The sequence below is a fragment of the Microbacterium sp. NPDC057944 genome, from assembly GCF_042887445.1.
GTDB lineage: Bacteria > Actinomycetota > Actinomycetes > Actinomycetales > Microbacteriaceae > Microbacterium > Microbacterium natoriense.
The window spans coordinates 901565-1013302 of sequence record NZ_JBHVPJ010000001.1; the positions used below are offsets into that span (position 1 = coordinate 901565).

The following is a 111738-nucleotide window of genomic DNA, read 5'->3' on the forward strand; positions in this document are numbered from 1 at the left end:
CCCGCCGCGCCGAGCAGGGTGAGCCAGGCCGGGGCGCCAGTGAGGGTCACCGTGTTCAGCACAGGGAACCCGGCGTCGACGACGATCGGGAAGAGTCCGGGCGTGCCGACCGTGAACGTCGTGTGGTCGGCGCTCGTGAACGCCGGCGGCGCGGTGATCGTCAGGGTGAAGTCGGCCGGGGTGGTGCCGAGCGCGTTCGCCGCGGTCAGATGTATGACGTGCTCGCCGGGTCCGGCGGTCGACGTGCCGTGCAGACGGGCCGTGCCGTCTCCGTTGTCATCGAGCTGGAGACCGGCGGGGAGACCTCCCGTCGCCGCGATCTCCGGCACCGGGGAGCCGGACGCGGTGATCGTGACGTCGACGGGGTCGCCGTCGGCGACGGATGCCGTGAGCGATCCGGTGAACGACGGCGCGGCGCCGATCGTGACGGTGAGGGTCTGCTGCACCGGTGCGCCGCCGTTGGACGCGGTCAGGGTCAGGGGATAGGTGCCCGAGCTCGTCGGCGTGCCGGAGAGCGTCGCCGAGCCGGAGCCGGCGGAGAAGGTCAGTCCTGGAGGGGCACTGGGTGAGGTCAGCGAGATGTTCGGCACCGGGAAGCCGGTGGCGGTGACCGTGAAGCTGAACGGCGTGCCGACCGTGGCGGTCGCGCTCGCCGCGCTCGTGAACGCCGCGATCTGACGCACGGCGACGGAGACGGGCACGGATGCCGCCCCGAAGGTCGCCGTGGCGCCGCCAGGGCCGCCCGTGCTGCCGGAGGTGAAGGTCGTGGTCGCCTCGCCGAGGTGGAACGCGGAGGACGAGACCGAGGAGCCGGACGGAGCGACGCCGGTCCACCCGACGGTCGCGCCCTCGAAGGCGGAGAGGTTCGCGCCGCCGATGGTGCTGCCGGCGGAGTTCGTGCGCAGCGATGCGGTGAACGTGGCGGTCGACGCGGTGTCGATCAGGCTCGCGCTCGTCGTCGCACTCAGCACGAGGTAGGGGTTCGCCGATCCGCTGGCGATGCTCGTGGTGTCGCACCCCGCGGCACCCGGACCGCCGTTGCAGCCCCACCAGCTGTTCGTCAGCGTCGCGACGGTCGTGGCGCTCGTGCGCACGGCGGCGGCGCCGGTGTTGCCCGAGAAGGAGTTGTACTGGGCGCTGAGGGCGCCGTCTGCGGCATCCAGCGCGCCGCCTCCTGCGGATGCGCCGCTGGCGACGTTCGCGGTGAAGACGTTGCCGGTCACCGTCGACGGGCCCTGGAGCTGCTGGATCGCGCCGCCGCGTGCCGCCGTGCCGCTCGTGCCGTCGGCGACGTTGGAGCCGAACGTGCTGCCGGAGATCTGCGCCGTCCCGACACCGTTCGAGTCGATCGCGATCGCGCCGCCGCCGGCGACGATCCCCGCCGACGCGGTCACCCTGTTGTTCGTGAACGTGGAATCGGTCACGGAGAGGGCGTCGCCCGATGCGGAGGCCTCGTAGTACACGGCACCGCCGTTGGCGGGACCGGCGTCGTTGCCGTCGAACGTCGAGTCCTCGATCGTGAGGTCGCCGCCGATGAACTGGATCGCGCCGCCGGGGTTGGCGGTGCCGCCGGTCGACCTGTTGTCGATGAACCGGGTGTCGCGCACGACGAGCGAGTCGGGGGAGGCCGCGGTGAAGCTGCCCGCGATGATCGCGCCGCCGCCGTAGACGGTGTCCCTGCCGCCGGTGAAGGCGAAGCCGTCGATCTCGACGGAGATGCCGCCCACGAGGTCGGCGTCGATCGCGAGGAGCTGCGTCGATCCGCCGCCGACGACGCTCGCGCGTCCTCCGGACGACGCCACACGCACGTCGGTACCCGACTGCGTACCGAGCTTCAGGGCCCCGCCGGTGAGGGTGTACGTGCCACCGGGCACCGTGATCGTGCTCTCGCCGCCGAGGTTGCTCGCCACGCAGAGCGCATTGCGCAGCGTCACGGGCGAGGCCGTCGTCGTGACGCTCGGCGTCGAGCATGCGCCGTTCGCATCGGCGTCGGTGAAGCTCGTGACGGTGATCGTGGTCGCGGCCGCAGCGGGATCGGCGACGACGAGCCCGACGGTGCTCAACGCGAGCACGGCGACGGCGGCGATGGCGCCGCGCGTCGAGAGGGGGGACATCCGGGGAGCAGACATCGAAGTCCTTCGCTCGGGCGCTGGGGGCACCGTGAGATCAACGGGAATATCGGAATGCTATCGGTTGGCCACGCCGGGTGATAGCGTCAGTTCCGCACCTCGCCTGATAAGGCACTCCCCAGGGTGCATCCGACTGCAGGAGCGCTCATGACTGCTGTGATCTCTCGCCGAGGCGTGCTCGGAGCCGGTGCCGTCGTGCTCGGCGTCGGCATGGCCGCCGGCGCACCCCCGGCCGTGGCCGCGACCTCGTCGCGGCCGATGACGGATGCCGCGGCATCCGCTACCGCCGCCGATCCGCTCGCCCCCGTGCGTTCGATGTTCGCCGGGCGCGAGGGCGCCGAGTTCTCGGGATCCTCCCCGTGGTCGGCCCACCGCCTGGTGCTGGCGAGCGTCGACGATCTCCACGGGGGAGGGGATGCCGAGAACCGCTTCCGTCTGGAGTTCATGACCGACGACGGCGCCCGCGACGGCATCTACCGCCTCACGCAGGGCGGAGAGCTCGTCGCTTCCCTGTTCCTTGCGAGGGTCGGCGGCGATGCGCGGCTCGAGGCCACGATCGACCGGGGAGAGGGTGCGGCATGAGCGAGTACTACGTCGGCGAGATCCGCCTCTTCGCCGGGAACTTCGCCCCTGCCGGCTGGGCGTTCTGCAATGGACAGCTCGTCAGCATCGCCGAGAACGAGACGCTGTACGCCCTGATCGGCACGACCTACGGCGGCGACGGACAGACGACATTCGCTCTCCCCGACCTCCAAGGGCGCTCGGCCGTGCACATGGGCACGCGGTCCGGTGTCGGAACCTACGTCAGCGGGCAGAAGGGCGGCGCCGAGACGGTCACCCTGACGTCGCAGCAGCTGCCGTCGCACACCCACGCCGCCGTCTACTCGGCCACCGCAGGAGGCACATCGCCCGCGTCGTCGCGCTGGGCCGCGCAGTCGTCGAACGCGTATTCGGACGCCGCGTCGAATGCCACGCTCGCGGGTAACGCGATCTCCCCGGCCGGCGGCAACCTGCCTCACGAGAACATGCCGCCGTTCGTCGCGGTGTCGTACATCATCGCCCTCTACGGCATCTTCCCCTCGCAGAACTGAGCACACGATGAGCTTGCAATTCCTCGGCGAGATCCGCCGTGTCTCCTTCAACTTCGCCCCCAGAGGCTGGGCACTGTGCGACGGACAGATCATGTCCATCGCACAGAACCAGGCGCTGTTCTCGTTGCTCGGAACGACCTACGGGGGCAACGGGGTCACGACCTTCGCGCTCCCCGATCTGCGCGGCAGGTCTCCGATCCACCCCAGCCCCAACGGCATCGTCCAGGGGCAGGTCGGCGGGGAGGCTTCGCACACCCTGTCGGTCCAGGAGATGCCTCAGCACACGCATGTCGTGCAGGCGTCGTCGGGTCCCGCCGACACCGCAACGCCGCAGGGCACGTACTGGGCAGCGCCAGCAGAACCCACCTACGGCACGGATGCCAGCGGCATCATGAGCTCCTCCGCGATCGGGGTGGCGGGTGGCAATCAGGCGCACGAGAACCAGTCGCCCTATCTCGTCGTCAACCACATCATCGCGCTGACGGGCGTCTTCCCGTCTCGCAACTGACCTTCGATCCACGGGAGAGCGCATCATGGTGGACCCATACCTCGGCGAGATCCGCACCGTCGGCTTCAACTTCGCCCCTCAGGGGTGGGCTCTGTGCAGCGGCCAGCTCATCCCCATCTCGCAGAACACGGCGCTCTTCTCGCTCCTCGGCACGAACTACGGTGGTGACGGGAAGGTGACGTTCGCCCTGCCCAACCTGAACGGCTCGTTCGTGATCGGCCAGGGAGATGGGCAGGGTCTCACGCCCCGCATCGTCGGCGAGATGGGCGGAACTCCGTCGGTCACCCTTCTCAGCTCGGAGATGCCGGGTCACACGCACACCGCCAACGCCGTGGCGACTCCGGGCAACACCGGCAGCCCGGCCGACCGGCGCTGGGCCGAGACCCGGTACGGCAGGGCCACCCGCAACGCGTACTCCTCGTCGAAGAACACGGCGATGGCACCCGACGCCCTCGCCTTGTCGGGAGGGAACGCGGCGCACAACAACATGCCCCCGTATGTGGGCATGTATTACGTGATCGCGCTGCAGGGCGTCTTCCCGCCGCGTGGATGACGACGCCGCTCGAATCGAACGGGTCTCCATCGACGACCCTCGTCTTCGTGCGATCGCCGCGGAGGAGCTGCATCAGCGCCTGAACGGCATCCCGGTGGCGGTCGCAGGGCCGCTCGTCGAGGTGCAGCTGACCTCGAAGTTCGCGGGACTGCTGGCACAGCATCCGGATGCCGTGGGCCTGCTGCTCTCGATGGACGGCGCTCCCGTCGCCTACGCGGTGACCGCGGATGCCGTGGACTCCGCGGCTGTCGTGCGCCTGTGCGACATCGCGGTGTCGGCAACGGCCAGGGGGAGGGGCTTCGGCGGGCGGCTGCTGTCGATCATCCTCGGCGAAGCGGATGCCGCCGAGGCCGTCGTCACGCTGTCGGTGTGGCACGACGCCCCGGCCCGCGGCTGGTACGAGCGCCGCGGCTTCGTTGTGGCCGGCGGGGACGGGGACAGCTACCTGGAGATGCGGCGGGAGACCGCGGGGGAATACCCCGGCATCCATTCGGTTGCATAGACATATGAAGGCTTTCGGATTCCTCTCCTTCGGGCACTACGGCGATGTGCCCGGCTCGACGACCCGCACCGCGGGCGACATGCTGAAGCAGACGATCGAGATCGCGGAGGGTGCAGACGAGCTCGGCGTGAACGGCGCCTACGTGCGCGTGCACCACTGGGCGCGCCAGGCCGCGTCGCCCATGCCGCTGCTGTCGGCCATGGCCGCGCGCACGGAGCGCATCGAGGTCGGCACGGGCGTGATCGACATGCGGTACGAGAACCCGTTCCAGTTCGCCGAGGAGGCTGCCGCGCTCGACTTCATCGCCGACGGCCGCATCGCGCTCGGCGTGAGCCGCGGGTCACCCGAGACCGCGCTGCGCGGCTACGAGACCTTCGGATACCTCGACCAGGAGGACCCTGAGCGCGGCAGCGTGCTCGCCCGTGAGAAGTTCGACCTGTTCCTCTCGGCCATCGAGGGCGAACGGCTCGCGCCGGGCGACCCTCGCATGGTCGGCGCCGGCCACTACCTCGCCGTCGAACCGCACTCGCCGACGCTCCGCGACCACATCTGGTGGGGCTCGGGTTCTCGCGCGACGGCGGAGGAGACCGGCCGCAAGGGCCTCAACATGATGAGCTCGACGCTCGTCACCGAGGCCACGGGGCAGCCGTTCCATGAGCTGCAGCGCGAGCAGATCGACCTGTTCCGTGCCGCCTACAAGGAGGCAGGGCACACAGGATCCCCTCGCGTCTCGGTGAGCCGCAGCGTGTTCCCGCTCGTCTCCGACATGGACCGGGCGTACTTCGGTCTGCGCAGCGAGGAGAACGCCGACCAGATCGGCGTGATCGACGGCTTCCGCTCGACCTTCGGCAAGACCTACGCGGCCGAGCCCGACGTGCTGATCCGGCAGCTGCTCGCGGACGAGGCCGTGATGGCGGCGGACACGCTCATGCTGACGATCCCGAACCAGCTCGGGCCGGAGTACAACCTGCACGTGCTGGAGGCGTTCGCCGAGCACGTCGCCCCCGCACTCGGGTGGAAGCCCAACACCGAAGGGCCCGTCCAGGGCGATCCCGTCGCCTGAGGCCGGGCGAGGTCGGGGCTCGACGGATGGACGCGTGAGGCGTCCACCCGTCGACGAGGTGCCCGAGAAACAATCCCCGTCGGCGCGACGCCCTCTGCACCGTATGCCGGTGAGCGTGCGTGGTATCTTCGCAGACTGCGAGCAAGTCTGACCGAGGGGGACAGGTGCGTAGACGGGGATCGAACATCGCATTGGCGGTTGTCGGGGTGATCGCACTGGCGATGATCGGGGCGGGAGCGTCATCGCTCGGGAGCGCGAACGAGCAGCGGCTTCAGACGCAGCGATTGATGGAGCAGGGGCACCAGGCGACGGTCTCGGACGCACGGGTCAAGGTGTTCCAGGGGAGCGACGGAGAACGTCGAGGCGTCGAGGTGGAGGTGACGTTCTCGGACGTGAACGCGGCCGTGACGACGGCTACGTTGCGCACGACTCCGACCATCCCGGTGGCGATCTCCGGTCCGGACGGCTGGGAAGACGAGTTCCCGGGGAAGGCCGACATCGTCGGCGCGGAAGTCCGGTATCTGCCGGGAGCCCCAGCGACGGTCGAACTCGAGTCCGAGCTGTCGGCGCAGGCCGCCTCCGGATGGGGGTTCTTCGACATCTTCGGCATCGCGCTGTGCGCGATGGGAGGAATAATCCTCGTGATCGTACTGACAGTGGCGCTGCGATCGCGCCGCGGAATCGAGTAGTTCATGAACCCGACAGCACTCAGGAGCGGAAGCTCTGCGCTCGCACTCGTCGCCGTGCTCGGGCTCTCCGCCTGTGCGATCGGGCCGGTCGCCCCGGCAGATCCCGTGCATGAGACGTCGGCTATGGCCGACGGGGTGAACTCCTCGTTCAGCAAGGACGGGGTGGAGGAGATCACACGGAGCGGGGCGGCGCAGATCGATCTGCGCTCCGGGAGTATGACTGCCCAGCAGCTGGGCGTATCCGATGCCAAGGATCTGTGGGACGTCAGCGTTCCGCTCTCCGATCCCGTCGCGTTCACCGTGCTGGGCCCCGACGGGAAGCTCGAGGCGGAGACGAGCACAATCCGCGTGCGGGCGGATAGTGACGGAACCGTCAGAGCGGTCGCCTACTTCGTGGTGTTCTCCCGGATTGACGACCTCGTCCAGCGAGTCCGCGAGGATGCCGAACTCGTAGGCATCGATCCCTCCGATGTGCAGAGCTTCGTCACCGAGGTGTCGCGGGACGGCGAGGCCCAGCTGTCTCTGAACGACGGCGACGATCTCGGCTTCCAGGTGAGCATCACCATCACGGTCGACCGCGCGGAGTCCGGGCAGGTTCTGCAGTACACGATCATCCCCGCGTCACAGATCGACGGGTAGCTCCGCGAAGTCTGCCCGATCTGTCGACGGCCTCGATGCCGACCACGTAAGCGGCGTCTCATCGCCGGTCGCCCAGGTGACGGCTCGAAGGGCGTGGAGCAGCGCCTGGATCGACACAGACCCCTGGGACGTCCGACGGACAGCGAGGGAGATGCTCCGGAAGGCGTTCGCATGGCGCAGGGGGACGGCCACGACACCCTGCGGCAGCGGCGCCCGTCCGAGGCGCGGAATCGCAGTGATCGCCAGCCCGTGAGCGACGAAGCTCACGAGGGAGGTGAACTCGCTGGCCTCGTAGATCCGGCGAGGTCGTAGCGCGGGTGCCTTCTGATGGCTCGAGAACCAGACTCGGTAGGACGGCTCTCCTGCAGGGGTCAGCGCCCAGACCTGATCCCTCAGATCGTGGAAGTGCACGTACTCGGCATCCGCCAGAGGGTGATCCGACGGCACCAGCACATCGATCGGATCCCTTCCGAGCGGAATGCGCGTGAGGATCGTGTCTTCGGGATCTTCAGCGCTTCCCCAGGTCTTCACGATCGCCGCGTGAATCCGACCGGAACGCACCGCCTCGAGCGCGGGAAGGGGCTCGAGCTCGTGGAGCTCGACGGTGAGGTCGGGATGTTCGCGGCCGAGTGCCGCCATGGCGGGAAGGAGCAGACCTCGGGTGGCCGTAGGGAAGGCGCCGATGTCGATCGTTCCCGACGGTTCCTGCATCGTCGATGCGGCGAGGTCGTCGATCTCCAGCAGGAGGGGGCGTCCTCGGGTGGCGAGGTCCTGAGCACGTTGGGTGAGAACGACTCTTCGTCCCACCCTCTCCACCATCGGCATGCCGAGGGTGCCCTCGATCCGGCGGAGGTGCTGGGTCACGTTGGAGGGGGAGTATCCGAGCCTGGCGGCGGTCGCCGTCACCGTGCCCTCCTCATCGAGCGTCACAAGGATGCGCAGACCGAGGAGATCAATCATTCAGTCAGGCTAACTGGTTGGCTTCAGTGATCGGTACTGGACGTTGCGCGGTGTCAGGGGGAGGATCGCAGAGGCGGCCGATCGGGTCTGCCTCTCGATGGTCCTCAGGATCCGCCGTCGATCAAGTGAAATCAGCAGAGAGCACAAGGTGACGAGATGTTCCCTCGCAAAGCGATGACGGTGACGTGGCGCAGGACGTTCATCGCCGGCGTGGCGCTGGCGAGCGCGATGGTGGGATTGACCGGGTGCGCCCCGGATCCCTCGACGCCGAACTACCCGGCGACGCCGATGGCGCCCGCGCCGACGTCGTCGGCAGAGCCTTCCGATGCCGGAGGCGCATCGATGGACTCGACCGCCACGGCGTGCACCGCCTTCAACGAATCGTTCGTCACCTACGCACAGCTGGTTGCCGCATCTGGCACGCAGGACGAGTTCGGGGCCCTCGGGCTCGCCTTGACGCAGTCCTCACGCGAGGCCCAGGACGCGGGCGTCGATGCGAACGTCGTCGGCGCTCTCTCCGGGCTGTCCGTCCTCGCCCTCTCCCGCTCGGTCGGTGACGGAACGGTCGACAGCACAGACGAGGACAACGTCATCCAGGCGGTCCTGCACTCGAGTTCCGCCTGCGACAGCGCCGGAGTCACCATCTCGATGGGCTGAACCCACCGAGCTCACCAACCGCATCACCTGGGGGGATACACCGTGAAGAGCTCCAAGAAGCTGTACCTCGACAAGAACCGCTACGACGGCTCCGGCGCAGACATCACCAGCCTCGGCAAGATCGACAGCGGCTGGACCGGCAAGAACTACTCCAACTAGGCCGTGGGAGCGATGCACCTCAGGCCCGGGTCCGTCTCGACCATTTCGCTCGGAGGCTACTGAGATGACACTGCCGCCACCTTTGCCATCCCTGCCGCCACCGAGGGAGGCACTGCGCACTCCTGCGCCTGTTTGGGATCGCGTGATCTCGATCGTGATCCTCGCACTGCTGCCCGTCGTCGCTCTGGGGAGCTCATTCTTCGCGATCGTCTCGATCATGGGATCCGCCGTCTGCGGGCCGGGCGACTGCGACACGGGCGTCATGAACACCGGCGGCTTCATCGCGGGGTTCCTACCATGGCTCATCTTCGTCGCCGCATCCGTCATCGTGATCGTCGCCTTGGTGCGAGGGCGGCGCGCGTTCTGGTACGCGATCTCGGCATTCGTGCTCGCTCTGGTCGCCGGGGTCGGCGGGGTCCTGCTCATCTTCTCGGAGCTGCTGGGGCGAAACACGGTGTGAGTCACGGCCCCACTCTCCCTCGCCAACGTTCTGGCATATCGGTACGCTGGGCGCCATGCGTGTGTATCGGAGCGGGGTCATCGCCGGAGCGATCGTCGTCATCGCGGCACTGGTGGGGGCGATTCCCGCCGCCGCCGCGACGACCACGTCGTGGGCGGGGTGGCAGCCGCTGGCCGGAGCGCCCGGCGCCTACACGAGCGCGGTGCAGATCGCGGCGAAACCCGTGGTGACCGCGACGGTGACCAGTGACTCCCGTGGCGGCCAGGTCGGTGTCATCACGGGAGCCTCCACCTGGCTCTCGGAGGGCACGCCGGTCGGCGCGAAGTACGGCAGCAGCCTGAACCAGCCGTACCTGAACCTCCGTCCGAAGGCCGACAACGCCACCAGCCCGTCGACGACGACCTACTCCTTCGCAGCTCCGACCCCGGCATCCGGATGGACCTTCGTGCTCGGCGACATCGACGCCGACGCTGTACGCATCCACGCCGTCGCCGCCGACGGACACGTGCTCGACGCGACGGAGCTGGGCTTCCGCGGCGGCTTCAACTACTGCGCCCCGGGTGTCGTCGGCAAGCCGTCCTGCACGGGCGATGCCGCGGACGTCCCGACGTGGGATGCCGCCACGCTCACCCTCACGGGCAACGCGGCCGCCGCCGACACGAGCGGCGCCGCGGGCTGGTTCGAGCCCTCGACGCCGATCGTGTCGCTCTCGTTCGTGTTCACGCGTCGCGCGGGCCTGCCCGTCTACCAGACCTGGTTCGCCTCCCTCGCTCGCGACGTCACCGGCACCGTGACCGACACGGCCGAGGGCCCGTTGGACGGCGTCGAGCTCACGCTCACCGATGCGAACGGCGCCGTCGTCGGCACGACCACGACGGCGGCGGGCGGTACCTACTCCTTCCCCGGTGTCGTGGCGACCGACGGCTACACCGTGCGCGTCGCCCCTCCGGCGGGCAAGATCTCCGAGGATCCGAACGCGCAGACGGTCGACCTCACGGATGCCGACGGTGTCGCCGACTTCACGGTGCGCGACATCGTGCCCGTCACGGTGTCCGGACGGGTCACCGACACCGACGGCACGCCCATCGCCGGTCTCACCGTCACGATCGACGGGCGCACGACGACGACGGATGCCGACGGCCAGTACCTCTTCGACAAGGTTCCCGTCGGCACGCACAGCGCCACGATCACCAGACCGGACGGCTACACGATCGTCACGACTCCGCCTCCCTTCACCGTCGCGGACGGCAGCGAGACGCCCATCACCGGCGTCGACTTCCGCCTCGCCGAGAACCCGACGCTCAGCGGAACCGTGCGCGCGGGGGGCTCTGGCGTCGCGGGGGTGACGGTGACGGCATCCGGTCCGGGCGGCACCCCGCTCAGCACGGTGACCGACGCGAACGGCGACTACTCCTTCCCGCGGCTACCGCTCGGCGAGTACACCGTCGCCGTCGAGGTGCCGGACGGGTACGCGGCATCCGGTGCGGTCTCGCGGGACGAGAGTGTCATCGAAGGCGACGTCGACGACGTGGACTTCGCGCTGGTTCGCCTCGGCGCGATCGACGGCACCGTGCGCACCGACGGCGGCGCCGCGGTGTCCGGCGTCGTGATCTCGGTCTCCGGTCCCGGTGGCACGCAGCAGCTGACGACGGATGCCGACGGCGCCTACGGCCTCGGCACCCTCCCGCCAGGCAGCTACACGATCACCGTGACGCCGCCCTCGGGCAGCACCGTGGTCGGCGCCGCCACCCGGACCGTCGTCATCACCGACGCCGGAGAGGTCGTCGTCGACCAGGACTTCACCCTCGCCGCCGCAGTCGTCACCCCGACCCCGACTCCGAGCGTCCCGTCGACCGGAGGCAACCGTCTGCCCGCGACCGGACTCGGCCCCGAGACGTTCGTGTGGGCAGGCATCGGCGCCGCGGTGCTCATCCTCGGGGGCGTGCTCGTGGTGCTCTCGCGTCGCCGCTCGAAGGGCGACTGACGAGGCGCTACGCTGACGCCATGTCGACCCCAGGCGAGCCACAGAAACCCTCGAAGCTGAGTCGCTTCGCCGAAAGAGGGCTGAGGAGCAACGGCGTCCCGGAAGAGGCGTGGCACGACCCCGTGAAGTACCGCGAGTGGCAGCGCGCCCAACGTCCTCGCGTGATTCGCTGGGCGGTCCTGGGCCTCGTAGCGGGGCTCACCAACGGTGCCGTGAGCTTGCTCACCTTCCGATTCCGAGTCATCCCAGAGCAGGCAGGCCTCGCGGTGATGTTCACGCTGATGGTTCTCACGATCGCTGCGGTGCTGCTGCTGCGGCGGAGAGACCTCCGCGAGGACCGCGACGGATCCTGACGCTCAGGCTCCCGGGGAGTCGGCGTCCGCGGCATCCGTCCGCAGGAGGAGCCGCACGCCGGCGCGGGCGAGGAGGAGCGCGAGGATCAGTCCCGTGACCGACCAGAAGCCGCCGAGGCTCACGCTGCTGCCGAAGACGAGGGCGATCAGCTCGAGCACGACGAACTTGCTCCCGACGAGCACGAGCCACAGCGTTCCGCCAGCGAGCACCTTGTCGCCGGTCGTCGTCGCGGCCGCGAATCGGCGCTTGAGACGGTTCTTCGCCGCCAGGACGATCTCCAGGACCACCTTGAGGAGGACGGCCGTGAGGAGCGACATCGTGAACGTCTCCGTGATGACCGCCGGCACGTACTCGACGGCGAGGTTGAGCACCACCACGTACACGAACACATCGACGACGTGCTCGGGTGCGAGCAGGCGTCTGCCCGTGCTGTCGGAGTCGGTCATGCGCCCACGTTAGCCGGTCCGAGGAGCGTGCCGTCAGGCGGAGGGCACTGGTCAGAGCTCCCGCATCGTCATCAGCGAGCGCCCCCGCTCGGGGTCGATCCGGTGGGGACCGGTCTCGGCGAAGCCGAGCCGCTCCAGCACCCGGCGTGACGCGGTGTTCCACTCCCACACCGAAGCGCGCAGTCGGGGTATCCCCGCGGCGCGGGCGCCCTCCACGATCGCCTCCGCGCTCTCGGTCGCGTAGCCGCGCCCCCAGTGCCTGCGCAGGAACTCGTACGCGATCTCGGGGTCGGGCTCGCCCTCGATCAGCCCGCAGTAGCCCAGCCGCTCGCCCGATTCGCGCAGCTCGACGACCAGGGTGCCGATCGGGCCCTCATGCGGCGAGCGGCGGATCCGCTCGGCGAGCTCCTCGACCGTCGGGTGGCCGTCGGCGTCGATCCTGCGATGCGGCGGTACCCGCGGATCGCGTTCCAGCCACAGCTCGCGGTGGAACCCGGCATCCGCCACCGTCCAGGGGCGCAGCGTCAGCCGCTCGGTGACGATCATGCGCCGTCATCCGGCGGGCCGAAGAGCTCCTCGCCGTGCTCGTGCAGCAGGCGGTAGGCGTCGGCGAACGTCTCGGGTTCGGGTTCGTCCGGGCGGCCGTATCGTGCGATGAGGAGTCCGAGGAGTCCACGGGCCGGCGGGGTGAGAGGGCGGTCGTGGTCGGCCGCTGCGGGCGGGGCCTGCTCGGGGTTCGGCGGCGTGTAGGCGGGCACCGTCACCGGCCAGTCGGACGGATGCCGCGGACGGTCGAGGTTCACCACGTTCTGCAGCGTGCGGGCCGAGGCGTCGCGCTCGTTCAGGGGCTTCAGGCCGTGCAGCCGGGAGAGCGTCGCGGTGACGGATCCGTGGTGCATCTCGTCGTGGATGACGGTGCCGCGCTTCGTGTAGGCCGACACGGCGATCGCGGGCACGCGGCATCCGAGGCGGTCGAAGGTGAACCCCATCTCCCCTGGACCGCTGTCGGGAGTGGGCTTCGTGGCCGCGGGCGGCGGCACGTGGTCGTAGCATCCGCCGTGCTCGTCGAAGGTGATCAGCAGCAGCGTGTTGACCGCGTTCGAGCCCTCGGGCGACGCGCTGGTGCGCACGGCCTCGTAGACGTCGTGCACGAGCCGGTCGCCTGCGCGCACATCGGAGATCGCGCTGTCGAGCACCGGCTCGCCGTCGACCTCCCCCTCCCGCAGCACGCCGAAGGGCGGGTGGAAGTCGTTGTGGTCGTAGACCATGCGCGGCTCGATGAACGCGTATGCGGGGAGGGTGCCGTTCTTCGCGTCCGCGTAGAAGTCCTCCATCGTGCCGAAGCGATCGGTGCGCCAGTACTTCTCGAGGGCCGCGGCGTGCAGCATTCCCGTGAACGACACCAGCTGCAGCTTGTCGATGTAGACCTTCCAGCGCACACCAGCGTCTTCCAAGCGGTTGAAGACCGTCGGCGCCTCCGGAGCATCCAGCCACTTCCGGTACCCGCCGCCGGCGACGTTCGTGACGAAGCCGTGCGAGGTCGACGCGTGGAAGAACGAGCGGTTGCAGAAGGTCTGCGACGGCACCGCCGCGTACCAGTGGTCGAAGACGGCGAACTCCGTCGCGAGCGTCGACAGCACCGGCAGCATCTCCGGTGAGAACGAGCCCATGATGTGCCTGGCCTCGTCGATGCCCGGTTCGACACCGCGGCGAAGTCGGCGGACGTTCACGAAGTAGTCCTTCAGGAACCCCGACATGTCGGCCTTCTCGCCGTGGGTCGGGGCGTTGAACGGGGCGCTCATCCCGTCGACGAAGAGGTCGGCGTTGCCCGGAGGGTCGATCGTGCCGAAGAGCTGGGTGTTGACGTGCGGGTACTCCTCGCCGGGATCCGGGTCGGGGAGACTCATGATCCGGTCGGTGGGCCCCTGGTAGACGTGCGCCTCGACCACCGTGCCGTCCGGAGCCGTGTTGCTGTGCGTGCCGAAGGCGAGTCCGTCGAAGGTCTCTCCGGCCGGGACGGTCTCCGACGTGTAGAGGTAGCCCAGCAGGTTGTCGAACGATCGGTTCTCGCCCATCAGGACGACGATGTGGTCGAAACCGGGCTCGCTGCGCGGACGAAGAGCCGAGAACGGGTCGGGATCCGTAGCGAATCCGTCGTCGCCTCCGCCGCCCGCGAGCGAGGCGCCGATCGCCGCGCCGCCCGCGCCGCCGATCACGGCGCCCGCCAGAGCCGCGCCGCCGATCTTGAGGAAGCCTCGCCGGTCGGTGCCCGCAGAGGAATCGTCTTGTGCCACGAGCCGATCCTACGACCGTGATGCCCGACGCCGGCCGAGCTGCACGCAGAGGGCGCCGCCGAGGCCGAAGCCCTGACGGCGCCCTCCGGCGTGCGCGGCGGACTACTCTGCGGACTCCGCCTGCGTCAGGCGACGACGGCGCAGCGCCACCAGGCCGAGGCCCAGAGCGAGCAGCACGACCGCCGTGACGATGTACGGCGTGCTGTCGGCGCCGGTCGTGGCGAGGTCGCCCTTCGCGGCGCCGCCAGTCGAGCCGCCGGGCGTGACGACCCCTCCGGTCGACGCCGCGGTGACGGTGAGCGGTGCGGTGACCTCGGTGCCGTCGGGCAGCACGGCGACGAACGTGTGGACGCCCGCCGGGGTGCTCGCCGGGATCGTCACGGTGCGGGTGAACGCCCCGTTCGCATCGGCCTCGACCGTGCCCAGAGACACCGGGTCGGAGTGCAGCTCGAGCGCCAGCTTCGCATCGGCGGCGAATCCGGTGCCGGTGACCGAGACGGTGCCGCCGGCGACGACGGATGCCGCGCTCAGCTCGACCTTCGCGGGGACCTCCGGCTCCGGCGTCACCGGGGGAGTGACACCCTTCTCGGTGACCCACTTCTCACCGGCATCCGACTTGGTCACCGTGAAGGTGTCGTAGACGGCGCCGACGGGGAGGTCGGTCGTGGAGCTCGCGGTCTTCTCGGCGACATAGGAGCGGTAGACGAGCTGGTTCTTCGACACGTCGATCACCTGATACGTCGTGACGCCCTGACCGCGCAGCACCTGCGTGGCGCCGTTGTTGGTCCAGACGTTCTTCTCCGGGGTCTCGAGGTCGTAGTACTTCGCGCCCGAGTTCGACACCACGTACACCGGGCCGGTGGTGAGACCGGGGGTGTCTGTGGCATCGGCGTTCACGTAGCCGCGGGCGTAGACGTGGTCGTGGCCCATAAGCACGAGGTCGATGTCGTTGCGCTGGAAGATCGGCAGCCAGTCGGCGCGCAGCACCGGCTCGTCGCGACCCTCTGACGCCGAGAACACCGGCTGGTGGAACGTGACGACGTTCCACTTCGACGGGCTGTTCTGCAGCAGCAGGTCGAGCCAGGCGCCCTGGAAGCGGGTCCACAGCACGTCGATCTGGTTCGCCGGGCACTCCGCACCGGTGCACGAAGGGAGTCCGGGCGGGGTGAGGAACGTCTTGTCGCGGGTCGCGTTCAGCGTGATGAAGCGCACGCCCTGGTAGTCGGTGTAGTACGCGGTCTCGGCGGCGAAGCTGCTCCAGTGGTCGAAGAACGCCCGGTACTGGCGCGCCACATCGGTGTCGCCCTGTGCGAGGTTCGCGAGCTCGCCGACCGAGCCGGTCGACGGGTTGTTGTGCGGGTACTCGAAGTTCGCCTTCCAGGCCGTGAGCAGCTTGTCGCCGGAGTACTCGTGGTTGCCGGGCGCGGCCATGACGTTGGTCCGCACCGCGGAGTCCTTCATGCCCTTGAACCAGTTGAGCCATTCGTTCTCGTTGCTGGACGTGTTGATGAGGTCGCCCGCGTGCACGGAGCCGATCGAGCGGGGAGCGTTCGCCTCGGCCTGCTTCACGACGCTCGGCCAGGTGGTGTCGAGGCCGATCTGCGCGTCGCCGTAGTAGATGAACTGGAAGTCCGTCGCCTTCGGGTCGGCCGTGCGGAACTCGAACCAGTCGCTCCAGCTGCCGGGGAGTCCGACGCGGTAGCGGTACGAGGTCGCCGGGGTGAGCCCGGTGACGGTCGTGGAGAAGTGGTGGTTCGGGTTGCCGTTCGCCACACCGGCGTCGTAGGCGTCGACCGTGCGGGTGGAGCCGCCGGATGCCGGTGCGATCTCGACCTGTCCCACGGCGTGGGAGGCGTCGCCGGCGAGCCAGGAGAACGCCTGCGAGACGTCGGGCTTCTCGGTCGGGGTGAGGATGACGCGGGTCGGCGGGGCCACGACGGGCGTGCCGGGGTCGGCCTTGCCCGTCAGGGTCAGTGAGGACATGTCGAAGTAGATGTCCGAGCTCGACTCGCGGTCCTGGTAGAGGGCGACCGCGATCGTGTTCGTGCCGTCGCGGAGGACGTCGCCTGCGGCGGCGAGGGTGCTGGTCGCCGGGTCGCCGGCGGAGGCGCCCGCGTACTCGAGGTTGGTGGTGTCGGTGATGCGGGCGTCGACGTAGCGGCCGACCTCGGTGCCGTTGACCCACACGACGATCGCGTCGTCATAGGTGATCGTGCTGGAGAGGGAGGCGACCTTCTCGGCGACGCCGCTGCCGAGCTCGAAGGTCGTGCGGAAGAAGTAGGTCGGTACCGTCGGCTTCGCCTTGCCGTCGATGTAGTGATTGAGCAGGGTCTTCGGCGTGAACGGCCCGACCGGTGCGAGAGCGCCGTTCTTCGCGCCGAACGAGCCCGGCGCGGTCTTCCAGGCGGCGTCGTCGTACTCGGGGAGGGTCCAGGTGCGCAGTGCCGCGGGCTTCGGCGACGGATCGGTGCCGTCGTCGAGATAGTGCCAGTTGGTGTCGGCGGTGATCAGCGAACCGGTGGGGACGGTCGGTGCTGCGGTCGCGGCGGTCGCCGCGGGGGCGACGACGGCGCCGCCGAACAGCGCGAGGAGCGCCACGGACGCGAGCCCGTGTCGCCGCCGCCGCACCGCGGGGGTGGGGGAGGTCATGATCCAGTCCTTCGTGGGGAGGGTGGGGATTTCCGTGCTCGAGCCGCACGGGGCGTCCTCAGCCCATCGAACCCGGATGACCTCCGGCTGACCGCCAGGAGGCGCGCAGGTGAACTCGGCGGCCGATACGGTTGACGGCATGAGCCTCGCAGACGACTCGTCCATCTCCGCCAGGGTGGCCGCGGTGGAGACGGACTACGCCGCCCGTTTCACTCGGACCCTCGTGGGCTTCGCTGTCGTCGAGGGCATCCTGCTCGCGCTCGCCGTGGTGGTGGTGTACGTGCTGGAGCTCGTCGATCCCGGCGCCGGCATGTTCATCATCGTGGGCGTCGCCCTGCTCGGCGGCCTCGTGCTCAGCACATTCCTCATGACGCACATGCGCGGTCGCGCACGGGCCGTCGCTCAGGCTCGTGGAGAGAATCCCCTGTTCTGACGGCATCCGTCTCGCGCATCACGCACGACGACGCCCCCGGCATCCGTCCCTCCGAGAAGGAACCGGATGCCGGGGGCGCCGACCGCGATCAGGCCTTCTGTGCGCGTCCTCGTCGGACGACCAGGGCGGCGCCGGCGGCGAGGAGCGCGGCCGCCAGACCCGTCAGAGTCCAGCCGAGAACTCCGTCGACGCCGGTCGTGGCGAGGTCGCCCGACGAGCCGGCCCCCGGCGTGGTGCCGGTGCCGGGCTTCGTGCCGGTGCCGGGGTCGCCGCCGGTGCCGCCGTCTCCGGGTCCGGCACCTCCGTCGCCGGCGGCGGCGAAGTCCACCGAGGCGAGCACTCGGCCCTCGACCCCTCTCAGCACCAGCTCGGCGCCCTCGATCGCATAGCTCGCGACACCGCTGACGGTGACCGTGGAGCCCTCGATCCGGAACCCCTTGGCGGGGGAGAGCGACAGACGGATCTCCGCGCCCTGGTCGGCGACCCCGTCGGCGGGCGACACCGTGCCGTTCTGTCCCTCGGAGTGGTAGGAGAGCCGCACGGCCTGCGCCTCCACGGCGACGACGGCGGACTTCAGCGCGTCGAAGCTCTCGCGCAGCTGGTCCTTGGTCGGCGCGGAAGCAGCGGCGCGGGCGGGCGCTGCGGGCGGAGCGGCGGATCCTCCGAGCAGTGCGGAGCTGTCGGCGGTCGCCGTGGCGAGTGCGTCACCCAGCGCCTGATCGAACACGCGTCCGTTCGCCGCAGCGACCTCGTTGGCGGCCATCAGCTCCCTGGCGTACTCGACGGCCTGCGTCAACGCCTCGGTCTCGGCCGTGGAATCGTCCGCGGCGAAGAGCGCTCCGATCTGCGCCTCGGTCAGTGCCGTGTCCCACATCCGCAGGTCGTCCATGTCGAGGCCGATGCCGTAGCTCTTGCCTCCGTCGACGCCCACGAGCATGTGCAGCCCGCTGGTCATGCTGCCGACTCCCGCGATGCTCGTCTCCTTGACCAGCGCGCCGTCCATGTACGTGCTCGCGACATTGCGCGTGCGGTCGACCGTGACGGCCATGTGGCGCCACGAGCCGCGGTAGTCCGGGACCGTCCCCGTGGCGTAGACGCCGTTGGTGCCGTCGCCCAGGGTGAGTTCGAGCTTGCCGGTGTTCGATCCCTCCGGGGCCAGGTTGATGCCGGAGCGGTACCAGTTCGCCCAGTTCTTGTTGCTGATGATCGCGCCGTACCCGTTGACGCCCGTCACCTTCGCCCAGAAGCCGATGGTGAGGTTCTTGTCGGTGCCGAGGTCGAACTCCGGGCGGGACCCGAGGTCGACGTAGCTGCCGGCCCCGGCGCCGATGCGCACGGCCGAGCCCGATGAGCCGTCGCGGTCGGAGTCGACGAAGGAGACCGAGCCGACCGGGGTCGCGGCCGGCGCGGTGCTCGCGTGCGCGCCGGTGTCGGCGAAGTCGCCCTCGAAGGCGAGGTGCAGGAACTCGCCGTCGGGAGCAGGGGCCGGCGTGTTCGGGAACTCGGGGAAGACGAGGGTCCCTGCGGTGCGCACCGTGCCGACGAGCGGCGCCGACGCGTTCTGGAAGTCGTCGTAGGCGGTCACCGTCACGGTGTAGCTCTTCGCGGGCTTGAGGCCGCGGATGTCGAAGCCCATGGTGCTCGGGGTCATGTAGAACCGCGAGTACGCCTTGAACGAGCCGGAGAGGGACTTCGCCGCATTGTCGCCGAAGTCCGGGACCTGGTTCGCGGTGAACGACACGGGGGCGCCCGCCTGATCGCGGATCTGCACCTCGTAGTAGTTGACGAGCTCGTCATCCTTCGCCTGGTCGAATCGCAGAGTGAGGGACTGCTCGGTGACGTCGGTCGCGCTGATCGCGGCGGCATCCCACCACGGCGCGATCGTGCTGCGCTGCGCTTCGGTGTAGGAGAAGCCGGCCTTGCCCTTGGCCGTGTCGACCACCCACGGCATGCCGATCCAGCGCTGGTGGGTGACGTCGAAGCGACGGATGACGGTGCTGCCGTCGGCGAGCACGGACACGAAGTTCGCGCTCTTCTGCGGCACGCCGTTCGCGGCGTCGCCCTGGTTGCCGCCGAAGTACCCGCCGCCGAGGAAGTCACCTGGCACGTCCTGGTAGATGTAGTTCATCGAGGCGTTCTCGTAGACCGTGAAGTCCTTCTGGAAGATGCTCGTCTCCGGGTTCGAGGAGAAGTGCGTGTGCGCCGAGCCGAGCAGCACCTGCGGGTAGGCCGAGAGGATGCGCTGCAGGTCGGGACCGGCCAGGTCGTAGTCGCCGTGGAAGGGACCGCCGAGGGACGTGCCCGCGTAGCCGCTGTGGATCGAGACGAAGATCGGCTTGCCGGGGTCGTAACCGGGCTTGGCGGCGATCTCCTGCAGCGTGCTCGTCAGGAACGCCTGGTATCCGGAGCGCTGTCCGCCGTAGCCGAACGTGCTCGTGCCGTTGTAGTCGAGGCCGATGAAGTCGATGCCGTCGATCGTGGTGTGGAAGTTGCTCACGTAGCCGGTGGCGGCGTTCGGGTAGAACCACGTCGGTGCGTCGGCCGGAGCGTCCTTCCGCGCCGCTTCGATGGTCGTGCCCATGAGGTCGGCGATGTCGTGGTTGCCCTGCGTGAGCAGCACCTGCGAGTCGGGGAAGCTCTCGCGCATGACGCGCTCGACGGCGCGGTACCAGCCGGTGACCTTCACGCTGTCCCCCGCGAGGTGCGCGTTGTACTCGGGGTCGTTCGCGCCGACGACGTCGCCGTTGTCGACGACCACGCGCGGGTCGAAGCCCTTGGCGTCCGCCCAGGATCGGATGGCCTGGAAGTGCGGCTTCGCGCCTTCGTAGGCGACCTGCTCGGACGTCTTGTCCGCGGTGGCGGCGCCGCCGAGCTCGGTGTCGGACATGGTGATGAACTCGAGCCTCGTGTCGACGTCGTTGTAGGCGTCGTTCGCGTCGTCGATGCGCTGCTGGGTCATCGGCTGCGCGGTGGGGCTCGGCGCGGCGGCCGCAGCGGGGAGCGCCGGAGCGAACAGGGCGAGCGCCGTGACAGCGGCGATCGCACCTCCGCCCAGGGCGCGCATCAGGGGCGACTCGGAGCGCGGGCGCGTCGTCGTCGCAGGGGCAGGGGAGGGCATGGGGAGTCCTAACGTGGGTGGTGGCGGTCGTGTCGGGTGGGGAAGGGTCAGTGAAGCGCCGGTTCGGGAAGCGCGGATCGCGAGGCGCGCGCAGGAAGGGATCCGACCCACTTGGCGGTCACTCGGCGCAGATCCGGGATGCGGGTCAAGGGTGCGCTCGCCGCGTCTCCGGCCTCTGCTCGCACCTGCACGACCCGGCATCCGGCGGCGAGGGCCGCCTCCACCCCGACCGCGGAGTCCTCGAACACCACGCAGTCGGCGGGCGTCACGGCGAGCAGGGCCGTCGCTCGGAGGTAGGGCTCCGGATGCGGTTTCGTGTGTCGGACGTCATCGGCGGTGACGACCACGTCGAAGGAGCCGAGGGGGATGCTCTCGGCGACGGCGGCGACCCATCGCTCGGTCGAGCTCGTGACCAGGGCGAGGGGGATGCCGGCCTCGCGCAGGGCTCCGAGGGCGGTGTCGGCACCGGCGATCCAGGACAGGCGTCCGGCGAAGGACGCGATCGTGCGGCCCTCCAGCTCCGCGGCGAGCCCGGTCTCGCTGGTCGACGGCTCGCCGAGCTCGATCAGCCGGCGGGCGGCCTCGATCGAGGAGAGCCCTTCGAACCCGCCGAGGTGCTCCGACGACAGGGGCCGGCGGATTCCCGCCATCCGCTCGCGGATGACGTCGAGCCACAGTCGCTCGCTGTCGACGAGGGTGCCGTCGAGGTCGAAGAGCACGGCGGCCGGCCGCTCGGCGCGGAGGGCGGGGAGGGGAGGAGTCGACGGGGTCACGGGACGATTACCCCGCCCGACGGTGTGCGGCGGGCGGCGCGCAGATGAACGACGGCTGAACGATCACGGCCCTGGCGCGAGTCACGGGGGACAACTGTGCACGGCTGTCCGCAGACGGGGTCAGCGGGCTGTCGTGCTGACCTAGGCTGTGTCCGTGCCACCGGCTACCGCACGCTCCCACCGCGAGATCATGAGCGATCTGATGACCCGGATCATCGACGGCGAGTTCGCCTCCGGTTCGACCCTCCCCTCGGAGACGAAGCTGGCCCGGCTCTACGGCACGACACGAGGGACGGTGCGCCGCGCTCTCGCCGGACTCGAGCAGCGCGGGCTGGCGTCGCCGGTGCAAGGGTCGGGGTGGATCGTGCCGTCGGGGCGTCAGGGGCAGTCGTTCGAGGAGCTCCGCTCCTTCGCGCAGTGGGCTCGCTCCAAGGGGATGACTCCTGGGGGCCTGGTGCGTCGCAAGGAGTTCGGCGAGGCCACGGCGGCCGAGGCCCGTCGGCTGCGGATCGGTCAGGGGAGCCGTGTGCTGCGCGTGACGAGGACGCGCAGCATCGACGGGCGGGACGTGATGCTGGAGCGCACCTGCTACCCGGACTGGATCGCCGAGAACGTGGGCGCGATCGCGGATGACGAGGCATCCGTCGTCGATGCGCTGGTCAGGGACTTCGGCGTGGTCACCGCGTTCGCCGAGCACGCGATCGACGCCGTTCCGGCCTCCAGTGAGGATGCCGAGCTCCTCGGCGTGCGGCGCGCCGGTCCACTGCTGCGGGTGCGGCGGGTGAGCTGCACCCCCGGGGGTGAGCCGATCGAGTACGGCGAGGACCGCTACCTGCCGGACACGGTCACGTTCCTGGTCACGGCGTCGCGGGAGAGCAACGCGCTCACCCGCTCGCCGTTCTCGCGGTAGGCGGCTCTCCGTCAGCGGATGCCGAACGCCCGCCCGGTACGCTGGAACCCATGCTCAACATGGCTGACGGCCTCGCTCGTCTCGGTGCGCTCGCCGAGAATCCGGTCGTCCGCACCCTCGCCGAGGCGTTCGACGCCGCCGGCTTCGACCTCGCCGTCGTCGGCGGTCCGGTGCGCGACGCGCTGCTGGGGCGTGCGACGCACGACCTCGACTTCACCACGAACGCGCTGCCCGACGACATCCTCCGCATCGTGAAGCCGATCTCCACCGCGCACTGGGACATCGGCCGCGCGTTCGGGACGATCGGCGCGCGCGTGCAGGGCGAGCAGGTGGAGATCACGACCTACCGCGCCGACAGCTACGACGGCGTGACCCGCAAGCCCACGGTCGAGTTCGGCGACACCATCGACGGCGACCTGATCCGCCGCGATTTCACCGTGAACGCGATGGCCCTGCAGGTTCCCGCCGTGAAGCTCGTCGACCCGACGGGCGGTGTCGAAGACCTCGTCGCGGGTCTCCTCCGCACGCCGACCGACCCGCACGTCTCCTTCGGCGACGACCCGCTGCGGATGCTCCGCGGCGCGCGCTTCAGCGCACAGCTCGGCTTCCGCATCGAGGAGCAGACCACCGCGGCGATCACGGAGCTGCGCGAGACGCTGAAGATCGTCAGCCCCGAGCGCGTCCAGTCCGAGCTCGTTCGGCTCATGCAGACCGACGATCCGGTGCGCGGCATCCGGGTGCTCGTCGACACCGGGCTGATCGAGGAGTTCCTGCCCGAGGTGAGCGCGCTGCGCCTCGAAGCTGACGAGCACCACCACCACAAGGACGTCTACGAGCATTCCCTCACCGTGCTCACCCAGGCGATCGCGCTGGAGCACGCGCGTCACCCCGGCGCCGAGCCCGACGTCGCACTGCGCATCGCGGCGCTGCTGCACGACATCGGCAAGCCCCGCACGCGCAAGCTGGAGGACGGCGGCATCGTCACGTTCCACCACCACGACGTCGTCGGCTCCCGCATGGCGCGCAAGCGGCTGCAGTCGCTGCGGTTCGACACGGGGACGACGGATGCCGTCGCCACGCTGATCGAGCTGCACCTGCGCTTCTTCGGCTACTCCGAGGGCGCATGGACGGACTCCGCCGTGCGCCGCTACGTGCGTGACGCCGGCGACCTGCTGGAGCGCCTGCACATCCTCACCCGCGCCGACGTGACCACGCGCAACAAGCGCAAGGCCGCACGTCTCTCCACCGCCTACGACGACATCGAGTCGCGCATCGCCGCTCTCCGCGAGCAGGAGGAGCTCGACAGCATCCGTCCGGAGATCGACGGCAACCGCATCCAGGAGATCCTCGGCATCGCCCCCGGGCGCGAGGTCGGCGAGGCCTACCGCTTCCTGCTCGACCTGCGCCTCGACGAGGGCGTCATCGGAACGGATGCCGCCGAGCAGCGTCTGCGCGACTGGTGGGCCGCGCGGGGCTGATCCTCAGTCAGCCGCTGCGCGAGCCGCTGCGCGAGCCGCTGCGCGAGCCGCTGCGCGAGCCGCTGCGCGAGCCGCTGCGCGGGGTCAGTCGCTGCGTGAGTCGTCGGGTTCGTCGGGTTCGTCGCGTTCTTCGGACGATGTCGCGGATATCGGACGATTCCCGGCATCCCGTCCGATATTCGTGCGATCGTCCGATATTCGCTGCTGCTTCAGCGCCACGGTGATGAGGCTCTTCCGTGCCGAGGGGTCAAGAAACGCGGCATCGAGGCCACGGCATCCGACGCTTTGCGACCCCTCGACGGGATGGTCTGGCGGGACGGCAGGGACGGCGGCAGAGCGGGGGATGCCGGCACGGCGGGGTAGGACGGAAGAGCAGGTGGGATGCCGGGGCGACAGGGCACGCGGGAGCGGGGATGCTGTTCCCCCGGAGGCCTCCGGCTCGTACACTGAGAATCGCCCCGTTCACGATGATCGGAGACCGCAGTGGCAGCGTCATGGAACGCGTCACGCGACGCGCTTCCAGAGGCGTCACGTCTTCTGATCGAGCGCGCTCACGAGGAGCTCATCGCGGGCAATCTCGACGACCGCCGACTGCAGCAGGTGCGCCCGCTGGTGCGTGCGTCGTGGGAGCGGTCGTGGCGCGGCCGCGTCGGCCCCGAGGGGGCTCCGTCTCTGGAGCTCGCGGAGGAGGAGCTGGAGAGGTACCGCCTCTCGCACCCTCTCGCCTCTGCGATGGATCTGATCCGGGCGCTGCTGCTGCCCGGCGAGTCAGAGGACTCCGGCGTCATCATCGCGGTCGGCGATCAGGCCGGCCGCCTGCTCTGGGTCGAGGGCGACCGACGTCTGAGATCCCTCACCGGTGACATGGGCTTCGTCGCCGGCGCCAACTGGGCGGAGGATGCCGTCGGCACCGCGGCGCCCGGCACCGCGCTCGCACTGGGCGAGTCCGTGCAGATCCGCGGCGCGGAGCACTACAACCGCCTGGTGCATCCGTGGTCGTGCACGGCGGCGCCGGTGCGGGACCCGGAGACGCAGCGCGTGCTCGGCGTGATCGACATCACCGGCGGAGACGAGGTGGTCTCGCGTCAGGCGCGTCTGCTCGTCGACGCCACGGCCAGGGCCGTCGAGTCGGAGCTCATGGTGACCCGGTTGCGCGAGCGCGCCGAGGCGCCGCGCCCTCCCGCGACGCCGACGAGGGCGACCGGCTCCGAGACGGCGAGGGGCGTCCTGCACGTCCTCGGTCGAGACCGCGCACGCCTGGAGACCGAGACCGAGCTCGGCGAGCAGGTCATCGAGCTCAGTGCACGGCACGCCGCGATCATGCTCATGCTCGCAGTCCATCGGCACGGTCTCTCCGCCGAACGGCTGGCCGAACTCGTCTACGGGGAGGGCGCGTCGCCCGACACACTGCGGCCCGAGATGGTGCGTCTGCGCAAGGTGCTCGGCGGTGCGGCATCCGGGCTCATCCCCGAATCGCGGCCGTACCGGCTGCCGATGACGTTGGAGACGGATGCTCAGGATGTGCTGTCGCTCCTCGACCGCGGCGCCCACCGCGTCGCCCTCACGGCCTATCGAGGACCGGTGCTTCCGGAGTCGACGTCGCCGGGGGTGGAGGAGTTCCGCGACGCGGTCAGGGCGACTCTGCGCGAGGTGATGGTGTCGGAGGCCAGCCTCGACGTGCTGCTCGCGTACGCGGAGATCCCCGAGGGGCAGAACGACATCGAGGTGCTGCGTCTGGCGTTGGAGATGCTGCCCGCTCGTTCGCCGAAGCGGGCCGGTCTCGTCGCGCGTATCGAGCGGCTCAACGAGGGCTGACGCCCCGCGCGCGGCTCTCGGGCATCGCCGCGTGATGCCGGGTGCAACCGCACGCAACGGTGCGCAACCGGACCGCAACCCCGCGCGGCCTACCGTCGGAGCAAAGCCGCCGAGCACCGACGCCGCGGCCCCGTCGAAGGAGACCACGATGACCATCGTCGAAGAAGACGTGTCCACCGCGTACGCCGCGCCCGGCCAGCCCGGAGCCGTCGCGAACTATCGTCCCCGCTACGGCCACTACATCGGCGGGGAGTTCGTGGAACCGGCCAAGGGCCAGTACTTCGAGAACGTCAGCCCCGTCAACGGCAAGCCCTTCACGGAGGTCGGACGCGGCACCGCCGAGGACATCGACCGCGCGGTGGACGTCGCCTGGAAGGCCTTCGCCGGCTGGGGAAAGACGAGCCCGACCGAGCGCTCCGTGATCCTGAACCGGATCGCCGACCGCATGGAGCAGCACCTCGAGGAGATCGCGATCGCCGAGACCTGGGAGAACGGCAAGCCCGTGCGCGAGACGCTGGCGGCCGACATCCCCCTCGCGATCGACCACTTCCGCTACTTCGCCGGCGTGCTGCGGGCGCAGGAGGGCGGAATCAGCCAACTCGACGAGAACACCGTGGCTTACCACTTCCACGAGCCGCTGGGCGTGGTCGGTCAGATCATCCCGTGGAACTTCCCGATCCTCATGGCGGTGTGGAAGCTGGCGCCCGCGCTCGCCGCGGGCAACTGCATCGTCATCAAGCCGGCCGAGCAGACACCGGCATCCCTCCTGTTCCTGTTCGAGATCATCGGGGACCTGCTGCCTGCGGGCGTCGTGAACATCGTGAACGGATTCGGGATCGAGGCCGGCGCCCCGCTCGCGCAGCACAAGCGCATCCGCAAGGTCGCCTTCACCGGAGAGACCACCACCGGCCGGCTGATCATGCAGTACGCCTCGCAGAACCTCATCCCCGTGACTCTCGAACTCGGAGGGAAGAGCCCGAACGTCTTCTTCGAGGATGTCGCCCGCTCCACCTCCGATCCCTTCTACGACAAGGCGCTCGAGGGCTTCACGATGTTCGCGCTGAACCAGGGCGAGGTCTGCACCTGCCCGTCGCGCGCCCTCATCCAGCGATCGATCTACGACGGCTTCCTCGCCGACGGCCTCGAGCGGGTCGGCAAGGTCGTGCAGGGCAACCCGCTCGACCCCGCCACGATGATCGGCGCGCAGGCCTCGAACGACCAGCTGGAGAAGATCCTCAGCTACATCGACATCGGGAAGCAGGGTGGGGCTCGGCTGCTCGCGGGCGGTGAGCGGGTCGACCTCGGCGGCGACCTCAGCGGAGGGTTCTACGTCGCGCCGACCGTGTTCGAGGGCACGAACGACATGCGCATCTTCCAGGAGGAGATCTTCGGGCCCGTCCTGTCGGTGACCTCCTTCGACGATTTCGCCGACGCGATCTCCATCGCCAACGACACCCTCTACGGTCTCGGCGCCGGAGTCTGGAGCCGCAGCGGAGACACCGCCTACCGCGCGGGGCGCGCGATCGAGGCCGGCCGCGTCTGGACGAACACGTATCACCAGTACCCGGCGCACGCCGCGTTCGGCGGCTACAAGCAGTCGGGCGTCGGCCGCGAGAACCACAAGATGATGCTCGACCACTACCAGCAGACCAAGAACCTCCTGGTCTCGTACGCGGAAGGCCCGATGGGATTCTTCTGATGACCATGGTCCGGCGGGTCGACGTGACGGATGCCGCGGCATCCCTCGTCCGCGACCTCACCGTGCAGCACGGTCCGCTGATGTTCCATCAGTCGGGCGGATGCTGCGACGGCTCTGCTCCCATGTGCTACCCGGTGGGGATGTTCATCACGGGGCCGGGGGACGTGCTGCTGGGCGCTCTCGACGTGGGGCTGGATGCTCCGGTCGAGGTGTACATGTCGGCGTCGCAGTTCGAGTACTGGAAGTACACGCATCTGACGATCGACGTCGTGCCGGGGCGCGGCGCGGGGTTCAGCGTCGAGGGGCCGACGGGGATGCGGTTCCTCATCCGTTCGCGCATGCTCGACGCGGCGGAGCTGGAGCACTTCGGCCTCCGAGCAGCGGCAGAAGCCGGGCGGCCAGCACCCCTAGTTGTGGGGGATTCGATGGGAAGAGCGTGATGCGGCGCACCTCTCTGCCGTCACATAGGTGAAGGCGGGCCAACCCGCCTGTTTGCCGCGCCATGCCGCCCGAGGTTTGGCGCGACCACCTGGAGGAGAGGCCCATGAGTTCCCGAACACAGGAGGCAGCGCGCAGACCGCGTGCCGTCGTCGCATTTCTGGTCGTGCTGTTCACGATGATCACGGGGGTGATCGTCGGCACGGCATCCGCGCGCGCCGACGTGCCGAATCCGCCCGCCGCTGCGCCGTTCACCGCTCCGCTCTGCGAAGGGACGACTCCGAACAACCCGGCGGTCGCCACCGGAGCGGTCCCAGACCTCACGCTCGTCTTCGGACAGCGACTGGTCGACTACAACGCCGGAGAGCTCGTGCACCTTTACGGCACGCAGGGCACGAACGGCGCGACCCCATCATGCACCGTGCGTTATGTCGAAGGGGTTGGGCCGGTCTCGGAATGGACCTTCTGCACCGACCACAGACTCAGCCCCTGTACGACCACCGCCGCCGATGGTTCGCTGGCCGGCGGAATCCCCGGCCTCTCACCGCTGGAAGGCAATGACCGTCTCACGGGTGATCAGGAGCGCCTGATCGCCTACATCATCCGACACGATCTCCCCGCTGTGTACGGAAGCGTGACCATCGCGACGAACGCGAACAGCAACAGCCGCACTGCACGCCAGCTCCTCGTCTGGTGCGTCTCCGATCCCGATGAGAACATCGTCGTGGGATTCTGCGACTCCTACATGAACGCCGCCGAGCAGCAGCGCATCCTGGCTCTCGTCTCGACCGAGTCTGAGCTGACCTTCGCGCTCGCCGCCGACAGCACCGATCTGGAGGTCGGCGACATCGCGCACGTGAACGTCACCACGAACATCTACAGCCAGCCGATCGCACTCGAGACGAACGGAGGCTCCGTCTCGGTGTGCGCAGGTGACGCGGTGCTCTCCGGGGGCGTGCTGACCGTGGCTGGAGCCGACGCGGCCACGCCCACGACCATCACTCTCTGCGTCACCTCGACGGAGCCCGGCACGGTCACCGTCGCGGGTTCGGCGGCGCCCACCTCACGCGAGCACGTCAGCTGGGTGCAGTCCGATTCGCTATGCCAGGTGTTCGCGACGTTCGAAGCCGCGCGTGCGAATCCGATCGCGTCGTCTGCAGCGGTGCAATTCCGCGCTGTGGCGGCGGAGACGGGCGGGTTCTCGGTGTCGAAGGCCGTGGTTGGCGAGGCGGCTGAGTCGGTGCCGACGGGCACGGCGTTCACGGTCTCGTACACGGTCGACGGTGGTGAGTCGCAGTCCTTGACGGTGCTGGCGGATGGGACGCCGGTGGCGGTGACGGATCTGCCGGAGGGTGCTGTCGTCGCTCTGTCGGAGGTCGCGCTTCCCGCGATCACCGGTGTGACCTGGGCCACTCCGGTGTTCTCGATCGACGGTGAGGAATCGAGCACGGTGACGATCCGTGCTGACGAGATCGCAACCGTGGCGCTCACCAACACGGCGAACACGACGCCTGTCGTCCCGGAGAACCCGGAGAACCCGGAGAACCCGGAGAACCCGGGTGTTCCGGGCGCCCCCGGAAAGCCGGCGGCCCCGGATGCAGCCGGTGGAGGCCTCGCGATCACCGGCGGCACCGCCGCGTGGGGAGCAGCTGGTTTCGGGGCGATGCTGCTCCTCGCCGGAGCCGTGACGATCGCTGTCCGTCGGCGTCGCTCGACCGCGGAGATCGACTAGAAGCTCGGTCTGGTCGGAGGCCCGGTGCGTGAACCGCGTCCGGGCCTTCGTCGTCCGCCCTGGACGCGAGAACCGCAACCGGTTGCAACGTCGAACGGTATACCGTTAATGCATTCACGTGCAGTACGTCAGTCCCCAGCTGATCGCACGTGCGGACGGTCATGCCGTCCTGCGGAGGGAGAGTCGATCTTCTTCTGATCCCGAGGGGGGATGGGGTGGGCGGCTGGTCCCCAAACAGCACCCACCCCCACACCCGATGTCCGCTCAGCCGAGCGTTCGCATCCAGATCCAGGCGATGCCGATCACCACGACGACCACGATCGGAACCCACGAGAACCGTCGCTTCAGCCGACGCCCCTCGTGCGCGACGCCCGGCGGCGGCGTGAGCATCCCGACCGGGGGAGCGAAGGGCAGCGCGACCGGAGTCGCAGCCTGCACCGCGCCGACGTTCTCCGCCAGCAGGCGCTCGTCCCGCCAGCGCGCCCACTGATCGAGCTTCGTGATCAGTGCGCCGACCGCGCCGAACAGCCACGCCCAGGTGGCGGGGTCGAGGGTCGACGCCTTGCGCTGCGTGTACAGGAACATCCAGTCGTCGACGATCTCCACGTCGAGCTGGGCCGCGTTGTCGATGAAGCGCGCCATGATGTCGGGCGTGAACAGGTACAGCGCGTCGCGCTCGTAGCCCTCGGGGCAGTACAGCGTGAAGTAGTCATCGAAGTCACCCTCGAGCGACAGCCGCTGCCTGCGCTCGAACGCCGCGGGCAGGTTCGTGCCGAAGGCGTTGTTGCCCTTCGCGTCGAGCACGATGTTGGGCAGCGGCACGTCGAGCTTCACCGCGACGTAGCCCCAGTGGTACGTGGTCGAGTTCTTCCCCGATTGCACGGTGTACTGGTAGTTCCCGAACTCGACGAAGCGGGGAACGGAGCCTCGGACCAGGTCGGTGGACATCCGCGACCGGCCGAGGCTGAAGATCATCCCCGGCAGCGGAGGGTCGGCCACCCTCTCCTGGTAGCTCATGCCGTTCGCCTGCGCGAAGCGGTGCAGCCGGTAGGCGGAGACGCGCCGGTTGCGCCATCCGGACCACGCCACGACCGCGATCAGGATGCCGCCGCCTCCGAAGAGCACGAGCGGGAGCGCGGCGAGCAGAGATCCGTCTCCTCCCGAGAAGGCGAGGCCCGCGAAGGCCACACCGATCATCGGGATCATGATGATGCCGACCACCACGGCGATGACGATGCCGATGATCGCCGAGGTAGAGCCGCCGCCCGGCGTGCGGCGGGCGCGCAGCTCGGCGGCGAATGCCCGCACCGCCTGAGGATCGACCGGCTCCCACAGGGGGCGCGCATCGAAACCCGGCTGCGGTGCGGGCGTCGTCACCGGTTCTCCTCGTCGGCGTCCTCATGCAGGAGGGAGCCCTCGGGGATGGGGAACGCCTCGATCCGCTCGTCGGCGCAGATCGCCGCGATCAGCTCGACGGAGCCCGCGATCACGGTCGAGTCATAGTCGATCTCCGAGACCAGCACCCACGCGCGGTCGTCGGGCCACAGGATCTGCGGACTGATCGCGTTCGGAGGGAAGCCGTGCTCCTCGGCGGGCAGATCCCGCCACGGCGCGTGCAGCATCCAGTCCTGCTCCGCGAACTCGCGGGAGGATGCCGAGAACTGCACGTACGCGCGCTCGGGCAGCTCGAGCCGCGGCGCCTCGGAGATCTCCCGTGACAGGATGCCCTCCTGCCAGGTGGGCTTGCGGAACACGTTGTTGAACGGGTCGTGGGTGCTGCGATCGAGCATCGCGCGATGGTTCGGATCCTCGTCGACCGTGAAGAACAGACGGGACGGACTGTGGCCGAGGAAGCCGAGGAGACCCCCGCGTCCCTCCCAGAGCGCGGCGACACCGGCATCCGGTGTCGAGGTGTGCTCGGCGAGGTGACCGGCGACGGACGAGAGGAGCTCGGAGCTCAGCTGTCCGAGCGCCGGCCCCGAGAACTCGCGTCCGTCGGGGGCGATCCTGACGTTCCCGTCCTCACCAGGAGGCGTGCGCACGAGGTGCAGCCACTGCGCGAGCGGATGCAGGACGGTGCCGAACGCGTCGGCGGCGTCGCGCCAGGTGGCGAGTTCGGTGACGAGCAGCTCCGACAGGCGCAGCCGCTCGCGATCCGGCATCCGCGTCCACTCCTCGGGAGTCGGCACCGCGCGGCCGGGCAGCGACTGCACGATCGTCGGGTGCAGCACGCGGGCGTAGGCGGGGTAGCCGCGCGGGACGACTCCGTGCATGCTGTCGAACGAGGCGTCGAGGCGGTCTCTCAACCAGGCTCCCGCGGTCGGATCGGCAATCCACTCCATGCGTCCACGGTACCCGTCGTCGTCGTGCCCGCATCGGGCGACGCCGGTGCGGCAGACTGGGCGCATGAGTCAGGTCTCCGTCGCGCCCGCAGAGCGCGTCTTCCGCCGGCATCCGCTCCGCACCGCCGGGGGATCGCTGCTCCTCTCCGTCGTGTTCGCGGCCGCCGTGCTCTTCCTCCTGCCGAAGTTCCTGCCGCCGAACATGACGATCTCGACCCGCGGCACGATCGTGCTCGTCGTCGTGATCGCCATCACACTGGCCGTGTGGATCGGCGCGTTCTGGTTCCGCAACATCCGGGTGATCGTGCGGGCCGACTCCGTGGAGATCGGCCGTCCGGGCAACACCGAGACCTACAGCCGTGCGACGACGGCCTTCCGCTCGAAGATCACCGAGCACCGCACGAACGGCTTCCGCACCGGCACCACCAGGGCCCTGATCGCCTGGACGGGCGGGCGCGAGACGGTGATCGAGCTGCCCGGCTTCACCCGGACCACCTTCAACGAGCTCATGGCGCAGCTCACGCCGATCAGCGCACCGCCCGCGGTCGACCCCGTCGAGGCGGCGCGCGCCAGGGCGAAGCTGCCGACGACGTTCACGATCGACGCCTCGAAGGAGCGCAGCCTCGGCCGCGGCTTCCTCATCGCCGCGATCGTGTTCGCCGCGGCGACCATCGGGACGGTGCTGATGGCGTTCACGCCCGGCTTCCTGGAGGGGGAGCTGTCGGCGCTCATCCTGATCGCGCCGATGGCGGGTGTCGCCGCCATCGGCTTCGGCATCGGCGCCGCACAGCGGTACCGCGTCGCCCGGACGACCCCGACCCGGATCTCCCTCAGCCACCACGGCATCCGGATCGGCGAGGTCGACCACCCGTACGCGCAGCTGACGCGCATCTGGCTGACGCCGCCCGCGTACCCGATCAGGAGGATCAGGATCGAGCGCCCGGCCGGCCGCAGCATCACCCACGTGCTCGGGTCCACGCGGATCACGATGACCCCCGACTATGCCGCGTTCCTGGAGGCGGTGCGCGCCGAGACCGCGCCGTGGCCGGGGCTGCTCTCGCTGGACCTGGAGTGACGATGCTCGCACCGGAGTACCCGATCCGCACCGAGCGGCTGCTGCTGCGTCCGCTCCGTCCCTCGGACGCCGAGCAGATGGTCGTCTACAAGTCGGATGCCGACGCGGTGCGCTACGTGCCGTACGACCCGCTCACCCTCGCCGAGGTCGAGGAGCGGCTCGCGACGCGATGGTCGACGAGCCGGTTCGAGAAGGTGGGCGACGCGATCTGCCTCGGCGTGGAGGAGCAGGAGACCGGACGTCTGGTGGGCGACATCGTGCTGTTCTGGCGCAACGAGGAGGACCGCGAGGGAGAGGTCGGCTACATCCTCGATCCGGCCTTCTCGGGGCGCGGCTATGCGACGGAGGCGGTGTCCGCCCTGCTCGATCTCGGCTTCGACGGACTCGGTCTGCACCGCATCGCTGCACGCATCGACGAGCGCAACAGCGCGTCGGCCAGGGTCGCTGAACGACTGGGTCTCCGCAGGGAGGCGAGGTTCGTCGAGGGCTCCTGGTTCAAGGGCGAATGGACGACCCTGCTCGTCTACGGCATCCTCGACCGCGAATGGCGCACCCGCTCCGATCGTCCATAATCAGGAGCATGAGCATTCCCTCCCTCGACGGCCGGCGCTTCCGGATGATCTCCTCCACGACCTCTGCCGTGGACCCCGAGGCTCCGAGCGAGTTCGTGTACTGGGAGCGCGACGGCGCGATCTGGGGCGACTACTCCGGCGACACCGTGACCTTCGGACGCTTCGTCGGAACCCGCACGGGCGACACGATCTGGGTGTCGTTCGTGCACGTGCTCGTCGCTGACGGCACGGTCGTGACCGGAGACGGCGAGAGCGACCTCGAGCTCACCGACGACGGACTCATCCGCCTGGTGGAGCACTACGAGATGCACGGGGCCCCGCAGCTCAGCGTGTGCGAGGAGATCGCCGCCGCCTGAGCGGCGCCCGTCCACGAGCGCGGTCATGTGACGGCGCTCGCGCTCTCGCGCTCTCGCGCTCGCGCTCGCCGCGCGGAGCGTCAGCGCGGGGGGAGCGTGTCGCGGCCGGGGGATGCGGGAGTCCAGCGGGTCATGCCCAGGGGCACCTCGACGCTGCGCTCCGGCAGGTCGGACGGCAGCAGGTACGAGCGGCGGATCACCTCGTCGAGCACGACGACGCTGACGACCGTGCGGACCTCGGGGAGCTGCGCGATGACCCCGGTGGAGAACTCGTGCACGCCGCTGACGTCGACGGCGCGGATCAGTAGCATCGCATCGTGCTCGCCGGTCGTGATGGCGCACCACTCGACGTCGGGCATCTCCACGATCCGCTCGCGGAACGACGCCCACGCCTGGGGCATCACGGTCACGAACACGAGGGCGCCGATCGAGAGTCCGGCCTTCGCGGGGTCGACCCGTGCGCTGAACCCCGTGATGACGCCGTCGTGCACGAGCGACTCGACCCGGGTGTACGCGTTCGCCCTCGAGATGCCGACCTTCTCGGCGAGGGCGGCGATCGAGACGCGCCCGTTCTCACGGAGCACGTCGAGAATTCTGTACGCGATGTCGTCGAGTGGCATGGCACTTCGTCCAGATTGCTTCAGGACTTCTGCGTCACTGCTGGACATATTGCACCTCTCGGCTAGGGCTGACATCAGATTGAGCCAGCGTTACGCATTCTTGATAGACAGATCGTCGCACATCATGGGAATCTGAACACGGTCGTCCATATCGGACGTCCTACCCGAAATGTACTCCTCGCCCTTGGAGGTCACCATGGTGTCGCGTCGCAGCACCTCACTCATCGCTCTGGGAGCCGTCGCGCTCCTCGCCCTCGCCGGATGCTCCGGCGGCAACTCCGCCAACGGCGGCGGCAACTCCGCCGGTGGCGACTCGCTCGTCATCGACACCGCCTTCTCGATCGAGACGGGCGACCCTGGTCACACCTACGACCCCACCGGCAACATGATCGCGAAGGCGCTCTACGAGACGCTGGTCGACTTCAAGGGATCCGACGTCTCGACGCCGATCCCCGGTCTCGCGTCGTGGGAGCAGAACGACACCGCCACCGAGTTCACGTTCACGCTCGAGGGCGACCGCGTCTTCTCCGACGGCACGCCGATCGAGGCCAAGGACGTCGTGTTCTCGCTGCAGCGAATCCAGGGCATGGCCGACGCCAAGCCCAACTTCCTGCTCGGCGGGCTCACCATCGCGGAGGTCGACGACAAGACCGTCACGATCACCTCCGAGACCCCGCTGCTTCAGCTCCCCGCGATCCTCGCGAACCCGGCCCTGGGCATCGTGAACTCCGACGTGGTCATCGAGAACGGCGGCTCGACCGACGGCTCCGACAGCGCGCAGAAGTTCCTCGACGGCGCGTCGGCGGGCTCCGGTCCCTTCGTCCTCGACACGCTCGACCTCTCCTCGCAGGTCGTGCTGAAGAAGAACGACAAGTACAACGGCGACGAGAAGGCGGGCTACGACCGCGTCGTCGTGCGCAACGTGTCCGAGAGCGCGACGCAGCTCGCGAACCTCAAGGGCGGCGACTCGATGGTCGCGATGGACCTCAACGGCGACCAGGTCGCGGGCCTCGGCGACAGCCTGAAGGTCGAGTCGGTCCCGTCGGGTCAGACGATCTTCCTGCTGCTGAACCAGTCGCAGGCCGTCGCGGGCGACCTCGCGAACGTCAAGATCGCCGAGGCGATCCGCTACTCCCTCGACTACGACGCTCTGCTGGAGCTCGCCGGCGCCGGAGCGGTGCAGGCCACCGGCGTCATCCCGCCCGGATTCGAGGGCGCGCTCAAGACGGGCGTGAAGCCCGACAAGGCGAAGGCCGACGCCGCGCTCACCGCAGCCGGCTACACGGGCCAGACGCTCAAGCTGCAGTTCCCGAACGACTACCCGGTCGGCGGCGTGGAGTTCACCCCGCTCGCCGAGCGCATCCAGTCGCAGCTGGCGGATGCCGGCATCACCGTGGAGCTCGCCCCGCAGCCGTTCGCGACCGAGCTCGACGCGTACGTCAACGGCACCGAGGGCTTCGGCCTGTGGTTCTGGGGCCCCGACTACGCGGACTCCGCGAACTTCCTCCCCTTCGCACCCGGTCTGAAGGTCGGCCTGCGCGCCGGCTGGGCGGCCGACGCGAACCCGGAGATCGCGGGCATCGCCGCCGGTGCGGCCAGCGCCACGGATGCCGACACCCGTTCCGCCGCGTTCACCTCGTTCGCCGAGGCGATGCAGGAGGAGGGCCCGTTCGTGCCGCTGATCGTCCCCGGTCGCAACATCGCCACGGCGGATGCCGTCACCGGCGCCGTGTACAACTCCGTGTGGGAGATGGACATCGCCGAGATCACTCCCGCGGGCTGAGGCGCTCATGACGACAGTGGCGGTGCAGAGACAGGCGCAGCGGCGCAGGTCTCCGCTGATCGGCTACCTGCTGCGCCGGATCGGGACCTCCCTGCTCCTGCTGGTGGGAGTCACGATCGTGACCTTCGCGCTCACGAACCTGGTGCCGGGCGACCCCGTGTCGGCCGCGCTGGGTGAGGGCGCGTCGCAGAACCCGGCGACGCGAGAGGCGTTCATCCAGGCGCACGGGCTCGATCAGCCGCTGATCGTGCAGTACTTCATCTACATGGGGAATCTCCTCCGCGGAGACCTCGGCACGTCGCTGGTGACCGGACGCCCGGTCACCAGCGACCTCGCCACCGCGGTGCCCGCGACCATCGAGATCGCGATCGGCGCCATCATCCTCAGCCTCGCGGTGAGCATCGTGCTCGGCACGCTCGCCGCGTACCGCCGTGGGCTCGTCACCGACCAGGTGATCCGCGTGGTCACCCTCGTGGGGCTGAGCGTTCCGACGTTCTGGCTCGCGCTGGTCAGCTTCTACGTGTTCTTCCTGCAGCTGCACATCGCTCCCGGCTCCGGGCGCATCTCGCCGTCGATCCTGCCGCCTCCGAAGATCACCGGCATGTACACGATCGACTTCCTGCTGAACGGCGACGGCGTGGGCTACTTCGACGCGCTGGCGCATCTGGCGCTTCCGATCCTCGTGCTCTCGCTCGTGACGATCGGACTGCTCACCCGGTTCATCCGCACCTCGGTGCTGGAGGTGCTGGGCAGCGACTACGTGCGCGCGGCGAGGGCCAAGGGCCTGCCCGCGATGCGCGTGATCCTCGACTACGTGCTGCGCGGAGCATCCCTCCCCATCCTCACGGTCGTCGGTGTCGCGTTCGGCTCGCTGCTGTCGGGCACCGTGCTCGTCGAGTCGGTGTTCGCGTGGCCGGGCCTCGGCACCTACGCCTACAACTCGGCCGCCAACCTCGACCTCCCCGGCATCATGGGCGTCGGTCTGGTCGTCGGCCTCATCTACCTCCTCATCAACTTCGTCGTCGACCTGCTCTACGGCGTCCTGGACCCGAGAGTGAGGATCGCATGAGCCGCATCGAAGAGGCCGGCGGGCGGTGGCGGTTCCGGTTCCGCTGGCCGCGCGCCTGGCGCACGCCGCTCGGCGTGATCGGCACGGTCATCGCACTGGCCTGGGTGATCATCGCCTTCACGGCGCAGTGGTGGGTGCCGTTCGACCCGAACGCGCAGAAGCTCCCCCGTCTGCAGCCGCCGGGCATCGACACGCTCCTCGGCACCGACGGCAACGGCCGTGACATCTTCTCCCGTCTGATGACGGGCGCGACCGTGAGCCTTCCGCTCGCGCTCATGCTCGTGATCGCGGCCATGATCATCGGCACCGTGATCGGCGCCGTCGCCGGCTACTTCGGCGGCTGGGTCGACGAGACGCTGATGCGCATCACCGACCTGTTCATGGCGTTCCCGACGGTGATCCTCGCGATGGTGGTCGCGGCATCCCTCGGCCCGTCCCTGTTCAACGCGGTGATAGCGGCGATCGTGGTGTCGTGGCCGCAGTACTCGCGCGTCACCCGCAGCATCGTGTTGGGTCTCCGCGGACAGAACTACGTGATCGCCGGGCGCCTGCTCGGCCACTCGCCGCTGCGCACCCTGTTCGTCGACATCCTGCCGAACATCGCGGGCCCCATGCTCGTGCTCGCGACGCTCGACATCGGCGCGGCGATCCTGCTGCTCTCCGGTCTCTCCTTCCTCGGTCTCGGCGCTCAGCCGCCGACCCCGGAGTGGGGCTCGATGATCTCCGCGGCGATGCAGAATTTCGACGCGTGGTGGCTCGGGGTGTTCCCGGGTCTCGCGATCCTCACGGTGGTGCTGGCGTTCAACTTCCTCGGCGACGCGATGCGCGACGTGCTCGACCCGACCGCCGAGATGGCGCACGAGAAGCAGGCCGAGCACAAGGCCGACGCGAAGGTGGTGACGGCATGACCGCGCTCAGCATTCGCGACCTCACGATCGACATCGGCCGTCCGCTGGTGCGCGGCATCTCCCTCGACCTCGAGGCGGGGCGCATCCAGGGTCTGGCCGGAGAGTCCGGTTCGGGCAAGACGCTGACCTCGCTGGCCGTGCTCGGACTCCTCCCGCGGCAGGCCCGCACGGGCGGCTCGATCACCCTCTCGGGCGACGAGCTCATCGGCATGCGCCGGCGCCAGCTCAACCGGGTCCGCGGCAAGAGGGTCGCGATGGTGTTCCAGGACCCTTCGGCCTCCCTGCATCCGCAGCTGCCGGTGGGTCGCCAGCTCACCGACCACATGCGCGTGCACCTGAACCTCAAGAAGGATGCCGCGAGGGCCAGGGCGATCGAGCTGCTCGAGATCGTGCAGGTGCCGAACCCGGCCGAGGCGCTGAAGCGCTACCCGCATCAGTTCTCCGGCGGACAGCGTCAGCGCATCGCGATCGCCTGCGCGCTCGCGTGCGACCCCGAGGTGCTGCTGGCCGACGAGCCGACGACCGCACTCGACGTCACGGTGCAGGCCGGCATCCTGAGGCTGCTGCGCGACCTCGCGATCGAGCGCAACCTGGCCGTGCTCCTCGTCACGCACGACCTCGGCGTGATGAGCGCCATCGCCGATGACGTCGCGGTCATGAAGAACGGCGAGATCGTGGAGCGGGCCGACCGCGAGACGCTCTTCCTCTCGCCGCAGCACGAGTACACCCGCACGCTGCTCGCCGCGCTCCCCGGTTCGAAGATCGCCGAGGCGGATGCCGAGCACCAGGAGGTCGCGGTGGAGACACCGCGCGAGGAGGAGGCGACGGATGAGTGAGGTTGCTGTCCTCGATGCCCGCGATGTGGTGGTGCGGTACCCCGGCACCCCGCCGGTGATCGCCGTCAACGGCGTCTCGCTGAGCGTGGCCCCCGGCGAGACCGTCGCGCTGGTCGGCGAGTCCGGCAGCGGAAAGTCGAGCCTGGCCCGCGCGGCCGTGGGCATCGAGAAGCTCGCCGCGGGAACCGTGCGGTTCCGTGACGCTCCGGTGACCCCGCTCGGGATCCGCCGCCGATCGACCGCGCTCACCGGCATCCAGATGGTGTTCCAGGATCCGTCCACCTCGCTGAACCCGCGACGCCGCATCGGCGATCAGATCGCCGACGGCATCGCGACCGCCAAGGCGCGGGGAGCCGAGGGGTCGAGGGTCGAGGAGTGGCTGGAGAAGGTCGGCCTCCCCACCACGGTCACCTCGCGCTTCCCGCACCAGTTCTCCGGTGGCCAGAAGCAGCGCATCGCCATCGCGCGGGCGCTCGCCGCGCGGCCGTCGCTGCTCGTGGCCGATGAGCCGATCTCGGCGCTGGACGCCTCGACGCAGACCAGCGTCGCCGGTCTCATGCGCGACCTCGTCGCCGAGGCGGGGGCCGGGATGCTGTTCATCTCGCACGACCTCGCCGTGGTGCGCCGCATCGCCGACCGGACGTTCGTGCTCTACTCCGGCCGCGTGATGGAGTCGGGCCCCACGGACCGCGTGTGGTCGGACCCGCAGCATCCGTACACTCAGGCACTGCTCGCCGCGATCCCGGAGCCGGACGGTGCAGGGCGTATTCCTGAGGCACCCTCGACAGATGACCGCATCCTGTGGTCCGAGGTGCCGCCGGTCCTGGGCTGAGCGCCCGGAGTCGATCGACGAAGGCCCCTGCGGACGCATCCGCAGGGGCCTTCGCGCGTTCGGGCGGGGCCCACGCGTCACTCGCAGCCTCGGCGGCGTGCGCGTCTCCGGCGTGCGCCTCTCGGGCGTGCGCCTCTTCGGCGTGCGCGTCTCCCGCGTGCGCGTCTCCCGCGTGCGCCTCTTCGGGAGGAGTTCGCAGGCTCGGGCGGAGGATTTCGTCGAGATCATCCTCCCGAGCGTGCGAACTCCTCCCGAGCGTGCGACGGATGTCGTCATCGAACTCGACTCACCCGCGGGGATCTAGGTAAGCTAAGGCAACCCTAACCCGATGAAGGACTCTCATGCCCTCCACCCGCACCCGGGCGATCACCGCCCTCCTCGCCGCCGCCCTGGCTGCTGCCGCCCTCACGGCCTGTGCCCCGGCATCCGAATCCGGGGGAGCGGCGCCCGCGGGCGACTCCGACGCGTTCCCCGTCACGGTGGAACACGCCTACGGCGAGACCACCGTGCCCGCGCAGCCGACGCGCATCGTCTCGGTCGGCATGACCGAGCAGGACACTCTGTGGGCGCTCGGCCTCGAGCCCGTCGGCGTGACCGAATGGTACGGCGGTCACGACTTCGCGTCCTGGCCGTGGGCCGACGACGCCAGGGGGGATTCCGAGCCCGAGGTGCTCACGACCAGCGACGGGCTCGATTTCGAGGCGATCGCCCTGCTCGACCCCGACCTCATCATCGGAACGAACGCCGGCCTCACGAAAGAAGACTACGAGCGACTGAGCGAGATCGCGCCCACCGTCGCCCACTCCGCCGACTACACCATGTACTTCGAGCCGTGGGACGTGCAGACCCTGCAGATCGGCGAGGCCACCGGTCTGCTCGACGAGGCGCAGAAGCTCGTCGACGACATCGACCAGCAGTTCGCCGACGCGGCCGAGGCGCACCCGGAGTTCGCCGGCACGCCCGTCGTCTTCCTGCAGAACGCGATCTACGACGGAAGCGCCATCGCCTACCAGGACGGACTGAGCACCGACTTCCTCACCGGCCTCGGACTCGTCGTGCCGAGCGAGATCGACGCCTACGCCCCCGAGGACGAATCGGGCGGTCAGGCGTACATCCCCGTCGAGAACCTCGACGTGCTGAACGCCGCCGACGTGCTCATCTGGGGGACCGAGTCCGAAGACGACGTCTCGGCGCTGGAGGACACGGCCTTCGTGTCTGCGCTCACTCCGCAGAAGTCCGGCAAGGTCGTCTACACCGACGGGGTGACGGCCGGCGCCATCTACTTCTCGTCTCCGCTCAGCCTGCCGTACGTGCTCAAGACGCTCGTCCCCGCTCTGACGACGGCCGTCAGCGGTGGAGGCCCTGCGCGCACCGCGGAGTGACGAGCGCGACGCGGACGACGCACGCCCCGACGGTCATCTCCGGCCGCCGGGTCGCGCTCGTCCTCGTGCTCGCCGCCGTCGGACTCCTGCTGGCCGGGGTCATCGGGCTCACCGTCGGCACTCGGCTGATCGGCCTCGGCACGGTCGTCGACGCGGTCCTGCGATTCGACGGGGATGCTCTGCAGCTCGTCGTCCGCGAGTCGCGGATCCCGCGGACGGTCATCGGCATCGTGGTCGGGCTCGCGCTCGGCGCCGCGGGAGCCGTCATGCAGGGGCTCACCCGCAACGCGCTCGCCGACCCCGGCATCCTCGGCGTGAACGCCGGCGCCTCGGTGGCCGTCGCGATCGCCGTGGCCGCGCTGGGACTGTCGTCGTTCCCCGTGCTGATGGCGTTCGCCCTCCTCGGTGCGCTCATCGCCACCGCGATCGTGGTGCTGCTCTCCGCCGCGGCCGGTGACGGCAGCCCGGTGACGCTCGTGCTCGCGGGCGTCGCCCTCGCCGCGGTGCTCGGCGGCGCGACGACCGCTCTCGTGCTCCTCAACCCGACGGCCTTCCTGCACATGCGCAGCTGGGAGTCCGGGGCCCTCGCCGGGCGGGACCTGTCGATCCTCGCGGTCGCCGGCCCGGTGATCGCCGTGGGTCTGGTGCTGGCGCTGCTCCTCACCAGAAGCCTCGACGTGCTCGCCCTCGGCGATGACACGGCGGCTTCGCTCGGTGTGCCGATGCGGCTCGTGCGCGCGGGTGCGGTCGTCGTCGTCACGCTCCTCGCCGGCACTGCCACCGCTGTCGCCGGACCGATCGCGTTCCTCGGACTCGCGGTGCCGCACATCGCCCGCGGGCTGGTCGGCGCCTCGCAAAAGGCGATCGTGCCGCTCTCGGCGCTGCTCGGCGCGATCGTCATCGTGCTGGGCGACGTCGTCGGACGCCTCGTCATCGCACCGCAGGAGGTGCCGGTGGGCATCGTCATGGCCTTCGTCGCGGCACCGTTCATGGTGTGGATCGGCCGTCGCAGAAGCCTGACGCAGCTGTGAGCGTCGTGCATCGGGGGCGTCGGCGGCTGAGCGGGCACGCACGTCTGGGCATGTCCGCCCTCGTCGCGGTGGTCGTCGTCGCGTTCCTCGCGAGCCTGTGCATCGGCGACACCGTGATCGATCCCCAGCGCGTGCTGCAGTCTCTCTTCAGCGCCGACGGCGGCGTGCGCATGGTCGTCGTCGGATGGCGGATGCCGAGGGCTCTCGCCGCGATCGTGTTCGGCGCCGCCCTGGCGCTGGCCGGGGCGGTCTTCCAGGTGATCACGCGCAATCCGCTCGGCAGTCCCGACGTGATCGGCCTCACCACCGGCGCGTACACCGGCGCCCTCGTCGTGATGACGGGAGGGCTGGCCGGCTCGGGAGCGCTGGTGACGCTCGGCGCCGTCATCGGCGGATTCGCCACCGCCGCCCTGGTCGCGGTGCTCGTCGCGGGAAGGGGAGCGCTCGGCTATCGGATCGTCATCGTGGGCATCGGCGTCGGCGCCGTCCTCGCCGCCGTGAACGCGTGGATGCTGCTGAGAGCCCGTCTCGAGGTGGCGATCTCCGCCGCGATCTGGGGCGCCGGGTCGCTCGGCGGCGTCACCTGGCAGCAGATCGGACTGCCCTTCGCCGTCATCGCGGTGCTGCTCGTCGCGCTCGCCTGCGCTCGCCGCGGGCTCTGGCTCGTGCAGCTCGGGGACGACATCGGCACCGGTCTCGGCGGCCGCATGGGGTGGAGCAAGATCGGCCTCGTGGCGATCGCCGTCGGCCTCACCGGGGTGGTCACGGCGATCGCCGGCCCCATCTCGTTCGTGGCGCTCGCGGCGCCGCACCTCGCGAAGTCCATCGTGAAGTCCGGGACGGCGCACCTCGTGGCGACGGCCCTGATGGGCGCTGCGCTGCTGTGCGTCTCCGACCTCATCGGGCAGAACGTCATCCCGAAGCATGCGCTCCCCGTGGGCGTGGTCACCCTCGTGCTCGGCGGCGTGTACCTCATCTGGCTCGTGGTGCGCGGGTCCCGGCGGCGCCCGTGAGCGGCGAGGGGTCGAGGCGGACCGGGCCTGTGGCTATCATGTCTCGGTGCCGGACCAGGAAGATCTGAGAACTGTTCCACCGCCGCCGCTGCAGGGGGTGCGCGTCCTCGACGTGTCCACGCTGTTCGCGGGGCCGCTGGCGGCGACCTTCCTCGGTGACTTCGGCGCCGACGTGATCAAGGTCGAGCATCCGACGAGGCCCGACGCCGCACGCGGCCACGGGCCGCAGAAGGACGGCGTCAACCTCTGGTGGAAGACGCTCGGGCGCAACAAGCGCACGGTCACGATCGACCTGAGCACGGATGCCGGAGCCGACGTGCTCCTGCGCCTCGTCGCCGACGCCGACGTGATGATCGAGAACTTCCGGCCGGGGACGCTGGAGCGCTGGGGGCTCTCGCCCGAGCGTCTGCACGAGGCGAACCCGCGCCTGGTCCTGGCGAGGGTCACGGCCTTCGGCCAGTTCGGCCCGTACTCCTCGCGGCCGGGGTTCGGGAGTCTGGCCGAGGCGATGAGCGGGTTCGCCGCCCTCACCGGAGATCCGGACGGACCTCCCACGCTTCCGCCGTTCGGCCTCGCCGACGGCATCGCGGCGCTGGCGACGTCGTACGCGGTCATGGCCGCGCTTCGCGGCGCCGAGCGCGACGGGCGGGGGCAGGTCGTCGACATGGCGATCATCGAGCCGATCCTGATGCTGCTCGGCGGGCAGATCACGGCGTGGGACCAGCTCGGCCTCGTGCAGCCCCGCACGGGCAACCGATCGGTGAACAACGCGCCCCGCAACGTGTACCGCTCGCGCGACGACGTCTGGCTCGCGGTCTCGACCAGCTCGCAGTCGATCGCGGAGAGGGTGATGCGGATCGTCGGGCGCGCGGAGCTCATCGACGAGGACTGGTTCGCCTCAGGGCACGAGCGCGCACGGCATGCCGACGAGCTCGACGACGCGGTGCAGTCGTGGATCGGCGCGCACGACGCCGCCGAGGTGGTCGCGGCCTTCGAGGCGGCATCGGCCGCCGTCGCCCCGGTCTACGACGTCAGGGGAGTCGTCGACGACCCGCAGTACCGGGCGCTGGGGACGGTCGTGAGAGTGCCGGACGAGGAGCTCGGCGACATCGCGATGCAGAACGTGCTGTTCCGGATGTCGCGCACCCCGGGGTCGATCCGGTGGGCAGGGCGCCCGCACGGCGCCGACACCGACGAGGTGCTGGGTGAGGCCGGGTTCTCGGATGCCGACATCACGGCGCTGCGCGAGGCGGGTGCGGTGTGATGGACCTCTACCGGACGGGTCTTTACGTGCCGGGGGATCGCCCCGACCGCTTCGGCTCGGCGGAGTCCAGTGGAGCCGACCTCGTCGTCTTCGACCTCGAAGACGCTGTCGCGCCGGATCGCAAGGCTCTGGCTCGGGACGCGGTCGTGGAGTGGCTTCGCGGGGGTCGCCACGCCGCGGGCTCCGCGGCGAACCGCGCCGCGGATGCGACGTCGGTCGCGGTGCAGGTGCGCGTGAACGCCGGGGATGAAGACGATCTCCGCGCCGTGTCCGCACTTCCCGAGTGGATCGGCATCCGACTCCCGAAGGTCGAGAGCGCTGCCGATGTCGATCGGGTGGCGTCGGTCGCGCCCGGGCGGCCGCTGATCGCGTTGCTCGAATCCGCGCGCGGGGTGGTGAACGCGACGGAGATCGCGCAGCATCCCGTCGTGTCCGCCCTGGCGCTCGGCGAGAGCGACCTGCGCAGCGATGTCGGGGGAGGGGAGCGGATGCTCGAGCACGCGCGCCTCACGGTGCTGTTCGCGGCGCGGGCCGCCGGCCTCCCGGCTCCCATGGCATCCGTCTTCCCGGCGATCCGCGACCTGGAAGGTCTCGACGCCGACACCCGCCGCGCGGCGGATCTCGGTCTCTTCGGTCGGATGGCGGTGCACCCGTCGCAGCTCCCGGTGATCGCGGCGGTGTTCTCCCCGACGCCCGCGGAGGTCGCTTGGGCCGAGGAGGTTCTCGCCGCGCTCGCCGCGGGGGGCGTCGCAACCCTGGCCTCGGGGGAGATGGTCGACCCCGCCATGCGAGCACGCGCCGAATGCATCCGCAGCCTCGTGGGCTGATTCGGCACATCGTTCTCGATCCCGCCCCGTCGGGCACAGCTTCGGAGTGGGGCTCCGGGGTGCGTGGGCACAGCTTCGGAGTGGGGACGCGACACGCGGGCTCACGGCATCCATCGTCGGGGTGTCGGAGTCTTCGCTCCGAAGTTGTGCCCGGGAGGGAGGACCCCGGATCCGAAGCTGTGCCCGGGAACCCCCCTTGACACCGGCATCCGACACCCCTAGATTCCCTGGAGCCCGACCAGCGCCGATTTGGAAACGTTTCCACATTCGGATGCTGGAAACGTTTCCACTCGAAGAGGAGCATCATGGGGACGAAGCCGACTCTGCACGAGGTCGCGGCCGCGGCCGGCGTCTCGCTGGCCTCGGCGTCTCGCGCTCTCACCGGCCGCTCGGCGAGCCCCGAGATGGTCCGCAAGGTCCGCACGGCGGCGAAGCGCATCGGCTACCTGCCCGACGCCACCGCGCGATCGCTGCGCCTCGGCGGTCACCGCCAGGTCGTGTTCGCGGTCGACGACATCGGCAACCCGAACTACGTGCAGATGCTGCGCGCGATCGAGGCCGAGCTGGGGGAGACCACCCGCATCAGCGTCTCGTCCACCGGCCGGCGCCCTGATCAGACCGTCGAGCTCGTCCGGATGCTGAGCATGGGAGCGGGCGACGGACTCATCATCTCGCCGCTGCGCGTGACCCCGGCGCTGCGCCAGGCGATCGCCGACACGGTCGTGCCGGTCGTCGTGATCGGCACCCTGCACTCCGACCTCGGCATCGACAACGTCTTCGTCGACTCCTCGGTCGCCGTCGGCATGGTCGTCGACCACCTCGTCGAGATCGGCCGCACGCACATCGCCGTCATCAACGGGCCGGGCAACACGAACCCCGGTGCGGCCCGTCGCGCGGGCTTCACCGCCGCCGTCGAGCGGCACGCGCTCCACCGCGCCGACGCGCTGCAGATCACCGCCGCCGACTTCACGGTGGGGGCGGGCGTCGAGGCGGCTGAGCGGCTGCTCGCGGCGACGCTCGACGACGGCATCCCCGTCGACGCGATCGTGTGCGCGAACGACCTCATCGCGATCGGCGCCATCAGCGCCGCCCGGCGCCGCGGGCTGCGCGTCCCCGAGGATCTCGCCGTCACCGGCATCGACGACACCGAGCTCGCCGCCCTCTACAGCCCGCCGCTCACCTCCGTGTCGCTGCAGTCCGAGCATCGAGGGAGGATCGCGGCGCGGATGCTCAGCGAGAGGTTCGCCGATCCGTCCCGCCCGCCGCGGCGGGAGACCGTCGAGGCGACCCTCGTCATCAGGGCGTCGACGATCGGAGAAGCAGCATGAGCGTCGACTCCGGCATCCGCCGGCCCGCCGCCTCGCCCGCTCCGCGCACAGGCGGACTGGCCCGCTCGCGGCGCAACGAGGCGATCGGCCTGGTCATCCCCACGCTGATCCCGATCCTCGCCCTCAGCGTCGTCCCGCTCGTCATCGGCGTCGCGACGGCCTTCACCGACTCGCGACTCGCCCGCAACCACGAGACGCAGTTCATCGGCTTCGAGAACTTCATCAAGCTCGGGTCCGACACGCAGTTCTGGCAGTCGTTCGGCATCGGCATGATCTGGGCCGTGACGGTGACCGCGCTGCAGCTGATCGGCGGGCTGTGCCTCGCGCTGCTGCTGAACACCGACCTGCGTTTCCGCGGCATCACCCGCGTGCTGGCGCTGATCCCGTGGGCCATGCCGCCCGTGGTGGTCGCGGTGATGTGGCAGATGATCTACTCGCCGACCAACGGTCCGCTGAACTGGCTCATCGAGTCGCTCGGAGGACCCGCGAACATCAACTGGCTCGGCGACTTCGGACTCGCCCTCCCCGCCGTGATCCTCGTGGGGGTCTGGGTCGGGATGCCGCAGAACACGGTCGTGCTGCTCGCCGGTCTGCAGCAGGTGCCGAGCGAGCTGCTCGAGGCCGCGGCGGTGGATGGCGCCGGCACCTGGCGGCGGTTCGTCAACGTCACGCTCCCCGCTCTGCGCCCCGTGATCTTCTCGATCGCCAGCCTGAGCTTCATCTGGAACTTCAACTCCTTCGGCATCGTCTACGTGATGACCGAGGGCGGCCCCGGCGGCCGAACCATGCTGCCGATGCTGTTCACCTACCTCGAGGCGTTCAAGACCCGCAACACCGGTGGGGCCGCCGCGATGGGCGACGTGATCGTCCTCTTCCTCATCGTGATCCTGGTGATCGCCCTGTGGCGCCAGTTCCGTCCTGAGAGGAGCGCACGATGAGCGACACGACCGCGACCAGGAGCATGGTCACCCAGAACGCGACGAAGACGCAGCGGCGTCGGGCCGACCGGCGCGCGAAGAAGCCGATCGCGCGCATCCTGCAGTACCTCGCGCTCGCCGGATTCCTCGTCTTCCTCGGCTTTCCGCTGCTGTGGCTGATCTCGACCGCGTTCAAGTCCTCGGCGGAGATCAACTCCCTCGCCGTGAACCTGTTCCCGCTGCAGCCGACGATCGACAACTTCATGGTGGCGCTCGAACGTCAGGGGCTCGTCCGTGCGGCGGGCAACAGCCTCCTGGTGGCGGTCGCGACGACGATCATCGTGACCCTGCTCTCGATCCCCGGCGCCTACGTGATGGCCAGGTACCAGGGCAAGCTCCGCTCGATCGGCGTCGGGTACATCCTGGTGAGCCAGATCTTCCCGGTCATCCTCATCGTCATCCCGCTGTTCTTCATCCTGCGGTCGGTCGGCCTGGTCGACTCGCTGCTCGGTCTCGTCGCGGTGTACTCCGTCTACACGCTGCCCTTCTCGCTGTGGATGCTGCAGGGCTACGTGGCAGCGATCCCCTACGACGTCGAGGAGGCCGCCGCGATCGACGGCGCCAACAAGTTCCGCACCCTCCAGCGGGTCGTCTTCCCGCTGCTCATGCCGGGGCTCGTCGCGACGGCGATGTTCAGCTTCGTGTCGGCGTACAACGAGTTCTTCTTCGCGCTGGTGCTCCTGCAGTCGCCCGAGAACTACACGCTGCCGATCGCCCTGTCCACGTTCGTCGGCGGTGAGGGCAAGGTCGCGGTCGGGCCCCTCGCCGCCGGCGCCCTGCTCTCCAGCATCCCCAGCATCGTGTTCTTCACCCTGCTCCAGAAGCGCCTGGCCACCGGTCTGCTGTCCGGCGCGGTCAAGGGCTAGAACCCGCAGTCTCCACGCAGTTCCCGAACACACAGAGAAAGAGGTATGAAGTGAAGAAGCTTCATCGCGCATCCATCGCGCTCGCCGCAGCGGCCGTCACGGCCCTGACCCTGGCGTCGTGCTCCCAGGGCGGAGGGGAGACGCCCGACGACTCCGGCGACGGCAAGCCGGTCTCGATCACGTTCCAGTCGTTCTCCGACCAGCCCGCCGCGATCCAGGCGACGAAGGAGATCGTCGACGCCTGGAACGAGGACAACCCCGACATCCAGGTCGAGATCGTGCAGGCCCCGACCGACAGCCTCGACGACAAGCTGACCACGCAGTTCGCCGGCGGCGTCGCCCCCGACATCATCCACTACGAGGTCCTCGGCATCGTGCCCTTCGCCCGAGACGGCTACGTCGCCGACCTGAGCGATCTGCTGAGCAAGAAGACCATCGACGACATCGACCCCGGCGTGCTGGAGTCGGTCACGGTCGACGACCAGATCATCGGCGCCCCCACGGAGCTGCAGACCTACGTCGTGTTCGCCAACAAGAAGTTGCTCGAAGCGGCGGGCGTGGAGATCCCGACCGGCGACTCGATGTCGTGGGACGAGCTGGCCGACATCGCCGCTGCGACCACGTCGGGCGACGTGCACGGCATCACGTGGGGGCTGAAGAGCCCGACGGCCGCGTTCATGAGCCTCGGCATGGGCTTCGGCTCGGAGTACTTCACCGGCAAGGGGGAGGACATGAAGGTCGCCGTCAAGGACGCCGACCTCGAGGTCCCGAACCGTGTGCGCGACATGATCGAGGCCGGCTCCGTCGACCCGATCGGCGTCACCCAGTCGGGCTCCGACGTGCTCGCCACGTTCTACGCCGGCAAGGCGGCGATGACCGTGCAGGGGTCGTACCAGGTCGCCAACATCGCCACGGACGCTCCGGCCGACATGGACTGGATCGTCCTGCCCCCGCTCGCCGGGTCCGAGGGGGCCGTCCAGGCGGCCAACCCGCAGACGCTCTCGATCAACATCGACTCGCCGCACCAGAAGCAGGCAGCGAAGTTCCTCGACTACTTCATGGAGACCGACAACCTCGTGAAGATGAACGTCGCCGACGGACTCATCCCGACCACGGTGTCGGCGCGCGAGGCGCTCGCGACGCAGACGGCCGATCAGAACGGCTGGCCCGAGATCGTGAAGTCGGCGGAGGGTCTGCAGGGGCCGGTGTTCCTGCAGGCGAACGGCTTCGTCCGCTGGAAGGACACGGTCGCGACCCCCGCGTTCCAGAAGTTCCTCGGCGGCGAGATCGACGACAAGGGCCTGGCGTCCGAGCTCGACGCCGGCTGGGCACAGGTCAACGGTTGACGACGAGCGGGGCGGATGCCGGGCATCCGCCCCGCTCCTATGAGAGGAATGGCATGAGCTGGATTCAGGAACGCACGGCGGCGGTTCTCGCAGGGTCGGCGATCGGAGACGCGCTGGGAGGAGCAGCCGAGGGCTTCAGCCCCGAGAAGATCAAGGAGCGCTACGGAGGGCGGATCGACGGGATCGTCCCGCCGTACCACCTTGACTGGCAGACCGCCCGGCCGGTGAGCCCGTACCACAAGGGCGACGGGCACATCACGGACGACACCCTCATGACGCAGGCGCTGATCCGCGTGTACGCGGAGCGCCGCGACCACATCGACGCGTTCGCCGTGGCGGAGCTGCTGGTGCCGCTGCTGCAGACCGAGATCCGCTGGATCCCCGAGCTGGAGCGGGAGTCGATCCTGCTGCAGCGCATCTTCCTCGCCGAGAAGTGGCTCGTCACCCGGCTGCAGTACGGCCATGTGGATCCGCGCGAGGCCGGCGTCGGCAACGTCGTCAACTGCGGGGCCGCGATGTACATGGCCCCGGTCGGCGTCGTCAACGCCGGCAACCCGCGGGCCGCGTACGCCGAGGCGATCGACATCGCCGGCGCCCATCAGTCCAGCTACGGCCGCGAGGCCGCGGGGGTCTTCGCGGCGGCGGTCGCGGCATCCGTCGCGGTGGGAGCGACCGTCGACTCGGTGATCGACGCCGCACTCGACGTGGCGCACGACGGCACGGCAGCGGCGATCCGCGCCGTGGTGGATGCTGCGCGCTCTCTCTCCGCCGACGCCACGGATGACGAGATCGGCGCCGCGCTCCGCGACGCGGTCCGCCCCTTCGACACGGTGGGCGACGCGTACCGCGAACCGCTCATGGACGCCAGAGTGCCCTCCCGCACGAAGTCGATCGAGGAGCTTCCCGTCGCCCTGGGCTTCCTCGTCGCCTACGACGGGGACTTCCTCCCCACGGTGCTCGGGGCGGTCAACTACGGTCGCGACTCCGACTCGATCGCCTCGATGGCGGGGAGCGTCGCAGCCGGCATCGGAGGGAACGCCGTCATCCCGGCCGACATGCTCGACACGATCGCGACGGCCAGCCGGGTCGACTTCGACGAGTACGCGACGCTTCTGTCGGACGTCGCCGTGGAGATCATGGAGAGGGACGTCGCCCGCGCCGAGGCCGACGTCCTGCGTGTCGCGGCGCTGCGGGCGGCATGATGCGCCTGACCTGGGCCCAGCCCGAAGACCTCGTGCCGCATGAGCTGGTGCAGGCGCGCGCCGAGGGCTCGGCGGTCGACGCGATCGCCGAGCGCTGGCACGCGGCGGGCGGCGCGCTCGACCCGGTCAGGGGAGGAGCGACCCCCGACGCGGCATCCGATGAGCTGCGCGCGCTCGCCCGCGCGCTGCTCGTGGAGCTCGACGCCCTCGCGGCGCCGGAGCCGAGCGCCTGGCCGGAGCTGCGCGCGCAGCTCGACGGCGTCCCCGCGCCCATCCCGGCGCCCGGCGCCGCCGTGCTGCTCGACAGGATCCACGGCGCGTGGGCGGGCAGATCGGCGGGGTGCCTGTGGGGCAAGCCCGTCGAGAAGATCCCGCGCCAAGGCATCGAGGAGATCCTGCGCTCCACCGGACGGTGGCCCCTCGTCGACTACTTCACCGCACAGGGCCTGCCGGACGAGGTCGCGGTCCGCTGGCCGTGGAACCGCCGCTCCGCCGTCAACTCCCTGGTCGAGAACATCGACGGGATGCCGGAGGACGACGATCTCAACTACCCGCTCCTCAACCTCCGGGTTCTGGAGACCGCCGGCCGGGGGTTCACGACGGACGACACCGCGCAGGCGTGGCTGGCCGACCTCCCCGCCGGACGCACCTTCACCGCCGAGCGCATCGCGTACCGCAACCTGCTCGACGGCTACCGCCCCGACGAGGCCGCGCGCGTGCGCAACCCGTTCCGCGAATGGATCGGCGCGCTCATCCGCACCGACGTGTACGGCTGGATCAACCCGGGCGACCTCGCCGAGGCGGCGCGCATGGCCTGGACCGACGCCCGGCTCAGCCACACGCGCAACGGTCTGTGGGGGGCGATGTGGGCGGCGGCGCTCACGTCGGCATCCCTCGTCGCCTCCTCGGTCGACGAGGTGCTCGACCTGGCCGCGACCGTCGTGCCCGCAGGCTCCGAGCTCGCCGGGGCCATCGCGCACGGGGCCGACCTCGGGCGGTCGGAGCTCGACGACGCCGCCGCGATCGACGTCCTGCACGCCGCCTACGGACACCTGCACTGGGTGCACACGATCAACAACGCCGCCACGATCGCCTTCGCCCTCGCGCGCAGCGGCGGCGACATCGCCCGGGGCGTGCCGCTCGCGGTCGTCACCGGGTGGGACACCGACTCGGCGGGGGCCACCGTCGGATCGGTCCTCGGCGGTCTCGCCGGATCCGCCCGCCTTCCCGGCCGCCTCATCGATCCCCTCCGCAACCGCATCGCGACGAGCCTCCCCGGGCTCGACGGGGTCGCGATCGACGACCTCGCCCGACGCACCGCAGCGCTGATCCCCGCGCGCTGAGCATTCCCGAAGAGACAAGGACAGTCATGACCCCTCCCACGCCCACCCTGCAGGACCGCGCGCGCGGTTCGCTCGCCGGGCTCGCCATCGGCGATGCGATCGGGCGACCGGTCGAAGGCTTCTCCGCCGCGGAGATCCAGGCCGCCCACGGACGTGTGACCGGCTACCTCGACCCGGAGCCCGCCGGCAGCGACGACACCGAGTACGCCCTCCTCACCGCCAAGACCATCCAGCGCGTGGGCGTCACGGCGACCGCCGACGACTTCGCGCAGACCTGGATCGACGACGTGCTCCCGCAGGCCGACGACTTCAAGGGCGGCGGGTTCAGCGAGATGGCGGCGATCGACAACCTGCGCCGCGGCATCCGGCCTCCGCTCAGCGGCGACACCATGCACGGCTGGAGCGACGGCCTCGCGATGCGGGTCAGCCCGCTCGGCATCGTCGCCGACGGGGATGCCGCGCTCGCGCAGCGCCTCGCCGAAGCGGACGGCGCCGTGAGCCACACCACCGAGGGCATCTGGGCGGGAGTGGTCGTCGCCGTCGCCGTGACCACCGCGCTCACGGGGGCCGACGCGGCCGCCTGCTACGAGGCCGGCCTCGCCGCGATCCCCGCCGACAGCTGGACGGCCCGCAACCTCCGCGACGCGCGTGACCTCGTGAACTCCGGTCTCGACGACGACGCGCTGGCCCTCGCGCTCCACGACCGCCTCGCCGTGGTCGACTACTTCTGGGCCGACCTCGCCCCGGAGGCCGTCGGCCTGGCGATGGCGTCGGTCCTGCACGCCAGGGGGCGCGCAGCCGACAGCATCCTCTTCGCGGTCAACATGGGCCGCGATGCCGACACGACCGCGGCCATCGCCGGCTGCATCGGCGGGGCGATCTCCGGGATCGGCGATCTGCCCGACGAGTGGGTGGCGGGGCTCCGTCCTGTCGCCGGTTCGTGCATCCGCTCGATGGCGGGGATCCATCCGCTGGATGCCGCCGACACCCTGACCCGCATCGTCGAGGAGGCGCGCGCATGACCACCCCCCTGATCGACCTGTTCACCCGGGGCATCGTCGCCGGGGAGTCGGCGTCCTCCATGAACGCGGACTTCCGCGTCTACGCCCTTCCCCCCAAGCGCGTGAACCGCGTGCGGATCCTGGCGAAGCTGGGCGACGAGGACCGCACCACCACCGTGCCCCGCCCCTTCACCCACGCCGCCCCTCCGACCACGCTGCACCCCGGCGCGGGTGAGAACGTCGAGTGGTTCGCGTTCTCCGCCCGTCAGCACGCCAGGGGTCTCGGCCTCACCGAGTGGCGGCATCTCGCCGAGATCGAGGAGGACCCCGCCTCAGGGTTCCGCGCCCGCATCGGCACGAAGCTCGCGCTGCAGAACCTCCGCCACGGAGCCGTTCCCCCGCAGTCCGGGCACGACAACGCGCACTACTTCGACGACATCGCCACCGTGCGCGCGCTCGCTGCGGTCGCCGTGCACCGCGGGAACGGTGCGGTCGACGCGGCGGAGGCGGATGCCGCCATCACGCACTCGCTCGACGGCGTCTGGTGCGCCCGCGCATCCGCCGTCCTGTTCGAGTCGCTGCTCGACGGGGCCTCGGCAGCGGATGCCGTCGCCCTCGCGGTCGACGAGCTGCCCGCGGACACCTGGAGCCGGCGCATGGCCGAGACGTCGCTGCGCATCGCGGGGGAGGCGAACGGTCCCCTCGATCGGGCGCGACGCCTGAGCACCGAGGTCGGCGACTGGGTCTACAGCTACCCGATCGCGGCACCGGAGACCTTCGGCTTCCTGCTCGCCCACGTCGCGACCGCGACCGACGCCGACGACCTCCTGCTCGGCGCGCTCGCACAGCCGCGCAACGCCGCATCGCTGCCAGCACTGACGGGAGCGGCGGCGGCCGTGCTGTTCGGCGAGGAGTGGATCCCCGCGGGGCTCGATGCCGACGGCATCCGGCTCACGGGTCTGGGGATCCCCGACCTGGCGGGGCTCACCGTCGCGGAGGCCATCGCGCGATGACCCTGTGCTCGGGAGGATCGGGGGCGTCGACGTGGGAGTGATCGTGCTCGGCAGCGCCAACCACGACACCTCGGTGTCGATGCCGCGGATCCCCGCCCCGGGCGAGACGATCCTCGCCACCGGGGCGGCGAGCGGCCCCGGTGGCAAGGGGCTGAACCAGGCGGTCGCCGCCGCCCGTTCTGGAGCCGCGACCACGTTCGTCGGAGCCGTGGGCGACGACGAGGCCGGTGAGCGACTCCGCGGAGTGCTCATCGACGAGGGGGTGCGCGTGGGGCTCGGCACATCCGACCGGCCGACGGGCACGGCGTTCGTCATGGTCGCCGACGACGGCGAGAACGCGATCGTGGTCGTCGCCGGGGCCAACGGCGACGGCGCTGCGATCACCGCGGAGGCGGCATCCGCTCTCGCGTCGGCGCGCTCGGGCGACCTCGTCCTCGCGCAGCTGGAGGTGCCGCTCGACGCTGTGCTGTCGGCGTTCCGCTCGGCGAAGGAGCGCGGGGCGACGACCGTTCTCAACGCCGCGCCCAGCAGGCCACTCTCAGAAGATCAGCTGGCGCTCGTGGATGTGCTGATCGTGAACCAGCACGAGTGCCTCGATCTCGCGGGCGCGCCGGTCGGCGGGGCCGCGGATGCCGCGGGGGCACCGGTCGTAGGGGTGACTGATGACGCGGGGGCCTCGGTCGAGGGGGTCGCGGATGACGCGGGGGCACCAGTCGAGGGGGCGGCTGATGACGCGGGGGCGCCGGTAGTAGGGGTGACTGATGACGCGGTCGCCGATGCCGCACGCTTCCTCGCCGCACGGGTCGGGACCGTCGTCGTGACACTCGGAGCGGCTGGCGCGCTCGTTCTCTCCGCGGGCGAGGAGACGCGGATCCCCGCATTCCCGGTCACCGCCGTCGACACGACCGCCGCGGGCGACACGTTCTGCGGGGCGCTCGCCTCCCGCCTCGCGGCAGGAGACGCCCTCACAGCGGCTGTGCCGTTCGCCTCGGCCGCGGCGGCCCTGTGCGTGCAGCGGCCCGGGGCCGCGGCATCCGCTCCCCGCCTCGACGAGATCACGGAACTGCTAGCGACCCGCGCCTGATGCGCCCGGCGCGGCGTTCACAACTCCTCAAGAATTGCGCGTTTCCGGCTCGCTCGGGCCCGGATCGGCCCGGACGGCTCTGTTCTTGAGGAGTTGTGAACCGATGGGGCCGCCGCACGCGGCTCGAGACGCCGCCGCACCGGCCCGTGCGTCTCGGGACACACCGGCCCGAGACGCACGAAGGGCCGGAGCGTGCGCCCTGGCCCTTCGCTGTCGGCATCCGCTCAGAGCGGCGCGACGATGTCCTGCTTCACGTCCCACTCGGTGACGACGGTGACCGACTCGATCGACTGGCCGCTGACGTCGGCGGTGCCGGTGGTCGCCAGCGGGGCGAAGTCCTTCGTGAGCTCCAGCACGATCGACGAGGCGACGCCCTGCGTCTCGATCGTCCCGGAGAGGAGGAACACCTTCTGGCCCAGGCGCTCGCCCGTGCCCGTGACCGTGAAGTCGCCCGCGAGGAGCGTGGCGATGGCGGTGGGGCTCGATGCGGCGGCGGCCGTCGCGCCCATGCTGAGTCCGGCGATGATCGGGTCGCTGGACGTGGAGTCCGCGACCTGCCAGGCGCCGGTCGCCGACTTCACCCAGGCGTCGGAGCCGATCACGATGACCGAGCCCATCGGCGTGGTCGACTCGAGGGCCTTCTCCGAGGGGTTGTATCTGCCGGTGGTCTCCATGCCCATGACCGTCGAAGTGGCGGCGTATCCCGCGATGGACGAGGTGGCGTCGGCGATGCAGCCGCCGAGCGCGGCGCCGTCGATCTTCGCGCCCTCCGTGAGCTCGGGGCAGCCGGTCGTCGGCGCCTCCGCCTCCTGCGAGGCGCTCGCAGACGGCTTCGCGTCGGCGGGCTTGTCCGTGGCCCCTGCGGAGCATCCGGTGAGCATGACGGCGGCGGCGAGAACCACGCCGACCCCCCACTTGTTGACGCGCATGGCGTCCCCCCTCTGGTCGCGGCCGGTGGCGTTCACCGGCACGCATCCAGCATGCCAAGTCGCCCGGAAGGGCTGTGGACGCGACTCCGAGCCGCATCAGGTAGACTGTGCAGGTTGTCTGCCCTCAGGCATCCATTCGGATGCACGGGCGGTCGACGTGCTACACACCCTCCTGCTTCCGGGAAAGTCCCGGAAGCCGTTCTAGTCCGAAGGAGGTGGGTAAGTGACGCACCAGTACGAACTCATGGTCATTCTGACCCCCGAGATCGATGAGCGCACGGTCGCCCCGACGCTCGACAAGTTCCTGAAGGTCATCACCAACGATGGTGGCTCGATTGAAAAGGTCGACATCTGGGGCAAGCGCCGTCTCGCTTACGAGATCCAGAAGAAGAACGAAGGCATCTACGCCGTCGTCAACTTCACCGCTACCAGCGAGGCCACGCAGGAGCTCGACCGTCAGCTCAAGCTGAACGAGTCGATCATGCGCACCAAGGTGCTGCGTGCCGAGGAAGCTCAGGCGATGGTCGCTTCCGAGGCGAAGCTCACCGAGGAGAAGGCTGCTCGCAAGGCGGCCAAGGCTGCGAAGGCCTAAGTCTCATGGCCGGCGAAACAGTCATCACCGTGGTGGGCAACCTCACGGCCGACCCCGAGCTGCGGTACACGCAGAACGGACTGCCGGTGGCGAACTTCACCATCGCATCGACGCCTCGGAACTTCGACCGCGCCGCGAACGAGTGGAAGGACGGCGAAGCGCTGTTCCTCCGCGCGTCCGTGTGGCGTGAGTTCGCCGAGCACGTGGCGGGTTCTCTGACCAAGGGCATGCGGGTCATCGCGACCGGCCGTCTGCGTCAGCGCTCCTACCAGGACCGCGAGGGCAACCAGCGCACCGCGATCGAGCTGGAGGTCGACGAGATCGGCCCCTCGCTCCGTTACGCGACTGCTCAGGTCACCCGTGCGGCGTCGAACGGCGGCGGCCAGGGTGGCGGTCAGGGTGGCGGGCAGTCCCGCCCCGCGCAGCAGGTGTCGGAGGAGCCGTGGTCCACGCCCGGCTCGTCGACCAGCGCAGATGCGTGGAGCACCCCGGGCAGCTTCGGCGACGACACCCCGTTCTGATCAAGGATCTCCGGATGCTTCGGCATCCGTCTCATAACTAAGGAAAAACTATGGCTGGAAAGTCGAGCGGCGACCGCCGCAAGCCGCGGAAGGGTGGCAAGCCCACCGCTCCCGCGAAGTCGATCCGGGTCGGCGTCATTGACTACAAGGACGTCGCCACGCTTCGCAAGTTCATCTCGGAGCGTGGAAAGATCCGCGCCCGTCGTATCACCGGTGTCTCCGTGCAGGAGCAGCGTCTGATCGCTCGCGCGATCAAGAACGCTCGCGAGATGGCTCTCCTGCCCTACGCCGGCGCTGGCCGCTAAGGGGTACGGATATGGCAAAGCTGATTCTCACGAACGAGGTCGCCGGGCTCGGAAGCGCCGGTGACGTGGTCGAGGTCAAGAACGGGTACGCCCGCAACTACCTCATCCCCCAGGGCTTCGCTACGGCGTGGACCCGCGGTGGCGAAAAGCAGGTCGCTTCGATCCAGGCTGCTCGTCAGGCTCGCGCGATCCACGACCGCGACGAGGCCGTGGCCCTGAAGAACTCCCTCGAGGGCACCAAGGTCCGTCTCGCCGTCAAGGCGGGCGCCGAGGGTCGCCTCTTCGGTTCGGTCAAGACCGCCGATGTCGCCGACGCTGTCGCGGCTGCCGGTCTCGGTTCGATCGACAAGCGCAAGGTGCACATCACGTCGACCATCAAGTCGACCGGTGAGCACGAGGCCACGGTTCGTCTGCACGACGACGTGACCGCTGTCATCACGCTGCAGGTCGTCGCCGCCAAGTAAGGCGCGACGTCTGTCGGACGCCCCCTGTCCTCCGGGACAGGGGGCGTTCTGCGTACCGGGGAAGCCGCACGACGGCGGGTGGCGGATGCCGTCGGCATCCGTCCTGAGGGCATGGCGGATGCCCCGTGGTGAGGGCCACGGGGCATCCGCTGTATCGCGTGGGGCGCCGCAGGCTGCGGGCGAGTGAGGGGCTCCTATCCCGAAGTCTCTCATCGGCGCACCCACGCTCCCGACGCGAGCGGCATCTCCTCCCCCGAGGATGACCGCTCCGCCGGGGGTATGGTCACGCCGTCGCGAGACGACGGCGTGAGAGTCCAGCGCCGAGGAGGAGCAGGAGAGCGGCGACCGCGGCGAGCCCGAGCGCCGGGGACCCTCCGGTGGTGGCGAGCGCGTCAGCGCCCGTCGCGGTCGCGGCGGCTCCGTGCCCGCTCGTCGCGGGACTCGTGACCGGGTTGGTGCCGGGGGTGGTGCCCGGGTTCGTCCCCGGGTTGGTGCCGGGGTTCGTCCCCGGGTTGGTGCCGGGGTTCGTTCCCGGGTTCGTTCCCGGGGTGGTCACCGTGCTCTCGCCGATCACGGCGATGGCGTTGCCGCCGATCGTGATCGGGAGACTGATCGGCAGCGCGAGCTGTGTCCCGCCGAGGATCGAGCCCGCTCCGGTGGTCAGAACCCCGCCGAGGACCGGTGAGGTGGCGGGTGCGGGAGCGCCGGGTGTCCCGGTGACTCGGCTGGTGCCGAGGGCCGAGATGGCGTTGCCGAGCACCGACACCGGTGCGGTCACCGGGGCGACGACCTGGCTGCCGCCCAGGATCGACTCGCTGCCGGAGGTGCCGGCAGCGACGGCCGGTGCGGATGCCGCCGGCGCGGACGCCGGTGCGCCCGTGACCGAGCTCGTGCCGAGCACGGACACCGCGTTGCCGAGCACCGACACGGGAGCGGTGACGGGTGCCACTGCCTGTGTGCCGCTGCCGAGCCCGTCGGAGCCGTCGGTGGATGCCGTGGCCGGTGCTGCGGGGGCCGGCGCCGGTGCTGCGGCGGAGGGACCCGTGACGCCGCTGGTGCCGAGCACCGAGATGGCGTTGCCCGACACAGTGATCGGGGCGTTGACCTGGAGCAGCGCCTGCGTGCCCGAGAGCACGCCGTCGTCGCCACTGGTCTGGACGGACGGCACCCCGGCCGTCGGCGGGGCCTGGGGAGCCCCTGTCTGGGGAACTGCGGCCGGGGTGCTGGTCGAGGACGTGCCGAGAACGCTGACGGCGTTGTTCTGCACGGTGACAGGGAGGTTCACGGTGACCACTGCCTGGCTGCCTGAGGCTGCGCCGGATGCGCCGCTCGTCTCCGCCGCAGGGGCGGGGGCTGGCGCAGGGGCCGCAGGGGCGGGTGCCTGGGTGGAGGAGGAACCGAGGAGGGAGATCGCGTTGCCCGCGACCGTGATCGGGGCCGAGATCGGCGCGACCACCTGGGTGCCGGAGAGGATGCCGTCGTCTCCGTCGGTCTCGGCCGCATTGGCGACCGAGGCGCCGAGCAGGGTGATCCCGCCGGCGATCAGCGTGCCCCAGAGGGCGCGCTTCATGAATGTGCGCATGATTGAGCTCCTGACTGAGCTGGGTGTCGAAAGATGGGATGCGCGCGGGATTTGGGGTGCGCGCGCAGCACGTCATCTGCCGTCCTCACAGAGGAGGGCGGCTCGACAGGGCGTCAGTCAGGGGAGACGTCGGTGTCGGCGACCGGAGACGCCGGCAGAGCGTCGTCGGGTGCGCCGGAATCCTGCTCCACAGCACGGAGCAGGGGGATGCCGTCGTCGCTGATGCGAGCGGCGGCAGCCGCTGAGCCTCCGCCGGAGCCGGCGGAGGAAGACGGGGAGACCGGCGCGCCGGGCGGCGCGGATGCCGGGTCGTTCGACGGCGACGGGGCGCCGTTCTGCGGGCCTGCGGGGGCGCCGGCCGACGAGGGGACGCCAGGGATGCCGCGGAGGCCTCCGCGGTCCTGTGCGGACGCGGGGGCGATGCCGGTCGCCGTGGCGAGGGCGGCGTCGACGGTTGCCGCGGACTCACCGGGCTGGGCGGACGAGCCGGCGTCCGTGCCGCCGGGGGTTCCCGGGGTGCCGGGTTCGCCGGGGATCACGGGGGTCTGCGGCTCGAGAGCCTCGAGGACCGGCGGGATCGTCCCCTCGACGATCCCGCCGACGAGTCCGGTCGTGTCGTCGACGACGCCCGCGACGTCATCCACGACCCGAGGCACGCCGAGGTCGTCGACCAGGTCGCCGACGATCGGAAGGCCGGTCACGGCATCCACGATCGGCTTCGTGATCGTGGAGACCGGAGCGCCCGTGAGAACGCCGGTGACGGGGGCGACGACCGCCTGTGCGGTATCGGTGACCGTCTTGACGACCGGTGCGGCGACGGGGCCGACGACCGGGACCTGAGCGACGGTCTGCGTGACGGTGCTGACCACCGCGGGGACCGCCTGCTGCACGGGGGCGACCACGGCGGTGACGACGGGGGCCACGACCTGCGTGACGACGGGAGCGACCGGGGCGGTCACGGTGCTCACCGTGTTGCTGACGAGTCCGGTGAGTCCGTCGAGCGGACCCCCGTCCTGCTCGTCGGCGTGGGCTGCGCTGCCACCGGTGAGGATCGTGAGGGCGGCCCATGCGAGCACACCGAATCCAGCCCAGATGACGCCGGCTGGTATGCCGCGTCGGGTGGCCCGAGCGTCCACGTTCCACCTCCCCCTCTGAAGGCAAACGCACCGTCGACGCGGTTGCGTCGATGCGCTGACGATACACCCGCTCCGTCCACGTGTCCACCGGCATTCCGGTGCACTGCCGGGGCCCGGCATCCTGCGACGCGCCCGAACCGCGGTCTGGCTTGACTTTCCCCAGGTTCTGCACATGTGAAGCTCTGTGACCACAACCTTCAATCCCCGCTTGAACCCGATTCTCATCCACAGGGTGGGGAAACTGGGAATCCCAGGTCAAGGCAAAAAACTAAAGAGGGAATCTCGGTACTCCACCGGGTTATCCACATGCGTTCTGCACAGACACTCCGAGTTTCTCCGCATCCTTTCCACATAGTTATCCACAGGCTGTGTTGCACCCTGTTTCGGGCGTGAATAGCGTGGACGAGCGACCCGATGTCAGAGGGTCCTGGTTTGCTGTGCACCTGGCCCCACGGAGCCGGATCACACGTGGCACCGCCTGTCGAGACGGAGCAGCCGCACGCACGTTTCGTCGCATCGAAGGGAGCACTGTGTCGATCGCCGACATCTCGGAGGAGCGCCTCGGCGGAGGGCGTCCACACGAGCGCACGCCCCCGCACGACCTCCTCGCCGAGCAGAGCGCGCTGGGCGGCATGCTGCTCTCGAAAGACGCCGTCGCCGACGTGATCGAGACGCTCAAGGGCGCCGACTTCTACGTGCCGAAGCACGAGCTGATCTTCGAAGCGATCCTCTCGCTCTACTCGCACGGCGAGCCGACCGACGTCGTCGCCGTCACCGACGAGCTCATCAAGACCGGTGAGCTCGGCCGCGCCGGCGGCGCCGACTACCTGCACACGCTCACCTCGATCGTGCCGACCGCGGCCAACGCCGGCTACTACGCCGGCATCGTCTCGGAGCGTGCGATCCTCCGCCGCCTCGTCGACGCGGGCACGCGCATCGTGCAGCTCGGCTACGCCGGAGAGGGCGATGCGACCGACATCGTCAACAACGCCCAGGCCGAGATCTACTCGATCACGGGTTCGGAGACGGCCGAAGACTACGTGCCGCTGCAGATCGCGGTCGACGCGGCGCTCGAGGAGATCGAGGCCGCCAGCGGTCGAGACGGATCGATGACCGGTGTGCCGACCGGGTTCAGGGAGCTCGACGAGCTCACGAACGGTCTGCACGGCGGCCAGATGATCGTCGTCGCGGCCCGACCCGCCATGGGTAAGTCGACGCTCGCGCTCGACTTCGCGCGCTCGGCATCCATCGGCCACAACCTGCCCTCCGTCTTCTTCTCCCTCGAGATGGGCAAGAGTGAGATCGCCATGCGTCTGCTCAGCGCCGAGGGGGCCATCCCGCTGCAGAACATGCGCAAGGGAAATCTCGACCCGCGCGACTGGACGACGGTCGCCGCGACCCGTGGCCGCATCAACGACGCGCCGCTCTACATCGACGACAGCCCGAACATGACTCTGGTCGAGATCCGGGCCAAGTGCCGTCGACTCAAGCAGCGCGAGGGTCTGCGCATGGTGATCATCGACTACCTCCAGCTGATGACCTCGGGCAAGCGCGTCGAGTCGCGCCAGCAGGAGGTCTCGGAGTTCTCCCGAAGCCTCAAGCTCATCGCCAAGGAGCTCCAGGTTCCCGTCATCGCCCTGTCGCAACTGAACCGTGGTCCCGAGCAGCGGCAGGACAAGAAGCCCGCCATCAGCGACCTGCGCGAGTCGGGATCGATCGAGCAGGATGCCGACATGGTGATCCTGCTGCACCGCGACTCCGTCTACGACAAGGACGTGCGCCCCGGCGAGGCCGACCTCATCGTCGCCAAGCACCGCAACGGCCCGACCGCGACGATCACCGTGGCCTTCCAGGGCCACTACTCGCGCTTCGCCGACATGGCGCCCGGCGGGGACTTCAACTAGGCGCAGCCCGACGGGGTGCGCCCTATCTCGAAGCAGCTCGTGCCTGGATACAGGCCGCGACAAGTGTCGGTTGGTTACGGTGGATATCGGGGGCGTGGACCGCGGCTTCCGCGAGTTGCTCCGACGAACTGATTGAGGTCATCGTGCCTGAGCCCACCGAACAGACCCGGATCACATCGATTCGGCGCCGTCGCCGGATCATCGGCGTATCGGTTGGTGCTGCGGTGCTCGTGGTCCTCCTCTTGGGCTGGCTCAGACTGACTCTCGGGCCGCCGCCCGGGTACTCCACCAACGTGTCGATCGCCCTGCGATACGTCGCGGACGACGGCCGCACCTACTCCTGCACGTACGACTACAGCACGCCTGACGACATCCCCATGCCCGCATCCGTCGCCCGGCAGATGAACGAGAAGGACTGGTCAGAGACCGGCCAACTCATGTACGAGTGGACCAGGGCCCATCCCACTGATTCCGCACGGAGTGAACTCGCGCCCGATGACCCTCGCGCGGATCCAGTGGCGTCGTGGTCGGCCGCCATGGACACATTCATCGTGTTCCCTCCCATGCCGGTGCTCAGATCGGAAGCGCGCGACGGCAGCAACTGCGAAGAAGGACTGCGGTAAGCCGTCCCTTCGGATCTCGTGCGTGGAAGCGTTCTGGAGAGCGACGTTCGGCGTGTCAGAGGATCTCGCCGTCCTTCGCTCCACCAGCTCATCTGCCGCATCCGGTGCGAACATGGAAGCGTGCTCTCACCACAATCGCTCAGCGAGACCGATCGGCGGTTGGTCGCGGCGTGGGCCGCGGACTGCGCAGAGCGGGTTCTCTCCTCCTTCGAGAACGACGCGCCGGGGGATGATCGCCCTCGCGATGCGATCGCGAGAGCGCGCGCGTACGCGCGAGGAGACCTCGACTCTGCGGGCGAGATCCGCCGCCGCTTCGTTGCGGGTCGTGCGGCGGCGTCGGTGTCGGCACCCGGAGCGATTGCCGCCGCGCGTGCAGCGGCACAGGCCTCGGGCGTTGCCCACATGGGCGCTCACGCGCTGGGGGCGGCCGCGTACGCGGTGAAGGCGGTGAGCATCGACCGCCCCGATGGCGTCGCCGCGGAGATCGACTGGCAGGTGGCGCACATGAGCGCCGACGTTCGAGCGGCACTGCTCCTCCTGCCACCGGTCGGTGAGGACTCGGCCGGTCCCCTGGTCGCCGGGGGGCTCTTGGCCCGAGGCATCCTCGGGACGACGATCCGAGCGCTGCAAGACCGGATCGCCGCGGGCCCACCCTGAGGCGAAGCGTCTGATTGGTATACGCGAGCAGACGAGGAAGGCTGGGGACGCCGACGCGGAAGATCGGGGGTCCCCGTGTCGGCTGAGTGGGTGTCGTCTCGTTGCCTGGGGCGATGTCGCGAGTCGAACGGTCGGCACCCACCGCCCTACGGGTTGACCTGCAGAATCGCGTGCTGCTCTCTCACGAGCGACTCCGCGGTGTCGGTGCGCCGGTTGAGGATCGCCTCCCTGAGCGAGGCGCAGTTGGCGCGCAACAGCGGCACGGCCGAGGCGTCGATCCTGGTGCGCTGAAGGTTCCTGCGGAGCGCGAATGACGTCTCGCGCATCATCGCGTGCTGCAGCGGGTTGTCGGCCTTCAGCGAGAGGAACGAATAGAGCTCTTCACGGGCACCGGAGGACGCGATCGGATCGGGGAGGGCGGGCGGCAGACGGTCAACCAGTGCCGCGGCGAGGAGCAGGTCGTCGGCGCTCATCCGATCCACGGCTATGCGGGTCACGAGACCGGCCTGGAGTCCTGCGAACAGCAGCGACTGCTCCACGAGATCGTCGGTCACCTCGGTGACCCTGGTGAAGCGGCCCGCAGACATCTCGACCATCCCGATCCGCTCCAGGCGCTGCAGAGCCTCACGCACGGGCACGCGCGAGACGTACATGCGCGCGGCGAGTTCCATGTCGCGAAGTCGGGTGCCGGCCGCGAGCTCGCCGCTGATGATCTCCTCGGCCAGAGTGACGAAGATCGTCTCCGCGAGCAGCGGCTTCGGCGGGGGATGCGAGGACGGGACTGGCTGATCATGCGACTATCGACGCTCTCTCATGCGGGGGTGGACGGGGAGGGCCTGTGGAACAGTGTCTCCCAGTTCCCTGACCCCCACCGCGGCGGCGTGGGCGTGCGATCGACGCGGCGGCACCCGCCGGCGACCGACCCCTCACGGGATGATGCGCTGATCGCGCAGGTCCTGGAAGATGCGCAGGAACATGGCCTCGGTCTCGACGTACTCGTGGAAACCGGCCCGGCGTGACTTGGAGGTGTCGGCGATCACGTCGTAGTCCCAGCCGAAGACGAAGTCGCCGAACTGCCAGGACGACACGTCGCTGTACGGGGTGGGAAGCAACCCGTGGCGCTCGACCATCGAGTCCCAGAGATCCGACTTGTCGGCCATGATCTCGCTGAGGCTCATCGGAAGAGGCGGCGCCGTGTCCAGGTCGAAGAACGCCGCGATCTTCGGCCACATGGTCGACCAGCGGTAGATGTCGCCGTTCGTGATGTTGTACGCCTGGTTCCGGCTCTCGGGGTTCGTGGCCGCCCACGTGGTCGCCTTGGCCAGAAGGTCGGCATCCGTCATCTCGATCAGGCTGGTGCACGCAGCGGGCTTGCCGGGGAACCGCAGAGGGATGCCGAGCTCCTTGCTGATAGAGGCGTAGACCGCGATCACCATCGCGAGGTTCATCGGGTTCCCGAGGCCCACTCCGGCGACGACCGAGGGGCGCAGCGCCGACCACGACCACGAGGCGCCCTCCTGTCGTCGCTCGAGGAACTGCTGCTGATCGACGTTGAACTCCGGCGGCATGTGGGGAGGGTCGTCTTCCTTGGCGGGGGTCGCGAAGGGCCCGAGATGAGCGCCGTAGACCTTGTAGCCCTGCATGAGGCTGATGTGCTCGAGCCGACGGGCTGTGGGTTCGATGGCGTCGACGACGTTCGTCAGCATCGCGAGGTTGGGCGGGACGAGCCCGGCCCCGGTCGGGCGATCCTGATACGCGGCGTAGAACACGTGCGTGACATCGGTCAGCGTCGAGAGCTTCGCGACGGTGTCTTCGCGGTCGAGCAGGTCCACGGCGATGTGCTGCACCGCCCCGGCATCCGCACCTCCCCTTCGTGACAGACCGATGACCCGCCACCCTCCCTCGCGTTCCAGGTGGGAGATCAGGTTCCCTCCGATCACTCCCCGCGCACCCACAACCATCGCGACCCTGTCCATGACGCTCCCATCGTTAAATCGTATTTTTACGATCTATGTCTAGCATGCATCGGTAAATCGCGATACTGCAATATGCTTGGGGAATGGATGACGGAGATGCGAGCGGCGAGCTGATCGTGGCCTTCAAGGCGCTCGGGCATCCGACGCGTCTGGCGATCCTCGGTTGGCTGAAGGACCCGGGTTCGTTCCCTCCGCAGGATCAACCCGCCGAAGACGTCGGGGTGTGCCTGAAGCACATCCAGGCGCGTGCGAACGTCTCCCAGTCGACGGCCTCGCAGTTCATGGCCACCCTGCAGCGTGCGAACCTCGTCACCTGCACCAGGGTCGGCCAGTGGTCGCACTATCGGCGCAACGAGGAGCAGATCACTCGTCTCGGCGCACTCGTGGGCACTGCGGTCTGACCCTCCGGCCCGAGCACCGCGGCCGGTGTGATCCATCGCTGCCGAGACGGTCCGGTGGGACTACGAGACCGGTACTCGCGCACGATGTGCGGACGTGACGTCGCGATCGACGATGGGAGCTCACCCTTCGTACGACAGGAAGCAGATCGTGAATCTCAAGGCCCGCTTGACCCGCACCGCCGCCGCGCTCATCGCCGGCATCGCTATCGCATCCGTCGCCCTCGTCGGATGCTCGACCCCTGGCGCCTCGGCGCCCTCCACCAGCGCCGACGCACCCCAGCCCGACGCTTTCGACGCGGCGACCGTCAAGAAGCTCGACGCGATCATCGAGGATGCCGTGACGACGCAGAAGCTGCCAGGCGCGATCGTCGCCGTCTGGAGTCCTGAAGGCGACTACGTCACGGCCGCCGGATACGCCGACGTCGACAAGAAGACGACGCTCACGACAGATGTCAATCACCGCATCGGCAGCGTCACCAAGACGTTCACGGTCACGGCGCTGCTGCGCCTCGTCGATGCCGGTGAAGCCTCACTCGACGACCCGATCTCGACGTACGTCGATGGCGTCCCCGAGGGCGACCGCATCACTCTCCGCCACCTCGCCGGTATGCGATCCGGCCTGGCCGACTACTCGCAGAACGAGGAGTGGCAGATGTCACTGCTCGAGGATCCGCGTCAGCCGGTCACCCCTCAGTCTCTTCTCGACGTGGTGCAGGACGAGCCACTGCACTTCGAGCCCGGTTCGCAGGTCGAGTATGTGAACACGAACACCATCCTCATCGGACTCGCGATCGAGAAGATCACGGGTCAGCCCCTTGCGGACGTCGTGAAGTCCGAGGTGACCGATCCGCTGGGAATGGGCCACACGTTCCTGCCGACGGGCAACGAGTTCCCGTCGCCGCATGCGGAGGGGTACACGAACCAGACGCTCGACGGCGCTGCCACCACGGCGACCGACTGGAACCCGTCTTGGGGGTGGGCTGCGGGCGCGATGATCTCGACGCTCGATGATCTGAAGATCTGGGTGCCCGCACTCGCCAAGGGCGAGCTCCTCTCGCCGGAGATCCAGAAGGAACGACTCGATGTCACGCCGATGGCGCCGGGCGCCGAGGATGCCGGATACGGACTCGGCATCTTCAAGATCAACGGATGGATCGGCCACAACGGGAGCCTGCCGGGCTACAAGACCGTCACGATCTACCTGCCCGAGAAGGAGATGACACTCGTCGTAATGGTGAACTCGGACATCGAGGATGAGAAGTCCAACCTTGTCAGCGCGCTCATGACCCCGCTGACCGAACTGCTCACACCGGACAACGTGTACAACTGACCCCGGGATCAGCGGCCGAGGAGCCGGAGGGTCGTGTGTCCTGCGGCTCTCCGGCCCCGGTGGCTCGAGTCCGCCCGCGGATTCTCGCTCCCGCCTACGGGCGCTCGACCCTCCCGCGCCTCCAGGCACGGGCGGGTCGAACCGCCTCGGCCCGCCTCCGAGCGGCCTGCTATCGTGCGGATGGCCGCTCGGCGAGAGACCGCGGTGCCGTGAGCCCTGAGGAGGACTTCCGTGAGCCCTGATCTGTTCCAGATCGTCCTGTGGGGAACGACCGGACTGCTGCTGGCGGGTCTGTGCACGTTCTGGTGGCGGCAGGAGGTCCGCGAGCGCCGAGACGCAGAGCTGGTGAAGCGCTGGCGGAAGGGCACGGTGTGGAGCGCCGACACCTCCGCCAGGGTCGTCCGCGTCGCCCGGGTGGAGCCCGGGCGTGCGTGGCTCGACGGAGATCATGAGATCGAGGTGACCCTGCCCGACCACGTGGCGGGCCTCGACATCGGGTGGTATCTCCACGTCACGGGATGGGTCCCCGCGGCGCGCGCTGCGTCGAAGGGCGAACACGTCACGCTCGATGCCGACCACGTGCTCGACGCGTTCCCTCCCCACACTCCCGCGCTCGACGATCGCCTGGCGGGCAGAGGAGAGCGCAGGCCGGGATTCTTCAGCCGGGTGCTCGGACTGCGCGGGATGTAGGCGGCATCCCGCGCTCAGGCGCAGATCGCGTGCCGTGCCGCGACGGCGGATTCGCGCTCCTCCAGAAGACGGCGGAAGTTCGCCTTGGCGCGCTGCGCGAGCGACGAGATCGCGGATGCCGGTCGGTCGAGTCGCACTTCGAGATCTCTCGGCTTGGCCCCCTCGATGTGCATGGCGGTCAGGACGATGCGCTGATCGTCGGGAAGCAGACTCAGGATCTCGTGGACCGCCGCGACGTCGCGCTCCAGATCGATCTCGGTCAGGCGGGGGTCGTTGTCGGCGGCACGCTCCCACGACGAATCCAGGTTCCAGGTGCGCGAGCGGGGGGAGCGGAGCTCATCCGTCACGCGGTTCCGCATCGCACGCGCGAGATAGGCGGCCAGATGGGTGCGCGGGCCGGTGCCGCGAACCCAGAGCGCCAGCACGGAGACGATGGCTTCCGACAGGAGGTCGTCGGCATCCATCACGTTCCCGGCGATCCGGCGCGCCATGGCGGTGAGCATCCGCAGGTTCTGGGCGAAGTACTCGCCGGCGGCGGCGCGATCTCCGTCGGCGGCCGCCGCGATGAGCGCCGCGTTGGATTCGGCGACGGCTTCGGTGGACGGGGTGGGCGCGGGCAGCGCGAGAGTGTCGAGGGGCGACGGCACAGGGGTCTCCGGGGAGGCGGGCGCACGGAGGCGGCAAGGGTATGGGGGGCGAAGAGCGAGAGGCGCGCAGGCCTTCGGGGGCGCGAGCGCAGAACGTCCTCATAAGAAGAGACGATGCAGCGCGGATTGTGTTACACGAATCCTCCGTCACAGTTGCATAACGGTGTATCGGTGGGGGTCGGGTTTCGCGATCTCCGACAGATTCCAGGCCTCGTCTCGTTCTCTTCTTCGGAACAATCTCTGTCTTCTGGGGGCAGAGCATCGCACGCTGGGGAGAACACACGATGATTCGCACTATTCGGCGACGCGGCATTCTGCTGCTCGCACCCGCTCTCGCTCTGACGGGACTGCTGACGCTCACGGCCACGTCCGCACAGGCGGCGACGACCACCGTCACCGACTGGGCCACTCTGGATGCCGCCTTCGACGCCGCCGCTGACGGCGACGTGATCGTCCTCGGCGCCGACATCGACGCGAGCGGCACAGCCGATTACCTCGGCGTCCCGTCAGGTGCAGGCATCACCCTCGACCTGAACGGACACTCGCTCACCCTGGCTCCCTTGACGGGGCCGGGTCTCCACGTCGGAAGCACCTCGACGCTCACCGTCGACGACTCCGTCGGCACCGGGCGCCTCGAGGCGGTCGGCAGCGCGAACCCCGCCGACCCGTGGCCCTACTTTCCGGGAATCGGCAGTGACACGACCGATCTGACCGCCGGCGCGTTGACGATCCGCGGAGGCGAGGTGATCGTGCGCGGAGGGCAGTACGCCGCCGGCTTCGGCGGGTCGCGATTCGTCGGCGGCGGAGCGCTGACCATGACGGGCGGCTCTCTCACGGCTCAGAGCGGCACGTTCGCCTCGGCGGCAGGCGCCGGCTACCTCGTGTCGAACGACTCCTACACGGGGTCGGTCACGGTCGTCGGAGCCGAGGATGCGACGGGGCTCCCGACCGTCGCCGGCAGCGGCAGCGTCGACACCGAGCCCTCGCCGGTGACCTACACGTCACCCACCACCGGCGTCCTCGTCACCGGGCACGCGAACAGCGCCGTCCCCGACCAGGGCGCCCTCGTCCTCGCCTTCCACTACCGCGTGACCTTCGCCTACGCCGACGGGACCACCGCCGACTCGACGCAGATCGTCGACTGGGGCAAGACGCCTCTCGTGCCCGTCGACCCGGTGCGTCCCGGTTACACGTTCGCGGGCTGGGCGTCGTCGGTGCCCGGCGTGACGCCGGCGGACCACGTCACCGCTCCCGTGACGTTCACGGCGCAGTGGGTGGCCGCGCCCGTCGACGTGGTGTTCGACCCGGCCAACGGTGACGCGACGACGTCGCAGAGCGTCGCACCCGGTCAGACGCCGGTCGTGCCGGCCGATCCGGTGCGCGCGGGCTACACGTTCGCGGGCTGGGCATCGTCTATCCCCGGCACGACGCCGACCGACCCCGTGACGGTCGCGGTGACCTTCACCGCGCAGTGGACCGCCGTCCCCGTGATCCCCGACACGCCCGACACGGGCGGGACGACGGGTGGGGCGACCGTCGGGAAGACGCCGACCGGGAGCGCCACCCTGGCGATCACCGGCGGTCAGGTGCCGTCGCTGTGGGCGCTGATCGGGGTGCCGCTCGTGCTGGGCGGCATCGCCCTGCTCGTCCGCACTCGTCGCCGGGCGGGTTCCGCGACGTCCTGATCACGGCATCCTTCGCTGAGGTCCCGCAGACGTCCTGACGGCGTCGGCGGGACCTCTCTCGTCTTCCACCCGCCGGGGTCGGCCACGAGATGCCGGTCAGGGCCCGGCGGTGGGGGAGCGCTAACGCGGGCACGTCTCCGGTCGGGGGATGCCGTGGATCTGCGCCCACTGCGCCTGCAGCTCCCCGCCGAACTGGGGCTCCGGGCCGGTCAGCTCCGGTGTGCATCCCGAGGTGCTGAACCCGCCGATCACCTGACCGGGAACGGCGGTGAGGGTGACCGTGTAGGGCTCCTCGCTCGGTGCCGCGGCCTCGAGTACGGCGCGGATCGCGGGCCACCCCGAGGTCTCTATGAGCGCCCGATCTGGCGGGATGCTCGGAGCCATCCCAGTCGGGATCCGGAACCGGAGCCGCGGCTCAGACCCCGTGAACGCATCGACGGTGAACGCGAGCTCGTGGTCGGGGTCGTTCGCGGCGAACGCGAGGTAGGACGGGTCGAAGGCGCGGAGCGTCGCGCCCAGCGATGCGGAGGCGGGGGATTCGACGGTGGAATCGTCGCCGATCGCCAGAACAAGGCCGTCCGTGCGCGTCTGCATCGCGAACTCGTCGAGGAGATTCGCCTGGGCGGCGGGCGAGAGCCCCGCATTCGGCACACGGATGGTGCGTCGGTCGCCTGCCGATGCCGAGATCGGCATCCCCCGTTGCGCCCGGGTGAGCCACTCCTCGACGAAGGCCACCCCGGTGGGCGGAGTGCCGGGGGCGAGGGAGAACGACGCATCCGCATTGGTCGTGAGCGACAGCAACAGCGACGTCGCCCGCGAGCCGCTGATCTCGTACTCGTCGAATCCGCCGTCCTTCGACGACAGCCACGCGGTCATGATGCGGTGTGCCTCCTGGGCCGTCACGCCTGCCTTGAGCTCGATGCTCGTGTCTCTCGAGATTCCCGCGTCGAATCCGCCGTCATCCACCGTGCAGGATGCAGAGGCGACACCGGGAAGCGGTTGGAGGACCTCGCAGGTCGCCGTCGCCGCGCGTTCCGCCTCGGAGACGTCCAGGGGCGAAGAGCAACCCGCGAGGGAGACGGCCACCACCACGATGGCGAGGGCCGCCCACACACGAGAACGCATACGGCGATACTTCCATGAGGTGAGCGGCGCCGCGGTTCGCACCGCCTGAGCCGTGCCGTTCAGGCGACGACGGCATCGCGCTCTGCTCAGGGGTCGACGACCTCGAAGATCCCCCCGCCTCCGCGCGGCCAGTCCGGGCCACGGGTGGGATCAAGGACATCGACCCACGCGCCGGCCCCAGGGCCGGAGTACCAATCGGCGTCGATGACGGAGAAGGCGAAGGGGTACCAGCCGTCGGCGAGCATCCTGATCCGGCGGGTCGCGTGACCGGTCGCATCCAGAGTGATGGTCGCATCGGTCTGGGGTGTGGATGCCCAGATCGTCCCGTTCGGCGGCCCGGTGAGGGAGATGACGATCCCGGTGGTCCGGGCTTCTTCGAGGGGTATCGGCCCCTCGATCTGCTCGAACCCCTGCACTGTCGGAGTCTGCACGGTGATCGTCCCGGTCGTCGCGAGCGACTGTTCGGTGGGGGTGAACGCCCACACGGCGTAGTCGTACACGGCAGCGTCGAACGCGAGAGGTCGGGTGTCGAAGGTCCACGATCCGTCCGGTGCGACATCGACCGCGTACCGCTGCGAGGCGAACTCGATCGCGACGGAGTTCCCGGGAGTCGTGCGGCCGGTGATCATGGGGGCGAGGTACGCCGTGACATCGGGTGAGGAGGTGAGGCCAGGGGTCAGCGTCGGCGTCCCTCCGGGGCCGGGGCCGGTGCCGGGACCGGGGACCTCGGGGCCGGCGGGCTGAGGCGCCGCGGGAACGTACTGTGAGACCGGGTCCGTGCGGAAGTCGACGAGCGGAACGTTCGGGTCCGAGTTCCAGCGCCCGAGTCGCGGCGGCGGCGGCACGGTCGTCACGGGGGTGGAGGTGGGTGTGGTGCCGGTCTGACCGAGCGACGCCCCCTCGGGCGTCGGTGTCGTGACCGGTACCTGCACGTTCGTGTCGGCGAGGGCCGGTGCATCGATGTCCGCGGGCTGGAGGAAGAAGGAGCCGAGCAGGATGCCGCCGACGGCCAGCACGCCGACACCGCCGGCGAGCAGGCTGGCGATGCCGACGCCGGCTCCCGTGAGGAGGATGCTGGCGGCCACCGCCGTGCCGGGAGCGAGTGCGCTCGTCGCGGGCAGCGCGACGCCGAGTGCGCCGAACCCTGCGGCGGAGAGAGTGACGCCCTGCAGCCGCCGCGCGTCGGTGCGCAGGCTCACGAGCAGGTCGCTGCACATGTCGCACGACTCGAGGTGCGTCGTGATCTCGCGTGCGAGGAGCTCGTCGTCGGGCTCGGAGAGGTGCCGGGGGAGGAGGCGCGCGGCGTGGGTCTCATCCTCGCGCAGCAGGACGGGCACCTGTCGCGTCAGCCACTGGAGTTTCAGCCCGGATCGCGCCCGGCGGTGGAGCGCTGAGACCGCGTTCGGCTTGATGCCGAGCTCGCGGGCGATCTCCGGCCTCGCGACGTCTGCGACCTCCGACAGCCAGAGCACTTTTTGCCAGCGCTCGGGCAGCTCCTGGAAGGCTCCGAGCAGCTCGTTGGCGTTGGACTCCCGCTCGACCAGGCTCAGCGCGTCGCGGAAGTCGACCGCATCCGCCTCCACGGTGTCGTCGAACCTGCTCGCCTCCTTGCGCCAGCGGATCGCAGTGTTGCGGATGACGGCCTTGAGATAGGAGCGGAAGGCGAAGTCGGGGCCGGCGCCCGTGCTCGTGATCTGCTGGTAGATCGCGAGGAAGGATTCGGAGGCGAGATCCTCGGCGCGGGAAGGGAGCATCCGACGGGCGTATCGCAGGGCCGCGCCGATGTGGCGCTCCCAGAGGACCACGTAGGCGTCGCGCTCGCCGTCCCGCAGCTCTCGGAGCAGCTCGGCGTCGCTCCGGGGGTCTTCCATGCAGGCGACTCCGAACCGTCATATCGATATTTCCCACCCCATGATAGGAGAGCGCGGGGCCTCGTGAGGCGACTCGCCGCTACGCGAGTGCCAGCGCGGAGAAGACGACTCCGGCGACGGCGCAGACCACGCCGACCGCGATGAGCACGCCGCCGTTCCATCGGAGCTGCGCGGGGTGGGATCGAGACGGGTCGGCGGGGTCGTACGCGACGACGCAGGTGCCGCCGTACGGCGGACGGAACATCACCTTCACCCTGGCGACGCCGGAGCGGCCGACACCCTCGGCGGTGACGTACTCGTAACGGGAGGGCGACCAGCGCAGCGACGGGCCGATCCACTGCCCCTCGACGCGCGTCCAGTGCGACGGCACGAGAGCCCTGACCCGGAAGCCCGCGAAGGCGACGAGGCCGCCCGTGATCACGAGCATGAAGGCGGCGATGAACACGTGCCCCCCGATCGGTCGTCCTGCACCAGTCGAGTGTAGAGGGAGTGCGCCGCCGACTACTCGTTGGCCGCCATCGTCTGCGAGACCCAGTCGCGATACGCCGTGACGTCGGTGTAGAGCCCCGGGCCCTTCTCGCAGGAGGGCGACATGGCGCCCGGTCCGGACGTGACGCCGATCAGCTCCCAGCGTCCGTTGCTGCCGCGCTGGATCTGCGGGCCGCCGGAGTCGCCGTTGCACGCCATCGCATCGGCCTTGTGGCTCACCGTGCACAGACGCGTGGCGCCGGCGAAGCCCGGATCGCACTCGGACGCATCGCCGCGGACGGTCTCGAGCTGCCGCAGCTTCTTGGACATCTTCCACTTCGTCGGGTTCTGCTCGGGCGTGGTCAGGCCGAACCCGAGGATGCGTGTGGCGCTGCCGGGATCGGCTGCATGATCGGCGATCGCGATCGGTCGCTGAGAGACCGGCTTGTCGAGACGGATCAGCGCGATGTCGTTCTGATTCGGCATCCCCTGGGCGTAACCGGGATGCTGGAACACCTGCACCATGTCTCGGACGGCTCCACCCGAGGTGCGCTTGTCGCTGCCGATGCGCACCGTGCCCTCGGCGAACGACCCGATCTCCCGATCCACGCAGTGCGCGGCGGTCACGACCCACTCCGGGTCGATCAGCGCTGCACCGCAGCCCCCGTCGTCGAGTCCGGCGAGCGGCGCCGTGATCGGAATGCTCGCCATGAACGGGTACTTCTCGGACGCGGCGGAGCCTCCGACGATCGTCTTGACCGAGGTCGGCGCTGCGCTCGCCGCCTGTGCGGAGGCGAGCGAGAGCGCGAGGCCACAGGCCGTGACGGCGATGACGCCTGAGGCGCGGGTCAGCGTGCGACGAAGCGCGGTGTTCGAGGTCATGAGGGGTGCCTTTCCTGAGCGGTCGAGGTGACCGGACGTCATACCTCGACGTTAGAAAGGAGCCCGCGGCGATCCCATACTGCGGGCTGCCGAAGCGGGGTGGAGCTGGCGCCACCCCACCGTGTCGCGGGGCGGTGTCAGAGCACGATCTGGTCTGCCGTGGTCAGCTCGCGCCATCCGTCCGCGCGTGCCCCGGGGGCCGCGAGCACGTCGGCATCCGTCAGCACGCCGAAGTCGACACCGGTGACGCGGGCGATCTCCGCCACAGGCACCTGGAACGTGCGGAACGCCCCGAGCGGCGGAGCGGCGAGCAGCCCCTCGCTGGTGTCGACGAGCGCGGACTGGTCGAGGATGAAGCCCGCGCAGGAGAGACCGGCTGCTCCCGACCAGGCCGCGACCTTCCAGAACCGCAGCGGGATGCGGATGCCGCGGTACGGCGGGTCGTCGGCGGCCAGCACGGGCGCGGTGAAGACCGAGATGCGCTGGGCAGTGGCCTCGGCGTAGGCGAGCACATGGTCTTCGAGTCCGAGCCAGAGCTCCTTGGACTGGTTGAAGCCGGCGGCCTGCGGTGCGGCGTTCGTGTAGAAGAACGTGGCCTCCATCGCCGCTCGCGCTTCGGCTGCCTCACCCCAGCCCGGGTCGCGGCGGCGCACGAGGTGCCCGCGGTCGAGGTCGTTCCGCGCATACACGGCGGGGCCGGTCTGGGCGGTGTCGTCGACGCGCGGGTCGAGGCGCCACTCTCCCGCGCGCGGCAGATCGAGCAGGCGGGGGCCGTCGATGTTCACCCCGGTCACCGCCGCGAGCCGACGATCCCGGTCGAGCAGCACGGTGAAACGCGGGTAGTCGAGAGCGTGCACATCCTGGGCCGGATGCGGCAGCGGAACAGCACTCGAGAGGAATCCGGGGTCGTAGCCGTCGGTCATGCGACCATCGTGCCCCATGCCGCCGACACGACGGTTCTTGGGCGGCGGAACGGCGCCTGGTTGGATGGTGTCCGTGCACTTCTACGCGTGGGTCGCCATCCCTCCGGGCAGCGAGATCGACGCCGGCGTCGCCGCCGCGATGGAGCCGTACCGGATGAACGAGGACCAGCAGGAGTCGGATGCTGAGGACGACACGGAGGTCTGGGACTTCTGGACGATCGGTGGCCGATACACCGGGGCTCTCGACGGGTTCGACCCTCTGCAGGATCCAGAGAATCAGGAGACGTGTCCCCGGTGCTCTGGGTCGGGTGTTGGGGCCGCTCCCGGTGAGGACTGCCCCCGGTGCCGCGCGAGCGGGAGGGTGGCGACATCGCCTCAGCGGTGGCGGCGGCATCCGGGAGACGTGCAGCCGTTGCATCGCGTCGTGCACCGGGATCTGCCTGCCACGCTGGTGACCCCTGCCGGAATCCACCAGGCGTTCACCGTCGACGGCGCGTCGTGGACGGATGAGCGAGGCGGCATGCGTGCCGCGCTCGACGCTCTCGAGCCTGCGTCGCTGATCGTGGTGGTCGACTACCACCGATAGGCGGACGGCACGCCGGCGACCGGCTCCCTCGCTAGGACTCCGAGGGCTTCAGCGGCAGCTGCGGGCCGTGGTTCCAGGCGAGGATGGCGGGCTGCTCCCTGGTGTAGCCGAGAACCGACACCGAGCCGGCATCCAGTGTGATCTGCGCGCCGAACCGGGGGGCCTCGCGGAGGAACACCGCCGTGAGGATCCGCAGGTAGTGGCCGTGCGCGATCAGCGCCACGTCGCCGTCGGCCATCGCCGGCAGCACCCTCGTCAGCACGCGGGACGCCCGTGCGGCGACCTCCTCGACGGTCTCGCCGGGGGTCTCACCGCGGATCACGCCGTGGTTGAACGCCGTCCAGTCGTAGCCGAGCTCGGCGCGGATGTCGGCGCTGGTCCGTCCCTCGTACCCGCCGTAGTCCCACTCGACCAGCAGCGGGTCGATCTCGGCGTCGAGTCCGGCGAGTTCCGCCGTCCGTCGTGCGCGCTGCAGCGGGGAGGTCAGGATGAGGCCGAAGTCGTAGCCGCGCACCAGTCGGCCGGCCGCGGCGGCCAGCTCCTCACCGTGGGCGGTCAGCGGGATGTCGGTGCGTCCGGTGTGGCGGCCGCTCTTCGACCACTCCGTCTCTCCGTGGCGCAGCAGCACGAGCTTGCCCTGCGGATTGTCGGGGGCGGGGCGATCGGGCAGCGGGTCGGGAGCATCCACACCGCCACCGTAACCCCTCGCGAACGCCTACGGGCTATCCCGGGCGCCGCGGCCGCCGACCTCGGTCACCGGATGTCGAACCCGGACTCCTCCGCCTCGGCGATGAGGAGGCGGCTGATCAGGCGCACGAGCGTCGTGCGCTCGGCCTCCGGCAGATGCGCGAGCAGGCGCGAGGCCTCCGCGTCGAACTCGGCCTCGCCCGCTGTGGCGCGTGCACGGCCCTCGTCCGTCAGGCGCACCTGCACCGCGCGACCATCGTCGGGGGAGCGGAAGCGCTCCACGAGTCCCCGCTTCTCGGCACGGTCGACGAGCCCGCTGATGCTCGACTTGTCCAGGCCCAGGCGGGCGCCGAGCTCGCTCATGAGCGGCGTCCGGTCGCGCAGGATGCCGAGCATCCGGCCCTGCACCACCGACATCCCGTGGGCGGCCGACCGCTCCTCGAGGATCCTCTGCACGAGGAAGGTCAGCTGTGCCAGGGCATCGGCCGGGGAGAGCGCGGCATCCGTCATGGGAACAGTCTAGCCAAATGGTTCGCGATGCGTACTATTATAGTTCGTGACACGAACCAATAAGGAGACGCAACATGATCCACACCGATGCCGCCGTCGTCACGAGCTTCGACGAGCCGCCGCACTACCTTCCGTTCGACCTGCCCGAGCCGAAGGAGGGCGAGGTCGTCGTCGATGTGCTCGCCGCAGGCCTCCACCCGCGCGTGCGCTCCGGTGCGAGCGGAGCGCACTACACGAGCACCGGAGCGCTTCCGTTCATCCCCGGCGTCGACGGCGTCGGCCGCCGCGCCGACGGCGCACTCGTCTACTTCGCCGTCGACGACACCCGACACGGCACGATGGCGACGAAGGCCGTGATCGATCAGCGGCACACGATCGCCCTGCCCGACGGTGCGGATGCCGTGAGGATCGCCGCGGCGATGAACCCCGCGATGTCGTCGTGGGTCGCGCTCCGCCGTCGCGTCGCGTGGACGCCCGGGGCATCGGTGCTCGTGCTCGGGGCCACCGGGAACGCCGGAGCGATGGCGGTGCAGGTCGCGAAGCTGCTTGGTGCCGGCGAGGTCGTGGCCGCTGGGAGGGATCGGGGTCGGCTCGCGCTGGTGGGCGAGGCCGGCGCCGACCGCACCATCGCCCTGGACGATGCCTCCGCGGATGCCGAGCTCGCCGACGCGGCCCGCGACGTCGATGTCGTCCTCGACTACCTCTGGGGCGCGCCCACCGAACGCGCGATCAGGGCGGTGCTGACCGCCAGGACCGACCGGAGCCGGCCGCTCGACTGGGTGGAGATCGGCTCGGTGGCGGGGCCCGACATCACGCTCCCCTCGGCGGCGCTGCGCTCGGCGCACCTGCGTCTGATCGGCAGCGGGCAGGGCTCGATCGGACCGCGCGAGTACCTTGCCGAACTCCCCTCCCTCGTCGACGCGATCGGCGACGGCCGCATCTCCGTGCAGACCCGTACCGCCCGCCTCACGGACGTCGAGTCGGTCTGGAGCGAGCCCGAGGCGCCCGGCATCCGCACCGTGCTGGTGCCGTAGAGGTCTGATGCCGTGATCGACGTGGCCCGCACCGTCGGGCGCCGCTCCTTCCGGGGCGCCCGACGGTGTGGTTTCATGAGCGCATGACCGATATCCGGGGGGACAGGTCGAGGGGTGGCATCGCCCTCCTCGTGTGTGCGATGACTCTGCTGTTCGCGGGATGCGCCACACCCGCGGCGCCGCAGTCGACGACGGCGACGCCCACCCCCACGCCGACCGCGGCCTGTCCGCAGATCGAGGGCGTCGAGATGCCCCCGGAGTGCGCCCCCTACGACCCGGAGAAGTCGATGGCGCAGAACGACCGCTATCGGGAGCGGATGGACCTCTCCGAGGAGGCCCGCGCGGCGGCCGAAGAGGCCATCGCGGCCGCTCAGCCGGCTCTCGAGGAACTGCGGACCTCGGGTGGGCTCTCGACCACAGCGGTGCAGGACGCGTTGGCGGATGCCGGTCTCGCCGGCGCCTACGTCCGCGACGACTACGGCACTCCGCTCTTCGGAGCGGACGCCCCTGAGGGAGGGTGCGTGTTCGGAGCCGTGTCCGCCGACGCCCTGTCGATCGAGGCGGGCGGCTACATCATGGACGGCGGGTGCCTGCCCGCGCAGTGAAGCCCGAGTGCGCGGGAACCGGTCTTCGGTTCGGGTGAGGCTGCGCTCAGGGGCGCACGCGCACCGTGCGTCCCTCGAAGGAGACGAGGTCGCCGTCGTGCAGCTGGCGTCCTCGTCGGCGCTCCTCCTCGCCGTTGACGTTCACGTAGCCGTCGATGATCGCCTCCTTGGCGTCACCGCCGGTGTCGATGAGACCGGAGTACTTGAGGAACTGTCCGAGGCGGATCATCTCGCCGCCGATGGAGATGTCGTCGATCGAGGTGGCCATGAGCAAATGCTAGCCCGGGGAGGGGGAAGTCGAGTGCGGGAGGGGAGGCGACCTCCCCTCCCGCACGTCATGCGGTGTGAGCTACCGACGTGTCCGGCGCGCTGCTCGTGCGGCCAGGAGCAGCCCCACGGCGAGCAGGACGGCGCTCAGCGCGATCCCCGTGATCGGGAGGGCGCCTCCCGTGTTCGCGAGGCCGGTGCTCCCGGGGGCGATCTGCGGCGGTGTCGACGTGCCCGGTGCAGAGCCGACGGGATGTGTCGTCACGACGTCACCCGGTGCGATCGGGTCACCAGGAACCCACGGACCCTGGGGATCGTCAGGGTCGGGGAGGAGTGGCGTGGCGATCGCCGACGCGCGGTTGTCCAGCGCCTCCGGCGACTGCGCGTCGGCGTTCACGACGACCTCGTACGAGACGATCACGGACTCTCCCCGTGCGAGTGACCCCGTCCACGTCCATTCGTCCCCGTTCAGAACCGGCGCCGCGACCGCCGCGCCGCTCACGCTGGCCACGAGTGAACCCGGGACCAGCGCCGCGTCATCGAGGACGCCTCGGAGGTCGTCGGTGATCGTGACGTCGACCAGGTCGGTGTTGCCGGTATTCGACCCGGTCACGGTGTAGCTGAGGTGCTGTCCCGCCCCAAGACGGGTACCCGGCTGCGGATCCGAGGTCTTGGCGAGCGCGAATCCCGGTTCGGGGGAGACGGGATGCGACGTCTGCCCGCAGAGACCGCTCGTGCACTGCGCCGGCGCGCCGGGCGGCGTGGTTGAAGTGTGCACGTAGGCGATGTTGTGCAGCTCGACGTCGCCGCCGAGCTCGTCGGAGGGACGCACGGTCGCGGTGTACGAGACGCCTCCGACCTCGTCGATGGGCACGTCGGCGCCGGTCCACGTGATGAGCCCGGCAGCGGGATCCGCCACCAGGGTGCTGTGGGCCGCGGGGACGGCCGCCACTCCTCCCCAGGCGACGACGGCGTTGTCCGATACCGAAGCGACGTCGTCGGTGAACCGGCCGCTCCAGGACTGAGCCGGGAACCAGAAGTCGCGGATGCCGTCACCGGGCTGCAGGTGCGAGTAGCGCACGGCGTTCGCGTGCACGTGGTAACCGACCTCGTCCCCAGGGGCGAGGGCCGTGCCCGACGCGGGATCTGCCGTCTTCTCGATCGCGAACGCGGGAACTTCGAGCGTGTAGTCCTTATCGACGGCGACCGAGGTCCAGCGGTCGATCACGGCGAGGTTGCCCCAGGAGCCGAGGGTTCCGGCGGCCCGTACCTGGCTGGCCAAGACGTTGATGGTCGCTCCTGTGCATGCGCCCTGGCCCCACCCGTGCACTCCCAGCGCGCTGTCGACGTCTGTGGCCGTGACCACCGGCGTCGTCGAGCAGCGCGGTCCGATCAGCTGAGAGGGGTTGCGCGCCTGGGTGGGGCCGACGAGCAGTTCGTCGTTCCAGGAGATCGCCGTCCGATCGCTCGCCGGTCCGTTCAGCCGCTCGACCTTGACGCCGCCGGACATCCGCTCCACGTCGTCGTCGACGAAGTGGACCTCTCCGGTGTTCTCGATGTGCACGCGCACGGCGAGCGGCGTCAGCGTCGAGATCGGCTGTCCGAGTTCATCCAGCCCGTCGAAGGGGAGGGATGCCGGAAGGCCGGAGACGATCGACACGGGGAACGTGCGATCGGCCGGGCCCGCGAAGTCGCCGTCGTCATCCACGTCGACCTGGACCAGAACGCGACCCTCGTGACGAGGGACGGCGAACGAGATCGTGCCCGCGCGAGACCCGGGCTCCGACGCGGTGAAGCGCAGATCGTCCACCCTGATCTCGTCGGGGCTGGGTGGCGTCGCGAGGAGCCACGTCGACGAGCCGTCGGGCAATGCGACCCGTGCAGGCAGATCCGCGGACGGAGCGGCGAAGAAGATCTTGTAGGGGGAGAAAGCGCACGTGGATTCTCTGAGCGGCAGCAGCGTTCCGTTGTCGAGACCCAGTACCGACATGGTTCCGGTCTGGGTGATCGAATGGTACGCAGGCGTGCATGTCGTGGCGTCCACGTTTCCGAAGGCGTTGGCCTCGAATCGTGAGTCGATCCCGGTCATGTTGTCCCGCCGGATCTCATAGGTGAAGCCTTCGGCGGTCTGATACCAGAGGTCGAGGTCGACGGGGGTCGTGAGCGAGTCGCGCACACCGTAGCTCTCCGTCCAGACGCGGCCGGACTGCGTTCCCGACGTCGGCGTCGTACGGGCGTCGATCGTCCAGCGGAACGCGACCGGTCCGAGCCGGGCGGTGCTGGTGCTCCCCACCGGACGGGTGAGCGTGACACTGTAGACCCCGTCGGCGGGAGCCGGTGCAGAGGTGACACCGCCGGTCCACGTGCAGGAGGTTCCTGCGGAGGCGGTCGTGGGCACGTCGCACGAGAAGACCTCTGTTCCGCCGGGATCCGTCACGACGATGCGGCTCCCGCCTCCCCACGCGTTCCCGGTGTCTGTGGCCGCCTTCGTGAAGTCGACATGCGGATACTCCCCTTGCTTCACGTACACGTACCAGGTCTGCTCGCCGCGGACCGTCGCATTCGTCGCATTCGATTCTGCGGCGGCCGGAGTCGGCGGCGCCACCAGCGGAAGCGCCGCGAGGAGCAGGGCGGCGAACGCGAGGAGACCCCATGGCCGCTGTCGGCGCGACGGAGAACGGCGCATCTCTCTGTGTCGGTGCGCGGCGTGACGGATATGCGACAACGTGAACCCCCAAGGATCGCAAGCGGATGGTCGGCCTGTCGCAGCGAGGTCATGTGCCCGCCGTCGCCCAGAGCCGTTGCCTACAAGACCCCATCGGTCCCACCCCGATGACGCGGCCGTGATCGGGGTGGCATCACCCGCGGACACGGCGTCCTCCCTGCGCGACTCGCTAGGCGTCGCGGAGCGCGCGCAGCACCTCTCGCGCGGCGGTCTCACCGGCCTCGATCGCGCCGTCGATGTACCCGGGGTGGTCGCGAGCGTACTCGGTGCTCGCCCAGTGCACCGGTCCTGCAGGCGTGCGGCGGAGCGGGAGCCGCATGGCCGTGCCGGGGAGGGGCAGGGTCGAGTAGCCGCCCTTGACGTGCGGATCGAGGTGCCAGAACTTCTCGTGCCACTCCGCCGGCGCCAGGACTCCGGGGCCGTGGGTCCGCACGAGGGGCGTGAGGAGCAGGCGCTGCCGCTCGGTCGGGTCGAGGTCGGCCAGGGCACGTCCCTCCGGGCCGGGGATGAGGAAGCAGAGATGGCCCTGACCGGTCGGGGGCGACGTGTCGAAGACGGCGCCGCCCGGACGGTCGAGCAGCAGCGAGTCCTGCGCCTTGCGCTCCTGCCAGAACGGGAGGGGATAGATCGCGAACGCCTTGTACACGGAACCCATGTACGTGCCGTCCTCCATGCGACGATGAGCCGACGGGAGCGGCGGTTCGTGCTGGATCTCGCGCGCCACGGGCGGTGCGACCGCCACGATCACTCGGTCGAACTCGTATTCGCCCTCCGTGGTCTCGACGGTCACCCCCGACGGCCGGCGAAGGATGCCCTCGACCCGCTGCTCCAGGCGAACGCGGTCACCCAACTCGGCGGCGAGGAGCTCAGCGATCGTGCCGGCGCCCTCGAGGATCAGTGAGTCCTGCGCTCCGCCTCGCGCACGCATCGAGTGGCTGAGGCCCCCTTGCGCCGCCGACAGCCGCACGGCGGCGCCGAGCGTGTGACGATCGAGATCGCTCGTCCACGATATTCCCGCGACGACCTCCAGCAGACGACGGGATGCCGTGGGCACCTTCGAGATCGCCGCGTCCAGCGTGCGCTCGCTCATCCGCCGGGGCAGCCCGAAACGGGTGAAGAGCTCGAAGAGGCCGAGGGTGAGGAAGGCGGGGACGTTCTCCATCCGCAGGAGCGACCGGGAGCGCCCGGACCGGATCGCGCGGGAGACATCCCTGGTGACGGGGAGGCGGGTGAGATCCAGCTCATCGAGCAGCGCGATGAGGCGGTGATGATCCGCACCGACCCACTGGCCGCCGAGATCGATCCGGGAGCCGAGTCCTGTCGTCATCGCCGAGACGCGCCCGCCGACGCGATCGGCGGATTCGAAGACCGTCACGTCCGCGCCGGCGTTGGTCAGCATCCTCGCCGCGATGAGGCCGGAGACACCGGCCCCGATGACCGCGATCCGGTCTGCGTCCGCGGATGATCCGCTTTCGTTCCTGCTCATCGTCTCTCCTTCATTGCAGTCGTCACTCTCGTGATCGAGATCTTCTGGTGGGGGTCACGCCGGGAGGCGCTCCCACTCCTTCGTCAGGCCGCGTCGAGCACGGTAGGCGAGAGCGGCGACGGCCGCCGGCTTCACGCGGAAGGCGGAAGCGAGCTCGGAGATCGGCGTGTCCTCGACCGCATTGAGCCAGAGGATCTGCTGCCAACGGGGCGGGAGGCTCCGGAATGCGAGCTCGAGGCGCGGGTCCGTGAACACACCGACGATCGATGCGGGGTCCAGATCCAGCGCAGCATCCGTGGGGTGCTCCAAGGCGCCCAGGTCGGCGTTGGTGACCTCTGGCGCGTGACGCGACCACTTCGCGGCCACGGTGCGGACGGTGGTGGCGAGGTAGGCGGCGAAATGATCGCGGGGGCCGTTTCCGCGTCGTAGCGCGTGCAGGATCCTCGCGTACGCCTCTGCGACCAGATCCTCCGGCTCAAACCGGGCGGTCGTCCGCAGCGCGACGACGTAGGCGAGCCGGTGATAGCGCGACCAGAGCTCACTGAACACGATCATGTCGCCGGAGCGGGCGAGATCGAGAATCTCCGTGTCGGAGAGCTCGCTCGGCGAGACGGGTGAGCCATCGTCGTCAGGGGGTTCAGGGGGTTCAGGGGGTTCAGGGGGAGAGGTCGGGTGCATCTCGGCTCGTTTCGGGGGGACGAGTGACCGCCGGAAGAACGGTCGGTTCCCACTTTCCGCGCGGGGCACGCCCAGAACCCCCGTGGTGCTACGGGGGTTCTACGGGTTCTCGCCGGAGAAGAGCGCCGGTCGGGTCGTCAGGGGAGGCGACGACCCGACCGGCCGGTGAGGACTCTCGCCCGGGCATCCCCAGAGCCCCTGCGTCGACGATCCCGGTGGAGACCCGACGACGGACGCGGCGAGAGAGGGGAAGCCGATCTCGCGACGTCGAGACCTCCTCACCCACACAGTCAGATCGTCGAGCTGCCCCATCGATGACGCGTCACCGGGAATGACCTCGGGAGCGGGGTCGACGCGAGGCGCTGCGTTCCGGCGAAACGCGCGTTCGCAGGTGCCCTACATTGGGTGATCACATGTGAACGGCGAATGGAGCAAGATGCGGGTGTCCTGCGATCTGAATCCCGTGTCCGAGCTCATCGGACGGGAGAGCGCAGCGCGGGAGATCACGATTCTCGTGGGGCGGCAGCGCCTCACGACCCTGATCGGCGCCGGCGGCGTGGGTAAGACACGGCTCGCGCTCGATGTGGCCGCACGGTTGTCGTCGCAGTTCGACGACGACGTCTCCGTCGTGCAGCTCGCCGCCGTGGGGAGCGTCGGAGATGCCCTCGCCGTGCTGCCTGTCGGAGCGACGTCAGTGGACGCGTTCGTCGATGCGGTGGGGGCGTCCCGGGCTCTCATCGTCCTCGACAACTGCGAGCACGTGATCGATGAGGCACGAGAGTTCGTCTCGGAGGTCTTGCGGAGGTGTCCGGGCGTCACGATCCTCGCGACGAGCCGACAGCGCCTGTCGCTGAGAGGGGAGGCGGTGCGGACCGTGACGCCGCTGGCGCTGAGGCCCTCTGCGATCCGTCGATCCGGCTGGCACGAGCCGTCGGACGCCGCGCGCCTCTTCCTGGGTCGTGCGGGCCTCGTCGTGCCGGACGACGAGGTGACGGACCTGGATGCGGTGGAGGACGTCTGCGCGCTGCTCGGCGGGATCCCGCTCGCGATCGAGCTCGCCGCGGCTCGTCTCGCACTCCTGTCGGTCGGTGAACTCCGCGCGCGGCTGAGGACCTCAGTGCGGATGCTCGCCGATGCACGCACGGCGGACGGGGTGAGGCAGGCGAGTCTGTGGAACAGCATCGCCTGGAGCTACGATCTCTGCTCCGTCGAGGAGCAGCGCGTATGGCGCGCACTGTCGATCTTCAGCGCTCCGCTCTCCCTCGACGACATCGAATCCCTCATCGTCGAGATCGTCGGCGGCGCGGTGGACCCCCTCGAACTCGTCAGCGACCTCGTCGACAAGTCGGTGCTGGTGCGGCTCGGCGGACGCTCGTCGTCGTTCACGCTCCTCGAGTCGCTGAAGGAGTACGGGCGGACGCAAGCCGAGGAGTCCTCGGAGATCGACGCGTTCCAGCGCCTGCGCCTCGAGTGGTGCCGATCTCTCGCCCTGCGCGCGGAGGTGAACTGGATGTCCGACCAGCAGGCGTCTCTGTCAGCCCAGCTCGCCCGCTCCCTGCCCGATCTGCGTCTCGCCGTCGCATGGGGCGTAACGCACCCGGACGCGATCGACTCGATCCTGGACCTCCTCCTCGCGGCATGGAGGCCGCTGGTCGAGACGCAGGGCAGAATCGCCGACCTCCTCTCCTGGCTGGATGCTGTGCTCGCGAGGCTGCGTCGGCCCATGGGGCGGGCGGCGGTGACGGCGCATATCGTCCATGCCTATCTCACGGGAATGGCCAGGGGGCTCGACGCGGCGCGGCCCCGATTCGCACTGGCCCGCGGTCTGGCCGACGAGATCGGCTACGCGGATGCCGTCGTCTACGCCGAGGCGGCGGAGGCGATCCTCTCTCCCGTCGAGGAGGCGCATGTCGCGCTTCTGGAGGACGCGATCGAGCGAGGCAGCTCGGGCGAGCACGGCATCACCGTCTCGGGGATGCGGATCTCGCTCATCCTCGTCCACGACCAGCTGGGCCACGTCGGCGAGGCCGATGTGCTCCTCTCCGAATGGATGCGCCGCAGCACGCTCTCCGGGGAGCGCAACGAGCAGATGTTCGTGCTCACAGGGCTCGCCATCACCGCCTTCCTCCGCCGCGACATGGATCGCGCGGCGGATCTGGCATCCCGCGCCCTCGCCTTGGCCGAAGGGGAGGATCCCTCTCTCGCCGTGTCGATGAACCTCGAGACACTCGCCGCAGTGGCCGAGGCGCGGGGCGATCGCATCGGGGCGGCACGGCTGCTCGGCGTCGCCGACGAGGTCGCGCGTGTGGTGGGCGGACGGGACACCGTCCTCGAGGAGGTCTCGATCGACCGCCCTCGCCTCGAGGAACGACTTCGCGAGGAGCTCGGCACGGAGGGGTTCGCGCGCCCCTACCTCGACGGAGCGGACGCCGCCCGGCGCGACGCGTTCGCGGCGACCAGGGTGATCGCTCCGGCCGCGCCGGAACGGCGCACGCATCCGCTCGACGGACTCACCCGCCGCGAGCTGGAGATACACGATCTGGTGGCAGAGGGGCTCACGAACGCGGAGATCGCGCAGAGCCTCACGGTCTCGATGCGCACCGTCGAATGGCACGTGCAGAACATCCTGATGAAACGCGGCTTCACCTCACGGGTTCAGATCGTGTTGTGGAAGCGGGGGGCCGAGACCTAGCTCCGGGACTCGCGCGACGCGACAGTATATTGCGTGCGCGTCATGCGCATCGGTGCCTGAGACTCTCGTAAATGGACACGACCTCAGGCATCCAGAGGCAGTGGATGACCGGCCGAGTCGACGGACACGATCCCCAGCGTTCGTCCGTCGGAGCATTGTGCTCCACGCAGCTCTCGTCCAGCTGCAGAGCGGCTCCGGAGTCCCCAGCCCGGAGCCGCTCGTCTCTCTGTCTCGGTTCTTTTGCGTCGTCGCGTCATGCCGGGGGAGGTTCAGGGGTCGTATCGCTCATGGGGGCCTTCGAGTGCCTCCGGGTGTGGCCGAATCGGGTCCGGCGCACCGCGTGCCGTCGCGTCTTCGGGGGACGCGACGGCACGATTCGCATGCCTGATCGGTCGATCGTGCGCGCGCTGCGGGGCGGTGGCCTCGGTCGTCGAACGACCCGGGCGGGCTACGGCAGGCGTTCCTCGGCGGGCCCGACCGGCGGGGGACCCGAGGATGCCGCACGCGCAGCCTCCTCGCGACGGGCGATCTCCGCGGGGACCGACAGCGACAGCGGCGCGAAGGGGATGAACGCGCGCTCGAAGGCCCGCGCGAAGAAGGCCCGCACCTCGGCGCGGGGGTTCCACACGCGCGTGGGGATGGTCTCGGTCTTCATGCCTTCAGTCAATCGCACGTCGGCGGGGCGGAACCAGGTTCTGCGAGGGCACCCCTCAGATGCAGGGGTCTCGTCGAGGTGCGCCGCACACGGAGCGCTCGGCGCGCCGCCCGAGCAATACGATTGAGCGGTGACCGACCCGACCACGTCCGCCGAGCGTCTCGTGCGCCGTTTCGCCCGCGAGACCAACCTGCTCGTCGCCGGTCGCACCTTCGCGGTGGAGGGCGCGGGTGCCGTCTCGCACGAGCTCCGCCGCCTGCTGGCCGCTCTGGGCGCTCACCTGGGCTCCGATGGCGTGACCTTCGCACCGGGGCAGGATCCCGACATCCTCATCGACGGAACAGCCCTGCCCGCACGGGTGACCGCAGCCGACCGCGTCGACAACGCGGGCGCGCACATGCCGGTCTCGACACTGGTCGCCGCGCGCCTGCGCGAGGAGGGCGTCGTGCGCGGCATCCGAATCGGCATCGCGATGGTGCTGGAGCCCAAGACCGCCCAGCTCGCACTGCTGCTGCGCGACGCCGGAGCGGACGTCGCCGTGTACGCCCACCCCGACGAGATCGACGTCGAGGTGGCCGATGTGCTGCGTGCCCGCGGCATCCCCGTCGACGGAGACCCTGCGCTCTCGGGTGCGGAGGAGCGCGCCGCCGCCGTGGCGTTCCTGCGGCGCGGCTTCGACCTGCTGCTCGACGACGGCTCCCACCTGATCCGCCTCGCCCACGAGGAGGGCCTCGCCGCTGGTCTGCGCGGCGCCGCGGAGGAGACCACGAGCGGGCTCACCCCGTTGCGGCTGATGCAGAGCAGCGGACTGCTCGGCATCCCCGTCATCGCCGTGAACGACGCGGCCATGAAGACGTCGTTCGACAACCGCTACGGCACCGGTCAGTCGTGCGTGTTCGCGATCGCCGATGTGCTCGACGCCGCGGGCATCGGCGTGCGCGACCAGCTCGCCGTCGTGGTCGGCTACGGCCCGGTGGGCGAGGGGGTCGCCGCGCACCTGCGCGCGCTCGGCGCCGAGATCGCGGTGGCCGAGACCGACCCCGTGCGGGCGCTGCGGGCGGCACACGACGGATTCCGCATCGGACCGCTCCGCGAGCTCGCGCCGGGTGCGCTCGTCGTCTCCGCCACCGGTGCGCCGCACACGGTCGACGCCGAGACGCTCGCCGTCGCGCGGATCGTCGCAGTGGCGGGCGGAGTGCCGGGCGAGGTCGACGTCGATGCCTCGGCGCTGCGACCGGTCGGCGCGCACCTCGACAGGGCGCGAGACGGAGCCCTCCTGATCGCCCGCGGCGGCTGTGTGAACCTCGCCGCCGCCGAGGGCAACCCGATCGAGATCATGGACCTCTCCTTCGCGGTGCAGCTCGGGGCCGTCGAGCAGCTGCTCGCGCGCGAGCTCCCCGCCGGCCTCCATCCGTTCCCCGCCGAAGCCGATCGCGCCATCGCGCTCGCAGCCGCCGATGCGCGGGGCGACCGTCTCGACGAGCGCAGCGCCGCGCAGCGCGAGGCGCAGGACGAGTGGCGCTCCCGCCGCTACCTGGGGGTCTCGGCATGATCACCGTCTACTCCGCAGGACTCGTCGTCCCGATCACGGCGCCGCCCATCGTCGACGGCGCCGTCGCCGTGCGCGACGGGCGCATCATGCACGTGGGGGAGCGCGCCTGGGTGCTGCGCTCGCTGTCCGAGCGCGGACTCGCCCACGACGAGGTGCATTGGCCCGGAGTCCTCACCCCCGGGCTCGTCAACGCTCACACCCACCTGCAGTACACGGGCATGGCCGTCGTCGGCCGCGGGCAGTACACCGGATTCGACGACTGGGTGCAGGCGTTCGACCCGGTCTACGAGGCCGGACGGGACTGGGGAGCGGATGCCGCGGCCGGCGCCGAGATGGCGCTCCGCTCCGGAACCACGGCCGTCGCCGACGTCGTCACCGACCCGTCGGCGGCATCCGCCCTGCACGACGCGCGACTGCACGGCATCACCTACTGGGAGGTGATGAGCTGGACCAACGCCGACTGGGCGCGGACCGGCCGCGCGCAGGTCGAGCAGGCGTTGGACGCCCTGCCCACCCCTCCCGGCACCGGGCTCTCGCCCCACGCCCCGTACTCGCTCGACATCGAACCTCTGCTCGAGATCCCCGACATCGTGCGCGAGCGCGGCGGCCGCATCCACATCCACCTCGGTGAGGCCGCCTTCGAGAGCGAGTTCGCGCACGAGCATCCGCAGGCCTGGCACACGGCAGGGCTCGCGAGCTTCCAGGAGCTGCGCGAGGCCGGCTTCGGCACCAGTGCGACCGAGTTCGTCGACCAGCTCGGGGTGCTCGGGCCCGACTGCCACATCGCGCACGGCGTGTACATGAGCGCCCGCGACCGGGCGATCCTGCGCGAACGCCGAACGACCGTGGCGCTGTGCCCGCGGTCGAACGCGGTGATCGGGCTCGAGGAGCCGCCGATCGCCGCGTATCTGCGCGAGGGCAGCCCGATCGCCGTCGGCACGGACTCGCTGTCGTCGAGCCCGTCGCTCGACGTGCTCGCGGACGTCGCCGAGCTCGCGCGCATCGCCCGCTCGCAGGGCTACACCGACCGCGACCTGCACGCCCGGCTGCTCGGTGCGGCGACCATCGGCGGAGCCCACTCCATGGGCATCGACGTCGGCCCCGACCGCACCGGCTACCTCGCGGTCGGCGCGCTCGCCGACCTCACGTTCTTCGACGTGCCGGCCGGGCCCGATTCGATCCAGGAGCTCGTCGAAGACGGCGCGGGGCGTGCCGCGGCCACCGTCGTCTCGGGCGAGGTCCGGTGGGCGAGTGACAGCTTCGGCGCCGCGGTCGTTGAGCGAGCGAAGCGAGACGACACGTCCGAGGATCCACGCGAACGCGTCGAAGGAGCCATCCAGTGACCGCTGACCGACCCGCCACCGCCGAGCGCCTCGACCTCGCCCCGCACCCCGAGGGCGGCTGGTTCCGCCGCACCTGGACGAGCCCGCTCGCCGTCGAGACGCCGAACGGCCCGCGCCCGGCCGGCACCTGCATCCACTACCTGCTGCAGCCCCACGAGCGCAGCGAATGGCACGTCGTCACGAGCGACGAGCTGTGGCTCTGGCACGGACCCGGCCGGCTCGAGCTGAGCCTCGGCGGCGACGGCGAGCAGCCGGGTACGGCGACCGCGATCGTGCTCAGCGGGACGGATGCCGCGCAGGTGCTCGTGCCCGCCGGCGTCTGGCAGGCCGCCCGACCTCTCGACGACCAGGAAGTGCTGGTCTCCTGCTTCGTTTCCCCAGGTTTCGACTTCGCCGATTGGCGACTCGCCGAGTCCCCTACTCTTAACCAAAACCCGAACACTCTTCAGGAGTAAACGTGACCGTCTCCCGCACCCTTCGCCGCGCCGCAGCGGCCGCCATCGCGGTCGCCGCCGCCGTGTCCCTCGCCGCCTGCGCGAGCGGCCCGACCACCTCGCCCACGGCCGGCGCCGACGGCGAGCTGCAGACCGTCACCGCCGGCAAGCTCACCATCGCGACCGGCGAGCCCAACTACGAGCCGTGGTTCGTCGACGACGACCCCTCCAACGGCAAGGGCTTCGAAGGAGCGGTCGCGAACGCGGTCGCGAAGGAGCTGGGCTTCGCCGCCGCCGACATCGTCTGGACCCGCACCGGCTTCGACGCCGCGATCGCCCCCGGCCCGAAGGACTGGGACATCAACATCCAGCAGTTCTCCGTCACCGACGAGCGCAAGAAGGCCGTCGACTTCTCGTCGCCGTACTACACGACCACGCAGGCCGTCGTCGCGCTGAACAGCTCGCCCGCGGCATCCGCCACGACCATCGACGCCCTCAAGAAGGCGAAGGTCGGCGTCGCCGCAGGCACCACCAGCTACACCGTCGCCAAGGCGCAGCTCGGCGAGGCGAACCTCAGCGTCTTCAACACGGTCGATGACGTCGTGCTCGCGCTGCAGGCCGGCCAGATCGACGCCATGATCACCGACCTGCCCGGCGCGTTCTACGTCACCGGCGCCGTGGTCGACGACTCCTCCGTCACGGGCCAGTTCGCCAGCTCCGACGGCGGCGACGAGTTCGCCTTCGTGCTGCCGAAGGGCTCGGCCCTCACCCCCGCCGTCACCAAGGCCGTCGATGCTCTGCGCGCCGACGGCACGCTCGACGAGCTGCAGCAGAAGTGGCTCAGCGACGCGGTCGACGTCCCCGTCCTGAAGTGACGAACACCTCCGCCGAGACGGCGTGGCAGCCGAGCGAACTCGAGCTGTCACGCCGCGCTCTGCGGCGCAGGGCGACGACCCGGTCGGTCCTGATCGCGTTCGTCAGCAGCGTCGTGCTGATCGGCGTCGTCGCGATCATCGTCGTCAACACCCCGGGGTGGGCGGTCGTCCGGCAGACGTTCTTCGACCCCGAGATCGCGCTCAAGAGCGTCGGGCCGATCTTCCAGGGTCTGCTCACCAACCTCCTGGTGCTTGTCATCGCCGCGGTCGGCGTGGCGATCCTGGGCACGCTGCTCGCCACCATGCGCTCGCTCCGAGGTCCGGTGTTCTTCCCGCTGCGCGCGCTCGCCGCGACGTACACCGACTTCTTCCGCGGCGTCCCGCTGCTGATCGTGCTCTACCTGATCGGCTACGGCATCCCCGCGCTGATGATCTTCCCGCGCATGCCCCCGGCGTTCTGGGGAACCATCGCGATCATCGTCACGTACTCGGCCTACGTCTCCGAGGTGCTCCGCGCCGGCATGGAGGCCGTGCACCCCTCGCAGCGCGTGGCCGCGCGCTCCCTCGGGCTCAGCCACGCGCAGACCCTGCGGATCGTCGTGATCCCGCAGGGCGTGCGCAAGGTCGTGCCGGCTCTCATGAACGACTTCGTGTCGATGCAGAAAGACGTCGGACTCATCTCGGTGCTCGGCGTGATCGACGCGGTGCGCGCCGCGCAGCTGCAGGTCGCCGACACCTACAACTACACGCCCTACGTCGTCGCGGGGCTGTTCTTCATCATCCTCAGCTGGCCGATGATCCGATTCACGGATGCCGTCACGGCGCGGCTCAACAGGCGCGAGCAGGCCGGAGGCGTCGTATGACCGTTCCCGTCATCGAGGCCAGGGGCGTGCGCAAGCGCTTCGGCGATCACGACGTGCTCCGCGGGCTCGACCTCGCCGTCGAACCGCACGAGGTGGTCGTGCTGATCGGAGCCTCGGGATCGGGCAAGTCCACGCTGCTCAAGACCATGAACCTCATCGAGCGGGTCGACGACGGGCAGATCTTCCTCAGCGGAGACGACATCACCGATCCGCGGGTGGATGCCGACAGGGTGCGCGCGCGCATCGGCGTCGTGTTCCAGCACTTCAACCTCTTCCCGCACCTGACCGTGCTCGAGAACATCACCCTCGCCGCGCGCAAGGTGCACCGCCGTTCCGCGTCGGAGGCGCGCGCCCGAGGCCGCGAGCTGCTCCAGACCCTCGGCCTCGGCGACAAGGCCGACGAGTACCCCGACCGGCTCTCCGGAGGTCAGCAGCAGCGCGTCGCGATCGTGCGGGCGATCCTCACCGAGCCGGAGGTGCTGCTGCTCGACGAGATCACCAGCGCGCTCGACCCCATGCTCGTCGGCGAGGTGCTCGATCTCGTGCGCGAGCTCAAGCGCCGCGGCACCACGATCGTGATGGCCACGCACGAGATGTCGTTCGCCCGAGAGGTCGCCGATCGCGTCGTCTTCCTGAAGGAGGGCGTGCTGGTCGAGCAGGGTCCGCCCGAGCAGATCTTCGACGCCCCGCAGCATCCGGCGACGGCCGAGTTCCTGGCGCGCGTGCGGCACTGAGCCCCGTCCGAGGCTAGGCGGTCTCCTCGGGGCGCTGCACCTGGGGCGCCGGGAGCAGTGTGTCGACCTGCGGTTTGTCGCCCTTCTGCGCCCGCGCCCAGACCACGAATCCGATCGCGGTGAACACCCCGTAGAACACGTACATGAAACCCGTGGCGTAGAAGCCCGAGCTGAACAGCAGCGGCACGCCGACCACGTCGACGGCGATCCAGATGAGCCAGAACTCGGTCCAGCCCCGCGCCATGCCGTACGTCGCCATGAGCGAGCCGACGAAGGTCCAGGCATCCGCCCACACCGGCTCCCACGAGCCGAGCAGCCGGAACAGCGGCGTGAGCGCGACGGTGCCGATCACCATGATGAGTACGATGCCGATGCGCGCGCTCCACGGCGCCCACCGCGGCGTCACCTGGCCGCCGCCTGATGAGGCCTGGCGCCAGCGCACCCACCCGTAGATCGCGACCGCGATGAACATCACCTGGCGGCCGGCCTGTCCGAGCAGGCTCGGCAGCTCGTGCTCCGGGCTCAGGATCGAGCCGAGGAAGACCGTGAGCAGCAGCAGGTTCCCGATGATGCCGACCGGCCAGGCCCACACTCGACGCCGCATCCCGCCGAGCGCGCTCGCCAGGCCGAAGACGTTGCCGACGACCTCGCGGATCAGGAGCGTCTGCCCGCCGGGGAGCGTCCAGTGCGAGTTGAAGACCTCGACGAGCCAGGTGAGGAGGTTCATGCGTTCTTTCGGGTATCAGAGTGCACAAAGTGCGCGGCATGACCGCGGCGTCGTCGCCGTCGATCTCGCGCCTGAACTACATTCCCACATCTCGGGCCTCGCGGGCGCGTCCGTGGCGGATCAGTCGCCGGGGGCGGAGGAGTCGTCGAGGGTCAGCTGCAGAAACGTGAGGTCGAGCCAGCGACCGAACTTCGCGCCGACCTGCGGCAGGCGGCCGGTCTCGACGAAGCCGAGGCGCTCGTGCAGGGCGATCGAGCCGACGTTGCCGCTCTCGACGGCCGCGATCATGACGTGCTTTCCGAGGGCGCGGGCACGTGCGATCAGCTCGACCATGAGGGTCTTGCCGATGCCGCGTCCGCGCTGATCGCCGCGCACGTAGACCGAGTGCTCGACCGTGTGCCGGTAGCCGTCGAAGGCCCGCCAGCTGCCGAAGGACGCGTAGCCGAGGACGCCGGTCTCGTCGGATGCGACGATCACGGGGAACCCGGCGCGCAGCCGCTCGGCGAGCCAGACGGCACGGTCGTCGACGTCGACCACCGTCTCGTTCCAGATCGCGGTGGTGTTTCTCACCGCGTCGTTGTAGATCTCGGCGATCGTCTCGAGATCGGCGATCTCGGCGTCTCTGATGTGCACGGCTGTCTCCTCCGGCGCGTGGGGGCGCGCATCGCCGACGGTAGCAGGGACTTGTCTCCTCCACGGCGCGCGGCATACGGGATCCTGTGCACAGGTACCGGGGATGTCGGGAGCCGGCTGCGGCGGCATCCCCGTGGAGTCGTCATGATGGGCGGATGCCATCACCTCGGACCTGGCGAAGCCATGATGTATAGTTCTTACATCATGGCTCTCACCCGCACCCAGATATCGCTGAGCGACGAGGACCGCCGCGTCCTCGACGCGGTAGCGAAGCGCACCGGTCTGTCCATGAGCGCGCTCATCCGGGAGGCGATCCACACCACCTACGGGGTGGCCGGCGACCAGGATCGGGTCGAGGCGGCCCTCGACGCGACGTTCGGCGTGATCGTGACGGATGTCGACGGCGGCGCTCTCGTCGACGGGCTGCGTTCGGGTGCCAGGCTCGCATGATCAGCGTGATCGACACGTCGGTGCTGATCGATCATTCGCGGGGTCTGCCGGCGGCGCGGGACGCACTTCGCACGGCTGCGACGGACGGCGGACTGCACTCCAGTGAGATCGTGCGCGCCGAGCTGCTCGTGCTGATCCGTGAACAGGAGCTCGCGCGGATCGAGCCGCTGCTCGATGTCATCGTGTGGCATCCCGTCGACCGTCAGATCGCCGAAGCGGCCGGCGGGCTCGGCCGACGCTGGCTGCCCGCCTTCACGGGCATCGACGCGGCGGACTTCATCATCGCCGCCACGGCGGAGCTGCTGGGCGCGCGCCTGTTGACGAGGAACGTGAAGCACTTCCCGATGATCGCGGGTCTGACCGCGCCGTACTGAGCCGGTGCGGCATCGTGACGCCCGGGCTCGGTTCACCGGCCCGGTGACTGCGTTAGCGTGATCATCGGAGGCTGATAGTGAAGCGTGATGCATCGTCGGATCCGCTCCCCGCGTGGCAGAGGACACCAGGGGCGGCATTCGCCCGAAAGTACCTGCGCGCCGATGTCCGGGCCGGTGATCGGTTCGTGTTCCTCCCGTATCCTGGCGCACGGCTCACCACCCCCGACGAGTTCCTCTGGAGCGGACTCGGGAACCGAGTCTTTCTCCTGACCTGGCACCTCCTGACGCTGATCGCCTGCGCAGCCGTCACGGTGTTCTTCCTCCTTCTCTTCATATCGCTGTGGCGCAGGGACGGCGCCGGCCTCTACCTGGCATTGCTCCCTCTTCCCCTCTCGACCCTGTGGGGCACGATCTCCTCCCAAGCCATCGTCCGATGGATGCTCCGCAACATCCGCCGACCGCAACGGTCGCGCCCAGCCCCGTGACGACGCACAGCGCACCGCCGGTGTCGGAGGCGGCTGGCAGGCTGGACGGATGACGGCAGCTGACGAGGTGCGCGACGCGATCGTGGCCGGGATCGATGCGGAGCGGCTCAACGCCTACGGCATCCACGTGGGGATCGGTGATTCCGAGGCAGGACACCGCTGGCGCAGCGACGACCGTGAGAACGTCTACTCCGTGTCCAAAGGTGTGAGCGCCCTGGCCGTGGGGATCGCAATCGACGAGGGGCTGCTCGCGCTCGGCGCCCGTGCACTCGAACTGCTCGAGGTCCCGTCGCCGGGGGAGGGCGTCGAGGAGGTCACGCTCGAGCATCTGCTCACGATGACGAGCGGCATCGACTTCGCCTGGTTCGGGAGCCAGCCCGTCGAATGGCCCGATCTCGCGGTCGAGACGCTCCGGCGTCCGACTCGGGGGCCGGGTGCGGTGTTCCAATACTCCGACGCCAGCACCTACGTCGCGATGCGGATGCTGGGGGCGGTCGTCGGAGACGTGCGCGACTGGCTGCTGCCACGGCTGTTCGACCCGCTCGGCATCGACAACCCGCAGTGGCACCGGTGCCCGCTCGGATGGATCATCGGCGGAACCGGACTCGAGCTGCGCACCGAGGAGCTCGCGCGCATCGGCCGTGTTCTCCGCGACGGCGGGGGAGGGCTCGTGAGCCGGGCGTGGATCGAGCGGATGCATTCGCACTGGATCCCGACTGAGCACCGCGACCGGTACGGGCTCGCCGCCTGGCAGGGTCCCGGGCGCACGTGGCGCCTGGACGGGCTGTACGGCCAGTACGTGATCGTCGACGAGGCGGCGGATGCTGTCGTCGCGATCACCGCGCACGAGGAGCACCGCGATCACAGGCTCGCCGAGATCGCGGCCGAGGCGCTCGAAGCCCTCGGCTGATCCTGCCAGCGGTCCGTCGCCGTGGGCGGCGGTTGCAGGCCTCGACGCGAGGCCGTGGTGCGCGGACCTTACGCGCGCTCCACGGCCAACCGTCCGGCGAGCAGCACGTAGGTCGCGGCGAAGGTGCGGCGCAGCCACGTCATCACGCGCGGTCGGGTGATGACGTGCGTGCGCATGGCAGCGGCGAAGGCGCCGTACAGGGCGAAGACCACGAAGGTCACCGCCATGAACACCAGGCTCAGCCACACCATCTGCCAAGTCGCATCCGGGGCGCCCGCCGGCACGAACTGCGGCAGGAAAGCGAAGAAGAAGATCGTGAGCTTCGGGTTCAACACGTTGATGAGCACAGCGGTGCGGATGACACGCCACGACGACACCGGCTCGGCGCTCTTCTCGACGTCGAGCGCCGACCGGTCTCGGAGCGTCTGCCAGGCGAGATACAGCAGGTAGGCGACGCCCAGCCACTTGATTGTCTGGAACGCGATGGCCGAGGCGTTGAGGATCGCGGCGAGACCGGTGATGGCGGCGATCATGTGCGGGATGACGCCGAGCGTGCAGCCGAACGCGGCGATGACGCCGGCTCTGGTCCCGCGCGAGAGCCCGGCGGCGATCGAGTAGACCGCTCCGGTGCCCGGCGTGGCCACCACGACCAGCGTGGTGAGGAGGAATGCGATGGTCACAGGTTCGCCTTCGTGCTCAGGGCGTCGCGCACGACGATCGCGCGGCGCAGGTCGGCCATGATCGGGTCGAAGAAGCGCTCCCGGTAGCGGGGTTCGCTCACCGCCGAGAAGATGAACGGCAGCGTCGCGATCAGCGAGAGCAGGGTGGCCGCCTTGATGAGGTTGACGGTGACGGTGAGCTTGGCGCCGCCGATCACGAGCGGCTCGACCGGGAGCGGCTGGGTGGCGCTGCCCGGTCCGACCCAGAGCTCGACGACGCCGAACGGGATCGCGACCGACCCGATGACGATCAGCAGGGCGCACAGCAGCGCCGCGAAGAACAGCGCCTGCAGCAGCTGCGCGAACGTCATGACGAGCAGGATGTTCATCCGCTGCGGCCACCGGAGCGGATGCCGCGAGCCGGACGCCGCGCCGATGCGCTCGGCGGGAGTGTCGAGCAGGAGCGCGGCGCGCTGCTCGGGCGTCGGGGCGTAGGTCTCGTCGTCGATCTCGCCCGCGCTCACGCGCAGCACGACGATGGTCGCGAGGGCTCCGATGACCAGGCCGACGAGGGCGAGCGAGGAGCCGTGCAGTGCGGACGCCATCTGCCAGACCTCGGCGGAGAAGAAGGCGAACACCACGAGCATCAGGATCACCGGGAGGGCGATCGACGCCATGTGGCCGATGGCGGAGGCGTTGCGCACGGCGAGGCGCGAGGCCCAGGAGATGAGGGCGCCGCCGCCCATGCCGGTGATGAGCACGCACACCGCGATGATCACCAGGGTCTCGAGCACCGGGCTGACCGTGGCCTGGCGGTCGACGGCGTAGCCGCCGGCGATGAGGGCCGCGGCGCACAGCACGATGACGGATGCCGCGACCGCCGTCCCGATGCCGACGGGCAGCCGTCGCACCGCGAACCGCACGAGCGCGAAGGCGAGCCAGGCGATGGCGAGCGCGAGCAGGAGCAGCACGAGCACGAGCACGGCGATCACGGTGTCGTCTTCGTCGTCGTCGCCGTAGAGCCCGATGGCGATGCCCAGCGCGAGGGTGAGCCCGCCGGTGAGGAGGAACCCGGCGACGGTGACCCAGGTGAGCAGCGGGGCGACGCGTCGAGGCAGATCGGTGAACCAGCGGCGCAGTGGCACGAAGGTCGGCAGACCCTGCTCGCGGAACCAGCGGTCGGCGTCGCGTCTCACGGTCGCGGCGGGCACGGAGGCCGGACGTGTTCGCGATCGACGGCGACGGCGTGCGGAAGACATGGAGCCGAGGATACGGCACACGGTCGCGGGTCGCGCCCCGGCTTCGGCATGTTCGTCGGCTCCGACGTGCAGGCGCTCGGTGCGCCGCGCCTGCTCTGCGATGATCGACGTCGAGGGTCTGCCCGTCGCGGCAGCGGCCGCCGGCATCCGCGCCACCGCCAGGTGCCCTCGAGAGTCCAGCCGCAGCGCAGAAGGAGATCGCCATGACCAGGACGCGATGGGCCGTGCTCGGCCCGGGAGTGATCAGCGGGGACTTCGCCACGGGGCTCCGGAGCTCGCACCTCGGCGTGCTGCACGCCGTCGGCAGCTCCGCGCCGGAGCGGGCCGCGGCCTTCGCAGCCGAGCACGGCGCCGCGGCATCCGGCACCTACGACGAGATCCTCGCCAGAGAAGACGTGGATGCCGTCTACATCGGCACCGTGCACACGACGCACTCGGCCCTCGCGATCCGCGCGCTCGAGGCGGGAAAGGCGGTGCTGTGCGAGAAACCGATCACCCCGACCGCCGCGGAGACCGATCTTGTGCTCGCGGCCGCGGCGCGCTCGGGGCGCCCGTTCGTCGAGGCGTTCAAGCAGCGCTTCGGTCCCTTCGCCGACCTGCTACGCGGGCTGATCGCCGACCGTGAGCTGGGGGAGCCGCTCTCGCTCGTCGCGGGCTTCGGCTACGACCAGTCCCCGCGCACCGGTCGTGCGTTCGACCCGGCGCTCGCCGGGGGAGCGATCCTCGACGTGGGCTGCTATCCGGCATCCCTCGCGATCGAGGTGGCGACCGTGTCGGGACGCGGCGGGCTTCCGGCAGCCTTCGGCGACGTGAGCGCCGAATGGGTGAACGGGGTGGATGCCGACACCACGGCGCACCTGACGATCGGCGACCTCGCGGTCGAGCTGCGCACGGCCGTCATCCGCGAGATGCCTGGGGCCGCCGTGCTGCACTGCGCCGAGGGCGACATCGTGATGCCCGACGCCTGGGGCAGCCGCACCGAGAGTCCCTCCTCGCTCATCCTGCGACGGGGTGCGGAGGAGCGTGTGGTGACCGTCCCGGTCGTGCAGCCGATGGGCGCAGAGGCGGATGCCGTGTCGCTCGCGCTCGCCGAAGGGCGGGTCGAGGCGCCGGAGATGACCTGGGCCGACAGCGCGGCGATCGCCCGACTCTGCACGGGCTGGCTGGACGCGGCCAAGGCGGCCGATGGGCCACGGCCGAGCTGATGTCTCGGCTCGTGTCGCGACGGAGTCTGCTCGCCGCTGCCGGACTCGGGATGCTCGGTGCGGGCGCGCTGCTCGGGTGCGCGCCCGAGAACGACGCCGCGCCGACGCGGCCGACGGACGATCACGCGGAGGAGTCCGCAGACGAGGGGAAGGAGCACGGGATGCGCCGCATGCCTGCCGAGTGGGAGAGCCACGAGCTGACGGTGATGTCATGGCCCACAGCCCTGATCTGGGGTGAGGACCTGGCGTGGGTGCGGGACGACATCGCCGGGCTGGCACGCGCCATCGCCGAGTTCGAGCCCGTCGTCATGCTCGCCTCGCCCGGTGACGTCGCCGGCGCGGCGCGGAAATGCGGGCGCGCGGTGGAGGTGCGGGAACTGCCCGTGGACGATCTGTGGGCGCGCGACACCGTGCCCGTCTTCGTCGAAGGGCCCGAGGGCGTCGTGGGCGTGGACTTCGGCTTCAACGGCTGGGGCGGCAAGCAGGAGCATCCTCACGACGGCGCCGTCGCCCGAGAGCTGCTGCGCGACTTCGGCATCCCGAGAGTGGCGTCCGACGTCGTCGCCGAGGGCGGCTCCTTCGAGACCGACGGGCGGGGAACGCTCCTGATCACGGAGAGCTCGATCGTCAACGACAACCGCAACCCCGGCCGGAGCCGCGACGACATCGAGGCTCGTCTGCGCGACCTCCTCGGGATGCGCACGGTCGTCTGGTTCGACGGGGTCTACGGCGAGGACATCACCGATGCGCACGTCGACTCCCTCGTGCGCTTCACCGCGCCTGGCGTCGTGCTGCTCGACGTTCCCGGCCCCGGCGCCCCGGACGACGTGTGGTCGCGCTCAACCGCGCAGGCGCGGTCGGTGCTGGCGGAGCAGACGGATGCCGACGGCCGGCGCTTCGACGTCGTCGAGCTCCCGCAGCCGGACTTCGCCGAGATCCGCGGGGGAGGCGACGATTTCCTCGCCTCGTACGTGAACTTCCTGATCGGCAACGGTGCGGTCTACGTGCCGGAGTTCGGGGACCGGCGCGCCGACGACCGTGCACAGGGCATCCTGCGGGAGCAGTTCCCCGGCCGCGAGGTCGTCCCGGTCGCGATCGACACGGTCGCCTCCGGTGGCGGCGGCATCCACTGCGCGACGCACGACCTCCCGGGGACTCCCGAGGGGGACTGACGCCGCGAGCGGGCGTCAGTGGCGAGCCGCGCTCGGCGACTCCTCGCCCTCGTGGAACTCGACCTTCTTGCCCAGCATCCGTCCGATGCCGAGCACGATGCCGACGATGACGAGGCCCACCGCGAGGCCGGCGATCGCCGAGAACAGGGTGTCGCCGATCCACACGATCACCGGTCCTGCGGCGTGGAGGAGCTCCTCGATGCCGTGCAGGATGTCGGCGCCGAAGTGCACGCCCACCTCGGCGAGGTTCACGAGCACGAGGTGCCCGCCGACCCAGAGCATCGCGACGGTGCCCAGGATGCTGATGAACCGGAACACCGCGGGCATCGCGTTCACCAGGCGGGTGCCGTTGCGGCTGACCCGCTTGTCCGAGCTCTCGGCCATCTTCAGGCCGATGTCGTCGATCTTCACGAGCAGGGCGACCGCTCCGTAGACGACGCCGGTCATGACCAGGGCGATCACGGCGAGGATCGCGAGCGTCATCCAGATGTCGAGCCCCTTGTCGAGGCTCGCGAGCGAGATGAGCATGATCTCGGTCGACAGGATCAGGTCGGTCCGGACGGCGCCGAACACGAGCTTCCGCTCGTCGCGGGCGCCCTCGTCCTCATGGCCGTGCTGCACGCCGAACCACTCGAGCACCTTCTCGGCGCCCTCGAAGCAGAGGTAGGCCCCACCGAGGATCAGCAGGTACGGCAGCACCCAGGGGGCGAAGGCCGTGAGCAGCAGCGCCACCGGGATGATGATGAGGAACTTGTTCGCGAGAGATCCGAGCGCGATCTTGCCGACCACGGGCAGCTCGCGGGCGGGCGAGATGCCCTGCACGTACTGCGGTGTGACGGCGGCGTCGTCGATCACGACGCCGGCGGCCTTGGCCGAGGCCTTCATCGCCGCGCTCAGGATGTCGTCGACGACGGCGAGCAGTCCAACGGACATGGGCGTCCCCCTGTTTCGAGTGTCGGGGAGCAACTCTACCGAGTCCGCAGAAACTCACAGCGCGCTCCCAGCCCCGCGGGACCAAAACGGCGCCGGCATCCGTTCTCCCTTATGACGCTGCAGCCAGCCGCGTCAGACAAGGAGCATCATGTCGCACGACTACCGCAAGACGGCCGAGGCGGTCGGCGCCCTCACCGACGCGCAGTACAAGGTCACCCAGCGCGACGGCACCGAGCCGCCGTTCCGCAACGCCTACTGGGACAACCACGACGACGGCATCTACGTCGACGTCGTCTCGGGCCAGCCGCTGTTCTCCTCCCTCGACAAGTTCGACAGCGGAACCGGATGGCCGAGCTTCACCAAGCCGATCGACGCGGATGCCGTCACCACCCGCACCGACCGCACACTGTGGATGTCGCGCACGGAGGCGCGCTCCACCGGCGCCGACAGCCACCTCGGGCACGTCTTCGACGACGGACCCGTCGAGGACGGCGGCCTGCGCTACTGCATGAACTCCGCGGCCCTGCGTTTCATCCCGGCATCCCGCCTGGAGGAAGAGGGCTACGGTCGATACAGCGACCTCTTCACCCACACCGACACCCCCATCGAGGAGCAGTCATGACCGACACCGGAACCATCACCCGCACCCCTGGCACCGAGACCGCCGTGCTCGCCGGCGGCTGCTTCTGGGGCATGGAGGACCTGATCCGCCGCCAGCCCGGCGTGCTCGACACCCGGGTCGGCTACACGGGCGGGTCGAACGACCACGCCACCTACCGCAACCACCCCGGTCACGCGGAGGCCGTGGAGATCGTCTTCGACCCGTCGAAGACGACGTACCGCGACATCCTCGCGTTCTTCTTCCAGATCCACGACCCGTCGACCCTGGACCGTCAGGGCAACGACATCGGGTCGAGCTACCGGTCGGCGATCTTCCCGCTGTCCCCCGAGCAGGAGCAGGTCGCACGCGACACGATCGCCGACGTCGACGCCTCGGGTCTGTGGCCCGGCAAGGCCGTGACCACGATCGAGCCCGATGGTCCGTTCTGGGAGGCCGAGCCCGAGCACCAGGACTACCTGATCCGCTATCCCAACGGCTACACCTGCCACTTCCCGCGCGCGGGATGGGTGCTGCCGAAGCGCGAGGAGAGCGCCGCTCTCTGATCCGCGCACCGAGGCCGACGCTCCTCATGGGGGCGTCGGCCTCTGTCGTGTGGCGCGAATGCGCTGCTGTTCTGCGGGTCGTTCTGTTGGGTTCTGGTCACGCTGCCCGGGTTCTGGTCGCGCTGCTGTTCTGCGGGTCACGCTGTCGTTCGCTGATCACGCGGCAGAAGTTTCGACCGCGTGTGCAGCGGAGAGCAGCGTGAGGCGGAGGAAGCGGGCGATCCGCGGAACAGCAGCGTGACGAAGGGGATCAGATCGGGCGGGATGAGGCGCGCCAGGCGCCGCGGTCAGCCCTCGGCGAGGAACGCCAGCGCGGCCTCCTTGAAGGCGCGCGAGCCCGGGGCGTTGAAGTGGTTGCGGTCGGGGATCTCGAAGAAGCTCCCGTGCGGGGCCGCGGCCGCCAGGGCCCTCGACCCCTCGATGATCGCGTCCTTCGACCCTGTGGCGAAGAGGATCGGGCTCGACGGGGCGTCGGCGGGGTCGGGGTCGATCGTGCGGGAGGCGCGCATGCCCTCCGCGAGCGCGATCAGGGCGCGCAGGTCGTTGCCGGGCACCCGCTCGGTGAGGGCGATGTAGTTCTGCGTCGTGGGGTCGTCGACAGGGGTGCCGTCGGCGAGGAACGCACGCACCTGGTCGAGGTTCAGCCGGGCCAGGGGGATGCCGTCTGGAACGCCGCCGAGCACGCCGCGTCCGATGCGCTGGGGCAGATCGCGGATGACCTCCCACCCCACGCGCGCGCCGAGCGAGTAGCCGAGGTAGTACGCGTCGTCGACGAGGTAGGCGTCCATCACCGTCTCGACGTCGGTGGCCAGAGTGCGGATGCCGTAGTCGCCGGGCTCGTGCGGCTTCTCGCTGAGACCGTGGCCGCGCTGGTCGAGGGCGAGCACGCGATAGCCGGCGCGGGTGAGGTCGCGGACCCACCCGGTGAGCACCCAGTTGTCGCGCGCGTTGGAGGCGAATCCGTGCACGGCGACGACGACGGGCGCGTCGAGGTCGCCCCACGTGTAGGTCGCGAGACGGGTGCCGTCGGCGGAGTACACCTGCTGCGGCTCGGGCATGCGGGTCAGGTCAGCGAGAGGAACGGCCACGCATCCATCTTGGCCCTGTGCGCGGGGCCTGGCGCGCGAGTGTTCCCGTGTGACGCCGTCCGGCGGCGCGCGAGCGACAGGATGGAGTCATGAACGTCGCCCTGCTGCCGTCCGATCGTCGGGACTGGGAGACGGTGGACGCCGGCGAGTCCGGAGCGACCGTGCTGCGGCACCGCTCGGGGGAGAGCTATGCGAAGCTCGTCGCCCCCGAGCAGGCCGATGCGCTCGCCGCGGAGCGCGATCGCATCGCGTGGCTGTCGACGACCGGCATCCCGACCATGTCCGTGCTCGGCTGGCGGGCGGATGCCGTCGGCGCGTGTCTCGTGACATCCGCGGTGCCGGGGGTTCCGGCCGACGTGCTCGACCCCGTCGATCTCGCCGTCGTGTGGCCCGCGATCGCCGAGACGGTGCGCGCGCTGCACGCCCTTCCCGCAGCCGACTGCCCGTTCGACCGAACCCTCGCGGTCATGATGCCCCTCGCCAGAGCGGTGGCCGCGGGCGACCGCGTGCAGCGGGAGTTCCTTCCCGACGACCTCCGAGACGTGCCGGCTGCGCTGCTGCTCGCTCCGGTCGAGGCCGAGGTGCCCGCGCGCACCCGGCAGGAGGCCGATGACCTCGTCGTGTGCCACGGGGACTTGTGCCTGCCGAACATCCTCGTCGACGTCGAGCGTCGAGCGGTGACGGGCCTCATCGACCTCGGCCGCCTGGGACGCGCCGACCCGCACGCCGACACGGCGCTGCTGTTCGCGAACGCGCGGGAGACCTGGCCGGACGCCGCATCCGCCTCCCGCGCCGACGCCGACTTCGACCGCCTGTACGGGGCACTGCGAGATCCGCAACGCCAGGAGTTCTACCTGCGGCTCGACCCGCTCACCTGGTAGCCGCGACCGTCGTCGCCGCTCAGAGCACGACGAGGAAGCCGAGCACGGCGCTCGCGACGGCCAGCGCCGCGAGGACGAGGGCCGGCGTCGCGGCCTCCTTGCGACGCAGGTGCACGACGACCGCGCCGATCATGATGATCGCGATGCCCGTGCCGGCGAGGGGTGTGAGGATCGGCGCGATCCCCGTCAGCAGCGGGAGGATCAGCCCGAGCGCGCCGACGACCTCGAGCGCGGCGATGGCCTTGACGGTTCCGGCGGAGAAGTCCTCGGTCCAGGCCATGCCCCGCTCGGCGAGGGTCGCCTTGGGGGTGACGAGCTTCATGCCGCCTCCGCCGAGCATGGCGAGGGCGAGAAGCCCGTTGACGATCCAGAGTGCGACGAGCATCCGTGTTCCGTTCTGTGTGTTTGTTACGATCAGTAACCAAGAATGGAGCAATCGGATGACTGGTGCAAAAGGCACATCGGTGTCACCGACGCACAGCGATGGCTGCGATGCGGCGGGCTTCCCCGACTACGAGAACTCGTGCTCGATCGACGAGGGGGCGGGCCGCGCGATCCGCGAGGTGCTCGATCGGGTCGGTGACAAGTGGTCGCTGCTGCTGATCGCGACGCTGCGCGGCGACCGGCTGCGCTTCAGCGAACTGCTCCGGCACATCCCCGGGATCTCCCAGCGGATGCTCACGCTCACGCTCCGTCAGCTCGAACGCGACGGGCTGGTCACCCGCACCGTGCACGCCGAGGTGCCGCCCCGCGTGGAGTACGAGCTCACGGAACGCGGCGAGACGCTCATCCCGATCGCCCGCACGATCGGCGACTGGGCCCTCGCGAACCACCCCGCGATCGAGGAGTCCCGCGCCCGCTACGACGCCCGCGCCTGACTCCGGTCGGTCAGAAGTCGGCATCCGATTTTCGGACGATCGCCGGAATCTCGGATGATCGACCCGAAACGGTCCGATTTCTTGAGATGCTTCCGAATTTCGGATGAGGGCCGATGGGTATGCGAGACATGCGACAAGGAGCCGCGGACACAGAGAAGGGGGACGGATGCCGTGGCATCCGTCCCCCTTCTGGATCAGACGCGGGAGCGCAGCGCCTCGCCGAGTGCGGCATCCACGTTCGTCCAGTACTGGAAGAAGCGCTCGCGGATCGCGTCGATGGTGATGCCGCGGCCCTGACCCGTGAGGGTGTCCAGGAACCGGGCGCGCTGCTCGTCATCGAAGACCGTGCGGTACAGCGTGCCGGCCTGGCCGAAGTCGTCGTCGTCCAGTCGCAGGGTCGCCGCGGCGCGGATCAGCTCGCCGTCGGACTCCCAGCTCGCCTCGACGCCGGCAACCGGGTCTGCGGCGGGTCCACCGGCCGCACCGTACGAGTTCGGGGTGTACACGCGGTGCTCGGCCGGGTTGAAGCGGTACTGCATCTGGCCCTCGTGCATGTAATTGCGCACCTCGGCCGCGTGCGGCTGGTTGACCGGCAGCTGGTTGTAGTTCGCGCCGATGCGGTAGCGCTGCGCGTCGGAGTACGCGAACACCCGCGCCATCAGCATCTTGTCGGGCGAGATGCCCGTGCCAGGAACCTGGTTGCCGGGCGAGAACGCCGCCTGCTCGATCTCGGCGAAGAAGTTCTGCGGGTTGCGGTCAAGGGTGAACGTGCCGACCTTGATGCGCGGGTAGTCCTTCTTCGACCACGTCTTGGTGAGGTCGAACGGGTTGAAGCGGTAGGTCTTGCCCTCCTCGTACGGCATGACCTGCACGAAGACGTCCCACGAGGGGTTGTCGCCGCGGGCGATCGCGTCGAACAGGTCGCGACGGTAGTAGTCGGCATCCGATCCCGCGAGCTTCTCGGCCTCGGCGGCATCCATCCGCTCCACGCCCTGCTTCGACAGGAAGTGGTATTGCACCCAGAAGCGCTCGCCCTCGGCGTTGACCCACTGGTACGTGTGCGAGCCGTAGCCGTTCATGTGGCGCCAGGATGCCGGCAGGCCGCGGTCGCCCATGAGATAGGTGACCTGGTGGGCGGTCTCGGGGGAGAGCGTCCAGAAGTCCCACTGCATGTCGGCGTTGCGCAGACCCGAGTCGCCGAGGCGCTTCTGCGAGTGGATGAAGTCGGGGAACTTCATCGCGTCGCGCAGGAAGAACGTCGGGGTGTTGTTGCCGACGATGTCGAGGTTGCCCTCCGTCGTGTAGAAGCGCAGCGCGAAGCCGCGCACGTCGCGCCAGGTGTCGGGGGACCCCTGCTCGCCCGCCACGGACGAGAAGCGGAGCAGCGTCTCGCTCACGGCTCCGGGCTGGAACGCGGCGGCGCGGGTGTACGCGGACACGTCCTCGGTCACGGTGAACGTGCCGAACGCGCCGCCGCCCTTGGCGTGCGGGTTGCGCTCCGGCACGCGCTCGCGGTTGAACGAGGCGAGCTTCTCGACGAGGTAGCGGTCGTGGAGGACCGTGGGGCCGTCTGCTCCGACGGTCAGGGAGTGCGCGTCGCTGGCGACGGGCGTGCCGGTCTGGGTCGTGGTGCCGGGGAGGTCTGACATGGTCATGCGTTCACTTTCGTCTCGTATCGGTGTTCAGTGGGGTCCCCGACGCGCGTCGATGCAGCGACGCCGGGGTGAGGGGTCGTTCGATGATGCCGAGGGGCGCGGCGCGCAGGGGGAGTTCTGACGAACCCGTAAGGTTCTAGGGCGCGACGTCCTGGCAGCGGGGGCATACGCCCCAGAAGGTGACTTCTGCGGTCTGCACGGTGAATCCCCCCGTGTTCGACGGGGTGAGACACGGCGCCTCGCCGACGACGCAGTCCACGTCGCCGATGGCACCGCACCGGGTGCATACGACGTGGTGGTGGTTGTCGCCGATGCGCCGTTCGTAGAGCGCCGCGGAGCCTGCCGGTTCGATCCGGCGGATGAGGCCCGCCGTCGTCAGGTCCGCGAGGATGTTGTGCACCGACTGGATCGACGTGGTCGGAAGCACGTCGGACACCGCGCGGTAGACCCGCTCGGCATCCGTGTGGGCCATGGACTCCAGCGCCTCGAGAACGGCGACGCGGCCCGCAGTCGCACGAAGACCCGCGTCGCGAAGCGCGGAGTCGAGGTCGGTGTCCATGCCTCGACTGTACACGTTGTTTTTAGTGATTCAAAAGAACGGCGTGTCCGAGGTTGCGGCATTCCACCAGTCGAGCACGCGCGTGCCGCTCAGGGTGAGCCACCGTGATGGCTCGCCCTCGGGCGCGTCCACCTCGAACCAGGTCCGCCCAGGAAGCGGCGCACCCTGCAGCCAGGTGCCGTCCGGACGCTGCGCGGCGCGGACGAGCATCACGGCATCCGCGAGCCGCGCATCGGGCTCCGTGCCGTCGAGCAGGGCCGCCTCGCGGAAGTGATCGAGCGCGGTCAGTGCGCTGTAACGGTGCCGGTGCGGATAAGTGAACTCCGAGACGAAGTCGCCCACGCGCTTACCGGTCGACTCGCGGTACAGCAGCCGACGGCGCAGCAGATACTCCTCGCCGCCGTGCCGGGTCTCGCGCAGCGAGGTGTCGCCCGTCGTCCGTTCGTACGACAGCATTCCGCGCAGCGCGTTGAGCGTGGAGTGGAACGACGAGCGTACGGAGCGCCCCTCCTCCGCCTCGCAGTTCCACCCGCCGTCGGCCAGGCGATGCGCGGGGAACCATCGCACCAGGCGTGACACGTCCGCGCCCAACCAGGTGCCGTTCGCGAGCGTGAATGCGTTGATGCAGACGTCGACCTCGCCGCTCCAGAACGGCATGTCGTCGTACTCCCAGCGGCAGTTGCGCGCCAGGCGTTCGGCCGTGTCTCCGAGCGCGACGGCGTCGACCCCCCACTCGCGCAGCTGGTTGAGTGACCAGGAAGTGGCCGTCCACGGCTGCCCAGGCTCCCGCTCCTCGGCGTCGAAGAAACCACCGGGGAAGTGCGCCCCTCCTGCCCACCGTCCGTCCGCATCCTGCACCCCGAGCAGCGCGGCCCCGAAACCCTCGATCGCGACGAGCGCCCTGGTCGACGACCACACCTCCTCCGGTAGACCGAGCATGTCGCGCTCGACCTGCCATCGCACGGCCGGATCGCCGTCGAGCAGCCACTCCCGTACCTCCGTGGACACCGTCATGCGCCGCACCCTACTCCCCGTTTCGGACACGGGCCAGACCTCCGTACCGAGGACCGGAGGAGCGGCACGGGATGCCCTCAGCCGCGCGTGATCGTGAAGCCCTCGCCGCGCACGCGGACCCGTCCTCCCTGGGCGGCCTGGCCGTGCTGTGATCCATCCGCGTCGTACGCGCGACCGGAGCCAGGGGCCAGCGGGGCGACCCGCTCGTCCGACCGGGAGCCGTTGGCGTAGAGCACCGCGGCCCCCGTCGTCGTCGCGTACACCGCGCTCACGACGCGCGGCTGGATCACCAGTGCGTCGAGCCGCACGTCGCCCCGACTCGTGCAGCGCACCGTGACCTGCTCGGCAGGCAGGTCTCCGCCGAGCAGCTGCGGCACGAGCATGCCGTCTGCCTCGGTGAGTCCGCGATCGCCGGTCCCGCCCGCTGGTGTCTTGGTCGTCCACAGGCGACGTCGTCCGCGGAACAGCTCCCACACGGCATCTCCGGCATCCGCTGCCTGTCGCCAGACGAGACCGTGCAGGATGCCGCCGGCCTCCGTCACGTCGAACTCCACCCACTCGCCCCGCGGGACCTGCACGTACGCCCCGCCCGACAGATTGCCCTCGCCGGTCCAGGCCCCGCCGGCCGGGCGCACGACCGTGCTGCCGGGGGAGAGCCGGGCGGTCTCCGCGTCGATCACGCGCAGACCCGAGTGCGAGGTCAGGCCCGTGATCGAGGTCGCGATCTGCGCGATGTCGCGGTTCGCGTCGAGCAGCAGCATGGTCAGCAACCCGTGGATCGTGGACTCCGCGCCGGAGTTGCGGTTCACGCGGCCGTCGGTCTCGACGCCGTCGAACGTCACGCCGGTCGCCGGGTCGTACGTCGAGATGCCGGCGGTGTTGGCGCCGAAGAACCACCCCGCGGCCAGCCCAGCGAGCACGCGGTGTCCCTCGCCGCCCGCGGCGACCGCACCGGCCACTCGTCCGTGCGCGCCGTAGGCGATCTGCGCCTCCGCGGGAAGCGGGGCCCAGGCGTTGCTCGGCCCTCCCGCCGCGAGCACCTGGGGCGTGAAGCGCCCGGCATCGGCCGCGGCCGCCGCCGTCCAGTCGCGGCGGCGCAGCACGGCGCCCGCGCGGGCGAGCGCCTCGGGAGCGGCCGAGCCCCACGCGTGCCAGAAACCGAGCGAACCGGTCCACGGCAGCACGGCTCCGAACGGCCAGCCCGCCCGCGGGTCCGTCGCCATCGCTGCCACACCCTCGCCGTAGGTCTGCAGGGCGCCGCGACTGCGGGAGTCACCCGCTTCGGCCGCGGCGCTGAGGCCGAGCATGGCCTCAGCCGTGGCATCCGCCCCTCCCGCGATCAGCCAGGCCGGAAGCCTCCTGCCGTCGCTGCGCGCCCACTGCCCGGCACGGCCGAGAGACTCGCGTCCGAGCGCGTCGAGGCACAGGTGCAGCCGCGCCAGCAGGAACTCCGCGAACGCGGCATCCTCCCGACGGAACGCGGCATAGCCCTCGCCGAACGCCCACACCGACCGGGCGAGCCAGTACGACTCCGCCGAGTCGGACGGGTCGGGCAGCTCGACCGGGATCGCGCTGGGGTTCAGCGTGCCGTCCTCCTGCTGCCACAGCACCACGCGGCCGGCGTTCGGCCCGCTCGTGGTCTGCAGGAACGC

At 69.9% G+C, this 111738-nt stretch carries 112 protein-coding genes (2 of these 112 only partly in view); 72 read left to right on the forward strand and 40 right to left on the reverse strand.

The genetic code is table 11. From position 1 onward, the window contains the following. Positions 1-2114, reverse strand: partial view of a beta strand repeat-containing protein gene (locus tag ACFVRO_RS04015; RefSeq protein ID WP_386949507.1) — the 5' portion only. The gene continues 2158 nt to the left of window position 1, outside the view; the window shows 2114 of its 4272 coding nt (coding positions 1-2114); it begins with the start codon at positions 2112-2114; its stop codon lies beyond the left edge, outside the window. Between the two features lie 162 nt (positions 2115-2276). Here ACFVRO_RS04015 and ACFVRO_RS04020 point away from each other — a divergent pair, with 162 nt between their 5' ends. The 8 genes from ACFVRO_RS04020 to ACFVRO_RS04055 all read left to right on the forward strand — a co-directional run bounded on the left by ACFVRO_RS04020 (position 2277) and on the right by ACFVRO_RS04055 (position 7174). Beyond that, entirely contained in the window at positions 2277-2711 is a 435-nt protein-coding gene (locus ACFVRO_RS04020; protein WP_386949510.1) for a hypothetical protein, read from the forward strand. Next, entirely contained in the window at positions 2708-3220 is a 513-nt protein-coding gene (locus ACFVRO_RS04025) for a phage tail protein (protein ID WP_386949512.1), read from the forward strand. The genes ACFVRO_RS04020 and ACFVRO_RS04025 overlap by 4 nt, the downstream gene beginning before the upstream one ends. 7 nt (positions 3221-3227) lie before the next feature. After that, positions 3228-3728: a phage tail protein gene (locus tag ACFVRO_RS04030; RefSeq protein ID WP_386949515.1), complete on the forward strand. Its 501-nt coding sequence runs from the start codon at positions 3228-3230 to the stop codon at positions 3726-3728. A 25-nt stretch (positions 3729-3753) separates the two neighbouring features. Continuing rightward, entirely contained in the window at positions 3754-4281 is a 528-nt protein-coding gene (locus tag ACFVRO_RS04035) for a phage tail protein (RefSeq protein ID WP_386949517.1), read from the forward strand. Further along, positions 4274-4783, forward strand: coding sequence for a GNAT family N-acetyltransferase (locus ACFVRO_RS04040; RefSeq protein WP_386949519.1), 510 nt, complete (start codon positions 4274-4276; stop codon positions 4781-4783). Before ACFVRO_RS04035 ends, ACFVRO_RS04040 begins: the two co-directional genes overlap by 8 nt. Before the next feature lie 4 nt (positions 4784-4787). Beyond that, positions 4788-5846 (forward strand): LLM class flavin-dependent oxidoreductase, encoded by a 1059-nt coding sequence (locus tag ACFVRO_RS04045; RefSeq protein ID WP_386949521.1) that lies wholly within the window; start codon positions 4788-4790, stop codon positions 5844-5846. A gap of 206 nt (positions 5847-6052) precedes the next feature. Further along, entirely contained in the window at positions 6053-6535 is a 483-nt protein-coding gene (locus ACFVRO_RS04050) for a hypothetical protein (protein WP_386949524.1), read from the forward strand. Between the two features lie 3 nt (positions 6536-6538). After that, the gene (locus ACFVRO_RS04055; protein WP_386949527.1) at positions 6539-7174 is read left to right on the forward strand and encodes a hypothetical protein; all 636 of its coding nucleotides are present in this window, start codon (positions 6539-6541) and stop codon (positions 7172-7174) included. On the opposite strand, the gene ACFVRO_RS04060 is transcribed toward ACFVRO_RS04055, so the two are convergent. Then, positions 7157-8134, reverse strand: a complete 978-nt coding sequence (locus ACFVRO_RS04060) for a LysR family transcriptional regulator (RefSeq protein WP_386949530.1) — start codon at positions 8132-8134, stop codon at positions 7157-7159. The two genes, ACFVRO_RS04055 and ACFVRO_RS04060, sit on opposite strands and share 18 nt — an antisense overlap. A 156-nt stretch (positions 8135-8290) precedes the next feature. Here ACFVRO_RS04060 and ACFVRO_RS04065 point away from each other — a divergent pair, with 156 nt between their 5' ends. The 4 genes from ACFVRO_RS04065 to ACFVRO_RS04080 all read left to right on the forward strand — a co-directional run bounded on the left by ACFVRO_RS04065 (position 8291) and on the right by ACFVRO_RS04080 (position 11747). After that, the gene (locus tag ACFVRO_RS04065) at positions 8291-8791 is read left to right on the forward strand and encodes a hypothetical protein (RefSeq protein ID WP_386949532.1); all 501 of its coding nucleotides are present in this window, start codon (positions 8291-8293) and stop codon (positions 8789-8791) included. 301 nt (positions 8792-9092) lie between these two features. Next, positions 9093-9410 carry a hypothetical protein gene (locus tag ACFVRO_RS04070; RefSeq protein ID WP_386949535.1) on the forward strand — a complete coding sequence of 106 codons (318 nt, stop codon included), beginning with the start codon at positions 9093-9095 and terminating at the stop codon, positions 9408-9410. Positions 9411-9465: 55 nt separating this feature from the next. Then, a complete protein-coding gene (locus ACFVRO_RS04075) occupies positions 9466-11394 on the forward strand; it encodes a collagen binding domain-containing protein (protein ID WP_386949537.1) in 1929 nt (642 codons plus the stop codon). 20 nt (positions 11395-11414) lie between these two features. Further along, positions 11415-11747: a hypothetical protein gene (locus ACFVRO_RS04080; RefSeq protein WP_386949540.1), complete on the forward strand. Its 333-nt coding sequence runs from the start codon at positions 11415-11417 to the stop codon at positions 11745-11747. A gap of 3 nt (positions 11748-11750) precedes the next feature. Here ACFVRO_RS04080 and ACFVRO_RS04085 read toward each other — a convergent pair whose 3' ends face one another. The 4 genes from ACFVRO_RS04085 to ACFVRO_RS04100 all read right to left on the reverse strand — a co-directional run bounded on the left by ACFVRO_RS04085 (position 11751) and on the right by ACFVRO_RS04100 (position 17137). Further along, positions 11751-12194: a hypothetical protein gene (locus tag ACFVRO_RS04085; RefSeq protein ID WP_386949541.1), complete on the reverse strand. Its 444-nt coding sequence runs from the start codon at positions 12192-12194 to the stop codon at positions 11751-11753. Positions 12195-12245: 51 nt separating this feature from the next. Beyond that, complete coding sequence (locus tag ACFVRO_RS04090; protein WP_386949543.1) at positions 12246-12740, reverse strand: GNAT family N-acetyltransferase; 495 nt, start codon at positions 12738-12740, stop codon at positions 12246-12248. Continuing rightward, positions 12737-14488 (reverse strand): alkaline phosphatase family protein, encoded by a 1752-nt coding sequence (locus ACFVRO_RS04095; RefSeq protein ID WP_386949545.1) that lies wholly within the window; start codon positions 14486-14488, stop codon positions 12737-12739. Before ACFVRO_RS04095 ends, ACFVRO_RS04090 begins: the two co-directional genes overlap by 4 nt. A gap of 102 nt (positions 14489-14590) precedes the next feature. Then, positions 14591-17137: a fibronectin type III domain-containing protein gene (locus ACFVRO_RS04100; protein WP_386949548.1), complete on the reverse strand. Its 2547-nt coding sequence runs from the start codon at positions 17135-17137 to the stop codon at positions 14591-14593. 139 nt (positions 17138-17276) lie between these two features. Between ACFVRO_RS04100 and ACFVRO_RS04105 the strand changes: the two genes are divergently transcribed. After that, complete coding sequence (locus tag ACFVRO_RS04105; RefSeq protein ID WP_386949551.1) at positions 17277-17570, forward strand: hypothetical protein; 294 nt, start codon at positions 17277-17279, stop codon at positions 17568-17570. Positions 17571-17658: 88 nt separating this feature from the next. Here ACFVRO_RS04105 and ACFVRO_RS04110 read toward each other — a convergent pair whose 3' ends face one another. Continuing rightward, positions 17659-20688, reverse strand: a complete 3030-nt coding sequence (locus tag ACFVRO_RS04110) for a LamG domain-containing protein (protein ID WP_386949553.1) — start codon at positions 20686-20688, stop codon at positions 17659-17661. A gap of 47 nt (positions 20689-20735) precedes the next feature. Further along, positions 20736-21461 (reverse strand): HAD family hydrolase, encoded by a 726-nt coding sequence (locus tag ACFVRO_RS04115; RefSeq protein ID WP_386949556.1) that lies wholly within the window; start codon positions 21459-21461, stop codon positions 20736-20738. Positions 21462-21615: 154 nt separating this feature from the next. Here ACFVRO_RS04115 and ACFVRO_RS04120 point away from each other — a divergent pair, with 154 nt between their 5' ends. From ACFVRO_RS04120 to ACFVRO_RS04145, 6 genes are all read left to right on the forward strand, one after another. Beyond that, complete coding sequence (locus ACFVRO_RS04120; protein ID WP_386949558.1) at positions 21616-22371, forward strand: GntR family transcriptional regulator; 756 nt, start codon at positions 21616-21618, stop codon at positions 22369-22371. 50 nt (positions 22372-22421) lie between these two features. Further along, on the forward strand, positions 22422-23849 hold the full coding sequence (locus ACFVRO_RS04125; RefSeq protein WP_386949561.1) for a CCA tRNA nucleotidyltransferase: 1428 nt from the start codon (positions 22422-22424) through the stop codon (positions 23847-23849). 483 nt (positions 23850-24332) lie between these two features. Next, positions 24333-25664: a GAF domain-containing protein gene (locus ACFVRO_RS04130; protein ID WP_386949563.1), complete on the forward strand. Its 1332-nt coding sequence runs from the start codon at positions 24333-24335 to the stop codon at positions 25662-25664. A gap of 148 nt (positions 25665-25812) precedes the next feature. Beyond that, positions 25813-27363, forward strand: a complete 1551-nt coding sequence (locus ACFVRO_RS04135; protein ID WP_386949566.1) for an aldehyde dehydrogenase family protein — start codon at positions 25813-25815, stop codon at positions 27361-27363. After that, positions 27363-27803 (forward strand): DUF779 domain-containing protein, encoded by a 441-nt coding sequence (locus tag ACFVRO_RS04140; protein WP_386949568.1) that lies wholly within the window; start codon positions 27363-27365, stop codon positions 27801-27803. Before ACFVRO_RS04135 ends, ACFVRO_RS04140 begins: the two co-directional genes overlap by 1 nt. 104 nt (positions 27804-27907) lie before the next feature. Next, positions 27908-29533, forward strand: coding sequence for a DUF5979 domain-containing protein (locus ACFVRO_RS04145; RefSeq protein ID WP_386949571.1), 1626 nt, complete (start codon positions 27908-27910; stop codon positions 29531-29533). A gap of 264 nt (positions 29534-29797) precedes the next feature. Here the strand turns inward: ACFVRO_RS04145 and ACFVRO_RS04150 are convergent, their stop codons facing one another. After that, positions 29798-30910, reverse strand: coding sequence for a hypothetical protein (locus ACFVRO_RS04150; RefSeq protein ID WP_386949574.1), 1113 nt, complete (start codon positions 30908-30910; stop codon positions 29798-29800). Next, positions 30907-31875, reverse strand: a complete 969-nt coding sequence (locus ACFVRO_RS04155) for a hypothetical protein (RefSeq protein ID WP_386949577.1) — start codon at positions 31873-31875, stop codon at positions 30907-30909. The genes ACFVRO_RS04150 and ACFVRO_RS04155 overlap by 4 nt, the downstream gene beginning before the upstream one ends. Positions 31876-31939: 64 nt before the next feature. Here ACFVRO_RS04155 and ACFVRO_RS04160 point away from each other — a divergent pair, with 64 nt between their 5' ends. The 3 genes from ACFVRO_RS04160 to ACFVRO_RS04170 are packed head-to-tail and all read left to right on the forward strand — an operon-like array spanning position 31940 to position 33878. Further along, on the forward strand, positions 31940-32950 hold the full coding sequence (locus ACFVRO_RS04160; RefSeq protein ID WP_386949579.1) for a hypothetical protein: 1011 nt from the start codon (positions 31940-31942) through the stop codon (positions 32948-32950). 2 nt (positions 32951-32952) lie between these two features. Then, on the forward strand, positions 32953-33522 hold the full coding sequence (locus ACFVRO_RS04165; protein ID WP_386949582.1) for a GNAT family N-acetyltransferase: 570 nt from the start codon (positions 32953-32955) through the stop codon (positions 33520-33522). Positions 33523-33530: 8 nt separating this feature from the next. Next, positions 33531-33878, forward strand: coding sequence for a hypothetical protein (locus ACFVRO_RS04170; RefSeq protein ID WP_223585500.1), 348 nt, complete (start codon positions 33531-33533; stop codon positions 33876-33878). Positions 33879-33958: 80 nt separating this feature from the next. Here the strand turns inward: ACFVRO_RS04170 and ACFVRO_RS04175 are convergent, their stop codons facing one another. Continuing rightward, complete coding sequence (locus tag ACFVRO_RS04175; RefSeq protein ID WP_386949585.1) at positions 33959-34498, reverse strand: Lrp/AsnC family transcriptional regulator; 540 nt, start codon at positions 34496-34498, stop codon at positions 33959-33961. A 196-nt stretch (positions 34499-34694) separates the two neighbouring features. Here ACFVRO_RS04175 and ACFVRO_RS04180 point away from each other — a divergent pair, with 196 nt between their 5' ends. From ACFVRO_RS04180 to ACFVRO_RS04275, 20 genes are all read left to right on the forward strand, one after another. Continuing rightward, the gene (locus ACFVRO_RS04180; RefSeq protein WP_386949587.1) at positions 34695-36281 is read left to right on the forward strand and encodes an ABC transporter substrate-binding protein; all 1587 of its coding nucleotides are present in this window, start codon (positions 34695-34697) and stop codon (positions 36279-36281) included. Positions 36282-36288: 7 nt separating this feature from the next. Next, positions 36289-37350, forward strand: a complete 1062-nt coding sequence (locus ACFVRO_RS04185) for an ABC transporter permease (protein ID WP_105676749.1) — start codon at positions 36289-36291, stop codon at positions 37348-37350. Continuing rightward, the gene (locus tag ACFVRO_RS04190) at positions 37347-38258 is read left to right on the forward strand and encodes an ABC transporter permease (RefSeq protein ID WP_105676750.1); all 912 of its coding nucleotides are present in this window, start codon (positions 37347-37349) and stop codon (positions 38256-38258) included. Before ACFVRO_RS04185 ends, ACFVRO_RS04190 begins: the two co-directional genes overlap by 4 nt. Then, on the forward strand, positions 38255-39094 hold the full coding sequence (locus ACFVRO_RS04195) for an ABC transporter ATP-binding protein (protein WP_386949589.1): 840 nt from the start codon (positions 38255-38257) through the stop codon (positions 39092-39094). The genes ACFVRO_RS04190 and ACFVRO_RS04195 overlap by 4 nt, the downstream gene beginning before the upstream one ends. Continuing rightward, a complete protein-coding gene (locus tag ACFVRO_RS04200) occupies positions 39087-39926 on the forward strand; it encodes an ABC transporter ATP-binding protein (RefSeq protein ID WP_105676752.1) in 840 nt (279 codons plus the stop codon). The genes ACFVRO_RS04195 and ACFVRO_RS04200 overlap by 8 nt, the downstream gene beginning before the upstream one ends. A gap of 97 nt (positions 39927-40023) precedes the next feature. Continuing rightward, positions 40024-40230, forward strand: coding sequence for a hypothetical protein (locus tag ACFVRO_RS04205; RefSeq protein WP_386949592.1), 207 nt, complete (start codon positions 40024-40026; stop codon positions 40228-40230). Positions 40231-40267: 37 nt separating this feature from the next. Next, positions 40268-41308, forward strand: a complete 1041-nt coding sequence (locus ACFVRO_RS04210; RefSeq protein ID WP_386949595.1) for an iron-siderophore ABC transporter substrate-binding protein — start codon at positions 40268-40270, stop codon at positions 41306-41308. Next, positions 41305-42339 carry a FecCD family ABC transporter permease gene (locus ACFVRO_RS04215; RefSeq protein WP_386949596.1) on the forward strand — a complete coding sequence of 345 codons (1035 nt, stop codon included), beginning with the start codon at positions 41305-41307 and terminating at the stop codon, positions 42337-42339. Before ACFVRO_RS04210 ends, ACFVRO_RS04215 begins: the two co-directional genes overlap by 4 nt. Further along, the gene (locus ACFVRO_RS04220) at positions 42336-43352 is read left to right on the forward strand and encodes a FecCD family ABC transporter permease (RefSeq protein ID WP_386949599.1); all 1017 of its coding nucleotides are present in this window, start codon (positions 42336-42338) and stop codon (positions 43350-43352) included. Before ACFVRO_RS04215 ends, ACFVRO_RS04220 begins: the two co-directional genes overlap by 4 nt. A gap of 46 nt (positions 43353-43398) precedes the next feature. Further along, positions 43399-44616 (forward strand): CaiB/BaiF CoA transferase family protein, encoded by a 1218-nt coding sequence (locus ACFVRO_RS04225; protein ID WP_386949602.1) that lies wholly within the window; start codon positions 43399-43401, stop codon positions 44614-44616. After that, on the forward strand, positions 44616-45443 hold the full coding sequence (locus ACFVRO_RS04230) for an HpcH/HpaI aldolase/citrate lyase family protein (RefSeq protein WP_386949603.1): 828 nt from the start codon (positions 44616-44618) through the stop codon (positions 45441-45443). The genes ACFVRO_RS04225 and ACFVRO_RS04230 overlap by 1 nt, the downstream gene beginning before the upstream one ends. A gap of 305 nt (positions 45444-45748) precedes the next feature. Further along, complete coding sequence (locus tag ACFVRO_RS04235; protein WP_386949606.1) at positions 45749-46771, forward strand: LacI family DNA-binding transcriptional regulator; 1023 nt, start codon at positions 45749-45751, stop codon at positions 46769-46771. After that, the gene (locus ACFVRO_RS04240; protein WP_105676765.1) at positions 46768-47709 is read left to right on the forward strand and encodes a carbohydrate ABC transporter permease; all 942 of its coding nucleotides are present in this window, start codon (positions 46768-46770) and stop codon (positions 47707-47709) included. Before ACFVRO_RS04235 ends, ACFVRO_RS04240 begins: the two co-directional genes overlap by 4 nt. Further along, positions 47706-48614 (forward strand): carbohydrate ABC transporter permease, encoded by a 909-nt coding sequence (locus ACFVRO_RS04245; RefSeq protein WP_386949609.1) that lies wholly within the window; start codon positions 47706-47708, stop codon positions 48612-48614. Before ACFVRO_RS04240 ends, ACFVRO_RS04245 begins: the two co-directional genes overlap by 4 nt. Positions 48615-48664: 50 nt before the next feature. Continuing rightward, positions 48665-49960, forward strand: a complete 1296-nt coding sequence (locus ACFVRO_RS04250) for an ABC transporter substrate-binding protein (RefSeq protein WP_105676766.1) — start codon at positions 48665-48667, stop codon at positions 49958-49960. Positions 49961-50013: 53 nt separating this feature from the next. Then, a complete protein-coding gene (locus tag ACFVRO_RS04255; RefSeq protein ID WP_386949611.1) occupies positions 50014-51162 on the forward strand; it encodes an ADP-ribosylglycohydrolase family protein in 1149 nt (382 codons plus the stop codon). Then, a complete protein-coding gene (locus tag ACFVRO_RS04260) occupies positions 51159-52505 on the forward strand; it encodes an ADP-ribosylglycohydrolase family protein (RefSeq protein ID WP_386949614.1) in 1347 nt (448 codons plus the stop codon). Before ACFVRO_RS04255 ends, ACFVRO_RS04260 begins: the two co-directional genes overlap by 4 nt. A gap of 26 nt (positions 52506-52531) precedes the next feature. Then, positions 52532-53527, forward strand: coding sequence for an ADP-ribosylglycohydrolase family protein (locus ACFVRO_RS04265; protein ID WP_223585511.1), 996 nt, complete (start codon positions 52532-52534; stop codon positions 53525-53527). Then, positions 53524-54519 carry an ADP-ribosylglycohydrolase family protein gene (locus ACFVRO_RS04270; RefSeq protein ID WP_386949617.1) on the forward strand — a complete coding sequence of 332 codons (996 nt, stop codon included), beginning with the start codon at positions 53524-53526 and terminating at the stop codon, positions 54517-54519. Before ACFVRO_RS04265 ends, ACFVRO_RS04270 begins: the two co-directional genes overlap by 4 nt. A gap of 31 nt (positions 54520-54550) precedes the next feature. Further along, positions 54551-55603 carry a ribokinase gene (locus ACFVRO_RS04275; RefSeq protein ID WP_386949618.1) on the forward strand — a complete coding sequence of 351 codons (1053 nt, stop codon included), beginning with the start codon at positions 54551-54553 and terminating at the stop codon, positions 55601-55603. A 224-nt stretch (positions 55604-55827) separates the two neighbouring features. Here the strand turns inward: ACFVRO_RS04275 and ACFVRO_RS04280 are convergent, their stop codons facing one another. Next, positions 55828-56532, reverse strand: coding sequence for a hypothetical protein (locus tag ACFVRO_RS04280; protein WP_386949620.1), 705 nt, complete (start codon positions 56530-56532; stop codon positions 55828-55830). A 223-nt stretch (positions 56533-56755) separates the two neighbouring features. Here ACFVRO_RS04280 and rpsF point away from each other — a divergent pair, with 223 nt between their 5' ends. From rpsF to rplI, 4 genes are read left to right on the forward strand one after another with little or no spacing between them, the layout of a single operon-like run. Beyond that, the gene (rpsF, locus tag ACFVRO_RS04285; protein WP_386949623.1) at positions 56756-57124 is read left to right on the forward strand and encodes a 30S ribosomal protein S6; all 369 of its coding nucleotides are present in this window, start codon (positions 56756-56758) and stop codon (positions 57122-57124) included. Between the two features lie 5 nt (positions 57125-57129). Beyond that, positions 57130-57645, forward strand: coding sequence for a single-stranded DNA-binding protein (locus ACFVRO_RS04290; RefSeq protein ID WP_105676774.1), 516 nt, complete (start codon positions 57130-57132; stop codon positions 57643-57645). A gap of 50 nt (positions 57646-57695) precedes the next feature. Continuing rightward, complete coding sequence (rpsR, locus tag ACFVRO_RS04295; RefSeq protein WP_045257356.1) at positions 57696-57950, forward strand: 30S ribosomal protein S18; 255 nt, start codon at positions 57696-57698, stop codon at positions 57948-57950. A gap of 11 nt (positions 57951-57961) precedes the next feature. After that, the gene (rplI, locus tag ACFVRO_RS04300; protein WP_105676775.1) at positions 57962-58414 is read left to right on the forward strand and encodes a 50S ribosomal protein L9; all 453 of its coding nucleotides are present in this window, start codon (positions 57962-57964) and stop codon (positions 58412-58414) included. Between the two features lie 283 nt (positions 58415-58697). Here rplI and ACFVRO_RS04305 read toward each other — a convergent pair whose 3' ends face one another. Continuing rightward, positions 58698-59996: a chaplin family protein gene (locus ACFVRO_RS04305; protein WP_386949626.1), complete on the reverse strand. Its 1299-nt coding sequence runs from the start codon at positions 59994-59996 to the stop codon at positions 58698-58700. Positions 59997-60109: 113 nt separating this feature from the next. Continuing rightward, a complete protein-coding gene (locus ACFVRO_RS04310) occupies positions 60110-61132 on the reverse strand; it encodes a hypothetical protein (protein ID WP_386949629.1) in 1023 nt (340 codons plus the stop codon). 530 nt (positions 61133-61662) lie between these two features. On the opposite strand from ACFVRO_RS04310, the gene dnaB reads away from it, so the two are divergent. The 3 genes from dnaB to ACFVRO_RS04325 all read left to right on the forward strand — a co-directional run bounded on the left by dnaB (position 61663) and on the right by ACFVRO_RS04325 (position 64316). Then, entirely contained in the window at positions 61663-63036 is a 1374-nt protein-coding gene (dnaB, locus tag ACFVRO_RS04315; RefSeq protein ID WP_105676779.1) for a replicative DNA helicase, read from the forward strand. Positions 63037-63179: 143 nt separating this feature from the next. After that, positions 63180-63659, forward strand: a complete 480-nt coding sequence (locus tag ACFVRO_RS04320) for a hypothetical protein (RefSeq protein WP_386949632.1) — start codon at positions 63180-63182, stop codon at positions 63657-63659. 120 nt (positions 63660-63779) lie between these two features. Further along, entirely contained in the window at positions 63780-64316 is a 537-nt protein-coding gene (locus tag ACFVRO_RS04325) for a putative immunity protein (RefSeq protein WP_386949635.1), read from the forward strand. A 146-nt stretch (positions 64317-64462) separates the two neighbouring features. Here ACFVRO_RS04325 and ACFVRO_RS04330 read toward each other — a convergent pair whose 3' ends face one another. Further along, complete coding sequence (locus tag ACFVRO_RS04330; RefSeq protein ID WP_386951589.1) at positions 64463-65068, reverse strand: GntR family transcriptional regulator; 606 nt, start codon at positions 65066-65068, stop codon at positions 64463-64465. Between the two features lie 174 nt (positions 65069-65242). Beyond that, complete coding sequence (locus ACFVRO_RS04335) at positions 65243-66292, reverse strand: SDR family oxidoreductase (RefSeq protein WP_386949637.1); 1050 nt, start codon at positions 66290-66292, stop codon at positions 65243-65245. An 83-nt stretch (positions 66293-66375) separates the two neighbouring features. On the opposite strand from ACFVRO_RS04335, the gene ACFVRO_RS04340 reads away from it, so the two are divergent. The 3 genes from ACFVRO_RS04340 (at position 66376) to ACFVRO_RS04350 (ending at position 68713) form a co-directional block, all read left to right on the forward strand. After that, positions 66376-66693 (forward strand): ArsR/SmtB family transcription factor, encoded by a 318-nt coding sequence (locus tag ACFVRO_RS04340; protein ID WP_386949640.1) that lies wholly within the window; start codon positions 66376-66378, stop codon positions 66691-66693. A 148-nt stretch (positions 66694-66841) separates the two neighbouring features. Beyond that, the gene (locus tag ACFVRO_RS04345) at positions 66842-68023 is read left to right on the forward strand and encodes a serine hydrolase domain-containing protein (RefSeq protein ID WP_386949642.1); all 1182 of its coding nucleotides are present in this window, start codon (positions 66842-66844) and stop codon (positions 68021-68023) included. Positions 68024-68254: 231 nt separating this feature from the next. After that, positions 68255-68713, forward strand: a complete 459-nt coding sequence (locus tag ACFVRO_RS04350; RefSeq protein ID WP_386949644.1) for a hypothetical protein — start codon at positions 68255-68257, stop codon at positions 68711-68713. Between the two features lie 14 nt (positions 68714-68727). On the opposite strand, the gene ACFVRO_RS04355 is transcribed toward ACFVRO_RS04350, so the two are convergent. Continuing rightward, positions 68728-69360: an RNA polymerase sigma factor gene (locus ACFVRO_RS04355; RefSeq protein WP_386949645.1), complete on the reverse strand. Its 633-nt coding sequence runs from the start codon at positions 69358-69360 to the stop codon at positions 68728-68730. A 284-nt stretch (positions 69361-69644) separates the two neighbouring features. Between ACFVRO_RS04355 and ACFVRO_RS04360 the strand changes: the two genes are divergently transcribed. Beyond that, entirely contained in the window at positions 69645-71045 is a 1401-nt protein-coding gene (locus tag ACFVRO_RS04360) for an InlB B-repeat-containing protein (protein ID WP_386949648.1), read from the forward strand. A 120-nt stretch (positions 71046-71165) separates the two neighbouring features. On the opposite strand, the gene ACFVRO_RS04365 is transcribed toward ACFVRO_RS04360, so the two are convergent. The 5 genes from ACFVRO_RS04365 to ACFVRO_RS04385 form a co-directional block, all read right to left on the reverse strand. Further along, entirely contained in the window at positions 71166-72170 is a 1005-nt protein-coding gene (locus ACFVRO_RS04365; protein ID WP_386949650.1) for a hypothetical protein, read from the reverse strand. A gap of 86 nt (positions 72171-72256) precedes the next feature. Further along, on the reverse strand, positions 72257-74041 hold the full coding sequence (locus ACFVRO_RS04370) for an RNA polymerase sigma factor (RefSeq protein WP_386949653.1): 1785 nt from the start codon (positions 74039-74041) through the stop codon (positions 72257-72259). A gap of 79 nt (positions 74042-74120) precedes the next feature. Then, a complete protein-coding gene (locus tag ACFVRO_RS04375; protein WP_386949656.1) occupies positions 74121-74486 on the reverse strand; it encodes a DUF3592 domain-containing protein in 366 nt (121 codons plus the stop codon). A gap of 56 nt (positions 74487-74542) precedes the next feature. Continuing rightward, a complete protein-coding gene (locus ACFVRO_RS04380) occupies positions 74543-75391 on the reverse strand; it encodes a S1 family peptidase (protein ID WP_386949659.1) in 849 nt (282 codons plus the stop codon). Positions 75392-75528: 137 nt separating this feature from the next. Continuing rightward, positions 75529-76314, reverse strand: coding sequence for a DNA/RNA non-specific endonuclease (locus ACFVRO_RS04385; RefSeq protein ID WP_386949660.1), 786 nt, complete (start codon positions 76312-76314; stop codon positions 75529-75531). 64 nt (positions 76315-76378) lie between these two features. On the opposite strand from ACFVRO_RS04385, the gene ACFVRO_RS04390 reads away from it, so the two are divergent. Continuing rightward, positions 76379-76900, forward strand: a complete 522-nt coding sequence (locus ACFVRO_RS04390; RefSeq protein ID WP_386949663.1) for a hypothetical protein — start codon at positions 76379-76381, stop codon at positions 76898-76900. A 31-nt stretch (positions 76901-76931) separates the two neighbouring features. On the opposite strand, the gene ACFVRO_RS04395 is transcribed toward ACFVRO_RS04390, so the two are convergent. Further along, on the reverse strand, positions 76932-77588 hold the full coding sequence (locus tag ACFVRO_RS04395; protein ID WP_258132638.1) for a histidine phosphatase family protein: 657 nt from the start codon (positions 77586-77588) through the stop codon (positions 76932-76934). Between the two features lie 65 nt (positions 77589-77653). Next, positions 77654-78097: a MarR family winged helix-turn-helix transcriptional regulator gene (locus ACFVRO_RS04400; protein WP_386949666.1), complete on the reverse strand. Its 444-nt coding sequence runs from the start codon at positions 78095-78097 to the stop codon at positions 77654-77656. A gap of 74 nt (positions 78098-78171) precedes the next feature. On the opposite strand from ACFVRO_RS04400, the gene ACFVRO_RS04405 reads away from it, so the two are divergent. Beyond that, a complete protein-coding gene (locus ACFVRO_RS04405) occupies positions 78172-79131 on the forward strand; it encodes a zinc-binding alcohol dehydrogenase family protein (RefSeq protein WP_386949669.1) in 960 nt (319 codons plus the stop codon). 83 nt (positions 79132-79214) lie between these two features. Then, on the forward strand, positions 79215-79736 hold the full coding sequence (locus tag ACFVRO_RS04410) for a hypothetical protein (protein ID WP_386949672.1): 522 nt from the start codon (positions 79215-79217) through the stop codon (positions 79734-79736). Positions 79737-79782: 46 nt separating this feature from the next. On the opposite strand, the gene ACFVRO_RS04415 is transcribed toward ACFVRO_RS04410, so the two are convergent. The 4 genes from ACFVRO_RS04415 to ACFVRO_RS04430 form a co-directional block, all read right to left on the reverse strand. Beyond that, positions 79783-80004: an RNA-binding S4 domain-containing protein gene (locus ACFVRO_RS04415; RefSeq protein ID WP_105675951.1), complete on the reverse strand. Its 222-nt coding sequence runs from the start codon at positions 80002-80004 to the stop codon at positions 79783-79785. 81 nt (positions 80005-80085) lie between these two features. Beyond that, positions 80086-82689 carry a hypothetical protein gene (locus tag ACFVRO_RS04420; protein ID WP_386949673.1) on the reverse strand — a complete coding sequence of 868 codons (2604 nt, stop codon included), beginning with the start codon at positions 82687-82689 and terminating at the stop codon, positions 80086-80088. A 208-nt stretch (positions 82690-82897) separates the two neighbouring features. Next, positions 82898-84214, reverse strand: coding sequence for a flavin monoamine oxidase family protein (locus ACFVRO_RS04425; protein WP_386949676.1), 1317 nt, complete (start codon positions 84212-84214; stop codon positions 82898-82900). Between the two features lie 54 nt (positions 84215-84268). Continuing rightward, positions 84269-84769 carry an RNA polymerase sigma factor gene (locus ACFVRO_RS04430; protein ID WP_386949682.1) on the reverse strand — a complete coding sequence of 167 codons (501 nt, stop codon included), beginning with the start codon at positions 84767-84769 and terminating at the stop codon, positions 84269-84271. Between the two features lie 586 nt (positions 84770-85355). On the opposite strand from ACFVRO_RS04430, the gene ACFVRO_RS04435 reads away from it, so the two are divergent. Then, entirely contained in the window at positions 85356-87584 is a 2229-nt protein-coding gene (locus tag ACFVRO_RS04435; RefSeq protein WP_386949685.1) for an ATP-binding protein, read from the forward strand. A gap of 448 nt (positions 87585-88032) precedes the next feature. Here ACFVRO_RS04435 and ACFVRO_RS04440 read toward each other — a convergent pair whose 3' ends face one another. Then, positions 88033-88239, reverse strand: a complete 207-nt coding sequence (locus ACFVRO_RS04440; RefSeq protein WP_386949687.1) for a hypothetical protein — start codon at positions 88237-88239, stop codon at positions 88033-88035. Between the two features lie 130 nt (positions 88240-88369). Here ACFVRO_RS04440 and ACFVRO_RS04445 point away from each other — a divergent pair, with 130 nt between their 5' ends. From ACFVRO_RS04445 to ACFVRO_RS04470, 6 genes are read left to right on the forward strand one after another with little or no spacing between them, the layout of a single operon-like run. Continuing rightward, positions 88370-89791: an adenosylhomocysteinase gene (locus ACFVRO_RS04445; RefSeq protein ID WP_386949690.1), complete on the forward strand. Its 1422-nt coding sequence runs from the start codon at positions 88370-88372 to the stop codon at positions 89789-89791. After that, positions 89788-91134 (forward strand): amidohydrolase family protein, encoded by a 1347-nt coding sequence (locus ACFVRO_RS04450; RefSeq protein WP_386949693.1) that lies wholly within the window; start codon positions 89788-89790, stop codon positions 91132-91134. Before ACFVRO_RS04445 ends, ACFVRO_RS04450 begins: the two co-directional genes overlap by 4 nt. Next, on the forward strand, positions 91131-91589 hold the full coding sequence (locus ACFVRO_RS04455; protein WP_386949696.1) for a cupin domain-containing protein: 459 nt from the start codon (positions 91131-91133) through the stop codon (positions 91587-91589). Before ACFVRO_RS04450 ends, ACFVRO_RS04455 begins: the two co-directional genes overlap by 4 nt. A gap of 2 nt (positions 91590-91591) precedes the next feature. Beyond that, positions 91592-92443 carry an ABC transporter substrate-binding protein gene (locus ACFVRO_RS04460; protein WP_386949699.1) on the forward strand — a complete coding sequence of 284 codons (852 nt, stop codon included), beginning with the start codon at positions 91592-91594 and terminating at the stop codon, positions 92441-92443. Continuing rightward, positions 92440-93306 carry an amino acid ABC transporter permease gene (locus ACFVRO_RS04465; protein WP_386949702.1) on the forward strand — a complete coding sequence of 289 codons (867 nt, stop codon included), beginning with the start codon at positions 92440-92442 and terminating at the stop codon, positions 93304-93306. Before ACFVRO_RS04460 ends, ACFVRO_RS04465 begins: the two co-directional genes overlap by 4 nt. Further along, on the forward strand, positions 93303-94040 hold the full coding sequence (locus ACFVRO_RS04470; protein WP_105675864.1) for an amino acid ABC transporter ATP-binding protein: 738 nt from the start codon (positions 93303-93305) through the stop codon (positions 94038-94040). The genes ACFVRO_RS04465 and ACFVRO_RS04470 overlap by 4 nt, the downstream gene beginning before the upstream one ends. Positions 94041-94053: 13 nt before the next feature. Here the strand turns inward: ACFVRO_RS04470 and pnuC are convergent, their stop codons facing one another. Together pnuC and ACFVRO_RS04480 are read right to left on the reverse strand one after the other, a co-directional pair. Next, positions 94054-94767 carry a nicotinamide riboside transporter PnuC gene (gene pnuC / locus ACFVRO_RS04475; RefSeq protein WP_223585535.1) on the reverse strand — a complete coding sequence of 238 codons (714 nt, stop codon included), beginning with the start codon at positions 94765-94767 and terminating at the stop codon, positions 94054-94056. A gap of 120 nt (positions 94768-94887) precedes the next feature. Next, a complete protein-coding gene (locus ACFVRO_RS04480; protein ID WP_386949705.1) occupies positions 94888-95400 on the reverse strand; it encodes a GNAT family N-acetyltransferase in 513 nt (170 codons plus the stop codon). Positions 95401-95604: 204 nt separating this feature from the next. On the opposite strand from ACFVRO_RS04480, the gene ACFVRO_RS04485 reads away from it, so the two are divergent. The 3 genes from ACFVRO_RS04485 to ACFVRO_RS04495 all read left to right on the forward strand — a co-directional run bounded on the left by ACFVRO_RS04485 (position 95605) and on the right by ACFVRO_RS04495 (position 97619). Continuing rightward, complete coding sequence (locus ACFVRO_RS04485; RefSeq protein WP_386949708.1) at positions 95605-95850, forward strand: ribbon-helix-helix protein, CopG family; 246 nt, start codon at positions 95605-95607, stop codon at positions 95848-95850. A gap of 5 nt (positions 95851-95855) precedes the next feature. Continuing rightward, positions 95856-96224, forward strand: coding sequence for a type II toxin-antitoxin system VapC family toxin (locus ACFVRO_RS04490; protein ID WP_386949711.1), 369 nt, complete (start codon positions 95856-95858; stop codon positions 96222-96224). Between the two features lie 534 nt (positions 96225-96758). After that, the gene (locus ACFVRO_RS04495; protein ID WP_386949714.1) at positions 96759-97619 is read left to right on the forward strand and encodes a serine hydrolase domain-containing protein; all 861 of its coding nucleotides are present in this window, start codon (positions 96759-96761) and stop codon (positions 97617-97619) included. A 68-nt stretch (positions 97620-97687) separates the two neighbouring features. Here ACFVRO_RS04495 and ACFVRO_RS04500 read toward each other — a convergent pair whose 3' ends face one another. Next, a complete protein-coding gene (locus ACFVRO_RS04500) occupies positions 97688-98299 on the reverse strand; it encodes a LysE family translocator (protein WP_386949717.1) in 612 nt (203 codons plus the stop codon). Continuing rightward, the gene (locus ACFVRO_RS04505) at positions 98296-99537 is read right to left on the reverse strand and encodes a hypothetical protein (RefSeq protein ID WP_386949720.1); all 1242 of its coding nucleotides are present in this window, start codon (positions 99535-99537) and stop codon (positions 98296-98298) included. The genes ACFVRO_RS04500 and ACFVRO_RS04505 overlap by 4 nt, the downstream gene beginning before the upstream one ends. 203 nt (positions 99538-99740) lie before the next feature. On the opposite strand from ACFVRO_RS04505, the gene ACFVRO_RS04510 reads away from it, so the two are divergent. Further along, a complete protein-coding gene (locus ACFVRO_RS04510) occupies positions 99741-100742 on the forward strand; it encodes a Gfo/Idh/MocA family protein (protein WP_386949722.1) in 1002 nt (333 codons plus the stop codon). Between the two features lie 11 nt (positions 100743-100753). Then, positions 100754-101914 carry an agmatine deiminase family protein gene (locus tag ACFVRO_RS04515; RefSeq protein WP_386949725.1) on the forward strand — a complete coding sequence of 387 codons (1161 nt, stop codon included), beginning with the start codon at positions 100754-100756 and terminating at the stop codon, positions 101912-101914. Positions 101915-101929: 15 nt separating this feature from the next. On the opposite strand, the gene ACFVRO_RS04520 is transcribed toward ACFVRO_RS04515, so the two are convergent. Continuing rightward, on the reverse strand, positions 101930-102847 hold the full coding sequence (locus tag ACFVRO_RS04520) for a DUF808 domain-containing protein (protein ID WP_386949728.1): 918 nt from the start codon (positions 102845-102847) through the stop codon (positions 101930-101932). 148 nt (positions 102848-102995) lie between these two features. On the opposite strand from ACFVRO_RS04520, the gene msrB reads away from it, so the two are divergent. Next, positions 102996-103469, forward strand: a complete 474-nt coding sequence (msrB, locus tag ACFVRO_RS04525; protein WP_105675885.1) for a peptide-methionine (R)-S-oxide reductase MsrB — start codon at positions 102996-102998, stop codon at positions 103467-103469. Beyond that, positions 103466-104011 (forward strand): peptide-methionine (S)-S-oxide reductase MsrA, encoded by a 546-nt coding sequence (gene msrA, locus ACFVRO_RS04530; protein WP_386949731.1) that lies wholly within the window; start codon positions 103466-103468, stop codon positions 104009-104011. Before msrB ends, msrA begins: the two co-directional genes overlap by 4 nt. A gap of 287 nt (positions 104012-104298) precedes the next feature. On the opposite strand, the gene ACFVRO_RS04535 is transcribed toward msrA, so the two are convergent. Then, the gene (locus ACFVRO_RS04535) at positions 104299-105099 is read right to left on the reverse strand and encodes an alpha/beta hydrolase (RefSeq protein ID WP_344011016.1); all 801 of its coding nucleotides are present in this window, start codon (positions 105097-105099) and stop codon (positions 104299-104301) included. A gap of 89 nt (positions 105100-105188) precedes the next feature. On the opposite strand from ACFVRO_RS04535, the gene ACFVRO_RS04540 reads away from it, so the two are divergent. Next, the gene (locus ACFVRO_RS04540; protein ID WP_386949733.1) at positions 105189-105980 is read left to right on the forward strand and encodes a phosphotransferase; all 792 of its coding nucleotides are present in this window, start codon (positions 105189-105191) and stop codon (positions 105978-105980) included. 19 nt (positions 105981-105999) lie between these two features. On the opposite strand, the gene ACFVRO_RS04545 is transcribed toward ACFVRO_RS04540, so the two are convergent. Continuing rightward, entirely contained in the window at positions 106000-106365 is a 366-nt protein-coding gene (locus tag ACFVRO_RS04545) for a DoxX family protein (protein ID WP_341940874.1), read from the reverse strand. Between the two features lie 55 nt (positions 106366-106420). Between ACFVRO_RS04545 and ACFVRO_RS04550 the strand changes: the two genes are divergently transcribed. Further along, on the forward strand, positions 106421-106858 hold the full coding sequence (locus ACFVRO_RS04550; RefSeq protein ID WP_105675893.1) for a helix-turn-helix domain-containing protein: 438 nt from the start codon (positions 106421-106423) through the stop codon (positions 106856-106858). Between the two features lie 194 nt (positions 106859-107052). Here ACFVRO_RS04550 and ACFVRO_RS04555 read toward each other — a convergent pair whose 3' ends face one another. The 4 genes from ACFVRO_RS04555 to ACFVRO_RS04570 all read right to left on the reverse strand — a co-directional run. Continuing rightward, positions 107053-108507, reverse strand: coding sequence for a catalase (locus ACFVRO_RS04555; protein ID WP_386951591.1), 1455 nt, complete (start codon positions 108505-108507; stop codon positions 107053-107055). 142 nt (positions 108508-108649) lie between these two features. Next, complete coding sequence (locus ACFVRO_RS04560) at positions 108650-109072, reverse strand: Fur family transcriptional regulator (protein WP_223585543.1); 423 nt, start codon at positions 109070-109072, stop codon at positions 108650-108652. 30 nt (positions 109073-109102) lie between these two features. Further along, entirely contained in the window at positions 109103-110086 is a 984-nt protein-coding gene (locus ACFVRO_RS04565) for a squalene cyclase (protein WP_386949736.1), read from the reverse strand. A 77-nt stretch (positions 110087-110163) separates the two neighbouring features. Further along, positions 110164-111738, reverse strand: the 3' portion of a protein-coding gene (locus tag ACFVRO_RS04570; RefSeq protein ID WP_386949738.1) for a hypothetical protein. 456 nt of this gene lie beyond the right edge of the window; 1575 of the gene's 2031 nt are visible here — the last part of the coding sequence; its start codon lies beyond the right edge, outside the window — the gene reads right to left on this strand; the stop codon is at positions 110164-110166.

What these genes read in the sequence shown, in the direction of transcription:
- ACFVRO_RS04020 (WP_386949510.1), top strand. Translation starts at nt 2,277, where the DNA reads ATGACTGCTGTGATCTCTCGCCGAGGCGTGCTCGGAGCCGGTGCCGTC.
- ACFVRO_RS04025 (WP_386949512.1), top strand. Translation starts at nt 2,708, where the DNA reads ATGAGCGAGTACTACGTCGGCGAGATCCGCCTCTTCGCCGGGAACTTC.
- ACFVRO_RS04030 (WP_386949515.1), top strand. Translation starts at nt 3,228, where the DNA reads ATGAGCTTGCAATTCCTCGGCGAGATCCGCCGTGTCTCCTTCAACTTC.
- ACFVRO_RS04035 (WP_386949517.1), top strand. Translation starts at nt 3,754, where the DNA reads ATGGTGGACCCATACCTCGGCGAGATCCGCACCGTCGGCTTCAACTTC.
- ACFVRO_RS04045 (WP_386949521.1), top strand. Translation starts at nt 4,788, where the DNA reads ATGAAGGCTTTCGGATTCCTCTCCTTCGGGCACTACGGCGATGTGCCC.
- ACFVRO_RS04055 (WP_386949527.1), top strand. Translation starts at nt 6,539, where the DNA reads ATGAACCCGACAGCACTCAGGAGCGGAAGCTCTGCGCTCGCACTCGTC.
- ACFVRO_RS04060 (WP_386949530.1), bottom strand. Translation starts at nt 8,134, where the DNA reads ATGATTGATCTCCTCGGTCTGCGCATCCTTGTGACGCTCGATGAGGAG.
- ACFVRO_RS04065 (WP_386949532.1), top strand. Translation starts at nt 8,291, where the DNA reads ATGTTCCCTCGCAAAGCGATGACGGTGACGTGGCGCAGGACGTTCATC.
- ACFVRO_RS04075 (WP_386949537.1), top strand. Translation starts at nt 9,466, where the DNA reads ATGCGTGTGTATCGGAGCGGGGTCATCGCCGGAGCGATCGTCGTCATC.
- ACFVRO_RS04080 (WP_386949540.1), top strand. Translation starts at nt 11,415, where the DNA reads ATGTCGACCCCAGGCGAGCCACAGAAACCCTCGAAGCTGAGTCGCTTC.
- ACFVRO_RS04085 (WP_386949541.1), bottom strand. Translation starts at nt 12,194, where the DNA reads ATGACCGACTCCGACAGCACGGGCAGACGCCTGCTCGCACCCGAGCAC.
- ACFVRO_RS04090 (WP_386949543.1), bottom strand. Translation starts at nt 12,740, where the DNA reads ATGATCGTCACCGAGCGGCTGACGCTGCGCCCCTGGACGGTGGCGGAT.
- ACFVRO_RS04100 (WP_386949548.1), bottom strand. Translation starts at nt 17,137, where the DNA reads ATGACCTCCCCCACCCCCGCGGTGCGGCGGCGGCGACACGGGCTCGCG.
- ACFVRO_RS04105 (WP_386949551.1), top strand. Translation starts at nt 17,277, where the DNA reads ATGAGCCTCGCAGACGACTCGTCCATCTCCGCCAGGGTGGCCGCGGTG.
- ACFVRO_RS04110 (WP_386949553.1), bottom strand. Translation starts at nt 20,688, where the DNA reads ATGCCCTCCCCTGCCCCTGCGACGACGACGCGCCCGCGCTCCGAGTCG.
- ACFVRO_RS04125 (WP_386949561.1), top strand. Translation starts at nt 22,422, where the DNA reads ATGCTCAACATGGCTGACGGCCTCGCTCGTCTCGGTGCGCTCGCCGAG.
- ACFVRO_RS04135 (WP_386949566.1), top strand. Translation starts at nt 25,813, where the DNA reads ATGACCATCGTCGAAGAAGACGTGTCCACCGCGTACGCCGCGCCCGGC.
- ACFVRO_RS04140 (WP_386949568.1), top strand. Translation starts at nt 27,363, where the DNA reads ATGACCATGGTCCGGCGGGTCGACGTGACGGATGCCGCGGCATCCCTC.
- ACFVRO_RS04145 (WP_386949571.1), top strand. Translation starts at nt 27,908, where the DNA reads ATGAGTTCCCGAACACAGGAGGCAGCGCGCAGACCGCGTGCCGTCGTC.
- ACFVRO_RS04155 (WP_386949577.1), bottom strand. Translation starts at nt 31,875, where the DNA reads ATGGAGTGGATTGCCGATCCGACCGCGGGAGCCTGGTTGAGAGACCGC.
- ACFVRO_RS04160 (WP_386949579.1), top strand. Translation starts at nt 31,940, where the DNA reads ATGAGTCAGGTCTCCGTCGCGCCCGCAGAGCGCGTCTTCCGCCGGCAT.
- ACFVRO_RS04165 (WP_386949582.1), top strand. Translation starts at nt 32,953, where the DNA reads ATGCTCGCACCGGAGTACCCGATCCGCACCGAGCGGCTGCTGCTGCGT.
- ACFVRO_RS04170 (WP_223585500.1), top strand. Translation starts at nt 33,531, where the DNA reads ATGAGCATTCCCTCCCTCGACGGCCGGCGCTTCCGGATGATCTCCTCC.
- ACFVRO_RS04175 (WP_386949585.1), bottom strand. Translation starts at nt 34,498, where the DNA reads ATGCCACTCGACGACATCGCGTACAGAATTCTCGACGTGCTCCGTGAG.
- ACFVRO_RS04180 (WP_386949587.1), top strand. Translation starts at nt 34,695, where the DNA reads ATGGTGTCGCGTCGCAGCACCTCACTCATCGCTCTGGGAGCCGTCGCG.
- ACFVRO_RS04185 (WP_105676749.1), top strand. Translation starts at nt 36,289, where the DNA reads ATGACGACAGTGGCGGTGCAGAGACAGGCGCAGCGGCGCAGGTCTCCG.
- ACFVRO_RS04190 (WP_105676750.1), top strand. Translation starts at nt 37,347, where the DNA reads ATGAGCCGCATCGAAGAGGCCGGCGGGCGGTGGCGGTTCCGGTTCCGC.
- ACFVRO_RS04195 (WP_386949589.1), top strand. Translation starts at nt 38,255, where the DNA reads ATGACCGCGCTCAGCATTCGCGACCTCACGATCGACATCGGCCGTCCG.
- ACFVRO_RS04200 (WP_105676752.1), top strand. Translation starts at nt 39,087, where the DNA reads ATGAGTGAGGTTGCTGTCCTCGATGCCCGCGATGTGGTGGTGCGGTAC.
- ACFVRO_RS04210 (WP_386949595.1), top strand. Translation starts at nt 40,268, where the DNA reads ATGCCCTCCACCCGCACCCGGGCGATCACCGCCCTCCTCGCCGCCGCC.
- ACFVRO_RS04230 (WP_386949603.1), top strand. Translation starts at nt 44,616, where the DNA reads ATGGACCTCTACCGGACGGGTCTTTACGTGCCGGGGGATCGCCCCGAC.
- ACFVRO_RS04235 (WP_386949606.1), top strand. Translation starts at nt 45,749, where the DNA reads ATGGGGACGAAGCCGACTCTGCACGAGGTCGCGGCCGCGGCCGGCGTC.
- ACFVRO_RS04240 (WP_105676765.1), top strand. Translation starts at nt 46,768, where the DNA reads ATGAGCGTCGACTCCGGCATCCGCCGGCCCGCCGCCTCGCCCGCTCCG.
- ACFVRO_RS04245 (WP_386949609.1), top strand. Translation starts at nt 47,706, where the DNA reads ATGAGCGACACGACCGCGACCAGGAGCATGGTCACCCAGAACGCGACG.
- ACFVRO_RS04255 (WP_386949611.1), top strand. Translation starts at nt 50,014, where the DNA reads ATGAGCTGGATTCAGGAACGCACGGCGGCGGTTCTCGCAGGGTCGGCG.
- ACFVRO_RS04260 (WP_386949614.1), top strand. Translation starts at nt 51,159, where the DNA reads ATGATGCGCCTGACCTGGGCCCAGCCCGAAGACCTCGTGCCGCATGAG.
- ACFVRO_RS04265 (WP_223585511.1), top strand. Translation starts at nt 52,532, where the DNA reads ATGACCCCTCCCACGCCCACCCTGCAGGACCGCGCGCGCGGTTCGCTC.
- ACFVRO_RS04270 (WP_386949617.1), top strand. Translation starts at nt 53,524, where the DNA reads ATGACCACCCCCCTGATCGACCTGTTCACCCGGGGCATCGTCGCCGGG.
- ACFVRO_RS04280 (WP_386949620.1), bottom strand. Translation starts at nt 56,532, where the DNA reads ATGCGCGTCAACAAGTGGGGGGTCGGCGTGGTTCTCGCCGCCGCCGTC.
- ACFVRO_RS04290 (WP_105676774.1), top strand. Translation starts at nt 57,130, where the DNA reads ATGGCCGGCGAAACAGTCATCACCGTGGTGGGCAACCTCACGGCCGAC.
- rpsR (WP_045257356.1), top strand. Translation starts at nt 57,696, where the DNA reads ATGGCTGGAAAGTCGAGCGGCGACCGCCGCAAGCCGCGGAAGGGTGGC.
- rplI (WP_105676775.1), top strand. Translation starts at nt 57,962, where the DNA reads ATGGCAAAGCTGATTCTCACGAACGAGGTCGCCGGGCTCGGAAGCGCC.
- ACFVRO_RS04305 (WP_386949626.1), bottom strand. Translation starts at nt 59,996, where the DNA reads ATGCGCACATTCATGAAGCGCGCCCTCTGGGGCACGCTGATCGCCGGC.
- ACFVRO_RS04335 (WP_386949637.1), bottom strand. Translation starts at nt 66,292, where the DNA reads ATGGACAGGGTCGCGATGGTTGTGGGTGCGCGGGGAGTGATCGGAGGG.
- ACFVRO_RS04340 (WP_386949640.1), top strand. Translation starts at nt 66,376, where the DNA reads ATGGATGACGGAGATGCGAGCGGCGAGCTGATCGTGGCCTTCAAGGCG.
- ACFVRO_RS04360 (WP_386949648.1), top strand. Translation starts at nt 69,645, where the DNA reads ATGATTCGCACTATTCGGCGACGCGGCATTCTGCTGCTCGCACCCGCT.
- ACFVRO_RS04365 (WP_386949650.1), bottom strand. Translation starts at nt 72,170, where the DNA reads ATGCGTTCTCGTGTGTGGGCGGCCCTCGCCATCGTGGTGGTGGCCGTC.
- ACFVRO_RS04370 (WP_386949653.1), bottom strand. Translation starts at nt 74,041, where the DNA reads ATGGAAGACCCCCGGAGCGACGCCGAGCTGCTCCGAGAGCTGCGGGAC.
- ACFVRO_RS04380 (WP_386949659.1), bottom strand. Translation starts at nt 75,391, where the DNA reads ATGACCTCGAACACCGCGCTTCGTCGCACGCTGACCCGCGCCTCAGGC.
- ACFVRO_RS04385 (WP_386949660.1), bottom strand. Translation starts at nt 76,314, where the DNA reads ATGACCGACGGCTACGACCCCGGATTCCTCTCGAGTGCTGTTCCGCTG.
- ACFVRO_RS04390 (WP_386949663.1), top strand. Translation starts at nt 76,379, where the DNA reads ATGGTGTCCGTGCACTTCTACGCGTGGGTCGCCATCCCTCCGGGCAGC.
- ACFVRO_RS04400 (WP_386949666.1), bottom strand. Translation starts at nt 78,097, where the DNA reads ATGACGGATGCCGCGCTCTCCCCGGCCGATGCCCTGGCACAGCTGACC.
- ACFVRO_RS04405 (WP_386949669.1), top strand. Translation starts at nt 78,172, where the DNA reads ATGATCCACACCGATGCCGCCGTCGTCACGAGCTTCGACGAGCCGCCG.
- ACFVRO_RS04410 (WP_386949672.1), top strand. Translation starts at nt 79,215, where the DNA reads ATGACCGATATCCGGGGGGACAGGTCGAGGGGTGGCATCGCCCTCCTC.
- ACFVRO_RS04415 (WP_105675951.1), bottom strand. Translation starts at nt 80,004, where the DNA reads ATGGCCACCTCGATCGACGACATCTCCATCGGCGGCGAGATGATCCGC.
- ACFVRO_RS04420 (WP_386949673.1), bottom strand. Translation starts at nt 82,689, where the DNA reads ATGCGCCGTTCTCCGTCGCGCCGACAGCGGCCATGGGGTCTCCTCGCG.
- ACFVRO_RS04425 (WP_386949676.1), bottom strand. Translation starts at nt 84,214, where the DNA reads ATGAGCAGGAACGAAAGCGGATCATCCGCGGACGCAGACCGGATCGCG.
- ACFVRO_RS04430 (WP_386949682.1), bottom strand. Translation starts at nt 84,769, where the DNA reads ATGATCGTGTTCAGTGAGCTCTGGTCGCGCTATCACCGGCTCGCCTAC.
- ACFVRO_RS04440 (WP_386949687.1), bottom strand. Translation starts at nt 88,239, where the DNA reads ATGAAGACCGAGACCATCCCCACGCGCGTGTGGAACCCCCGCGCCGAG.
- ACFVRO_RS04450 (WP_386949693.1), top strand. Translation starts at nt 89,788, where the DNA reads ATGATCACCGTCTACTCCGCAGGACTCGTCGTCCCGATCACGGCGCCG.
- ACFVRO_RS04470 (WP_105675864.1), top strand. Translation starts at nt 93,303, where the DNA reads ATGACCGTTCCCGTCATCGAGGCCAGGGGCGTGCGCAAGCGCTTCGGC.
- pnuC (WP_223585535.1), bottom strand. Translation starts at nt 94,767, where the DNA reads ATGAACCTCCTCACCTGGCTCGTCGAGGTCTTCAACTCGCACTGGACG.
- ACFVRO_RS04485 (WP_386949708.1), top strand. Translation starts at nt 95,605, where the DNA reads ATGGCTCTCACCCGCACCCAGATATCGCTGAGCGACGAGGACCGCCGC.
- ACFVRO_RS04495 (WP_386949714.1), top strand. Translation starts at nt 96,759, where the DNA reads ATGACGGCAGCTGACGAGGTGCGCGACGCGATCGTGGCCGGGATCGAT.
- ACFVRO_RS04505 (WP_386949720.1), bottom strand. Translation starts at nt 99,537, where the DNA reads ATGTCTTCCGCACGCCGTCGCCGTCGATCGCGAACACGTCCGGCCTCC.
- ACFVRO_RS04510 (WP_386949722.1), top strand. Translation starts at nt 99,741, where the DNA reads ATGACCAGGACGCGATGGGCCGTGCTCGGCCCGGGAGTGATCAGCGGG.
- ACFVRO_RS04520 (WP_386949728.1), bottom strand. Translation starts at nt 102,847, where the DNA reads ATGTCCGTTGGACTGCTCGCCGTCGTCGACGACATCCTGAGCGCGGCG.
- msrB (WP_105675885.1), top strand. Translation starts at nt 102,996, where the DNA reads ATGTCGCACGACTACCGCAAGACGGCCGAGGCGGTCGGCGCCCTCACC.
- msrA (WP_386949731.1), top strand. Translation starts at nt 103,466, where the DNA reads ATGACCGACACCGGAACCATCACCCGCACCCCTGGCACCGAGACCGCC.
- ACFVRO_RS04540 (WP_386949733.1), top strand. Translation starts at nt 105,189, where the DNA reads ATGAACGTCGCCCTGCTGCCGTCCGATCGTCGGGACTGGGAGACGGTG.
- ACFVRO_RS04545 (WP_341940874.1), bottom strand. Translation starts at nt 106,365, where the DNA reads ATGCTCGTCGCACTCTGGATCGTCAACGGGCTTCTCGCCCTCGCCATG.
- ACFVRO_RS04550 (WP_105675893.1), top strand. Translation starts at nt 106,421, where the DNA reads ATGACTGGTGCAAAAGGCACATCGGTGTCACCGACGCACAGCGATGGC.
- ACFVRO_RS04555 (WP_386951591.1), bottom strand. Translation starts at nt 108,507, where the DNA reads ATGTCAGACCTCCCCGGCACCACGACCCAGACCGGCACGCCCGTCGCC.
- ACFVRO_RS04560 (WP_223585543.1), bottom strand. Translation starts at nt 109,072, where the DNA reads ATGGACACCGACCTCGACTCCGCGCTTCGCGACGCGGGTCTTCGTGCG.
- ACFVRO_RS04565 (WP_386949736.1), bottom strand. Translation starts at nt 110,086, where the DNA reads ATGACGGTGTCCACGGAGGTACGGGAGTGGCTGCTCGACGGCGATCCG.